Origin of the sequence: Peribacillus alkalitolerans, from assembly GCF_010882125.1 — a bacterium.
In the GTDB taxonomy this organism is placed as follows: domain Bacteria; phylum Bacillota; class Bacilli; order Bacillales; family DSM-1321; genus Bacillus_BN; species Bacillus_BN alkalitolerans.
In genome coordinates, this window is sequence record NZ_JAAGVZ010000012.1 from 1 (window position 1) to 111,047 (window position 111,047).

Consider the following 111,047-nt stretch of genomic DNA (forward strand, 5'->3'; position numbering starts at 1 on the left):
GCTTAGAACCTAAATTCAACTAAAAAACACAAAACCTTCCAACTTTGTGAGAACGGAAGGTTATTTGGCATACATATTTTTAGTATAGCATGAAGAATTCAAAGTTTATAATGAAAAATATTGACAAACTATTAGCTGGTTTAGTCGAATAACAAAAAATGCTGCCCTGGTTTGAAGCAATTAAATTCACGTCAAATTTAATATTTAATTACAATTTCCCCTTCACCTTTTGGAGCTTCAAACCCATTAAGGAAGGAAGTTAATATTTCTTCTGAAATAGGAAAGGCAGCATTTGCATCAAAACGAATACTTCTTATCTTCAGACGTTTGCGCAAATCATTTGGATCAACTTTCAAATAAATAAGCCGCCATTTACCTCCAGTGGTTTCAATAAGCTGTTTAAATTCGTCCCTTTCAGTTCCTTTCCAAAAACTAGAGTCAACCACTACCTGTTGCTTATCATGTATTAACTTCACTAGATTTTCACGCAATCTTAAATGTGCTTCATCCAAGTATTCTCTATATTTTTCAGTCGGATAATCAATTCCATAACGACCATTAGTAGACCAGACTTCTTCATCTATAGAAAGACGTAAAAAGCCCTCTTTTTCTAACTTTTGAGAGAAGGTAGTTTTTCCAGAACCAGCTATTCCACACATCATTACCAATAAAGGGGTTGAGTCATCTCGTTCCCGATTAAGGATATCCAAGATAGTTTTTTCAAGCATCCATATTCCCCCTTTTAATAATGCTATTTCTATAATTATATTAGGTATTCTGTGTTCTATTATGAGATTCCTTTTTCAACTAACCTGCCCGTTTGTTGAAGAAGAAAAGGAGGTGCCACAGCCCCCGTTACTTGTAAAACAAATAAAATATTTCTATTTAATAGTTTTGCTCACATTAACAGAATTATTTGTAAACTATTGTCCATTTGGAAGAGGTTGTATATATTTATAATACACATGACCGATCACTCGCTCATTTTACGTTGAAATTACTTAATATATTATTAAGGAGGATGAATTGTGGAAGAAATAATTGAAAAAGCAATACAAGATGTATACCCCGATGATTTCGCTTGGTGTTATGGGTGTGGTCGATTAAATAAAGATGGGCATCATCTTAGAACTGGTTGGCAAGGCGATAAAACTGTTACTATCTTTACACCTGAATCAAAGTACATGGGAATTCCAGGTTTTATTTATGGTGGACTAATAGCCTCGTTAATTGATTGTCACGGGTCGGGGTCTGCCGCACTTGCTTTACACCGTAAGAATGGGAACGAAATTGGTGATGGGTCAGTGCCACCAAGGTTTGTTACTGCTACCCTTAATGTGGAATTCCTTAAACCAACTCCACAAGATGTTCCACTTAAAGCAATTGGCACTGTTGAAGAAATCCATCCTAAAAGATGGAAAGTGCATACAGAAATATTTGCAAATGATATTCTTTGTGCTCGTGGAGAGGTAGTCCTTGTCGTAATGCCTAGTACATTTATAAAATAAAAAAGTTATATAAAATATCTAATTTGTTTCAAACATAAAATATGACTAAGCTAAGAGAAATTCTCTTAGCTTTTTTAATTTAGGAAAGTGAACTTGTTAAACTATTTTGTCCCTTTAGCTAAAAATGAAAAGCTGCCCAAATTGACAACTTCGATCTCAACTAATGCCCCCGTTACTTATTTAAGAGTGACAGTCAATTTTCCAAAAATTGATAATAGCTATGAAAATATTTTTTCCATATACTTATTTAGAAAATCCCCATTATTAGGAGCTAAACTATGTATATTTGGAATATTAATGCACTTATTGCAGCTTTAAGGGAAGATTCCCTTACTGAAAAGCAAAAGAAAAATTATCGAACAACCTTTTGGGTATTATTGGCCTTTATTGTATTATCATTACCAATAGTCTATAATCCTTCTTCAATGAATAAATATGATTTTATTGATTTAATTTCCTTTGTTGTTATTAATTCTTTAGGTTTATTTGTATTAATTCAAATTCATAAAAAAGGGAATAAAAAAGAGTTTTTGCTCCCTTTCATTAGTTTAGTAATCCCGATTTTCCTAAGATACATATTACTTTTTATTATTTTAATGGTGATCGGATTTATTTATATTTTTATATTCGCGCCTTTTCATTCTATGGAGGAAACTAATTTAATCGATTTAATTATTTCTATAACAGTTGAAATTTTTTATAACCTTATGTTCATTCACTACTTTAAGAAGATATTTAACTAAGAGCACCTTTTTAGGTGCTTTTTTGTTAGGGAACAAATAAATTGAAGATAAATCTAACCACATTAATGACATATAACACCATTTTATCTAATTGTGAAATACTGAGAAAACCAGAGAAAACGGGCGATTTTGCTTTCTTTATTGAGGGAGTTTAATTGATTAAGCTTCTCCTTTTTCTTAAGGATTTAGGATTGACCCAATTAGCTTAATAGGTTTCATTGAATATTTACTTCTTTAATTTTAAATGTTCTCTGTTTTTCTTTATTAGGTGCTTCTAAATGTCCAATAATAACTTCATACCCCTCAGAAAGTTTTTGCTTATTTAAGGAAGCATCTTCTGGTATATCAAATGATAGTGAAACTTCTTTTTCTTCATTTCTTGATAAATTGAATAGTCTCCCCTTTTCAACTGGCAGTAATCCGAAATTTAAGTAATTAGCTATATCATTGTCTTTTTGATTAATATAAACATAGAATTTCGCATCTTTAGACGTTCCATTATTAATAAGAATATTCAATTCTATTATGTTTTCATCTCGATACCAAGTAACATTACTTTTCTCATTAACTACATGTAATCCTCTAGTTGAACATCCGACACTTAATATCAATAAAGTTATTGCTGCCAAAAAATAAACTTTAAATTTGATTCGAATTATCATCCGATCCTCTCTATTTATATTTATATGTAATATTCTGTAAATCGATATGTACTCCTTCTTCTACTTAATTGACGTTTTTTAAGTAAAAAAAGCGATAATCCTTCTGGATTACCGCCCCCGTTAGTTAAAATCAATCTGTACCTGATACGTTAGTTATTATACGTATTTTGATTTATGACTTCCCCTAACTTCTCTGCTTGTATATTTTCATCAGGTGGAGTCATCCCAGATTTCTTTTCAAAATAAATCGCAATACCACCAATAATAACCACAGGTATCAGGAAATATAACCAAATCATAATAACACCTCCTAATATAATAAATCTTATTATTATCATAATATTCTCTTTATTTTATACTTTTTTCTCTTAGCAATGTTTCAACTTCTTATTTTGCTAACCTGCCCCGTTAGCCATCCATGCAGCGCAAAATCAGCGTTGCACCACAGAGAATGAAAATGGATCAGGCTGTCTAAACTGTTTTAATGCTGGCGAAGAAGGTCTTTGAACTATGGTGCCTTTGAGCCCATCCGTTAGTCTGACTCCAACGACCACGGTGTACCACCGACTGTCGCGCCCTTTAGGGGTAGCACTCATGGGAGATTAATCCTTTTTCTGGTTGTTGCGCCAGCTTTATCTGATTTCATTTTAAGTAGAAGGGTATTACAATTCGATTTATCAGCTTACCTCATATTCAATCCTTCAAGAGGCTCAGCCTTTTTTTAAAAACTGGTTTTTCTGGGTCTGTTTTTTCATGCCCTTTTTCAGTTTTTATTTTCATGGGAGTTTAGGTATATTTTTTCATAATATCTGTAATTAATTTATTATAAATCCCTATAATCGAACTCAAATAGAACAAAAAAAGTCTATTTATTATTACCCTTACAGAAAGTACTGTAATGAAACTAATTTAATTAAGATTTGTCATACCAAAAGTTCGCTTGTTTTATTAGAAATCCCTTAATAGCAAGAAAAAAGGGACAACCAAAACCTATGCGATTTGATGTCCCTTTTCTAATGTTTTATTATGTTTTGTACTCGAAAACAGAACCCGTTAATCGCATGGATGCCTTTTTACAGAAGTTTTATAAAGATGAAGCAGTATCATTCAATGATTCAGCCTGTTTAGTAACTCTTGAAGTAGCTGTGCCAATTTCATCTATGACAGCAATCAAACCTTTTATTTGCTCTTCGACCTCTCCTACACCAACTACACTTTCTTCCATGGATGTTACGATTTCATTAAATGAAGACTGGGTTAAATCTGATTCTTCTTCTCCAATCTGAACGACAGATTGAACTTGATGGATGGATTTTACAACCTCTTCCATATAAATATTGGATGTATTTACGATGGAATAGATTTCTGTGATAGATTTCTTCGTTTGATCAGCAAGCTTCCTTACTTCATCAGCTACTACTGCAAAACCGCGTCCATGTTCACCTGCTCTTGCAGCTTCAATGGCAGAATTAAGTGAGAGTAAGTTGGTTTGATCTGCAATTCCTTGTACCAATCCGACAAATTCAGTAATTTGTTTTAGTGAATCATTCAATGCACTAATATTCTTTTCCACGTTATTCGTATTTTGCGAAATGGAATGAATCTTTTCCGTAAGCTTTCTCATTCTATGTTGTCCTTCTTCTGCAAGGCTTTGAGAATGTCTGGATTTTTCATTGTTATTGACGACTAGTTGATTTACTTGCCTACTATTTGAAACTATCATCTTAACAGAAGCATCCGTTTCTTCACTTAACGCAACTAATTCTTCAGAAATGGATAAGATGGTTTGTTTGACCTCTTGTTTCACTTCTTCATTTTGTCGCTCTCTCATATAGGCATTTTCTTTCTCATACGCTTCTAGGACAAGTTGCTGTTCAAAATTCAATATTTTTGTCATTGCAAGGATTAAAGCTCTTTGATCTTCCTGTGTGTCGCAATTCGCATATACTAAAGAAATCAACAAGTTTTGTACGTTTTGGAAAGCACTTAAATACCATTTTGGTTGAAGCCCAATTCGATAATGTGATTTAGAGACATTCATTCTTTTAGCCAAAAATTCATTGTCTATTCTCCCATTAAACAGTTCAATGATATGTTGGTTCAAAGTAGAAGTCAGACGTTCTACTGTCGTATTGGATTGGATAATATCAGTCAACTCAGGTACGCCTAGAATCGACTGGTAAAAAGAATCAACTAATAGATGGATATTTTCAGAAACCACTTCTTGAAAAACATGGATTAGTCGTAAATCTTTTTCCTGTAAATCAATCATTTTAAGTTGTAACAGGACTTCAGGATCAGAGATTTGAATCGTTACTGGAAGCTGTTCTGCCTTTTGAATCCATTTTGCTGCTGTTGGTCTTTGTTTTGTAAATATCCCCATGTCTATACCTCATTTTTCTATTTCTATGTATATTTAATAGCATTCAGAAAACATATCAACAGGACTATTTTATTATCTGAATATATGATTATTTTCCTAGTAAAGCTAAGTTGTGTCAATACACCTTATGCTAGTTTTCAAAAAGTTTATAAGTTTCATACCATTTAGTTAACATTTAATGAATCAATTCAAAAAGACTCCTATAGATATAGGAGTCCTGTCTACTATATTTGTAAAAGTATAAATTTTTTGTTTCCCAATGGATCTGAAATAAAATCCAATTTCGTATCTTCAAAATAACTTCTGTTTCTTTCACCTATAAGAATTTTTATATTTTCCACATGAATAATTTGATCATTTTTTAAAGGCTCCTCTTCCAGAGAAAGCGATAATTTAGGACCCCCTCAGCCAATACCCATTTCTAATCGAATGTATAAATTTTCTCCCTCTACTTGTTCTTGATTTAAGATTTCATTTAGTTTTTGATAGGCTGAATAGGTAACCTTCATTTTATGTTCCTCCTTAACCTTTTTTATCTTTAGTATAAAACTTGTTTGTATTTATATCCGTATGCCCTAAATAAAACGTTGAATGATTTGATACAGATTTTCAAATTGATTCTTCTGTTTTTGCAATTCCGTAACCCCAATTTTTGTTATGTAATAATATTTTCTCCTTGGACCATCGAACGAGTCCTTCCAATAACTTTTGATGAATTCTTTTTCTTCAAGCTTTTTCAATGCAGGATAAAGGCTTCCCTCTTTCATTTTAAATATTCCGTCGCTTTTTTCTTCCATTTCAGAAGTGATCTCATATCCATAGCGATCACGTTCTTTTAACAAAGCCAGCAATATTAGTTCTGAAAACCCTTTTATTTGCTCAGAACGACTCACGAATAACACCACCTATATCTCATTGCGATATAGTTATTTTCGTACCAATTTCAACTATATCTAGTTTAGATATAGATAATATTCTTTGCCACTTATCTTAAATCCTTTAAATTCAGAATATTTATATGGATATACTCCAAAGTTAGTTACATTCGTCTTTTAAATCAATTTGATTTATAATAACGATACATTTAATAAAGGCGGGAAATAAATGAACTTGACTATTACAGATGAAGCAGCAAAATGGTATATAGATGAACTTGGCTTGAAAGGAAATGAAAACAGTATTAGGTTTTATGTCCGTTATGGGGGATACAGTCCGATCCAAGCAGGCTTTTCTCTGGGGATTTCAGATGACGCACCTATCTCTCCAATAGCTACAACAGAAATAATGGGTATTCAATTCTTTATTGAAGAAAAAGATGCTTGGTACTTTGAAGGACATGACTTAGTGGTTGGCTTTAACACTAAAATGAAAGAACCCGAATTCAGCTATAGATAATTTAGTTCATACAAAGAACTAAGAAACCTAAAAAACCTCCATCAGATGCTGGAGGTTTTCGTATTAATTGAAATAATATTTCACTTTAATTCTGTTAATCCTTTTTAGTCGAAAGTCCCAATAACTTCTTCTCGATACCTTCAGCTTTAAGAATTTTTATTTCAAGCTCTCCAAAAAGATCGAAATGTGAATAGCCTTCTTTTCGGATGTCAATCCATTCTTCTTTTAAGCCGTATTTTCTTCCCCAAGCTGATAGTTTGTCAAGATCCTTGCAACCTACCTTTGTAACTGTTTTACAACCCGGAAACCGTTCATCCAACCAATAATGAGTTAAAAAAGCTATTTCCCCTTCATCGATTTTTCTCTTCCACTCTTGAAGTATACTCCGATTTATCCCGAATGCCATATTACTTCACTGTTTCCCCAGTAGTCTTTTGTCGTTGATTCTTTTGATAAACCTCATGCCAATCTGGATAAATTTTTCGCAAGGATATCGGACGGAAGTTTTCCTTCTTCACACAGACATGTTCAGACTTTCCGATGAATGAAAGCTCTCCTTGCTCATTATAAACTTCATACCCGTAGATGGTTCGAATTCCATCATAATTCTCAATCCAAGTATGGACGATGGCCTTTTCTCCGTATCGCATCGGTTTTTTATAAGTAGCTTCAATATTTAAAACAGGGGAGATGATCCCATCCTTCTCCATATCCGCATAATTAAATCCTAAATCTTTAACAATTTGGGTTCTGCCCAACTCCATCCAAACTAGGTAATTGGCATGGTATACGACTCCCATTTGATCGGTTTCTGCATATCGTACTTCAATCTCTTTTTTTGATATCAACATTTTTCTTTTCCCCTTTCTCCATCTTCCATAACGCTGCCAGTACATCCTCTTTAACAAGTTCAGATGCATTTTCCTTTGTCAGTAATTCATTGGAATTCATTAATCGTAGTGATTGTTGTTGAATGCTTTCATCCATGATATTTGCAGCCAATCTTCCGTTCCCATTCCAATTATGTTCGTCTAGGAATTGTTTGATATATTCAATTGCATCCTTTTCAATCCTATAATTAAATTGTTCCAAATAACTTTTCATTATTTCCAGTAATTCCTCGACGGTGTAATCCTGAAAATGGATGAATTTTTTAAATCTCGAACGAAGACCTGGATTACTTTCAAGCAATTTATCCATTTCCTTAGGATAGCCTGCTAAGATGACAACGAGATTTTCATGATGCTTTGTCATCTCATCAACAAGTGTATCTATGACTTCTTTAGAAAAATCCCCAGATTGTTGGCTTAATAAGGAGTAGGCTTCATCAATAAATAAAACTCCTCCAAGTGCATCACGAATCTTCTTCTTTGTTTTTATTGCAGTTTGGCCAACGTAACCTGCTACAAAATCCGCCCTGCTAGTTACGATCAGATGACCCCTCTTAAGTAATCCGCACTCTTTTAGCAGCCTGGAAAAATAAGTGGCTACAGTTGTTTTCCCTGTTCCAGGATTACCTGTAAAAACAGAATGAAGTTGAAGCGGAATCGTCGGCAATCCATTTTCCCGCCTGTATTGTTGTAGCTTTACGAATGAAATTAGAGAGTTGATTTCCTCTTTTACAGTCGTTAATCCTATCATTTTTTCGAATTTATCCAATGTACTTTCTTCTTCATCCTTAGAATCCAAAGCGAAATCTTCTGCTTCTAGCAAGGTGTAATCAGTGATAATGGAATCTACTGATTTCGAAACGGACGCACCTTTTTTTAGGATAGCCTCCAAAACTAAGTCTTCGACTGCTCTTGCATTTCCAAATGATTCGTCCACCATTGATTGTTCGATTCGATATCCTAATTCCCTTATTGCAGAGGGGGATAAATAATAATCATATCTAGATGCAACCATCTCGCTAATTGCCAATAGTTCTTCGACCGAATAATCTGAAAGGTGAAAATGATTGGATTGTGGGAATCTGCTTCGCAATCCAGGGTTAGCTTGTAAAAACCTTCTCATTTCTTCCGGGTACCCTGCGAGGATGACTGCAAACTTTCCTGCATATTTTTTATTAGTCATCAAAGATACAAGTGTATCTATGGCATTTTGACCGTAATCATTCCCAGTAGCGCCTTCTCTTTTCAGAGAGTAAGCTTCATCGATAAAAAGCACTCCACCCAAGGATTTTTCAACTGCCGCAAGAATATTTTCCTCGGTTTGACCAACAAAAGAACCTACAAGCTGGCTCCGGTCCATTTCGATAACTTCCTCACGCTCAAGAATACCAAGCTGATGATACACTTTCGCAAACAGACGGGCTAATGTAGTTTTACCAGTTCCTGGGTTACCGGTGATGACCATATTTAAGCTTTGATCATTCATGGTAGTGAACCCAAATTCTTCTCGTCTTTTTTGATACTGTAGGTAATGATAAAACTCATTCACCCGTTGCTTGACACCTTTTAATCCAACCATATCATTAAGTTCCTGCAATGGATCGCTCTTCGGTAATTTTTTCTCGTCACCTTCAAAGGCAAAAATATCAATCCATTGATTTTTTAATTCAGTTAGCATTTCAACTTGTTTTTTCATCTTTTCATAGTGTTCAGCGGTATAAAAAACACCCGTTAAGGAATCTAGATATTCCCTACTTGCACTATGCAATTGATCGAGAATTTCTTTTGTTTCCTTTAAAATTTTTAGCATCCTACCATATGATTCTTGTATATGTTGTTGTGCGGAATTTTGAATGGTGAAGTCTAACCCTTCCTCTATTTCATCCCATGTATCTGTTATTTTTGAAAGATAATTTTCACACATCTTAATATATGTTTCCGCAACCGTTCTTTTTGCAGGACGATTATCCGTTTCTCTTATGGAGGGAAAATTTAAACCATCTAAAAAATGAACCTTTTCCTTTAATAAGCTTGTGATTTTTAATTCAGTAGCTAAAGGGTTATGATGGTCCAACTGTATAGATAATTGTAACCATGTTTTGAAAAGCTGATCTTCTTTGTCATGGTTCTTTCTATCCTTTGCCAGCAAAGCAAAAATCGTTCCCTTTAATTGGTTTATTTGTGGGATTGAAATGAGAGTTTCTTCCGTTTCAAGTTTTTTTATCATCTCTAATAGCTCTGGATAGTGCAATTTTACATCAGTTTCAATTTGTTTTTTCCATTGATTTATTCTGTTATGTATTTCATCAATATTCATTATTTCACTTCACTTTTTTCGTTCTCGTTATAATATCTTACCATAATAACGATAAATTTAGCTTCAACAACAGCTTAAAGGCTGATTGGAGTCCAATCAGCCTTTGCGGTATTACTCTTGATATCCATTTTGTCTTGCTTCTGACTCGTCTTGAATTTCACTTCTAAAGCTCTCTAGGCTTTCTTTTCTTCTTTCATTTTTTGCTTCAATTTGTTCTCTTTGTACCCCAGAACTAAACTCTAAGGATTCTTCGGCTTTCTCGATATTTTCTATCGTATTTTGTACCATATCCTGTAACTTTTCCACGTTATCATTACGATTATCTCTATTAGGTTGATTCCATGCCATAGTTGTTTCCTCCTCGAGTTGGATGAAGTAAAGCACCACAATTAGTAGTGACGATATTTAGTTTGTTCTAACAAATAGAGTTTATGAATGCAATTTATAACCAACTAACCATAATTTTGTTATGTAAACTAACGCTTTGTATAAAATGGTTCTTTTCTCATTAAATGTTGTTATTAGAATTTAATGTTCGGCCTTGATTGCAGCGAGAGGCTCTTGCTTTCCGTGGGGAGGGATGGGAGCCTCCTCGGCGTTACCACCTGTGGGGTCTCACACTTCCCTCTCTTTCCCGCAGGACATTGATAAGCTTCCTCGAATAAACACCGCACGAAGAAAATGCGAATACATTTTCGAGGAGCCAAATACCCTCCGCTACAATCAACTCAGACAGTTATAGTTCAGTTACACAAACCTTGCGAAAACAGTCTAAAAATAAAGAAGGCCACTAAGCCTTCTTTACATAATTATTCACCTTTAGTCTGAATCAGCTGAGGGTGTTGTCCTGAATTGTCCTCCATCTTTTTGCCGTTATTCACATGTGACTCCGTAGATTGAGTACCACGATGATACGGTCTAAAGTGCTTAGAGTCTCTTTTTGGATTTCCCATCATAATCCCCCCTTATAGATATAGTGTGAGCGATAAGGGGGGAATCATGAATGTTATATATGACCAAATTACTCTGCTTTTTGAAGGTGTCGCTGCTCTAGACGATCTTCAATCCTTTCCATCGCCTTTTCATCATTAAGGAGCTCACGTTTGTTTTCCATTACTAATTCTTCAAATGAACGCTTTCGTCTTCTTTTCATGTCGTATCACCTACTCACTAATATGTTATTAGTCAGTATGGCCAAATTAACTAAAAATTATGATTATAAAAAAATGAAATTTATTTTAGTTCACCCATGTGCTCTTCCATATCTTTTAGTGACATCGCACCTATGAATTTCCCTTGGATCACTCCATCAGAATCAATGAAATAGGTTGTAGGAATGGTAAGGATTTTGTACATTTTATTTACCTCTCCATCCTCATCCAATGCTATAGGAAATGTCACTCCCATCGAATCAATAAAACCTTCAACATCATTTTGAGGATCAATATTAACAGCAAGGATGACCTCGTCCTTACTTAATTGCTGTTGGAATTCCTCCATCTCAGGCATTTCTGCTTTACACGGCGGGCACCATGTTGCCCAAAAATTAAGCATTACCTTTTTGCCTTTCAAATCACTAAGAGATACTTTTTGGCCGTCCAATGTTTGAAGTTCAAAATCTGGGGCATCCTTGCCTATTTTCAAACCAGGAGCATTGTCCTCCTTTTTTTGTTCCATAGCCTGTACCATAGCGACGGTTACTAGAAGTACAAGCGCTACGGATGCAATGATTTTTTTCATCATTTTATTACCACCTTTCTGGTTATTGGCTTATTTCATTAAGCAAGGTTAAAACAAAATAATAGCCGAAAACCATAGTTGCCATTCCAATGATCTGAGTTTTAATAAATTGGTTGTCCCTTTTTTTAGTACCTCTCCATATTAAATAACAAAGTGCACCAAATAATCCAATTTGAAAGCCTAAAGTTCCACCATTCAAGAATAATATCGATTTTGGGTTATCCACTAAAATTGAAGGGCGAAAAAAAATAATACTAAATTTGTATGTAAAAAGACATATCATACTTGCGTTGATACTTTCATCAAACCATTTTTTCATGGTATCTTCGGAATTTAAAAAACTTAACATTACAAAAGCAAATAAAAAACCTGATAAAAAAGCAACCCAAGTAAAATGAATAAAAAATGACCCTAAATAAAATCCATCCATCTATCATTCCCCCACGGTTCATTTTACTATATTCTTTTATAAATGAAAATAAATACTACACAGGGTATCTTCTAACACTAAAAAAACAGACCGAGAATGATCTCGGTCTGCGAAGTATTCTTTAGTTCTTAAGTTTATCACGTAGTACCATTGGAAGGATTCCACCATGACGGTAGTAATCAATTTCCACTTCGCTATCGAAACGAACAAGAACGTCAAATTGTTTCTTTGTTCCATCTTCTGCAGTAGCAGTGACAGTTAGGATATCACGAGGTTTAACTGTTTCATCAACAGCAACTTCGATTGTTTCTTTACCAGTCAATCCTAATACTTCAGCATTCTCGCCTTCTTTGAATTGAAGAGGAAGAACACCCATCAATACTAGGTTAGAACGGTGGATACGTTCAAAGCTTTCAGCGATTACAGTTTTGATACCTAATAGGTTTGTTCCTTTTGCTGCCCAGTCACGGGAGCTACCCATTCCGTAATCCTTACCAGCTAATACTATTAGACCAGTTCCATCTTGCTTATATTTCATACAAGCATCATAGATGGACATTACATCGCCAGTTGGCCAATAAGTTGTGAATCCACCTTCAGTTCCTGGTGCCACTTGGTTACGGATACGGATGTTTGCAAACGTACCACGCATCATTACTTCGTGGTTACCACGACGTGAACCGTAAGAGTTAAACTCACGAGGCTCAACGCCATTTGCACGTAAGTAAATTCCAGCAGGAGTATCTTTTCCGATTGCACCAGCAGGAGAAATGTGGTCAGTCGTTACTGAATCACCAAATTTAGCAACAACACGTAAGCCATTAAGTGGCTTAACTTCGCCTGCATCCTTAGAAAGGTTTTCAAAGAATGGAGGGTTTTGAATATACGTAGAAGTATTATCCCAAGTATATAACGGCTCGTTGCTTGTTTGGATTTCATTCCAACGCTCGTTATCATCAAATACACGCTCATATTCTCTACGGAATAGTTCAGGTGTAACTGTGCTCTTTACTACTTCATTGATTTCTTCAGAAGTTGGCCAAATATCTTTCAAGAAGATGTCATTTCCATCTTTGTCTTGACCAATTGCATCTGTAGAGAAGTCAATATTTACAGTACCAGCTAATGCATATGCAACAACCAATGGTGGTGAGGCAAGGTAGTTAGCTTTTACAAGTGGATGGATACGACCTTCAAAGTTACGGTTACCAGAAAGAACTGAAGTAACTAATAGATCTGATTCAGCAATAGCTTTTTCGATTTCATCAGCTAATGGACCGGAGTTACCGATACATGTTGTACATCCGTAACCAACAGTATTGAAACCAAGTTCATCAAGGAAAGGTTGTAAACCTGAATCACGAAGGTATCCTGTTACAACTTTAGAACCAGGTGCTAAAGAAGTTTTCACGTATGCTGGTACTTGAAGACCTTTTTCTAATGCTTTTTTCGCAACTAGACCCGCTCCAACCAATACATAAGGGTTAGAAGTATTTGTACAGCTTGTGATTGCAGCAATTGCAACTGCACCAGTCTTCATTTTAGTCTCAGTGCTATTAGCAAACTTAACTGTGATTTCTTTATTGATATCAGTAGCATCTAAGCCAAACCCTTGGTTTCCAACTGGAGCACTTAATGCCTCTTTGAATGCTTTTTGCATCATGGATAGAGGGATTAAATCTTGTGGACGTTTAGGACCAGAAAGGTTTGATTCGATTTCTGATAAATTCATTTCCACTACATCTGTGTATGTTGGATCTTCAGCATCTGGTGAGAAGAACATTCCGTTTGCTTTGCTATATTCTTCTACAACTTTGATTAATTGCTCGTCACGGCCAGTTAAACGCATGTAATCTAATGCTTCTTTGTCAACTGGGAAGAATCCGCAAGTTGCACCGTACTCAGGTGCCATGTTAGCAATTGTTGCACGGTCAGCTAGTGGTAAATAAGATACACCAGGACCAAAGAACTCAACGAATTTGCCAACTACGCCTTTTTTACGAAGTACTTGAGTTACTTTTAATGCCAAGTCAGTTGCAGTTGTTCCATTAGGAAGTTCTCCAACCAATTTAACACCAATTACTTCAGGTACTGGGAAGTAAGAAGGCTGACCTAACATACCAGCTTCTGCTTCAATTCCCCCAACACCCCAACCAAGAACACCGATACCGTTGATCATAGTTGTATGGGAGTCAGTACCTACTAATGAATCTGGATATGCTTCGAACTCACCATTTTCAGTCTCTACTGTAAGGACAACATTCGCAAGGTACTCAAGGTTTACTTGGTGCACGATACCAGTTGCTGGTGGAACAGCACGGTAGTTATCAAATGATTTCTGAGCCCAGCTTAAAAATTGGTAACGCTCAGCATTACGTTCAAATTCTAAGTCCATATTTACATTTAATGAATCCATTGTACCTGATTTATCTACCTGTACAGAGTGGTCAATAACAAGGTCCACTGTGATTTCAGGGTTTATTAAATCTGGATTTCCACCTAGATCCGCCATTGCTTTTCTCATAGATGCAAGGTCAACGACCGCAGGTACACCAGTGAAGTCTTGAAGGATTACGCGTGATGGTTTAAATGGAACATCAACATCTTTTTGCTCATTTGTTCCCCATTTAGCAAGATTTTCAATATGCTCTTGCTTAATTACACGGCCGTCAGCTTGACGTAATACTGATTCAAGTAAAACTTTAATGGAGTAAGGTAATTTGGATACGTTTCCGATCCCTGCTTCTTCTAAAGCATTTAGTCGATAATAGTTGTAGCGCTTACCATTTACTTCAAAGGAAGAGCGCGCTTGGAAAAAGTCTTTCTTAGTCATAAAATGCTTCCCCTTCTTTCTGTTTCAAGTCATACAAAAGCAAGGTTGCCCTTCAATAGGTCAAACCCTTACTTAAATATAAATGAAAATACCGTATATGTCGAAAAGTTTGAATTTTTGTCACATAACCTCACTTTTCTTACAATTTCATCTTAATATAGAAATATACATAAGTAAATATCAATAAAGTTATTGTTTTTGATAAGTATTTCTTATAATAAAAATTTTCACTCCTTTCAAACCCCTAATTGATAAAGGTTTTCAATAAGATGGAAAATCTAATTAGTTCGATATATATTTTTGAAGTGTTATATTGAAATAACAAATTCATTTATAATCTCTACCACTTCTCCACATCCTAGTACTGGAGGTGAATGACATGCCAAAAAGAAAAGGAAATCTTATTCCAGGTGGAAATGCTGCTAGTGCCCAAGGACAAGGAAATGCGTATGGTGAGGAGTTTGCCGTTTCCAATGAACCGTTGACAGAAGCGGAAAGACAAAATAATAAAAAACGTAAGAAAAACCAATAATGGATATAGAATGAAATTAGGCCGCCCCTTTAATGGGGTGGCCTTTTTATTCGATGCTATTCACTTCATTCACTAAACTTTGGAGATCTCTTTGATATTGCTCGAGTTGAATCCTTTGATGTTCTGAAGCAACCTCTAATGCATTCTCAATTTGTTGATATGCCTCATTCACTTCCTGTTTAAGGTGCGCAAGCTGTTGACCATATGTAGCACCCTTATCCACTAATTCATGATATACATCAAATGCTTCTTCTCTACCTTGTTGAGCCGCTTGAAATGCCTGTTGCTTATCCTTATGATATGGCATTTATGTTCATCTCCTTTTCATACTAATCATTTTTTAGCGTCTGCAAAGTTACAGGAAGCTATACATGAATAAATGCACGAGAGGTAAGCAAAATAAAAAAAGATCCCGCCACTCGGCGAGCTCTTTTTGTCAGAAATAGGACAGCTATGACTTAGGAGGAATGAAAATGAACAAGAATGATGGAAAAGATATGAGAAAAAACGCACCTAAAGGTGATCAACCTGGACAACCTGCCCCAATGAGCGGTTCACATAAAGCAAAAAATCAAAAGCATACCCGTCAAAAGCATAATAGCAGTCACGATATGTAAAGTGTTCTTTGATCGTAAAAAAGCCAAATCGATCTTTGCTCGATTTGGCTTTTGCTAAATTATGCTGGATCTCCTTGCTTTCTCATCCGGTTAAAGAAAAGGAAAATAGGTAGTGGGATAATAATGAATCCTAAACTTTTGATTAACTGATTTTTAGCATTGTTTCTTTGTCTTGCCATTTCGTCATCAACCATCAAGTCATATTCTGCCTTTAACTCGGCTTCACTTAAAGTCTCACCTTTACCTTCTTCTTTTTCATACTGCTTATTAGTTTTGAAATCCTGATACGTCTGGTAATATCCTGGTGGACTTACAAGGTCAGCTGTCGCCATAAATATTGAGATTCCCCCACCTATTACCATCATTAATGTTGCGAATAAAACTAGATACATATATAAATGCCTAAACATATATTCTTCCCCTCTTTCCTTATTCTTCACTGCCACTGCAATAACAAAAACTATTATTACTACAGGCAAAATGGTCGTTAATAATCCAAAAGCAATCAACTTCTCACCTCCACAAACCCTCTGTTATTAAAGACGCTCCTACATGTCATGAGGTTACGGTTCATTTAACATTTTATTAAAATGGGCTTTTATATTCTATCTTGTTAAGAGACTTACTATTGCTTCGCTAATAATGGAGAAATCATCTTCCTGTAGGGTCCGTACATCCAATATTATTCTGTCGTTCTTAATTCGTGAAACGATAGGAATATCCCAAGTTCTTAACGCTTTATGAACAGTTGCTGTAGTTATACCAGGGATTCTCATTGTGATTACATATGTCGGTAGCTCGATATCTGGCAAAGATCCCCCACCGATTTTGCTGAATTCTGATGCAACTCTTACTTCAATGGCTCCAATTTCGCTCAATTTTGATTGTAATGTACTTGCTTTTTCCTTTAGGGTATCTTCATTAGTAAGAATATCTCTTAATACTGGGTTGCGTTTTATGACATTTTCTTCATTTACATATTCAGCTAAAGTGGCTTCTAAAGCGGCGAGTGTCATTTTATCCACTCGTAATACCCTTGCTAATTGGTGCTTTTTTAAAAGGTCTATCCATTTTTTCTTACCAGCTATTATGCCAGCTTGGGGTCCCCCTAAAAGTTTATCTCCACTGAAAGAGATAAGGTCCGCTCCACTTTTAATCTTTTGCTTAACCAAAGGTTCTTCACCAATTCCATGTTGGCTTAAATCGTAAAGGACTCCACTTCCAAGGTCCTCATAATAAATGATATGTGGATTTTTCTTATGCAATTCCATTAGTTCTTCCATAGTAACACTTTTAGTAAAACCGATTGTCTTGAAATTAGATGTATGCACTTTCATAATCATGCCTGTCTCTTCATTAATAGCGTTTTCGTAATCAAATAAGTGTGTCTTATTTGTGGTACCAACTTCCTTCAATTTTGCCCCGCTTTCTTCCATAATAGACGAAATTCTAAATGAACCACCAATTTCTACTAGTTCCCCTCTAGACACAATCACTTCTTTATTTTTGGACAACGCTTTTAATATGAAATACACAGCAGCGGCATTATTATTCACCACTATCGCAGCTTCGGCACCGGTTATCTCAGTAATCCAATATTCTATATGGGAATGTCGCGAACCTCGCTCACCTGTTTCCTGATTATATTCCAAATTGGTATAATGCCTGGCAACATCAACCACTTGATCAATAGCTGACTGACTTAAAGGAGCTCTTCCCAAATTTGTGTGAAGAACGGTCCCTGTAGCATTTATTACCCTTTTCAATCTTGTACCGATCTTGTTTTGCAAACGAAGCTCAATTTGTTTGAAGAAGCCCTCGATAAACTGTGACTTGTCCATCCAATGGCAATTTTTTTCGTCTTCAATGATTGATTTTCTCATCTCCAATAATTCTTTCCTTACCAGTTCCGTCATTGTTTGAATATCAAGCTTGAATTTCTCCCTAAGTAAAGAGAAGCTATCAAGCTTTTGTAATTCATGAACAGGTGGAATGGTCCGCAATAAATGATTCACTTTATGACCTCCGCACTATTTTTCGATAAATCATTATATCATTTTCACGCATGGATTAGGAATTCATACTATAATACATAGCTTTTACTGGGGGTAGTTGTATGAAGGATGATATATACAATAAAAAAGAGGATTTCGTTTACCTTACTGATGCATGGCTAGATGATTTGTTCCTTGACCCCTTTGCAAATGAGCTTGATGAATGTATTTTTCGGATCGATTTGTTCGAAACAACCGAGGAATATATAGTTGAGGCTCTACTTGATGGAATCAACCATCAGGATATAAAAGTGAAGGTAAACGGGGAAAAGCTTATCATTAACGTTTATTGTAATAGTTCATGCGGGAAAAACATATTGAAAAGCCGAACAGTTAACTTCCCATATCCCCTTCAAGAAAATCAGCTTAATCAGAAACTGTCCGGAGATATTTTAGAAATTACTGTCCCTAAAAAAGAAAAAGACAAAGGATGAGCCTTTTATTTTATACTAGAACATTGAACATCAATAATGAAAAAGAAAAAATGACACTTAGAGAGACTTTCTCTAAGTGTCATTCTGTTTTATTTCAGCTGCTCTATTTTTTTAATTAGTTCCTCATGGTCAGGGAAAACACCGGTTTCTTTCTTGGAATGTAAAAGATTCCCGTTTACCGTTACTTCGAATATTCCACCTGATGCAGGTATCAGTTCCATTTTGGAAACTGTCCCCCTAAAATGCTCAAAAAGGTCTTCCGCGAGACTCGCGGCTTTTGGTGCGAAGTTTCACATCATGCAAAATTCAACTTTTACCTCAAAGCTCATAATTTTTCCTCCTTTTTAACTTGGAATTAATTGTGAGTGTAGTATAAACTAGTATAAATCGCAAGCATTTATATCTATTATTTTCCTTTTATCCTTTATACTTATATAAGGAGGTGGTTCACATGACAGAACAAGAAAAGATTAAATTAACTTCTTTGTCATCGAAAGCTGGCTGAGGCTGCAAAATTGGTCCTGAGGACTTGACGCAAGTTTTGCGTCTTCTACCAAAACAACCACATATCCCAGAATTATTAGTCGGAAATGAAACCTCCGATGATGCGGGAGTTTATCAACTAACAAATGACATTGCCATCATCCAGACAGTAGACTATTTCACTCCTATAGTAGATGACCCATATATGTTCGGTCAAATTGCGGCAGCTAATGCCCTAAGTGACGTTTTTGCAATGGGTGGTAGTCCGAAGACTGCCCTTAATATTGTAGGGTACCCTATCAAAAAGTTAGGATACGACATGTTAGCAGAAATTCTTCGAGGTGCATCTGATAAAGTGCAAGAGGCGGGAGCCGTCACCGTCGGAGGTCATAGCATAGATGACCAAGAGCCTAAATTCGGACTTGCTGTCACGGGGATTGTCCATCCAGAAAAAATTTGGAAAAATATTGGGGCGAAGCCTGGTGATGTATTAGTTTTAACAAAGCCCATTGGAGTAGGTATTTTAACAACTGGAATCAAACGAGGAGTTGTTACAGAAGCACAAGAACGCATTGTAACAGAAACCATGGCAAGTTTAAATCAAAAATCGGCAGCAATATTACAAGAATTCACTCCACATGCTGTGACGGACGTTACTGGATTTGGTTTGCTTGGTCACCTTTCAGAAATGATGGAAGGTAGCGGAACTACTGCAATCATTCCATATCATCAAGTTCCACTTTTAGATGGAACAGAAGATCTCGCAGAAAAAGCCATTGTCCCGGGTGGATCAAAATCAAACCATACATGGTTAAAAGATAGGATCCAATTTCCGCAAGCAATGCCATTCTTTAGACAGCTCATTTTATGTGATGCCATTACTTCTGGCGGACTGTTAATAAGCCTAAATGAAGCGGATGCCCATAAATATGTTAAAGCTTTACATGCTTCAGGTAATGCTTCAGCCACTATTATCGGTCGAGTTGAGTCAAAAGAGGAATATGTAATTTATGTCGAGAAATAAAAAAATCCGATGGGCTAGCTACATGAGCCCCATCGGATTTTTTTTGATTAGTTGATCCAGAATCTTGTATTATCTTCCCTTTTAGTCAATTTCATATGATCCAATTTTTCTAAAAAAGGAATCATATATTTACGTGAAAGTCCCAGGATATCTTTTGCTTCCCCCACGGTAAATCCACTTTGTACTTTCTCCTTTTTTAACATTGAAACGGCTTTCTCGAAGGTTTCATATTTCCAAAAGAACTTCTCATCAAGTTCTATCAACGTATTATGTTCTATTAGAAAGTATATTAATTCTTTTCGAAGATTTTCGGGTATGCCCGCATCATCCAAATAATTATGGAGAGCCTTTACTTCAAAAGCATCCACACGTATCTGTTCGAGCATTCCGTTCACTCTTTTTTCCCAGTTAAGTGGTACATGTGGAGAAAAGTCATTCGTTGCAAAATATTGCCCATTTCGCTTCCAATTCTTCATTTGTTCCTCATGGTCAAGCACAAACTGAATGATTCCGGCTGGATAATGAATCGAAAACTCCTGAATCAGTTCTGCCTTATTTATTCCTTCTTTCATAGGATAATTATGTTGGAAGTCGATTAGTCTGTCATGGATATTTTCAGTAATTTCATGTATTACTTTTACATGTGAAAAATGGTTGTTGCTATATTCAACGAACTGTCCTATTTCCTTCAGGACAATTAATTCTTCTTCAGATAAAGAAGTATGCATTGCCCAATCTTTGAGACTAAGGGCTTTATTTTTAATGAGTGCATTTGATGCCCTTTCGATTGGTGTTCCACACTTTTTCTTTACCAGTTCCTCTATCGTTTGATAACCAAACCTATACTTTTGACCGCTAGGATCAATCACCCATCCTCCACCTATTGTTTCGGACGGGCTCGGTCTTCTCAGAATAAACCTGTCTCCCCTTTTAGTGACAATCTCCTCTTCTAATCTAAGTTGACACACTACGTCCTTTTTTTCATTTCTAATTTCATTTCGATCAAAGAAAACAATTCTACCCATTACCTCTGATGTACCAATATGACATTTGATTGGCATCCGTTGTTTTACGATATAGTCCAACTCATTAACCCAGCTCACAGCTACATCTATTGTACGAGTAACAACAAACTGATTAGAGGAAACAATAACGTCTCCTCTTTTCACATCACTTTTTGAGAGTCCCGACAAATTGATCGCAGCACGTTGACCTGCAAACGCTTTTTGTGAAGGCTTATTATGAACTTGAATTTGCCTTGCCCTAGTTTCAAAATTTTTTGGGAGAACGGTCAATTCTTCACCATTCGATAGAACTCCTTCATAGACTGTTCCCCTAACGATTGTACCTTGTCCTTTGATGGTGAAAACTTGGTCAATAGGTAGTCTGAATACCCCACTAGTTTCACGGGGAGGCATTTGTTCAAGAAGTTTTACGATTTTTTGTTTCAATTCATCGATTCCATTTTGCGAAAGACTATTCACCATAACGATCGGTGAATCTGAAAAAATACTTCCTTCAAGCTCTAAACAAATTTCATCCTTTACTAACTCTAGGAAATCCACATCCACCCTGTCTATTTTAGTGATTGCGACAATTCCACCTTTAATTCCAAGGAAGTTAAGGATTTCTAAATGTTCTTTCGTTTGCGGCATGACGCCTTCATCTGCTGCAACCACAAGTATGACGAGGTCGATACCTGCTACCCCTGCAATCATTTGTCTAATAAATCGTTCATGCCCTGGAACATCGATTAGAGAAATTTGCATTTCATCATTTACGATTAAAGGTGCAAATCCAAGCTCAATTGAGATTTTTCTTACTTTCTCTTCTTTTAACCGATCCGTATCAACATTTGTTAAGGCTTTCGTTAATGTAGTCTTACCATGGTCGATGTGACCTGCCATCCCGATAGTAAAATGTTTTTTCATCCTAGTTCACACCTACCTAAAGGTCTTCATTCAATAGTCTTAATGCTCCCAAAGCGCCTATATACTCTCCTTGATCGTGGAAATGTGCAGATCCCCCAAAAAATGCGGTTATTTCTTGAAGATCCTGTTTCAATCGAGAATTACCGGAAATAGTGGAGCCAATGTAAATATAATCTTCATGTCCCTTTGACAACCCGACTTGATTAGCTAGTAACGCGATATTTTCAGCAATCATTCTTGTCAAGGCTGCGAGAATATCTTCTTTATTATGGTTTTGTACTCCATCCAATTTGCCGAAATTACTTGCCGTAAGATCTCCATTCAAAGGTTTGCTATCATTTTCATACAGATCCCGAACAAATAGATCAATGAAGGCTCTATTTCCTTTTTTTGATGCTTCAGTTATGGAATAATAATTCTCCTCGTTCGTTAGTAGCTTGGCTAGGCCCATTAAGGTTCCACCACCTAAACCGGTGCCTCCAACCCTTTTAAGATTGGAAGAATCATACATGAAAATGGAAGTTCCCGTTCCTACATTAACAATAATTGATTTCTTTTTGTCAGGGTTTAGATCTGTAACAGATTCTAAGCCTTTTTCTAAAGAATCAAATTCATTGAAAGTATTGATTTTATAATTTACTAATTGCTTAATCCTCTCACTTCTTCCCCCTGTTAACCCAATAACAATATTCGGATGAAGCGCATTTAGCCAATTAGAAAGCTCTTCAATATTATAATAGGGATATTTCTTGAAATGAAACCTATTACCCTCAAAATAAGCTAGTTTTACAAGACTACTACCCGCGTCTATGCCCATGTTGATAGTCTTCAAAAGATCACCTTCCCTAATTTTTAGTTAGTAAAGATAAACTGTGTCCTACTTCCTGACTGGGTTGATACGACTTCTAACCTTGCATCAATTCTTTCTTTCAGTTCTGGAACATGTGAAATGATGCCGACCAATCGACCTGAGCTTTGAATATCCATTAATGCTTCTATTGCTTGTTCTAAAGATTCCGGATCAAGTGTACCAAACCCTTCATCAATAAACATCGTTTCTAAGCTTACCCCACCAGAATATTGCTGAACCACCGCAGCAAGACCAAGGGCTAATGCAAGTGATGCTTTAAAGCCTTCTCCGCCCGATAAAGTCTTAACATGCCGCTCAGTGCCTGTATATTGGTCATATACTGACAGCTCGAGACCACTTTGGACATTCCGACGAGTTGGATCCACCTTACGATAAAGCTGGAAACGTCCACTTGTCATTTTCATTAGGCGTAAGTTTGCTTCCACTAAAATATCGTCCAGGAAGGATGCTAGCACATACCTCTCAAACGTAATTCTAAATGGATTTTGCCCTTTTGTTATTTCGTATAAATGCCCAATGGTTTTATATTCTTCTTCAACCATTTTTAGTTTTTCTGACAGTGCATCCATATTACTTTGTATTTCTTCATTTGAAAGATGTACTGATTTTCGTTCAGATAAAGCTCTTCGATCTGTATCAAGTTGTTCTAGCATTTGTTGAAGATTCTGATTCAATATAGGTAAATCCGGTTTTTCAACATTATTCAATTTCAATTGTAATTCATGGACAAGTCCATTTACCTTATACATGTTAGTTTCAAAGTCTTCTATTAAAGCCTCATTACTAGCTACCACTGAATCTGTCATCTTTGACTCGATATATTGAGTGTACGTCTCGAATCCCAGCTGGTCCATCTCATCCTTAAAAGCTTTACGAACCACCATTAATTCATTTTTTAGCTCCTCGAACCTTTCGCATAAGGAGTCAACTTTGCCTTTTCCTGCAAGAAAAGCCTGTTTTGCTTCCTGATACATGGTTCTTTTTCTGTCCAACCCTTGTTCTAATGCAGCCTTATTTTTTTCCGCTTCTTTTAGTTCAGCTTCAAATGCTTTAACTTCCCTTACTTCCACTGGAATAGAAGCTAATAGTCCATTCAATTGTGTCTGTTTCTCTGTATAAATCAAAGAAACTTTTCTTTCCTCCTGAAATCCTTCGTCTAATTGTTGTTTTAATTTTTCAATTCTCTTAGTAATGTCCTCCAGTTGTTCCTTTAAGAAAAGGACTTCTTTCTTTTGTCCATTAAAACGAAGAACTTCACTTTCCCAAAATTGTGCATGTGAATGAGCCGCGTTATACTCATCGCTCATATTATCCAAATTAATATCTTGGTATTGTTGTAGTTCAAGCTGTCTTTCTTTCAAAACTTCTTGTTTCGATGCCAGTATGGATTTAGCCTGATACAATTTTCGCTCCGCATCCGTTTTAGCCGCTTCACTATTCACCAGCTGTTGTTTTGCTTCTTTTAACTCTGCCTCACTTGGTAAGTCCTGCTTGCTTAATGCAGGGTGAGGATGGTGTGTCGAGCCACAGACCATACATGGCTGTTCCTCTTTTAGAGATGAGGCTAAAACCGCAGCAATGGAAGAATTCCATTGATCGTCTAAATGTTCTACTGTATGTTTCATATCTTGAAAAGAGGTCAATTTTGCATTAAATAGGTTCTCTAACTTCACTCTTTCATTATCTGCATCATTAGCTTCCTTTGACGATTGAATCCACTTTTCTATTTTTTGTGCTAAGAGAGAAAATTTCTCCACATTTTTTTCTGAATCTATTAATTTCCTCTCAATATCTTCGTACTGAAGAAGCTTTGTTTTACATATGGTTTCGTCCTGTGAAAGGACATTAATTTGTGTTTCGACGACTTTATTTTGATTCAATATCTGATTTTGTTGTTTGAGTAAATCACCTACTGAATGTTTGAGTTCTGATAGGGAGAAGACTTGATCCTTTAACTGCTCTAGCTTGATAAATCGGCTTGTAGCTTCATCTCTTAAAGGTTTTTTGGCGTCCTCATTTTTGAAGTCCAACTCTGATTGGTTAAAAGAATTTTCTAACTCTGCCTGTATTGCTTTTTGGTTGGCTAAATCCGACTCAATACGTTTGCATTGCTCTCCAACCTTCATATAATTTTGTTCGACTATTGCTAAGTGTCCTGCCTTTTGCGCTCTTTTAATTCGATTTTTCAAGTGGAATATTTCTTCTTTTCTCGCTTCCAAAATACGTTGCTGAGAAAGAAGTCTATCTAAATCATTCATTTTATTAAGGATCTCTTCCGCTTCAAAAATTTGTTTCTTCAAAGCATCTGTTCGACCTTCTGAATCGCTAATTTTCTTATTTAGACTTTCTATGAACTTATTCGAACACTCCAACTCCTCAGTTAGATGAGTTGTAACTTTTTGTACATTAGATATTTCCAACTCTAGTTCATGACGCAAATCATCTGAAAAATCTACTTTAATTCGATCCATCTGCATATTAATCGAATCCTGTAGATGTTCAGCGTCTTTCTTTAAAATGCTTGATTTTTCTTTTAACTTATCCTCTACTAATTTATAAAACTTTGTATGGAAAAGCTTTTGTAGGATTCCTTCTTTATCCTTACTTTCAGAAACCAATAATTTTCTGAATTCCCCTTGAGGGATCATCAAAATCTGACGGAATTGATTGGCATCCAATCCGATGATTTCCTTAATTTTCTCATCAACTTCCCGAACGTTACTCCCTAGAAGGATCCTGTTTCCTTCCTCATTCAATTCATGTAATTCAGCCTTAGCTGTAATGGTCGTTACTCCCTCACCTGTCTTTTTCTTTCGCTCTTGTTGGGGAGAACGTTGAATTTCATAGATTTTGCCTCGAAGCTGGAATTGGAGGGACACTTCTGTCAATAAATCCTCATTTGCAAAATGGCTTCTCATTTCTTGGCCAGAACGGTCTTCACCACTTGCTTTACCATAAATGGCAAAGCTGATTCCATCAAAAATAGTAGTTTTACCAGCACCGGTTTTACCAGAAATGACAAACATTGTTCGATTACCCATTTCTGTAAAATCTATTGTTTCAGTTCCGGCATAAGGCCCAAAGCCCTTCATTATGAGTCTTAAAGGTCTCATTGATTTTCCACCTCACCTTTTACGGCTTGCAATATTCCACTCATGACTGATTTCTTTTCCGCAGAAAAAGTCCGTTCTGTCATTTCTGAATAAAAATTTTCGAACAAGTCTAATGGTGATTTGGATTGAAGATTTTCGGATGAGAAAGTAGTTTTCCCTTTTATGTCTACTGAATCCCATTTTCTTTCTAAATGTAGGACATTTGGATATACTTGTCGGAGTTTATGGATAGGGTCTAGAATCGTTCCTTCATCATGTAGAATGACCTTCAAGAAATCATCCATTTTTTGTTGTTGGTAGTAGGATGGATCTAAAAGTTCATCAATAAATCCTTCCAATACTCGCATATCCTTTTCCGGTGTTAACTCACGGTACCTTAAAGAAAACTGACCATCTGATTGCATTTCGACAATTGAAATTGATTTCCTTTGTTTTGCTTCTGAAAAGGAATACTTCAAAAGAGATCCAGAATAATAGATTGTAGGATGTTTGATCGCATCTGGACTGTGAAGGTGACCTAAAGCTGTATAACTAAAGGCGTCAAACAAATCAGAGGTCACACATCCGGACCCACCAACAGAAAGTATGCGTTCTGATTCTGTTTCCTTTCCACCTAAAACAAACGCATGACCCACTAATACGTTAGGCATAGAAGTATCCAAGCTTTTTTCTATTTCTTGAACAATGGCTTTCATGGCTTCTTGATGAGAATGAATTCCATCTTTGCCTAGTGCATACCGAACCATTCCAGGTTCAGTATAGGGAACCATATAAAAGTTGACTCCATTAACCTCTACCGGTTCTAGAGGAAATTTTACTTTTCCTTCCATAAAAAAGTTGCTTTGTCGATACCAAGAATTCCCGAATGCAAGTCTTTCTGCACTGTCATGATTTCCGGATATTGCTACGATAGGAACCTTGAAATCTATATTCAAAGTAAATAGCATCTCATTTAATAAATCTACCGCTTCTGTTGGAGGAACAGAACGATCATACAAATCACCTGCTATCACAATAGCATCTGGCTTTTCTTCCTCTACCACCTTGATGAACTCTAGTAATACATTTCTTTGGGAATCTGTCATATGTATCCCATGAACAATTTTCCCAAGATGCCAATCGGCTGTATGGATAAACTTCATTCTAAACCCCTCCATTTACTCTTAATCTTATACTTTATTATAACAGATGGACTTGCAAAATCCTTATTATCGAAACATTTGTTCTAGTATTTATACGGGAAATGAAAAAGGGTGATACAAAGAACGTTTCCGGACTTTAGTATCACCCATTTAATTATTCAACATATTAAATGCCCATTAAAATAAATACTCATATGGTTTCATATCAATGTTCTTTTCTACAAGTTTCTTTTTCAAAAACTTATGATCGCGTTTTGGAGTTGCCATAATATATCCCCTGATTACCAGGTCTTCATTGATAGAATTAACCTTTTCACTGATAGCCAGCTCTCCAATTTTCCCAGCAATTTTATGCCTAGCCACATCACGGAACAATTCAGGAACTGGACTGACTAAATCCTCAAGTAAATCTTTTTCACCTTGTTTCCATAGATTCCTCGTTTGATTTACGAAATGTTCTTCCCAATCCATATCAGACTTTCCATCTTGTTTTGGAAGCTTTTTTAGGAATTTACGGAACATAAAAAATCCGCCCACAAAAAATGAACCAGCTAAGAAAACGACCCAAAATAAGATGAACCATAAAAACCAGCCTTCTAACAACCCATTCACCTCAACTTGCAAATTGCATTTATCCATTTAATTATAAGCAAAAGAGTAGGATTAGGGCAAGAAGTGAGCTACGACATAGGGCTTTTATTCATAATTCATTGTCTAAAAAAACGATTTCATATATAATAGATTGAGTCTTAACAAGGGGTCGGAAGGGTAGCTGGTGCGCTCCTCGGTCTTCAAAACCGCATGAGAGGCGCGTGTCGTCTCTGGTGGGTTCGATTCCCACACGGTCCCGCCATTGTAAGGTTTTCAGTGTCATTGTACATATCAGTCATGCACGGTCTTCCAGGTAATACTCGGCTAAACCGATTGAGTCCGATAAAGAGACCGAAAAAGACATATACTCTTAGTCCCCTATTTAATTCATAGGGGACTATTTTTATGAAACAGAAGAACTTCTGTACGTTAACATGTCACGATTCATTCAGAGGACTTAATCTGTTCTATATATCTATAAATGGTTGCTCGTGCTAAACCCGTTGCTTGCGTAATCTCTCTCATGGTATATTCACCGGAACAATATAATTCATAAGCCTTTTCCTTAAGGTGTCTGTTAGCTTCTTTCCTTCCTAGCTTAACTCCTTTCTCCCTCGCGTTTTCGATTCCCGCTTTTATCCTTTCAACAATTAGCTCCCTTTCGAATTCTGCGCAAACTTCAATCATGTGAAAGACCATTCCTCCCCTTTCTGCAGAGGTATCAATGTTTTGTGTTAAGGAAATAAGATCAATTTCTCTCTCTTTCAGTTCATTTGTTATTCGATGGAGATCTTGGATGCTTTTTGCTAGTCTATCAAGTTTGTATATGACTACAATGTCTCCCTCTCTTGCGTATTCCAGCATTGCTTTTAGTCCTTCTCTTTCTGTGTTGCTTTTTTTGTCAGTAAAAATCTTGTGGCATCCAAATTCGGCAAGAAAACTAATCTGTGTATCCAGAGTTTGTTTACCTGTAGAGTCTCTCGCATAACCCAGCTTAGCCATTACCCCTCCTCCATCCATATATATTATCAATTACTTAAAATGTATCATAAATACGTCTCGTGCATTTACTTTTCTGATAAAGAGATATATTTTTGAGACATTAATATATTTTTAGTAAAATACTCCTAACTTTGTATCTAAAACATATGATTTTCAGATAAAAAGCAAAATTGTGGACAACTGATGGGTCCAGGGGATAACTTTATTTCATTCATGTTACAAGCAGCAAATCTTATTTTCGTATCATAAATAAGTAATTTTGAAACATTCTGAAAAATTGTGGACAACTGATGAGTTCAGGGGATAACTTTATTTCATTCATGTTACAAGCTGCAAATCTTATTTTCGTATCATAATTAAGTATTTTTGAAACATCCTGAAGAATTGTGGACAAATGATGCCTGGTGTGAATAATATTATTTCATTCATGTTACAGGCGGAAAGCAAATAAAAACCACAGCAATGCCGTGGCAACAAACTATCATACCTATTAGTAAAAATTGTGGCCATTCATAAGCTTCAAGGCTATCAATAACAAACTGGATTCCTTTATCATTTACAAGCAGCTGTTTTCGAGGATTTTTCCCTTATCGTCTGCGCGTCTTAGTCACCCTTTTTCTTTGTCTACCGATTAAGGCAATTAGATGGGAAGCAGGTATATTAATACTTTAGAGAATCATGTGAAATGCTCGTTTAACCATAAGGTCGATGCTGCTATAAATTTTTCGGCAGCTGGCGAAAGACTTTTGAAGGAAATCGAACCAATGCCGATGGAGGACAGTGCTTGATCATCTGAAAGGGGTATTTTTTTTACACCATCAGGCAGATTATGTAAAGCGATGTCTGGCAGGATGGCTACACCAAGGTAGTTTTTTACCATCGAGATAACGGCCTGTTCATCATCTAAATGAAATGCAATTTCAGGAGAAAGTTTATTTGATTTCAATATGTTATGGATGATTTTAAGAGTAGAATTTTGGAGAATTAGCTTCTCTCCCTTCAGTGCATTTGGCTTAATAGAATTTTCAGCACCAAGATAGTGGGTTTCCGGCACAACACAGCAAAACGCTTCTCGCTTTAAATGGAGAACTTCCAGATCTGCAGCAGGCTGCATTAAAAAACCGAAATCTACAATCCCCTGAGAAATCCACAGAGAGATTTCCTCCTGTTTCCCCTCCAGAATGTCTACTTTTATATGCGGATATTGATCCATGAATTTTTTCAATATTCCAGGAAGCCATACAGTAGAAATAGATGAAAATGTTCCGATCCTAACAGTCCCTATTTCTAGTCCTCTTATTTCCCCTGCCTCCTGAAGCATTTTTTTATTCAAATTTAAAATCTCCCTAATATATAACAACATTCGCTCACCGTTTACGGTTAGCCTGATGCCAGCTTTATTACGGGTCAATAAGGAAAAACCCAACTCTTTTTCCAGGCTGGAAATGGCATGACTTACCCCTGATTGGGAAATATTTAACGATTCACTTGCTTTTGTTAAGCTGCCAAGTTCTACTACTGTATGAAATATTTCATATTTGCCTATCGACAAATTCATCCCTCTTTATATTAGTTTTACTCATAATATAACATAAAATATGAATTATTTTCATCATTTTCCGACAATGTTTTAAATGAATGAAACTTAATTGAATTTTCATAAAAGATTATCATTATCTTTACATTTCCGGATTGTCCCTTCACATTCCCTTAAAATAAAAATAGTACTCTGAAAAAAAGATGTAAGGAGGTTTTTGTATGAGACGGCCGACTGCATTAGTCCTAACAGCCTGTTATGGTAGTGGACATATCCAGGCAGCAAAAGCGATTGCTTCAGAACTGAACAATAAAGGGTTTATCCCTGTTGTATCAGATTTATTCGGGGAGTCTTATCCTATTTTCTCCAGTGTTACACAAACATTGCTTATAAAGAGTTTTTCGTACAGTTCATTTTACAAATGGTTCTATTATGGAACTAACATTAATTCAAAAGGCCTCGCTCAATTTTCCCGATATCTTGGTCAGAAAAGACTACAAGAACTGATTACAAAATATCAGCCACAATTTATCATTTCAACCTTCCCTCTACATGCAGCACCATATTTAATAAAAAAATACAGGTACACTATTCCTGTTTATACCGTCATTACTGATTATTGCGTACATCCCTATTGGATAAATCCATTGATTGACCACTATTTTACAGCATCTGAATCAGTCAAAAACAAATTAATCCATCAGAACATCAATAAAAAACAAATTACAGTCAGCGGAATCCCGATACGCCCAGAATTTGAAAAACCCATTGATAAAACTATCCTTTATAAAAAATTTCGACTTACTCCAGAAAAAAAAGTGATTACCATTATCGCTGGGACACATGGAGTACTAAGGAATGTAAAGGAACTATGTCAGCTTTTACTTAGGAACCCCAACCACCAAATTGTAGCGATATGTGGTAATAATGAAGACTTGTATGAGAGCCTTGTTTCACTGGAGTATGTCTTTGCAAACCTTCGTTTATTCAAATATATAAACAAAATACATGAGATTGTATCCATTTCTCATTGTTTAATCACAAAACCTGGGGGCATTACCTTGGCAGAGGCTGCAGCTTTACAGATTCCATTAATCTTATTTAAGCCTATTCCTGGTCAAGAGTTAGAGAATGCAGAGTACTTCACCGAGCAAGGGGCAGCCGTAATCTCTCATACTATCCACCAAACAAATGATTATGTAAGAATGCTTGCAAATGATGAAAAAATCAATGAAAACATGAAAAGGCAACTTGCTACTATCCATAAGGGGCATGCAGTCAGGGTCATGGTGGATTTTGCATTAAATGAGATGAAACAGAGAACATCTATATCGGTATAGGAGGTGTGCCTATGGATACTTCAAGTCATATTATCATTGGTATAGGATTAGGCGCTCTTGCTCAAATAGACCCGGTGGTGGCGGGTACGCCTCTTTCACAAGCAGTTTTTTTTGGTACAGTAATAGGTTCAAACGCACCTGATTTTGACTATGCATTAAAAGTGAAAGGAAATAGCTACTATTACTGTAATCACCGAGGATGGTCACATTCTCTTCCTGCTCTCCCATTATGGGCTTTGGCAGTTTCAGGAATCATATATCTATTCTTTCTTGATTCTTCCTTCTTTCATTTATTTATATGGACATTTCTAGCAGTCGCCCTCCATGTTTTATTGGATTTATTCAATGTCTATGGGACCCAGGCATTCCTTCCTTTTACATCAAAATGGATTGCCTTTGATGCGATTCCATTGCTTGATCCTTATATTTTGGCTATTCATGTTATCGGATTTGCAATAATTCCTTTTTATGAGACAGGAAAAGCTTTTGCATTCATATATATTCTCTTATTTTTTTACATCTTCATGAGAACGACCTTAATGAATAAAACAAAAAAATATTTAAAAACTTATTTCCCAAACGCTGTCCATATCAAATTAATTCCTAAGACAGGAATCTCTACCTGGAACGTTTTAATTGAAACTAAGGATGATTTTCTTTTTGGTATTTATTCCAATCAATCCCTGATGATTGAGTATACAATTTCTAGAAAAGTCAATCATCCGGAGTTGGTGATGTTCATTAAGAACGATACGGACATTACCAATTTTCTGGCCAGTACCCATTACGCACATCCCTTTGTTACAAAAAGGAAGAATGGTTACTTTATTTACTGGAAGGATCTCAGGTTTCGTACTAACAAATTCTTCCCATGCTTTGTGGTCACTTATATTTCCTCGGATTTAAATCATAAAGCATCATTTACTGGAAGGTTACGTTCGTTAAAACAATATAGAAGAATATTGAGAGAGTTAGAAAAAGCACCAAAATCCCTAATCAGAACAGAAGTTTGTTAATTTTTCACTATTTAAAATACCTAATTTTTAAGGAGTGATTTGATGAAAATATCCGTGGCAGGAGCGGGATATGTTGGATTAGTGACTGGTGTTTGCTTGGCAGAAATGGGGCATCAAGTGACATGCATAGACATTCATAAAGAAAAAATCGAATTACTTCAAACCGGTAAATCGCCACTTTATGAACCTAAACTCGACCCTTTATTAAAAAAGAATCTGAGTGAAGGAAGACTTACTTTTACATTAGATCCAGAGCGTGCCTATTCAAACCCAGAAATCATTTTCATTGCTGTAGGTACACCTGAACATCCTGATGGATCAGCTAACCTCGAATTTATAGGTGAAGCAGCTTACACAATAGCCACACATATAAAGAACGATGTCATTATTTGTACCAAAAGTACGGTACCTGTTGGTACGAATGAAAAGATTAAAAGCATTCTTGTTAGCAATATCCTCCCTACTATAAAGGCTGATGTCGTTTCAAATTCCGAATTTCTGCGAGAAGGATCTGCCATCGGCGATTTCTTCAACCCGGACCGGATTATCATCGGAGGTGATGATTCTAACACAACAGACATGATTGAACAAATTTATCTGCCCTTGAAAGTACCAATTATTAAAACAGATATTAGAAGTGCGGAAATGATTAAATATGCCTCTAATGCATTTCTGGCTACAAAAATCAGCTTCATTAATGAAATTGCAGCTATTTGTGAAAAAACTGGAGCCAATATCGATGAGGTATCAAATGGAATAGGCTTGGATCAACGCATTGGCCGCCACTTCCTTCAGGCTGGAATCGGGTATGGAGGTTCATGTTTTCCTAAGGATACGAAAGCGCTAGTTCAGCTCGCAGGAAATCATAAGCACCCTTTTGAATTACTCAAGTCCGTTATTAATGTGAATAATCGACAACAATCTTTACCGGTAAAAAAAGCGAAAGAAGCAATAGGGACTTTAATGGATAAAAAAGTTGCTGTACTCGGCCTATCATTCAAACCAAACACAGACGACGTTCGTGAAGCAGCATCGTTAACAATTATAAGTGAGCTATTTGAAGAAGGAGCATGGATCACTGTCTACGATCCAATTGCTATTCCAAACGTAAAAAAAATATTTGGTAACTCAATAGAGTATACCGAGGACATAAGGTTAGCTCTTAACAAAGCAGACTTAGCAATCATTGCAACCGAATGGGGCCAAATCAAAGATATTCCTTTGCAGGAGTTTCATTTTTATATGAATGATCCAATTGTAATAGATGGGCGGAATTGTTTTCCCCTTCACGAGGTTGAGAAACATTCCATTACTTATATTTCAATCGGTAGGCCTACTGTTACGAATATAAATAAGGATCACATGATATCATTTGAAAACCATTAAAATCTGATTTGTCTTTCATATTCAATTACACCATAAATCTTAAACTAGATTACTATGATACTGCTAAAAAGGGGTAACCAATATGAAACTATTAAATGCCTGTTATGTTCTAGAGTGCAGAATACTCCATGGATTAAATCGCCATTTTGATCAAAAACATCTCAATCTATTTTTCCGGAACATTACACATGCAGGCGGGGCTACTTATACTATTGCAACTGTACTCACACTCATTTTCCTATTGCCTAGTGAATTAAAAATGATTGCAGTTTCAAGCGCTCTTGCATTAATTTCAAGTCATTTACCAGTTCATCTTGCTAAGAAGATGTATCCACGGAAACGTCCTTATTTAATTATAGAAAAAACAAAGTTTCCGTCTAATCCACTACAAGACCATTCTTTCCCATCTGGTCATACAACAGCAATATTTTCTGTTATTATTCCTTTTATTATTTATATGCCTATTCTATCCATAGTCCTCTTACCTCTAGGCTTTAGTGTCGGGTTATCAAGAATTTATCTAGGGCTTCATTATCCTTCTGACGTATTAGTAGGATTAATTGTAGGATCCTTATTTGGGATATCTTGTTTTTATATATTGACTTAATGAAGAACTTTAAAGGAGGTATTGTTTTTTATGAAAATTGCTATTTTCACTGATACGTATGATCCGGATATTAACGGAGTAGCTAGAACTTTGAAGCGTTTCACTGATTATTTAAGCGACCAAAACATTACCTTTAAAGTCTTTGCACCTAAGACTGAAGAAACTGAATATGTTTCCAATCATATTCAACGATTTAAAAGTCTTTCATTTTTCCTATATCCTGAATGCCGTCTAGCCTTTCCAAACCTTTTTCAAATAAAATCGGAACTTCAAAGCTTCTCCCCTGATTTAATCCATGTGGCTACTCCTTTTAATATCGGGCTTTGTGGTGTCTATTATGCTAAGAAAATGAACATCCCTTTAGTCGGCTCGTATCATACAGATTTTGATAATTACTTACAATTTTATAACCTTGACTTCCTATCAAAAATACTTTGGAAATACATGATATGGTTCCATCGACCTTTAAAGAAATTGTTCGTTCCTTCCAATGAAACATTAGATCAGCTGAAACGCCGGGGATTTACAAACCTAGAAATTTGGACCAGAGGGGTTGATTGCGAGCTTTTCCACCCAAATTATGAAAAATTCAGCGTCCGTGAACGGTACGGAATTCGGAAAAAGTATCTTCTTACCTTTGTAGGAAGGCTATCACCGGAAAAGGATATAAAAACCTTGATGGAAATTGCACACTCAATTCCGCCTCCCATGAACGAAGATATCCAGTGGCTGATTGTCGGGGATGGTCCCTCACGAAAGGAACTCGAACAGGCATCACTCCCTAACATGCTCTTTACTGGCTACTTAAACGGAAATCAATTAGCTGAAGTGTATTCCATATCAGATCTTTTCGTCTTCCCTTCTCCTACTGAGACGTTTGGTAATGTGGTTCTTGAAGCTTTAGCTAGTGGCACTCCTGCTATAGGAGCCAATTCAGGAGGAGTAAGAAATATCATACAAGATGGGATAACAGGACTTATTTGTGAGCCAGGAAATGCACAGGAGTTTATTAAAGCTATAATTCACCTTTTACAAAATGATAATGTCCGTAATCAAATGGGAGCAGAAGGTAGAAACTATGCTTTAAGGCAAAATTGGGAGAGGATTTTCCAAACATTATTGTGGTCATATGAAGGAGTAATTCAGGAAACGGACAAACAAAAATTTGCTTAATGATGACACTTCGAATAGAAAATTAAAGTTTTAAGTAACTTAGAGAGTGACCAGATATCGGTTCTCTCTTTTTTTTTATTAAAATAATTCATGGCTTTGCGAAATTTACTCAATTTCTGATTCATATAGAGTAATATAAAATTAAACAGAAGACGCTAGTATAGTAATAGAATTGAATTGACTAAAATCAATACACAAGGTGATTATATGAAAAATCAAAATCAGGTTGAAAAATGCTACTGTCTTGAAATCTTCAGAAAGCAGTATGGTAATCATGTTCAAGGAGTTTGTTTAAAAATGGATTGCGCTAGATATCGAGCAGAAAAAAGTAAGGAAGAGAAAAACGACAACAACAAGTAGCTCCAAAATAAAAAGCACCCAAACGAGGGTGCTTAAACGACTGTAATATCATTGTTAATTTGGTTATGTAATTTCTTATATTGAACAAACATCGCGACTCTCCATGGTAATATCATTCCGAATGCAAGAATCCAGAACATTCCTCCAAGCTGCCCGACATCAATTGTAGAGCTTAGTATTAATTTGGCTATGATCCGAACAATTAATAAACCCATTAAAATAAAAGCAAATGCTTTGGATCTCTTTAAAAAAATCTGCTGGTCCTTAATCTCGAACTTAGAGGTCTTAATTAATAATAGTGAAAATAACATTCCTACTGAGAACGCTTCGAGTATTTCCATCGGAGTGACTCTGAAATATGGAAAAATGAACATTAATGCACCAGTACTCATAAAAATAGGAGGTAAAATGATTTTCTTTGCATTAACTGGATGCTTGGAAGCTTTCATACGAATAATAATTACTAGAAAACCCATAAAAATGGCTATAGCAGTTGAAAGATAAAACAATCAGCTCAGTCCTTTAATCTATTTATAAATTGCAATATTCATTATATCTTATGCCAGCCTCTTAGAAAAGTAAACATCATAGGCATATTACAATTTGTACTAAAAAAACCGCTTTTTCAAGCGGTTAGCGCAAAACACGATTTATGGCTTCTGAAACTCTCAACTCATCGAATGGTTTAACGATAAAATCTTTTGCACCAGCCTCAATGGCTTCAACAACCATCTTTTGTTGCCCCATGGCGGAACACATGATGACCTTTGCTTCAGGGAACTCTTTTTTGATTTCACGCACGGCTTCGATGCCACTCATTTCTGGCATTGTAATATCCATCGTCACAATATCGGGTTTATGATCACGATATAATTGGATAGCCTCTTTTCCATTTTCAGCTTCACCGATTACTTCATGCTGTGCCTTTTCTAATATATGGGAAAGAGTCATCCTCATAAATTTTGCATCATCAACAACTAAAATTCTTGCCATAAATATTTCCTCCCCGCATTGAGACAACAGATCAATGTCTATGCGAAATAAACACTTGATTATTCTATAAACACATCTAGTAATATATCGTAAATAAACTACACTTTCAAACTTAATTTTCCGACAAATTTTGAGAAAACAGATAATCTCACAAATAACACAATAAAAGGTAAATAACCACACACAATCCACATTCATTTAAAAAGAAAAGGTTAAAATCCTGTGAAACCTCCAAATAAATTAGTTGTGTAAGAAATGAACATAGTCATCCAATCAAAATATAGAATTACGCCCATTAAAATCATGACGATGCCACCCACTTTAACGATTTTGTGGCTATTTTTTCTAATCCATTTCATCTTCCCAATAAAGAAACTTAAAATAAGGAATGGGATTGCGAAACCTAGAGTATATGAAATCATATATACCATAGCAGATCCCGGATTGGTTGCCGCAAGGGCGATCACACTCATCAAAATCGGGCCTGTACAAGGCGTCCACCCAGCAGCGAATGCAAGTCCAATGATAGCAGAACCGATATATCCTCCTGGCCTATTCTTCAATTCAAATCTTCGGTCCTTCATTAGAAAATCTGGTTTTAGCCATCCTACAATGATAAAACCGAAAAATACAATGATAATTGCACCAATTTGACGGATCAAGTCTTTATAATTTTGAAAGAAATCCCCAATGAAAGAAGTTCCAAAACCAATTGCTATAAAAATGACTGAAAATCCGAGTAAAAAGAACAAAGTATGTAAGAGACTTCTTTTTTGGAGCATAGCGTTTTCTGTCTTTAATTCACCAACACTCATCCCTGTTATGTACGATAAAAATGCTGGGTACAATGGTAGACAACAAGGAGAAATAAAACTCAAAAATCCAGCTCCAAAGGCAATAAAAATATTCACATCACTCATCCATTACATCTCCTAAACAAATCTATCTATTGTTATTCTAACAAAACGCTGAAAAAAAAGATAACCATCGATTTGTGAATATTTTATGTCATTTGTAAAAAAATAGATAATTATATGATTTGAAATGGTACTATTATACAAATTAAATTACAGTAATTCATTGAAGAATTTATAATGGTTCACTCACTATTATTATATTTAAAAATTTCCAAATATATTATATACAAAAGAATTGTATTATTTCCCATTAAGGATTATACTAATAAAAAATTACATTATCTGTTAATGATTGAAAGGATTCTGAACGTGAATAAAAACGAATTGTTGCAAACCATTGAAAGAAAGCGTGGAGAACTTAATCAAAGCGTGTCAAAATATGGCCTTGCCTCTTCTACCACTTTAAGAATAAGTCAAGAACTTGATCATCTTTTAAATCTTTACAATGACTATTATCATCGATTATTAGAAGAAAAAACGTTAATTTCCAGATAGAAAATTGTTTCCTACGATAATTTTTTTATTCAAAGAAATTCATTGCATTGCATAATAAGAGACCTACCTTTATAAAAAAGATAGGTCTTTCTTTTTTTAGTTTACCTATTTTAACAGGGATATAGACTGGTATTCTCCATCCTTAACCAACGACTTCTTCCATTTTGTCTACTAACCCATTCTGTAACAAGTACATTTTATAATATAACCCTCTGTAAGTCAGAAGCTCGTTGTGTGTACCTCTTTCAACGATTTGTCCATGATGCAAAACTAATATTTGGTCTGCATCCTGGATGGTAGAAAGTCGGTGAGCGATTGCAATCGTTGTCCTACCCTTTTTCATTTGTTCTAAAGCAACCTGAATCGCTTCTTCCGTTTCCGTATCGATGTTCGCTGTAGCTTCATCTAAAATCAAAATTTTAGGGTTCGTTGCAATGGTACGTGCAAAAGCGATAAGCTGTCTTTGACCACTCGAAAAAGTCGATCCTCTTTCTACGACTGGATGCGAATATCCATCTGTCAACTTTTCAATAAAATCATGCGCTTGCACAAACTTAGCAGCCTCTTCAATCTCTTCTTGAGCGATGGATTCATCATATAATCTAATATTATCCGAAACATTTCCATAAAAGAGGAACGGATCCTGAAGTACAAGGCCAATTTTTCTTCTCAATTCCTCGTTTCTATATTCTCGAATTGATTTACCATCTAATAAAATATCACCATTTTCAAATTCATAGAATCTCATTAGTAAATTGATGATTGAGCTTTTCCCACTACCAGTGTGACCAACCAGCGCTATCATTTCTCCAGGCTTTGCAGTAAAAGAGATATTCTTTAAAACATCATGTTTTCCATCATAGGAGAAACTTATATTGCGAAACTCTAGACTCCCCTCTTCGATTGATAATGGCAGGTTTTGTTGAACGGGAACAAGCGTCTGATCATCCAAAACTTGAAACACCCTAGATGCCGCTATAATGGATTGTTGATACATCGACAACCTCATCATCACTTGATTGATAGGTTCAAAGAATCTATCAATATAGTTTATAAATGCATACAAGACACCGATTTCTATAGGACTATTTAATGACGATATCCCAAAGAAACTTAGTATCAGGATTAAGGCCAAGAAATAGACAAGATCGATAGCTGGCCTAAGAAGTAGACCATCTAATTTGATATTTCTCATTCCTGCTACATAATGTTTCTCATTAATAGTATCGAATTCATCTCTTAAACGTTTTTCTTGCCGAAATACTTGAATTATGGACATTCCTTGTAAGGATTCATTCATTTTTGCATTTAACTGACTTAGCAATTCCCTGATATCTCGGTAAAACTTAGAACTATATTTACGATACATGGATATGATCCAATAGATGAGAGGCATGATCAGTAAGCAAAATAATGCTAATTTAAAGTTCAAGATAAACATGGCGATGAATATACCCGTAATTAAAAAGAAACTTTGAACAAAGGTTCCCAATACACTAACAAACATGTCTTTGATGGCTTCGGTATCGTTTGTGATTCTTGATACTATACTGCCATCCGGAGTAGAGTCAAAATACTTTAAACCAAGGCTATGTATTTTTGAAAAGACATCCACTCGTAGCTGCTGAATGATTACAAGGGCGATTTTTTGAAAGATGAATAACTGATTGTAACTAAAAAACACGTTCAGAATCTGTATGGTCAGAAATACGCCAGCTAAACTGACAATAGGTCCCCATACAAGATTGTTTGGAGTTAGATAATCATCAATGAAAACCTTAATTAATATGGGACCTGTAATATCACCTACAGTGGTAAGCAATAATAAGAAAAAGGCTGTAAATATCAACTTTTTATGTGGTCTAGAATATGAAAGCAGTCTTTTAAGCACAGCACGTTGATGCTTCTTTTCATTCATTTGATCGTTCGTTTGCATCTTCTATCCTCCATGCTCTACTAGTAGCTCGAGCTGTTGTTGAGTATACATATCTTTGTACCAGCCTTCTTCAGCCATTAACTGTTCATGGGATCCTCTTTGTATGATTTTCCCTTGATCCAAAACTAAGATTAGATTTGCATGCTTAATTGCGCTTAAACGATGAGAAGTAATCATGGTGGTTTTTCCTTCACGCTCACGTTTAAGATGATCTAAGATAATTCGTTCAGTTTTCGCATCAACCGCAGATAAAGAATCATCTAAAAGAAGCACTTCTGAATCCATTAACAAAGCACGAGCAATAGAAATCCTTTGTTTTTGCCCACCGGATAAACTGACTCCTCTTTCGCCGACCAATGTTTCATACCCATCCGGAAAGTTTCTAATATCATCATGAATATGTGAAAGCATTGCGGCACTTTCAATAGAATTTATATCACTATCTGACTTGGAAAATGCAATATTTTCTTTAATGGAAGCAGAAAATAAAAAATGGTCTTGTGGTACATATCCAATGGATTGCCTTAGGGAATCTAATGAATAATCCTTTATTTCGTTTGATCCATAGCTAATACTACCCTTATACCCTTCAAACTCCCTGGTCAAGAGCTTCATTAGCGTGGTCTTACCTGCCCCAGTCCTTCCGACAATTCCTAATGTTTCTCCTTGTTGTAAAGTAAAATGTATTTCGCTTAGAACAGGATGTTTTTCACCTGGGTAACTAAACTCATCTATCTGATAATAGATGGCACCCGTTGGCACTGATATAAGACTTTCATGTTTATCAACTATTTCAGGTTTTACCGAAAGAAGATTCATCACACGGTCATATGAAGCACGTCCTCTTTCTACTATATTGAACAACCACCCGAAAGCCAGCATAGGCCATATTAATAACCCTAAATAAGTGGAGAACGATACAAGTTCGCCTATCGAAAGGTTATTATTCAAGACTAGCCTGGAACCAAATGCAATAGAAAGGAAAAACGAAATTCCAACAATAATAGATATGGTCGGATCAAATAAAGAATCTACTCGAGCAACCGCAATGTTTTTTTCAACTACCTCTTCAGATTTCTTTGTAAATGCCTGGATGTCTTCGTACTCATGGCCGAACGTTTTAATCACTCTAATCCCACTGATACTTTCCTGTGTTTTATCATTTAAATTTGAAAATGCTTCTTGAGCCTTATGAAACCTTTTATGTAGTAAAGTTCCATAATAATTCGTTAAGAATGCCATTAATGGCATTGGAATTAAGCAAATCAGTGTAAGCTTCCAATCAATAAAAAACATGGCCAAAATAACAAAACCACCCGTTGCAAGAGAGTCGACCAGTGTTAGTACACCAGAACCCGCTGTAGCTTGGATTGCCTGAAGGTCATTGGTGGCATGTGCCATTAAGTCTCCAATTCTTCTCTGTTGAAAAAATGACTGGGGCATATCAGTGAAATGATTAAATAATTTAGACCTTAACTGTCTTGCCAACTTAACTGCTGATCCAAAAATCATGATCCGCCAATAATACCTAAGACCATACATGACGGTGCCAGTAACGGCAAGAATAGAAATATTTACAACGATGTCTTTCGTGCTCATATTACCACTACTTATTGCATCTACTGTCTTTCCAATAATCTTTGGGGGGACTAGAGTAAGTAACGCAACCAACAATAATAGTAACGTCCCACTAATGTAAGCTTTCTTTTCTTGAATAAAAAACCATTTTAAATCAATAAATAACTTCAATTTGACACCTCAATTCAATTCCAATATGTTCATATAGTTTATCAAAATTTTTCCAATACGAACAGATGTTTTTAGAATTATTTGAATTTTAAAAAATAATGGTTATAAAAAAGCACCTCCGAGTTGGAAGTGCTTGTTTGCCATTATTTTGTTTGTTTGTTCATGGCGCTCATCATTTGATTGATTTTCTTTTGAGATGGTTTCATACCCATTTGATAAAAAGCTAGTAATATCAAGGGTTTTAAACACATTTCCGACCACTTTTTCTGTTAAGAAAAATACCTCATTTTATTTCTTATGTCTAGAAAAAAAAATCCAGCATATAATTTTAGGTTGATCTTTCTTGTTTCTTATATATATAAGTAAAGCCACTAAGCGTCCCTTAATAGCCTTTTGTCGTCCTAATCTTCATCAGCAAAAACATCACTGTCAATCATTGTTTTAGCTGTATATCCTTTAGCTTTACAGTGATACAAATATTCTTCCATTACATTTTCTAATTCCATAAAAAAACCACCTCACTGTATTTTTCAACAGAAAAGTGGTCTTTTGTGTGACGATAAGAAAAATCAAGCAATTTTTATAGAAATTACGAGGAAGGTTAAACCCTACTATCATTTAGATATAGGTTGTCCACCGTAATAATTGCTTCAATCTAATGATAAAGCCTATAGTATCAAGGTTTTACAATAATATTACTTGCCACCCTGTTTGTTCATGGCGCTCATCATTTGATTGATTTTCTTTTGGGATGGTTTCATACCCATTTGCATCATCATCATTTTAAGCATTTGTTCGTTAATTGGTGGGTTCTTCTTTAAATAGCTCATCATATATTGACGTGCAATGAAAAATCCGATCGCAACACCAGCAACTAATGCAAGTATTCCAACTAGCCAGATCATCTTTATTCCTCCTTCATGTTGTCTATTCATCAGTGTACTTGACCAAAGGATATTATACAATATTCATTGGTCTTTTTACACAAATTTTCTTTCCTTTATAGGCTTTAACCACCCAAATCGGTCATTATGCAAGTCAATTGCAAGAAACGAGGCTTCACATCGTCTGATACATTCAAAAAAAATCGTTTCCGCTTCTAATGTTCCATTCGAATAAAGGGTCATCATATGTTGATTTACCGTTAGTTCTGCAGTACTTTTACCACTATGCATATTTAAACAGTATACCCCTTTGTCTTCATGAAAATATTTATTTCGACGTAATTTTTGTTCTATCATTTGTTGTAAACGGAAAATGGGGATCGGCTTAGTAATGAATTGGATTTGCTTTTTTAATATATTAGAGAGGTCACCTTTGGAATTCTCGTATTCATGAAACAACTGATGAAACATACGTTCTTTACCAAAATAATGAGCAGCAAATTCATCTTCAATTAAATAAATTTGATAACGTCTCAATTTGATTCCCCCTATCAAGCCTCTTTTTCCTATTATATATTCCATAATTAGAAAGATATGCTGAATGATGTAGAGTATTTTCGCTTTTTTTGTCGAAAAATATTAAATTCTCTTTTATTTAAATTCTATATAATGGAAAATAACTATTATTCAAAGGGGTGTTTCTCATGTTAGTAGAGGATATTTTTTCAGATTTACCAGAATTACAAACTGATAGACTTAAACTTCGAAAGCTAACAATGAATGACATTGAAGATATTTTTACCTATGCATCGGATGATGAGGTTTCTAAGTACGTGACATGGGACTCCCATCGCACACTAATTGATACTAAATCGTATCTAAATTTTGTATTGGGACAATATGAAAAACATCAGCTAGCACCTTGGGGCATAGAGTTGAAAGAGAATCCAGGAATTATTGGTACTATTGACTTTGTATCCTGGCAACCGAAACACAATCGTGCAGAAATAGGATATGTCTTGGCGCCTTCCCTTTGGGGAATAGGGTTAATGACAGAAGCTTCACAAGCGCTTATTAAGTTTGGCTTTGAAAAAATGGATCTTATACGTATTCAAGCAAGAACTCTATTAGATAATAAAGGTTCCCAGCGAGTACTTGAAAAATCAGGGATGATATTTGAAGGAGTTTTACGGAAAGAAATTTTTATTAAAGGGAAGCATCATGATGTGAGGATGTTTTCAATAATAAAAGAGGAATGGGAAAAATATAAGTTGTAGTTAAATCAATAGAAAGCTTACAGATTTTCCAAAAAGAGATATAAGGTTGGAGGATTCATACTGTAAACTTTGAAATAGATTTTCCTCGTTTCTTTTCATATGAAAAATAACGCATAACCTTTAAAATAAAAGGCTCTTATCAAAAAGATTGGTTTTGTTAAAGGAGTACGGTTAATAAACAGGTTGATTGAGCGGAAGGTGTGAGACCTCTGCGGGAGCTGAGGGACAGATGAGACCCCACAGGTGGAAAGCGATTATCCTCTCGCTGCAATCAACCACTCTTTTTTTATTTAGCAACAAAGTTTATGAAAACAGCCAAATAAAAAGATATCCGGACTTCCGGATATCTTTTTATTATTCTTATTTTTGAATGATTGCCTTCATTCTAGCAACGACATTCGAAACAGAGAATCCATATTCTTCCATAATTTTATTACCTGGAGCAGAAGCACCGAATTGATCAATACCTAAAACTTCTCCTTCATCTCCAACATATTTATGCCAGCCAAATGAAGATGCCATTTCAATTCCTAACCTCTTTTTAACACTTGGAGGTAAAACAGAATCTTTGTAGCTTTGTGGTTGCTGTTCGAATCTGTCAAAAGATGGCAAGCTTACTACAGAAACATTGATTCCCTCAGAAGCAAGCGCTTGTTGAGCTTGGACAGCTAAGTTCACTTCAGAACCAGAAGCAAGTAATATTCCATCAGCTGTTTCTTTTCCAGATGGAGAAATTACATAACCACCTTTAGAAACGCCTTCATACGCATTAGTATCCGTACCTTTTATAGTTGGTAGGTTTTGGCGAGTCAATACTAAGACTGTAGGACGATCTGTACTTTCAATTGCTAGCTTCCACGCAGCAGCAGTTTCATTACCATCTGCAGGACGTACCACAGACAATCCTGGCATTGTTCTAAGCGATGGCAATTGTTCGATTGGTTCATGTGTCGGACCATCTTCACCCACAGCTATACTATCATGTGTAAACACATACGTTACTGGAAGTTGCATCAATGCAGATAAACGGATTGCAGGGCGCAAATAGTCAGAGAAAACAAAGAATGTACCACCGTATACCTTTAATCCTCCATGTAATGCCATTCCATTTAGGGCAGCACCCATAGCAAATTCACGTACACCAAACCAGATGTTACGACCCTCATAATGATTTGGAAGGAAGTCTTTTTCACCCTTTATCATCGTATTATTTGATCCAGCCAAATCAGCGGATCCACCAAAGAATGACGGAAGATTTTTAGCAATAGCATTCAATACTTCCCCGCTTGATGCACGGCTAGCTAAGCTCTTTCCTTCTTCGTATACTGGAATTTCAGAATCCCATCCTTCTGGCAATTTACCTTCGATAGCAGCATGAAGTTGATTGCCAAGCTCCGGATGTGCTTCTTTGTATTTTTCAAATAGTGTATTCCATTCGTCTTCTTTTGATTTCCCTGCCTCAACACAAGCATTATTGAAGTGATCATATACTTCATTCGGCACGTGGAAGTCTTCCTCGAATGTCCATTTGTAATTTTCTTTTGTTAATTTTAACTCATCTGCACCAAGTGGAGCACCGTGCACAGCTGATTTACCAGACTTGGTAGGAGCGCCATAACCAATTACTGTTTTTACTTCAATTAAAGTTGGGTGATTTAAATCAGATTTTGCTTCACTTAATGCATTAGTAAGTTCTTCTAAATCATTCCCATCATTAACACGGATGTATTGCCAACCATATGCCTTGAAGCGACCTTCCACACTTTCACTGAATGATTGGTTAAGATCACCATCTAGAGAAATATCATTTGAATCATACAATACGACTAAACGACCAAGTTTAAGATGAGCAGCAAGAGATGCAGCCTCTGCTGAAACACCTTCCATTAAATCGCCGTCTCCACAAATACTATATGTAAAGTGATCAACCACTTCGAATCCTTCTTTGTTATATGTACCAGCCAAATGCCTTTCAGCCATTGCCATACCAACAGCCATAGCAACCCCTTGACCAAGTGGACCCGTAGTCGCTTCCACACCTGGAGTATGTTTATACTCAGGATGCCCTGGTGTTTTACTGCCCCATTGACGGAAGGATTTAATTTCATCCATAGATAAATCATATCCTGATAAATGTAAAAGACTATATAAAAGCATTGATCCATGGCCTGCAGAAAGTACAAAACGATCCCTATTGAACCAAGTAGGATTTTTAGGGTTATGATTCATAAATTTTGTCCAAAGAGTATAGGCCATAGGTGCAGCACCCATAGGCATACCTGGGTGCCCAGAATTTGCCTTTTCGATTGCATCAATAGATAAAGTTCTAATTGAATTTATGGATAGTACATCCAGTTTGTCTGTCATTTCATACATCCTTTCATTAAAGAGAAATTACTTTGTTTTAATATTATAGATAGCAAGGAAAGTTGACAACTCAAAACCCTTAAGAACATCAAATTATAATCTATTTTCATAATATGGACAAACATATATTTAGTATGGATAAAAAAAAGAATGCAATTCGTTGCATTCTTTAATGTAAGTTCTTTTTATTCTTAATGGCTTTTACCTTTTCAGGTGTAACATCGTTACCGTTAGGATCAATTACAGTCAAATGCTCGATGGTATCGGTCATCGATTTTCTGAATGTTGTTAAGTATTCACTACGAAGTTTTGTTTGTTCTTTCGCTTCTTCTATGGTTAAGCCAACCGACTTTGATTTTTTAGACAACTCATTAATTCTTGCTAATTTTTCTTTTGACAGCATTTTAACGCCCCTTCTCGCAGTTAGTTCAATACTGTCATGTTATATAAAATTGAAGTAGTTTACAAGATAAAAGCATTATTTCTCATTGGTAGATTGTTCATATTCCACAAATCTTCTATGAACAGTAGCTTTTGATACATCATATCCAAAGCCTCTTAATGTTGCAGCAATTTCATGGAAAGTGAGCCCATTATTCCTCAACCTGACAATTTCTTCTGTTGGGACGACAATCTTTTCTCTTCCTCCAAAGGCACCTTGGTTCTTAATATTTTTCTCTGGACGATAACCCTGTTCAACCGCTCTTTTCATACCTCTTTTTATTTTTAAGTTATGAAGCTTCCTTTGATATTCTTCTACAATTCCTACTATTTGAAGAACCATACTATCTGATTCTGAGAGCTCTATTTCTCCATTGTGGGAAATCGTATAGATTTTGACACCGTTTTTAAGTAAAAAGTGGAGTAAAGCTACTTTTGCATTTCCTCTACCAAGCCTTGTTTCATCTTGTATTAATAATGCATCTATGCTGTTTTCCTTTATCAAGTCCAGTACTTGTAGGATTCCTTCTCTTTCTATTTCGTACCCACTTGCTTTTTCCTTAACCTTTTGAATGACATCCATTCCTCGAGCTTTTGCCAATTCGACAAGCTCAGATTCTTGTCGAATCAAGGATGTTTCCTGTGTCTCCTTCTCAGTGCTCACCCGGCAATAAATGACCGCTTTCATATAACTCATTCCTTTTTATTTACTTGCGTATTGATTTTCATCCATCGATGACTTTATAGGCAAAACAATGGATTGTCCAGGCTTAATTTCATGAATGTTAATTTCATTGTGTTCTTCGATCCACGAAATGATGTCTTGCTTGGATAGATCTTCTGTTTCATATTGATTTGCTAATTCCCAAACAGTATCACCTTTACTAACCGTTACAGATAGAAACTCTTCAGTAGGTGCTTTAGATAGATGAAATAATATAACAACAGAAAGGGCTAGTGAAACACCCATTAATAATATTGTGAAAGAATAGCGATCTAATAAAGTTTTTAACACAATCATGTCAACTCCTATTTTCGAATGTATGTTCTGTTTCATGATTTTATTGTAATAAGAACATTTGTTTGTGTCAATAGAAATTCAAACATATGTTTGTATCTTTTTTATAGACATGCTATAATTTTCTTAAGATTAAGAGATGGGGTGCGACTATGAACAAATTGTCGAAACGTCAGGAGGACATTCTTGAGTTCATTAAGGATGAAGTTAGAAAAAAGGGCTATCCACCTTCCGTTCGAGAAATTGGGGAAGCGGTTGGATTGGCTTCTAGCTCTACTGTTCACGGTCATCTTGCCAGATTGGAAAGTAAAGGCCTGATTAGAAGAGATCCTACAAAACCAAGAGCTATTGAGATTTTAGAAATGGAAGAAGAACTATCTGTACCAAGACCAAATGTAATTAATGTACCTCTTATAGGTAAAGTCACTGCTGGTCAACCTATTACGGCCATTGAAAATGTTGAGGAATACTTCCCACTGCCTGAACACTTGGCTGCAGGCCACGACGAACAGGTATTCATGCTCGAAATCATGGGAGATAGTATGATTGAAGCAGGTATACATGACGGGGACTTTGTAATTGTTAAACAACAAAAAACTGCTAACAATGGAGACATTGTAGTTGCAATGACAGAAGAGGATGAAGCAACAGTTAAACGCTTCTTCAAGGAAAAGGATCATTTCAGGCTTCAACCAGAAAACTCAAGTCTAGAACCTATCATTCTTCAAAATGTATCCATTTTGGGCAAGGTAATTGGTCTTTATAGAGAAATCCACTAAAAAAGCGCAATTTGCGCTTTTTTTATTTTGTGAATTATATTATCATTTTTTACCATGTGTAGCCTTCAAGAACATTTTTTTATAAATTCTTCATGTGCATATCGTGGGTAAGCAAAACATCCCCTTTACTATATTCCTATCCCTCACAAAAGAAAAAAAATAACCCTCGATACCAAAGGTATCAAGGGTTTGTATCTCTTAGTACATGCTCATATATTGTTCGCGTTCCCATGGGTGAACCTGTGTACGGAACATATATTATAGAAGAAATACGACATATATTGATATCTACACTCCTTTTAATGCAATATTTTTAACCTATATTTATATTCGATATAGTAATAGGATATGTATAAAAATATATAAATTTTGGTCATACTTTGGTCATTATTTTGGTCAAAAAGAAAAGGCTCGTAGTCTAAGCGACTATGAGCCAATTTGTTCTTTCTGTGGATTGATAGACAATCCTGTAGCCTGTGACTCCCCGCAACAGTTAAAGCAATTTACCGATGTGTATTCGTTCCACAATGTGTAGGTGTATTCCTGGCAAAAATCACAGTAGTATTGGAAGAACATTTACACCACTTCTTCCTTAGAAAGGATTTGAAACTTAACATTGTTTTCTTGGCATACTGCAGCAATCAGTTTTTTCCGGGTTTTAGTGAGTGTGAAGAATATAAGGATAGGTGGTTTGTTACGGCTGGATTCCATGATAGGAGATAGCTGTGAGTAGTAGGAGATTTTCTTTTTATTGTCGCTCATGTCTTGGATACGATCTACTTCCACAAAATAGTCTTGACCATCTATTGTGAAATGAGCATCTGGTCTAACAAACTTACGTTGTAACCCTCCCCCAAATTCCACTTCTGGTTCAATAAGAAAATCCCTCGGTTGTTGGAAATAAATATATAGATCATTTCGAAGAAGGCTATGTTCCACAGTTTGATTGTATTGTCTTTCTTTACTGCTACCGATATAGTTCCTTCCCTTCTGATTCAGGTAGTACACATTCTCTCCATAGCGTTCTGGATGACGTTTTACGTTTAAATACTCCTTCATATCCCCAATCACTTTAAGTGCGTTTCTCCCTGATTTCAAAGAAGCTATGGTTTGAATTTGGCTTCTGCTCACGAATCCCAGTTTGTCGATTATCGTTAGTATTATTTCCACTCTCTCTTGTTTCTTGACTGTCCACGACATTATTAAATGTCACTCCTTCCAATACTCTTACTGGTACTTGGTACTTTCCTAGAAGTTCCCACATTTCTTTTTCTTCTATTAAAGGTGTTTGTAGTTCTACTACTTGATGTGTCTTAAATAAAGCTCTTCCTTTTATATCAGTCGGTAGTTTTTCGGCTCCTGGTTGGTCAATCGCAACCTCTGAAGCATATCCAGTTGCCAAACGATACGTTAATTTAGCATCTGCATTCATTTTAATCTGTGGATCCAATGTTTGAGTTGTTGGATATTGAGTAGCATAAATGAGTCTATAACCTAAAGCTCCTGCAATCTGAGCAATTTTAGCTAATATAGCTCTACATTCGTCCAGTTTATTTTTTTCTTCTTTATCCATCCACTTCCCCGCTGTGAACTGAGCTCCTTCATCCACAATAATGAATCTTCTTCTTTTGATTTTGGTATCCACAATATTAGAAATAAAATTTCGTCTAAAGTAATCAAAGTCATTAGAAATTAATACCCAAAGATATTCAAGAAAATCGTATGCTTCATCTGTAGTGCCGGCTACCTTCTTTACTTGCTCTAATTGCTCCCACTTCCCAAATTCCAACCCACCTTTTAAATCGATAATATAAAACTCTACTTCGTCTGGATGATGTTCAATGAGATATGTCATTAGTACTTTTAAGAAAACGGTTTTACCAAAACGAGTGGTTCCGGCAATGTTAAAGTGTGGAATCTTATCGAAATCATGCCACTCCATTCCTTCCACACCTTTTCCTAAAGGAATAACCCATCCTTTCATTACAGGCACTTCACTATAAGGGAATAGTTTAGGAATATCCTTATTGAATACTGAGATTAATAATTTCCTCGATTCCCTGTGGTACCTCATGATCACCGGCTTTCCTAACCCATCAGAAAACACTTGGCCTTTGCGTTCCCTTTCACAGATTTCAGATACTGGGATCCCTAAAGGAACGGTGTATTGATATTGGGTGCCAATAACGTTGGTTTTCTTTTCATTGGGCTTCTTACCATCATCTGTGATAGGAAATTTCTTTTTATATCTTGGATACATGAAATCCCCATTCTTATTCGGTATTCTGAGCCTTGTATTTTCTATAATTGAATCAATCGTTTTACGGTCATTCCCACTTCCTTTAGGGAGAAGTGCAACACCTAATATAAGTGTAGGGAACGCTAGCCATTCAATCATTTTCTTGCCTCCTAACCACTTAAAAATTGTGTGCCTTATTCGACTGAGTAAATTGAAAAAGAGCGTAGAAGAATCCGATAAAATATAGAGGATTGTCGCTCTTCATCAGCACTAAAAATATTCCAAAATATCCAATGATCATCAATTGTCCGCTGGTTCCATCACTTTTACGTCACCATGATAGACCTGTTATCCACCCCCATAGACCGTTCGTTAGTACTGCGAAAGTAAAACTTGCAAGAATACCAGACCACATGAGCCATCGGAGAGCCTTTTCGTTCGGCTGATAGCCAAACTTCTCTAAGATCACCAATCCAATGAGACAAACTCCTAATCCACCGAAGAATACAAGCCCTCCGTCTACCATGGTTGTCAGTGAAGGTTTAGCCATGAACACCTTAAAGGGGATCACTTCCACATTTCATCAACTCCCTCTCTTGCTTCTTTGATGTGCTTTTCCTTTAATTCATATCCTCGATCTGAACCAATTGAATAAGCCAGGTACATTGCTGCACAAAACATGATAATCGTCATTCTGTTCTCACCCTTTCCAATACTTATCAATGATTTCCTTTTCAATGTTCATGTACGATTCAATTGGATCTCTTTTTTCTTCTCCGTCTTCATTCCAGGTGAAGTAACAAGCATCATGTTTATACAAGTGATCTAATATCATTTCATTTTCTACTTTGTTTCCATCCTCCATTAATCCTTTTAAGTATTCAGATGAATGTAGAAAAGGAGAGCTGGAAAGTGCTGCATATTCATTCTTGCGTAGTCGTTCTTTGTTGTGCGGTGATTCTGCATACCCTTGAAATATCGATTTTAAGATGCTTATACGTTAATCCTCCACAATATCCCATCCATACTTGCCTTCGTTCTTTTCTTCACGCTCATACTGGCAATAAGCAGACATACAGTTCTCTTGACCGCACACACTACATTCCTTCATACCGACACCCCCTCTTTACCGTTCTTAATCCCATCATATGTACCGAACGCCCAATATTGCCTGTCCATAAGAAATATTTCTTCCGTTTTTTGCGAAGTATTATTTCACAAAGGATTAACCAGAGATTTGTAGAAATGATTACAAGGTGATGAAAATGAAATGTAATATTGATAAACTCATAAAAGAACGTGGATTCAAGAAGCAATTCATAGCACAACAATTAGAAATAACTGCAAAACAATTACGGAATTATGAATTAATGGAGAGTTACATACCAATACCTAAGGCATATAAACTAGCGAAGATACTGAATGTTAAAGTAGATGATCTATACGAGGTGGAAGAATAGTGGAAGTACATATAAGACTCCATTTAAACATTGAAGGTAACAAACAAAGAAGTGAGGGGATGTTCCCTGTAAATAGTAAAGACTTTAAAGAAGATCCTGATATGACTGTGGGTATTATTGCATATGAATGGATTCAGAAGATAAAACATCAAACAGGATACAGAGAAACGGAAATTACTCAAGTAGTGTATAACGAGGAACACGATATCACGGAGTTAGTTAGACAAATCAAACCCGTCATTAAAGACAATTTACCGTTTTAACAAATCCGTCACAAGTGCTACGAGGATTATCAAAAATCGTGTCTAATTCCTTTGAATAGGAGGGATACGTATGAAAATTGGAGATAAGAAGTGTTTTATTTATGTGCCATCTTTAGGGTTTGTAGAAGCAGGTAAGACGAGAGAAGAAACGCTGAAGAACATCAACCAGGCTGAAGTAGATTTAGAAATAGAGAACAAGAAAATACGCAGACTATTGCAACAAGAATTTCCAAACTGTGAAATTATTCAAGGGATCAATTGGAGTTTGGGAATAGCAAAAGAATAATAGCCTCCTATTTGGGAGGTATTTTTTTTGGATGTGATTAAATGATAATTGTTCCAGCAGAAAAATTAGCCGCAGCAGTAAAAAAACATTTGTTGCCAGGATTAATAAGAAGTTTATCCACACACAAGAAGGAATCTGTGGAAAAATAAAAAAAACTATAACGTAGTCATTTCATTATGAAATGGCTTTTTTTATACCTAATAATTTTCTTCTATATTTTTTTTATAGGTACTATGTCATAATTATCATAGATTAATTAATGGGAGGAAATTACATATGTGGATGTTTATTGGAGTGTTAAGTTTTATTGGTATCTTTGTTTTTTTATTTATGGCTCTTTTCTCCAGATTAAAGAAATCCGGAAAATCTAAAAGAATGATGTTATATGCTGGAGGATGTTTCGTGTTGTTGATTGCTGCTTTGTCATTTGATGATACAGTTGCAACAGAAACTGCAAGTTCCTCTCCAAAAGAAGAAACAAAATCTGATGAAGTGAAGAAAAAAGATGAAGAGGCTAAGCTAAAAGAAGCCAATCAAAAGGCAGAAGAAGATAAGAAAAAGGCAAAAGACTTGGCCTTAGCAAAAGCAAAAGCTGACGAAGAAGCAAAGAAAAAAGCTGAGGAAGAAGCTAAAAAGAAAGCAGAACAGGAAACTCCTCAATATAAACTGAACAAAGCTGTTACAAAAGTTTTAGGTAAGGAGTCAAACCGAGAAGGTAAAAAAATTACAGCTTTAAGTATTGACCAAAAAGGTAACATCATACTTAACTTTAAAGCTGACGACAATTTAACAGAAGGTTTAATTGTTGGCGGAGTAAAAATGGATATTACTGACGTTTTAGAGGCTATAAAGAATACTAAGCTAACAGTAAATTCAATTAATGTAATAGCAACCTTCGAAATGGTAGATCAATATGGGAATGGCGAAGAAAGCGAAGTTGTTAATGTAACTTATAGTAATGAAACATTAGGAAAAATAAATTTTGACAATTTCAGTTATAACAATGTATATACAATTGCTGATACTATTACCTTCATTAATCCTCAATTTGTAGGTAAGTAATAAAAAAGCCCCTCCAAGTGGAAGGGCTTTTATAATACATCAAAAACTTGTTTTTTACTTATGTTTGTTATTTCAAGATCACATTTTACAACTGTAATTTCTTCATTGAACTCAAAACTGGGATTCACGAAACTTAGTAATGGGTCGGCATTATCGTCAATATAATCTTTTGAAATAGTAATATCAATAGGAAAATGGTCGATTACTTCAGTTACTCTACTTTTGTATTTACATTCTCTTTTTAAAATTAATTTACCAACTATTTGTGTTTGTTCATTGTTTTTCTTTAACTCATATTCTGTCTCTATTGAAACTTTAGTCAACCTGTCAGTTAATGTTTGTAACTTTTCCTCTAACTCGAATTTCATTATTTCACCAACCTTATAGTAATAGTAATAACAATTAATACAAGGTATGAAATAACTTTATACTTTAGAATAATCACTTTTTATTTTTTATTATCATGTCACAACTGCTGGATATCCTTTTTTCTTTAGTTCAGCTGCAAGTTTTTCAGCATTTTTAATATCTGCAAAAGCTCCCACTTGAACTTTATGAATGGTTTTTTTGCCATTTGGTGGTTTAGGTGCTTCTTTCTCCTTCTCTTTCAAACCCAAATACTTAGCGACCCCTCTTGCATGTGCTTCCCCCACGGCTTTTATGAAATCCTCATTCTTCAACCATTTATTATCGGTCGAGTCAATGAAAAGATTCTCGGTCAGGACTGCCGGGCATTTGGTTTCACGAACCACCGCATAGTTAGCCTTTTTATTCCCTCTGTCCATCAAAGAAGGATCGAACTTCCTCATGGTGGATAGTATTTCCGCATGTATGACGTTTTGGAAAGCAATGGTGGAAGCTCCTGCATTCGGATGAACAAAGGATTCAAATCCTTTGCCTTTACCAGCATTGATATGGACAGAAACAAATACATCAGCCCCCCAATTATCCGCAAGGTCATCTCTTTTATCCAGTTCGACTGTTTGATCATCCGTCCGGCTGGTTCTTTGTTCAAAGTCCGTAAAATGTAAATCCAAATAGGCCATGGCATATTCAACGATTTTATGGGTTAATACTTTTTCCAATAAACAATTTGCTACGGCCCCTGGATCATTCCCTCCATGACCCTTATCCCAAAATATCTTACTCATTTCTTACCCTCTCCTTTGGGTTTAAGAACAGCAATGATATTATTCACGGGGCCTAATGGAACGCCCATTTTCCCAAGATTCTCGGTGATGCTAATGAATTCAACAATCATGTAGGCAATGGCTACTCCATCCCCCAGGTGCTCTGTTTTGAATACGATTTTCTCCATTAAAAAAACGGCCCCAAGTAAAATCAGAACGCCCAATTTCTTTTTGAACCCTTCACGTCCTACCGAACTTTGTAGACCTGTTCCCCCTTTTATGGAAGCTGCCAACATGCCCGTGGCAAAATCTGCTCCCATTAAACCAACTAGACCTATAATGGACCAGCCAAGAGCACCAACAATGGCTGACCATATTGTTCCAACTGCTGTCCCTAAAACGCCTACAAATTTCATTCCGAATGTCCAATTATCCCACATTTAATGAGTCCTCTTTTCTAAATAAAATAGCCCCGATAGGCTCGGAGCTAGACTGATAATGCGATAGTTTTGGAATCTAGTTAAATGATTTTCCCAATGATAACACCTTTAATCACCATGACTCTGTCATTTGCTGAAGGTGTGTAACTTGCTAAATAGGGTAAGGTTTTACTCAATTCCCCTGACAATATGTCCTTGTCATAAATGACCTTAGGTCGACCATTGGTATACGTGGGATCAATTTTAGCAAGATGAATTTCCTTATCTATCGGGTTGTTAGTAAACCCATTCATATGGTCACCACTTTTCGAACTTCATGTCTCATTTTCCCACCAATGGCAAGTGGCATTGTCCAAGAAGTTTCGCTGTATTTTCCCATAATATTTAAGGGTGAATAGTCGATTTCTAAAATATCCCCATAATCGTGCATAGGCATTAAAGCTGTTTCAAAAGTGATCTTTCCATACACTTGTGAGGCTTCGAATGCAATCCTCTGGACATATGCATCTAAGGTGGTTTGGTCTGCAATGTCCGATACTTCCCGATAATCCACTATGGTCCGTCCTCGATTAATGGTTGATGATGGACTATCCATGTTTTCGTTTATATAGGTTGAACCAATAGGGGTTTGTTCAGGATTTGAACACACGACCACCCACTTATTAGGAACTTCAAATAAGTCTAAAACTTCTTCCATTCCTTGAAAAGTTACAGATGCATCATCATCCCGATAGGTATAGTCAATGGCCTTTACAGCTGGACTTCTATAAGGTGCAGACGTAAAAATACCATTCACATCATCGTAAATGGGGGTGTAATTGATTTGCCGAAGCAGTTCATTGACAGCATACAGTTTTTCTTTCCCTGGTTCAAATTCAATATCCCTTTGAAGGACTGCATTCGTAAATTCGATATTATATGAGGCAATCCCTGCGCTTAATAACAAGGCAATTATGGCATCATATACTTTCGTCCCTGAAGGAATGACATAGGTTGAATCAAACTTATCGTCTCTTAAAATGACCAATCCACCATAGGCATCCACGTCCCGGAAAACACCATTTGTCTGGTCTTTCCTGGTAGGTGAAGATAAGAGAAAGATACCTAAAGGAAAGGCAATCCAAGATTTTGGTATCATCTCAGAGTGCCTTCGCAAAGTAGGAATTTCAATCTCTACAAACGGTTGAATCCGATCCGAGAAAAAGTTTATGCTGCCATCATCTTTTATGGTAAACCGAGCCTTCCTTTTAATATCTGCCAGGGAGTCCATAGAGACTTCCCCTGACAGAACACTGTTAAGAGTTTTAATGAAACGATTTTGTTTGTCCAACAAATCATATCGAAAGCGAAGTTTCCTAGGGCCTCTTCTGCTATGTAGGACATCCATAATCTCTTTCTTTGTATATCCATTTTTCTCTAAGGATTGCATAAAAAAAATCACCTCTTAATACGGTGAAGTGCTAGATTTATAATCAGCATATTCTTTTTGGAAACCCCTTTGTGTAGTGCTTCCTTCAACAAATGCGCATTTACCCTGTTCTATAATGTAAAGATACTTAGGATCAGTAGGTTTGAAACCGTATTTGCTCATTCGGCAGTAATAATCCTGTGTAGACTCAAACCATCCTTCTTGGTCATATGGATAATTTGGAGAAGTTGCTTCTACTGGCATTATAGATTACCTCCATTTACTATTGTTTCTACATCAGCTAAACGAGTGTTTATATCAATTACTTGTTGCAAAGTAAAATCATCTATATCTTTCATAGCTAGTGTATCGGTTTTTGTATTAATGGATTCTTGTAACGTGAACTCATCAACAAATTGCATGGCTCCCATTACATCTTGTAGGGTTTGAATCGCTTGTCTTTCTGGAGTATTGGCTACGCGACTTTTAATTTCAATCAACTGCCTTGTAAACTCTGCATTATTCATCATACCTTGTGCAATCAATGCATCTACTAAACTCATTCTATTCCCTCCTTAAAATCAATTTTCATGAGAGAAAGACTTGTAGAATATCCCCATCTTTCGTCTTCCATTGGCATATCTATAAATATTCCAAATACTTTTCTCCCACGGCCATCACGATAGCAAACGGTTTGTCCACTCATAGTGACTTTATTCAAAGCCATCTTCTCTTCAAGAGATAAAATTTGAAGAGAAAAATTCACTGAAAATTCTTCCATAAATCCTGTTTCAATGACAGGGCTTTTTCTACCCTGGAATTTATGAACCGCGCTTTCTAAACCCCACCTGGAAGAACGTCCATCCCCATCCAATATGAACTGATGATTGGTTTCTTCTGGTTCATCAATGATGTGCAGCCAAACACCTTTGAAAGAAATGGATTCTGTGAAAGAAATGGTATCTACAAATGTTCCATTGTCTCCATGAGTACGAACAAAATACCTTGCAATTTCATTACTGGCCACTTGATAATCCGGAAATGTTTCCTGGACATTCGTTCCAACAAGGACGAATTCTTGATTCACTTCCTTGTAGATATCATGGTACAAGACATTAGGTTGTGTTCCAGAAGGAATCGGATCTGTTATATTGATTTGGATAAAACTATCCCCTTTAACCGTTGCAATATCCGGAATGGCAGGTGGAGTGTAGCTTACGGATATAGTTTGAATGGATGCATCACTATATAGACCATCAGCATTTTTAATTTTAAGCTCAATATCATAATTCTGTTGATTGGCTAAAGGGAAGGTAATCGTTTCAGCTTTGTTAGAGCTAGTTCTTTCTATATCGAAGACTGGAGTTCCAGTGCTGTTCTTTACTTTAAGTGAAAATCCTACTTGATCAACAGAAGACCATTGGACTGTTGGATTAGCTATGGCTACAGATGGCCCAGGTGCAACGATTGTAGGTTTGGTTGGCTTTTCACCTGCTACGAATGTTGCAATCGATGAATAAGGTGAACTCAGTCCTGCTTGGTCATAGGTTTGGACTCTCCACTCTATTGTCCCTTTAGGGAAATTATTTGCCACAAAGTCATAAAATTGATTGATAGTATTTGAGGTGAATTCATTCCATGTTGAAGTTCCTTGCAACCTCCATTGAATCGTAAACTTCGACTGTGGGTCATTGCTGTTCGGGTCATTATGTTGCCATGAAAATCTGTTAGGTATAGCTCTATCAATCGTTGTGCTATGTGGGTTAATATTCGTTGGTGCTGTTGGTGCTTGGTTATGAACAATGGTGAACACTCCGTTTGATTCATCCCACGGACCGTATGCGCTCCCATCATATGCCCTAATTCTAATTTTTGCGGTGCTTGTTTCGGCCTCGTTGATGAAATCATAAAGATAATTAGTTACGCCAACCGATGTTAGTGCTATGATATTCTTCCACGATGATCCATTATTGGTGCTTAGTTGAATTTGATACTGCATAGCATCTACTGTTATCCCAATTCTGAAGGATAAATCTGAGGACATTACAACCCATGCCCCATTGTAAAGCGCCCCATCTGCATATGTTTGCCCATAATGCAAATCTATCCCGTTAATATCAGTTGTTGAAAGTTTCATACCATACATCTGCCCATTAGTCAAAGCTATGCCTAATGATGAGAAATCCCATGTCAAAATCTTTAGACCTGTACTCGATGTAACCGTAAAAGTCCTTGAGCCTAGCAATGTCTGCAAAGTGCCATTCCCTGCTAGGGTGTAAACACTCGCGGTTACGACATATGAACCCCCACTATTGTTATGGCCATACATATCAATTACTTGTAATAAAGCATTGGCTGTCGCTTTAAACGTTTGGGTTGGATGGTTTCCTGCATGACAAGTAAATGTAGATCCGGACTGTGAAAAAGGGCCGAAATAACTAATGTTAGGGTCTGGATCGGTTGATTTATTCCATGTAACTGTATGCGAACTATTCCAAGTTTCCCCACCGTTTGGTGCTGTTAAGGTTGGTGCGGTTGGGGGTTGGTTATATGTCACAACCAATTTAGGTCTGTATGAAGGGTTAGAATCTATCCTCGAAAAGAAATTCAAGTCTTGGGAATAGTTTTGCGGTGACTCACCAATCCATAGCATGAATCCCGGATTTTCCGCTTGTCCTGCAAATGTTGTTATATAGCTTTGTAACCCACTGAATTTGTGTAATGACACACCACTATTGCTTGGATTTCCAGTGTAGGTAGTTAGCGCGCTGACGGTCACGCTGGGTTTGTTGTTCCATGTAATTGTATTCTCTGACCATACCGCGCTGAATAATGATATCCACACTTGTTGGAACACAAATAAGTAGTTGTTGACATATCCTGTCCCATATAATTCCAAATCTGCTGAGATGCCCACAGCACCTGATGGGATAGAACTCAAATCAAACATAAGTGCTGACCTTGACTCGTAAAATGTACCGCCTGATGGTGGTAGTCCAATACTTAGTGAGTCATAATGATTGTTCGAATCTCCCGAATACAACCAAGCGTCTTTCCCACTCGTAGAACTTGTATTAATGGTTACTGTTGGATCTATCGCAATTGGATAAATTAGCCCCGTTACATCGGCAGCAAGACTTAAATGAACTTTCCCATCAACCTCACTAACGCCTTGAAGAACATCTCTCTTTTCCCCGTTTGCATCCTCTAACCAAGGGGGCTGAATCTTCAGTTCTTCACTTAGTTCACCTTGTACCTCAAAAGAGAAATCTATAGGCGCACGTTCTGATTTAAGGATGATAGTTTCCTTGATACCTGTTGGTAATACTTCAAGAACAAGATCAGCATCATTCCATACATCTTGATAGGTGATTTTGTTTCCCTCAACATAACCCTTTGATGTAGAAGCACCAACAGGAATAAACTTCAGCTTACTTTGCCCTTTCCCAATGGAGTATCCTCTTTTGATATTTCGAGGAATTTTACATTCGAAGGGCACTTTCAGTCCTTGAAAATCAAACTTATCTCGGTCTAGACGGTTCTTCCTTTTGTCTTCCTTTGCTTTATCCCTGGACTCATAAAATAAAGAATCCCCATCTTTTGCGACAGGGAAATCTATTTCATCAAAATCTGCTTCATCATACAGATCAGTATTAATATTTTGGAGATTGTAGTTTTCGTCCTGGTAATGGACAATATCTTGATGAATTTCCGTAGTATAAGATCCATCAAAATTCATCCAGGTCTTACTGTTTTCCGTTCTTTTATTCAGCATTTCCCCAACTTTAAAAGTTTGTGTAGGCAAGTTTCTCACCCCCTTTTTATTTCTGCCATGAGCCACCTGTTCTATTGGCAATGGTCATATCACGATGTAATAATCGGTTGATGTCTGGATAGGTCTGTTCAGCTACGATGCGACCATCCAACAAAAGTTGAATGATAGCTGGTTGGGAGTTCGTGTTACTAGTATTTAATGAAGGGGAGCTTGGAGTCTGAATTGGAGTAATGTTTGGAACAACAGCATTTGCTAGTTTGTTAGACATAGACATAACGCCTCTTACAGAATCCTCTAATCCGAGACGTAACCCATCCCCTGCATATCCACCTAATTCTCGCATAACTCTTGAAGGCGAATTAATGTCTAATGCGCCCTTAATAGTATTTTTAACTGCATCGGCAATAGAACGTGCTTTATCCATAACTGCACCAATCATAGAACTGATACCATCAATCAATCCTTGAACAATGTCTTTACCAATTTGACGGAGATTAATATTTTTGAATGTATTTACTATGTTATTCATAATATTTTCAGCAGTTTGTTTGATCGTATCAAATGCCCCTTGCCAATCTCCTGTAAAAACCTTCACAAAAAATTGAATGACACCCAAGATAATATCAAGTGCATTTTTAATGGTAAGCTTCATGGTTTCCCAAGCAATTTTTACAACACCCGTAATGATGGGCCAAACCATTTGGAAAACACCTTGAATAATTCCCATTACCATTTTTATGTGTGAGCCTATATAATTCATGAAAAAGCTCACTATCACCATGATTTGATCGCCATTTTCTTTCCAGAAAGCTTTAATTCTTCCAAGGGTATCTCCAAAAAACTGTTGTACTTCTGTCATTACCTTTTTCACGATATTTCCGATGAAATCCAAAGCCACTTTGAAATATTTTTGAATACTGGTCCAAATTTCATTGACCTTATTTTTAAAATCTTCATTATTTTTATATAAAGCTACGAAAATAGCGATTAGTCCAACTACTGCTGCAACTAATAAACCGATAGGACCCGTAATCACTGCAAATGCAGAACCGAGCGCACCAGTAACCACAGCTGTACCACCCATTGCTGTCATTAGCGCACCAAACCCTGTAACGGCACTCCCGCCTATTGCAATTACAATACCAATCGCAGCAACGATACCTAATATTACTGCTGTTACAGCTGCACTTATTGCAACAAAGCTTTGCATGGTTGGAGATAATCCGTTGAAGAAGTCCGTTAACTTTTGAAGTAATGCAACCACCGATTCAATAGCAGGGGCAAGAGCATTTCCAATACTGATTTGCATACTTTCGAATGATCCAGATAATTCATCCATTGCACCCTTAAGATTATCCTTCATTTTCCCTGCTGCTTCGGCAGAAGCTCCACCACTTTCTTGTAGAGCTTTTGTCATCTTATCAATTTCAGATGGACCAGCAGCCATTAATGAAATCATTCCGGATACTGCCTCTTTTCCAACCAAAGAGGCTAATGTAGCAGCTTTTTGAGTTTCCGTCTGCCCTTCCATGGACTTCGTAAGGTTATCGATTAGGTTAGACAGTCCTACAAAGTTTCCTTTTGCATCTGTTACGGCAATTCCCATCGTTGTCATGAGTTTTGAATTTTCTTCTGAAGGAGATAAAAGAGAAAGAAGTGCTGAACGTAATGTAGTACCAGCTTGTTCCCCTTGCATCCCTGCATTGGTCATGATTCCGATGGATGCGGATAATTCCTCTAAGCTTACCCCTAATGAAGCAGCTGGGGGTCCTGCATATTTTAAGGCATACTGCATATCAGTTAAGTTTGCTGCGGAAATATTAGCTGTTTTGGCAAGGATGTCTGCAACATCTGTTGCTTTACTAGCTTCTAATCCAAAGATATTGAGTGTGGAAGCCATAACTTCGGCTGTTTGTGCCATATCAGATCCAGATGCTTCAGCAGCAGAAATAACACCAGGCATTGCACCAAGAATGTCCAAAGTGGTAAATCCAAGTGCAGCTAGAGCTTCCTGTCCCATTGCAATTTCTGTTGCAGACTTCGAAGTACTTGCTCCTAACAAAAGTGCAGATTCCCTTAAAGCTTGTAATTCTGTATCTGTTGATCCTGCAATGGCACCCACACGCGAAAGTTGTGCTTCAAAATCCATGGTCTTATTTACCGCAATTCCTAATCCTGCCCCAATAGCCAATGCTCCAGCACCAAAAGAAGTGGCAATATCTGTGCCCACCGATTGCATATTACCGCCCACATCTTGCATTCGTTGTCCAAGGTCTCCGACAGACTTTTTAGCGTTTTCTGCATCTTTTGCAAGGTTTTTCAGTTCATTCCCGTCATCAAGAGAAGATAAGGATTTTTTCAACTTATCTAAAGAACCTTCTGTAAACTCAATTTCACGCCTAAATGCTCGATACTGTGCTTCTGAAATTTCACCCTTAGCAAACTGTGCTTGCACCTGTTGTTCAGCATCTTTTAACATGTTCAATTTTTGGGTAGTATTAGCAACTTGATCGGCTAATAACTTTTGTTTTTGTGCTAGGGCTTCTGTATTACCGGGATTAAACTTCAGCAAACGATCTACATCTTTTAATTCTTTTTGTAAGGCTATAGATTGACCTTTCACATCTTTTAAAGCTTTATTTAAACCAACCGTATCTGCACCAAGCTCTATGGTAATTCCTTTAATTCTATCTGCCATATTCTCACCTCACTTAGAAAGAATCAAAGTCTGATTGATTCGCTTTTCTGGTCTTTTCTTGAGAAGGCTTTTGCAATTCCAAATATTCATAAATAAAATCCAGGCACATACCTATGGTCATGTCCTCTAAATCCGTTCGTGTGAGCTTGCAACGATAACAAAGGGCAAGAAACGTTTCCGTGGAAAATTCCTCGTTCGTTTCTTGCCCTTCGCTATTTTCTATTTTTTTTTACCTTGAATCGTAGACATGATCATATCTTGCAATTCAGGGATAATATCAAACAATGGAAATTCATCAAATCCATCTAACCAAGTAATGGGGTCTGCAATGGATGAATCTGCTGACTTTGCCATTGTCCAAACGATATTGTAGAACACTTCAAAGTCAACGCCATCTAGTGAATTCGCTTCTAAATTTGCGACATTTAATTTCCCAAGAGCATTCAGTTTTAAGATCTCTGATAAGTAGTCCTTACCAAACTGTGCTTTATAACGTAAAGCAGTAGCTCCTGTACTTTTAATGCGAACTTGTTTCCCATCGATTACTAATGTTTTTTCCATGTATTAAGCACCTGCTTTTTCATATACTGCTGAATACCAGGCATCATAAATACCAGCTGTTGTACCAGCAGTTGTTGAAACTTTTACAATTCCATCTTCTGGACGCGGTCCAGCAATAAGTGTCAATTCGGTTGTGCCAGGTTCAGCAGAAGTAGTTTTCGTACCTCCTGAAATACCTGGACGAGAAACAAAGCAACTGTAAAGGGCATGTCTTGTTGCTTTTACATCCCCATCAAATTCAAACAACAAGGCTATCTTCTTTGGTTTTGCTGTATTTTTTTCTGTCAAAACCTTATCTGTTGCGTCTAAAATTTCCCCTAATACATCCGTTCGGAATGCTTCTGTGATTGCAGCAACAGTTAATGTAGCATCATATCCTTGGTTTGTAGACGCTGAATAATACAAAATATCATCCGCATAAAAATCTGTTGTCTCACCTTTTGGTTCTAGGGTTAACGCTGTAGCCCCCGGGAATTTAACAGGGCTTCCATAAGTGTAAGAACCGTCAACACCTTCGGTAACAACTGCGTAATGTGCGTTTTTTAATCCGAATTGGACTTTATTTTCAGCCATTTATATCATCCTCACTTCGTATATTTTTTGAAATAGTTTCTCTGATTCTATAAAAGTTTCAGTGGATTCATAAGGAATGTCATTGTCATCAAGAACTTTTTCAAGTTTACCTTCAGCCACAAGATCTTTTTTAGTTGTGTAAAGTTCAATTTGAACAATATCAATCTTATGATATACCTTGTTATCAGCAATAAAATTAGATGAATAAGCGACTAGATAACAAACGTAAGGGGGACTTGGTGGAGCTGTGAAATGTGAATAAGCCACAGTGTGGCCTGTAGCATCTAATATCTGTTTCAATTCAGCTAAATTCATGATTTTATCGCCTTCTCTACTCTCTCGGTAAAGTCACTAATCGCCTTTTCTTCAGCAGGACGAATATGCACGACAGCTGGAACACGCCCACCCCCAACTTTTACGTGACCATATTCAAGCAAGTGAGTTAGTTGGTAGTGAGATTGGTTATGGACGATGACTCGATTGCCCTCTTTTTTGAGTTTCCAACCCTTTTTATAATCACCTGTTAATTCAGGACTGTTTTGCTTCAAATGAAGAACAGTATCTCTCGCGACTTCTTGTTTGGCAAGTTCAACTTGCTCCTCGACTTCTGCTGTATATAAAGCTACTTGTTTAGAAATCTCGGAAGATAAATCATCAATCCTAACCACCACTTTTCACCTCACAATAAAGCTCTGTAAATCCATCTGTTCGCATAAAATCTTTGTAAATTCTATAATTCTGATTTTCATACTTCAAACTATTCTCTTTGTCGTATTCATCCGAATCAATGATTAACAGTATCAGTGGCTTATGACCAAGCTGACCAGCTGCAGAAAACTCTGCACGAGAAATGCTTAATTTTGAACCAAAAACCTGTCTTTCTGTTTCAGTCTCTATCGGTTGACCTAATTCATCTTCAGTGTAAGAGACGGAAATTAAAAAGCACACATCATCCAGTGATATGTGCTTTGCATTCCCGATATTTGATTTAAGTGACGGCATCTACAGTCCCCGCCTTCTTAATGATTCGATTGTTTAATCGGCTCCGTAAATTCCTTGAAAGAGGGACGTCTTCTTGGCGTTTCCGATAAGTCCAGGCAGCATAATCCACAACTAACATTTGATCATCAACACTAGAAAAATTCAAAACGATACCTTCTCTCTCGATTTCATTTTGGGATTTTTCTAAGTGATTATTAAAATAGGCATCTCTCAAATTGTGAGTGATGCCCAAGTCCAATTTTAATAAACTAAGTAAAGTTTCTTTTATCAGATCATCCATATAATACACCGCCTATTCATTAGGCTGTTTCTGGTCATCCTCTTTCAAGAATCCATTTGCCTGCAATTCCTTTGCTCTTTTTGCATTTTTTGCTTCATATTCTGAACCAACTGGATAAAATTCATTTGTATTTTTGTCAAAGAAATCTTTTATTACTTCATGTTTCATAAAAAGTCACCCTCCTATACTGCTGGAGTAATCGTTACTAGAACGAAAGCATCTTTTTTCACTGGCTTACCATCAAAACGACCTTTCCCACGGAAAGCAGTTTGGTCTTCCACAAATTTTACATGCTCTGAATTATCAATCGTAATGCTTTCACGTTCAACTAAAGTGTATTGGGCAAAATCACCGTAAAGCACTTTATCATCATCCATATTGTTATTAAAGACTACACGTAATCCTAATAGATCAGGGTTTTTCAAGTTGGGAAGTTTTCCGACCACTTCACCTTGTGCATTAACATTGATACTAAATTCTAGGAAACGATTGTAGTATGTTGAACGTTTCATAACAGCGACGATTTCACCAACACTATCAGCCCCACTGTCAATCAATCCAATTGGTTTTACAAATTCAACTAATTTAGCATTCGAAGGAACGTTTTTTAGGTTTTCAGCAGGAATTTGTGGAATAATTCCATCCGGTTGTTTGTTAGCTGCGCCGGTACCTTTTAATATGGCTAAATCTAATGCAAGAGCAATCGCGCGGGCAATCTTTTTAGTGACATAAGCATCTAAGTTAATGATGGAATCTTGTAGCAAGTAGTTATCAACGAAAGTAACTTTACCTACTTTAAATCCGTCAAAATCCACATTTGTAATTGTTCCAACGTTTCCAGTTGCAAGTGCACCGGATTGTTCAATCCAAGTAGCTGCTGTCGTATCTGTATCTACTAAAATACGAGTTGTTCCTTTAACTTGAATCTTATCAACTAAAGGGTAAAGTGTTGTGAAATCACCCATAATGTCCATAATGCGGTTTACAACAACTTCTGGAATAGTTAACTCTCCACCAGTAACAGCTCGTAAGTTTTTAAATTGCTCGTAAAAATCAGCTACCTCAGAACGTTTGTAGTATTCACCTGTTTTTAAAAGCTCTCTTACTTGTAATTTATTCATACCTTCAACTGCCCCCTTATCATTTGAACGTTTTTGTTTAGTTGGTACTTTACTATTTAACTGCTCCAATTCTCCCTCGAGCTCGGCAATCTCAACCTCAAGGACTGATTTCTTTTGCCCATGTTCGCTTTTCTCATTTTCTAATTTCTCAATTTCTGATTCTACGGTGGATACTTCCTCTTCGGACTCAGCTTCATTAATAGACTGCTCAAGTTCTTGAGATCTTCTCTCAAAGTCCTCATCCACCTTTTGTAATTCATTTAAAGCTGATTTTCTTTGTTCAATTTTTTTATTAAGCATTAATTGTTTTAGAGCCATTCTTCAATCTCTCCCTTAACTGGTTTTTTCTTAGGTCAATCTTTCTTTTTTCGTGCTGCTCGACTTCTGCTTTACGAGCTTGAACCCCTGTGTCTTCATAGGCAGGGAAAGTAACAACCGAAACTTCATGAAGGTCTATCTCTTTTATGGTCCATTTGATTGTTCCATCTTCACGAAAATCTGTTTCTTCACTAATGATGTTAAAGCCAAATGAACACTGATCCACATCACCACGTTTAACACGTTCATAAAGGTTTACTGCATCTGAATCATTGGGGTTAATCTTGATGCTTCCCCAAAGTCCACGACTATCTGTTTTTAATTCCAGTGTTCCAACTTTATTTCTACCAAGAACAAAACGGGTATCATGATTGATTAAAGCTCGAATATCGTTGCTGAGAGTATTTTCAAAAGCTCCTGGAGCAACTTCTTCAAAAGCTCCTCTCCACAATTCTGTTTCTGAATTAAAAACTGCAAAATATCCTTCAATCACCATGTCATTATCTTGCTCTGTTCTAGTCTTTAAATCTGTTTGTAAGCTCCTAGTTTGGCGGTTATCTCTAGTCATCACCATCACCTCCTTGATTCAGTTTCTTTTGATCACCAATCATGCCAGCTGGTATATAGTTTTCAAGTATGACACGTTCGTTTAGTCCTTCTAACGGCGACATCCCCAACCAATCCCTTACTTCATTTCCAAGCATTATCCCTCGAACATACATATCCCCTCCAACATCTGCGAGCTCTTTAATGTCATAGGCATAAAGTGAACGAGGATTAAATTTAAAATATAAGTCAGGAGCATAAAGTAATTTCCTTGTTAATTCTTGCTCCATTCCTTTTGCTATGGGAAGAAGAGTGGAAGTGATGTAGTTGTTGAATTCATCTTTCTTGAAATCCCCAACCCCAACAAAAAAAGCCGGCACTCCAAATATGCCCGCTACTGTTCTTTTATCAATTTGTACTGCATCATTTATAGCTAAATCATTTAATGATAATGGTTTAACCTGGTCTACCTTAACTAAGTCAGCTGGTACTACCCAAGGTTTCCCTCCACCAGTTTCAGAAACATACTTTTTAAGTATCTCATCACGGCCTGATTCACTAGCCAATTCTTCCGTCATAGCATCGACCGCTATTATTACAGATGGCTTCCACTTATCAGACATAAAACTATTCTTAGTTTTAGAAGCTTGTTTTAAATTTGTAACAATGTCTTTAAGCACAACTTGAAAACCTTGGCCGATGTATGGGCGTTCTGGATCTGGATTGATTGTAAAATGTAATACTTCGTCATATCCATACGATTGACCGCGATACAAAATTTGATATGCATCTTCTGTATCCATGAAGCTCACATTGGATGGCTGCAATGGAACTAAGTCGTCAATTAGACCGTTACTGACCTTCGGAAAAACTACACTGTTCCCTCGCCCATCAAGCAACATAGTATAGACGATATTGTATACCCATGCTTTTCTTGTCATGAGCTTGTAGGGGTTAATATCAATTTTACGAGAAAGTGCATTACGAACTCTGATATCTCCATCATCAGTATTTTTCATTAAATGAATGGTCATGGTACTAACCAAGTCAGCTATCTTGTGGACGGCCATCCTAACTTCCGGATTATCAGATAAACGAGTATAACCAGGTGTCAATATTGAGTTATCTTCACCTGCCATAAATAATCCAATTGTTGATGTTGTAGGTTCGGACCTAATCTTGTTTTTATTTCTTTTCTTTCGGCTCAAATTTCATCATCCTCTCAGCCATTGGTTTGCACTACTGGCTTTTTCTATATTCTCCAACATTCGAATAGCACCAAATACAGAGGCATCGAAAATATCAATCCGATGTTCTGGCATAACCTTTTCGTATTGGATCATATCGTCTGTCTTTTCAACCGCTGATACGTTTTGAACACAATATTCAAAAGCTTGGGAATGTAGATAATAAAATTTCCCATCCTTCGCTTTTTTCTCAATTCTTCTAAAGCCTTCAGACTTTTTATAAAAATATTGCGGTTGGTCAACCATGGCAAAACCTTTCTTTTTCATTTCAAGGAAAAATTCCCGAGAAAACTTTCGGTCAAATCCTACTTGTTTAATCTTGAATCCTTTTTGCTTCATGGCTACAAACCAATTCACAATATCTGAATGATTAACTGTAGGGGTATTACACAAATCCAACCATCCGTCATCTTTCCAACCGAATAAAGGGATGTTGTCATCTTCAGCTTTACTAGCCGCTGCTACTACTGGGAACCACGCATGTGTGATAGCTATATCAATTCCTTGATAGTGGCCATATAAGGCAGAAGCAGTTAAGTCATGCATCTTTGAAAGGTCAGCTCCACCAAACCAATCAATCTTTAACTTCACTAAATCAGCAAGTGTCCAATTGTATTGACGATCAGATAATTTGAATTCATCTAAATTGAAGTAAGCACGAATTGCTGAAGTGTATATATTTAATGACTTAGCTAAGAAGTCTTTCCTTTGTTGCGGGTCATTTTGGGCCTGTAGAGCGTCGTTCAAGATGTCATCTGGACGAATGGATACTCCATATGCCGGATTGGCTTTTTGGTGCTCTATGGGGCTCGTATAGTCCACATTACCTTTCTCATCTTCATCAGCTTTTGCAATGAAGACAAAATAAGCTTCATCCTTTATGGTACCGTCAAGAATCTTCTTGCAGTATTGAAGCCTTTGATAACAAAAACTCGTCATATCATCCCCGGCTGTTGTAATCCCAATCATCAATTTATTGGTATATGCCTTCATAGCCTCTTTGATGATGTTGTATTGTTTCGGTGTTTTGTAGGCGTGTAGCTCATCCGCGATGGCAATATTACAGTTTAAGGAATCCTGTTTATCTGGGTTAGCTGCAAGTGCTTGAATGTAAAGCGATCCATCTCCAAAGTCTCCAGCAATAGAGTGTTCTTGGTTGTTATCAATTACACGGAAGTTATCCTTTTCTCCCATTTGACCAAGGTTGAAATTAATAAAGTTAAAACTTTCTAGAGATTGTTTCAATGCGGCAGCTACAATATAAACTTTACTTCCGCTTCGTCTATTGAGCAGACCTAAAGCCCATGCAAGAGCAGCAGCAAAACTTGTTTTAATATTTTTCCGTGGAATATAAATAAACGCTTCTTTAAAGCGTCTAATAGTGGTGCCTTTATGATAAAAACCTAATAGGTTATATACTTGGTACTTATGGAAGGGTTCCAATAGAAACGGTGTTCCTCTTAAAGGTGTGCCGTCTAACATTTCACCCTGAGCATGTACGAAAGTCTTCTCAATGATTCCAATTACAAACTCCGCATCTTTCGGATTGAAGTCGTATTCAGGGTTTTTCAAATCGTTGAAAAAGCGCTGGCACCCTTGCATCTGTTCTTTGTTTGCAAGTTTGGTTCCTTCCATAATGCTTTTTGCAAAGTTCATTACTAATTCATAATTCGCATATGATTCTGTCATGAAGTATCACTCAAAACTAACTGTAATTTTGATTTGGGTTTGCTTTTTTGTTCTGGTTTACGCTTAGGTACATCTGGTTTCTTAATAGCATTAAATGATTTTGGATTGATACATAAAATATTTGAATAGGTTGCAAGGTCTTTTCTCAGCGATTCCATTGCAGAATAAATAGGTGTCTTACGATCATTGGTGGCACCAGCTTTATTGGTGTACTCTTCAGAGATTTGATAACCACAATCCTCGAACGCTTTTTCAAAAGCCTGGTACTGTGCCAACATCCCAACATAAATATCGATTATTTGATCATAATCATCTTTATAAACACCCAAATGTTCCATCTGTTTTATAGTCTGATTTTTCAACTGTTTTTTCGATAATAATTTTGCCACGATGTTTTTACACCCCCTTTTGAATATTGAAAAAGTCGCTCTATTGGAAAAGGCTCCCCCCTTCGGTCCCCAATGAATCAATCTGAATTTCTCAAGGTAGGGGGGATACTCTTTCTCTCCACAATTCACCTAAAGCCGTTAAAATATCTGAATTTCGGTCATGCATCTTATCATGGCAATTACCACATAAGCTAATGAGATTCCAGTTTATTAGCTTTAGCTCTGGTTTCTCTCTCAATGGGTTAATGTGATGTACGGTTGTTGCTTCTGTTGTCTTACCATATCGTTTACATTCTTGGCATCGATATCCGTCGCGTTTTAATATGTTGGCTCGTTTATTCTTCCACTTGGGTGTCTTGTAAAAGTTAGACAAATTAATCACTCCAATAAAAAAGCACCTCTAAATGAGGTGCTAATCTAGTATTGAGTTTTAGTCTTTAAAGTACAATTATGGGCTTTGCAAATATTCCTGAATATTACTGGATCCCATTCATATCTTGGAATGAATTTTATAGTTAGTAATCCATTTTGTAGTTGAGGCATTTCTATTTCAGAAACATTGAAATTATTAATGATATTGTTAACTAGTGCGTCTAAATTTTCTCCGTTAAATCCTACTGGTACCTCTATTTCAACTTTTACTCCTTGATTTTTTTCCTCATTATACGTCCTTACATGTGATTTAATATAACTACCGTTCTGGAAATGTCCTGGAACAATAATTTTATTATTCATTTTAATCTTATTACTTAATGTATCTAAATCAGCTAATATATCCGTATTAGATTTAGATTCCATTCCTTGTTCCTGTATTTTACTATATTTCTCTTTTAGTTCAATGATTTCATTTGTCACTTCTAAATTACTCTTAACAATGTTATTCATCGAAACTAACAATTGATCCTTCAAATCTGAAATTTCACTTATTCCATTATTAGTTTTGATTAAGTTTTTTTCTAATTTATCAGCAGTTTCTTTTAAATCTGAAACTGTATTTCTTTGTCCTGCAACATCAACAATTGTCATTATAATAGCAATTACTGAAAGAATAATAGAGGATAGCGTTGACGCAAAAGAAACCATTTCTCCTGCTTTAATTCCACCACCATAATAAAACGAAGACAAAGATACCATTGAAATAGCCGCAATTATTAATGGATATATTAAATGCAACTGATTAATCATTTTCGGTTGATTATTTTTCATTTTTCCACTCCTTCAAAATACTAAATTCGACAAATGGAGACTTTTTCCTGCAAATTATTTTCTTCTCACTGCCCCTTTCACTCTCTTGTAAGTATCACGTTTTGTCCCCATCAGTTCCTCTAAATCTCTTTGGGTTAGCTTTTCTTCTTTCTCTTTTAGAAATTTCCTCCTTTCAGGACACTCTTTCCTAGATACAGATAGCTTTTGAATTTCCTTCTTCTGTTTAACGCTAAGATGATCAGATAGCTTCATGTCAATCACCTCATATAAAAAATAAAAAGCACCCAGGATACTGGATGCTTTTTTGAAATTTAATAATCCATTTTCTTTACTAAACTAAGATAATGATCAGATAATTTCCATTTAAATTGGCCTAAACAGTGCCCTATGGAGGAAATATATTCTAACTCATTTTCTAAAAAAGTTTTATAAAGATCATTGAAGTCTTCACTAATTTCACTATCTTTCTGACTAAAATTCCAAATCTTAATACTTATGTCACCCATCACCGTTTTAAAAAGATCATTTATTTCTTTTCTAAATTGAAAGAATTCGCGATATGAATAAGAATCCACGTACACTAACTCCGAACCAATTTTTTCAAATAATTCATCAGTATATTTATAGAAATAAGGTTGCTTATAAAGTTGATTATCAACGATAGTAAAAAAATAACCAGGTTGATAACCTTTTTCAGTTTTTGATAACAAAACCATAACTTCTTCGTAAATATCATCCAAATAAAAACAGACTTTTTCTAGTCTATGTATTTTTGCTGGAAAATCATTTTTTTCTTTTATTTCTTCATTGTGCTTAATTGTTCTTTGTACCCCTAATAAAGTTAAAATACCAGCAATTACTCCACCGATTATGGCACCCCAAAAAGTTCCTAGTAAGCTAATCCAAGTATTTTCATCACCGGCTACCTTAAAAGATGGAATAAACATTAATAAATTTATTAAAATAGGAAAAACAACCATTATCAATAATATTATTACCAATAATTCTCTTCTCATTTTTTTATCCACTCACATTTCCCCTCCTCAGATTGTATATTTCAACAAAAATTGACTATTTCCTTTAATAGTAAGCACCTATCATTTGGGATCCTTCATTAAATTAATTAATCTATCACCCTAGCAAATGTATTTGCTAGTAGTTTTCTTTAATGTTTTCTTTAATGTTTTCTTTAGTACTTTTTCATATAATGAAGGAAAAAAATTTACACACGTCTAATTAGCGGTCAGCACATACGTCTAATTAGCGGTCAGCACACACGTCTAATTAGTCCTTCGAATACACCCATTAACACAAGTCTAATTAGCGGACACTTCTTTATTAGACATATAAAAACTATTGAAGGTGCATAGTCATACCAGCTTATCAGGCTTGTACCTTTGCAGGCTCCCTTACGGCTGGGCCATCAGTTGCTTTTATAAATCAAACATCTTCACTGTGGTAGATGGTAACCGTCCCGATCCACTCCTTAGCAGCTGGGATTACTGCATCGAGGAGAAGTGATTGATTGTCATTCAACCACGTTTAGCAGATGTGGAGTAAAAAGAAAAAGCACCCAAAATATGAGTGCTTTGATTAATATTAATATTAATATTTATATTTGTAAGGTCATTATTTGACAGTGACTTACCATCTCTTGAATTAAATCATCGTCACTTAATTCTGTCCAAGGCACTTCAAATTCTCCTGAACTCTCAACAGCCTTGCCTCTATAGTTCCCTTGTCCATCTGATGCAATGTAAATCTCCCATATCCAAACTTTTTCAACTTCATCACTTTCGATTGCGTTTACAAATTGATCAATTTCAACAACATGATGTTCTTTAATGTTAAATAATCTATAATCCATAATATTCAATCCCTCACTTTCATAAATTATACTTCTTCATTTAGATCGAACTGTTCTTGTATTCTCCTTAATTCTTTTGGAATAACATAAACATAATCCAAGATAATTCTTGTAAACCTAATCAAATCATTTATTACGTGCATATCAAACTCGACATCTTCAGCATGTGCTGCTGAATTTCCTAAATCCCTTATTAGATGGGATACTTTATCTAAAACCTTAGGAATAATAGCTTTTTCAGATAAATCAACTAATCTATTGTATAGAGTTCTACCTTCTGCCCCTTGGTCATGACAAAGCATCTCCAAAGTGCGTCTTAGTCCTATTGCACACATTACTCTATCCACGTTTTTTGTCTTTAATGCTGATTCATATGCTCCTTTAATTCTTTCAGGAACAAACTTTAAATCCCCAGTTTGGACAGGGTATAGTATATTTTCGTATTCATTTACTCTACCCCTGTGATCCGTGTCTGCGTCAAACGCTTCAACAGATTTTAAAGTGATTTTGGAACAAACTGGACATTTGTATAGGGTATATGTTGTATAATACGTAGCTACAGGTACATCTTCTCCATGGTAGTCATCATACATATATTCATATTCTTTTTCATTAACTTTTGCTGAAACCTCCATTATTGTCTCATTTCCACAATGAAGACATATAATAGATTTTGATGAGTAAATTTTATTGGTCATATTATTTCTCCTTTTTGTTAATTATTTTGTATATTCGACAAAAAGGAGGATTTTTCCTGTTAATTCCAAACAAAAACGACACTTAAAATCAAAGTGCCGTCTTTCCTTAATTACTCATAATATAAAATTAACACATAAATTACCCAATGCTCTGCCATCTTTCTGCCATTTATCTGCCACTTCTGCAGATTTAATACATTATTTTCTCAAGTGGAGCAAAATGTGCTAATAATCTTTTCTTACCTACTTTAGGAAAGTCAACCAATATTTGAGTAGCTTGTCCCTGCCCACGGACTTCTATTATTTTTCCAGTTCCCCACTTACGATGCAAAACTATGTCGTCAATTTTATATTTAGTTTCAATTTCCTTATTTAAGTTGTGATCTAGCGCTCTCTCAAAATCTCTAATTCCTGCCCATTTAAATACCGTTTCAGTAGATACTTGATCGAATGGGTCGTCTGGATCAACTTCTCTTTCGTACATGGACTCAAATTCTAACCAATCATTTTCATTTAGATTTGGATACTCTGAACCAAACATTTCCTTATAATAATTAAAAAATTCGATTGGAGGATCTAACTTTCTTGATTCACGAACTTCTTTTACTTCCTGAATTGCATCAGGGTTATTTTCTACATCAAGGTACTGCATTGCAAAATTCATAAATCTATCTGTTTTATACATATAGAAGTCGTAAGTAGTTTTCAATCTAAATTCATTAATTAATTCAACTCTTGGTCCAATTGTTTTTCTATTTTTTACAATTGACCACCAATCTTCCTTTTCATCGTCTGTAATAAAAATAACTGGCTTTTTTTTCTGTAGTGATTCATCAATTATTTGATTCCAAAGTATTAAGTCACCATATTCGCTATGTATATAAACATTATTGTAGAATTTTTTCTTACCTTTTTTTTCTTTTAAATCTTCATATCCCGGAGGTATTTCGGATTTATATCTCATTTCTCCATCTTTATATATGCTATTCAAACGATTTTGGTCATAACTAGAACCAATCTTATCTAAGAATAGTTCTGTAATTTCATGTAAAATTTTATCGTCTTCATTCTTAAAGTAATTCGGATGATCTTTTTCCAATGCTTTAATATCAGTTATAAGGTTTTTAAAAGATTGTTCTATTTCCTCTATGACCCCAGGAACATTAACTCTCGGGTGTCTCTTTTTGTAATCCTTAAGTTCATCATTTAATTCATTGATTATTTTTACAGATTTTTTTTCAATAGATCTACATATGCTTTCATATGAATCCAATTGATCTTGAACTACAGTTGCTCTATTAAAATGAAATTCGAGTCCAACTTGATGAGGAATCCAAATTCTATCTTTTAGTTGTTCAAATATCTTCAATAATTGTTCCCTGGTAGGCTCTGTATAACGATAAAGATTCAATAAAACATTCGCATCAAATACAAAAATACATTGCTCCCATAATTCTTTGATATTCTCTTTTGAATATCCATAAAAATCATTGAATGATGACTTCATTTTTCTCTCCTTTTACTAAACAAATATTATTTGACTATAATTCAAGAATATCACTTAAAATAAAATATTTACATTCTATAAAAAAGCGATAATTCCATTATATAACAAAAAGCACCCATTAAGGATGCTCTTCGTTCTTATAAACCTCAATTTTTAACAGAAAAGCAAGCTTATAAAATATTCGTGCTTTTAACCGATAATACCTTCTTTCGCTATATCCAATCTCATTGTATATTTCATAATCAAATACCTCTTCATCTTCCAGGTAACGTTTAATGATTATCTCTCGTTCTTTGTAACTTAACCGATTCACAGCTCTGCGGATCCGTTCAATATATTCTTCACGTTCCCGTTCATAATCAACTTTATCGATTACTGCTTGTTCTGTAGAGGAATGAAATTGATTAGAAGGAGCAACGGAAGCAAGTGAATAAGTAGCAGTGACTTTAGGTAGTCTTTCTTCTGGAATCGTTAAGAGAAAATAACGGTACTTTTCCAAGGCTGATTCCACTGCAACTTTTGTTTTCTCTCTATCTATCTCAGGTAACAGGAATAATTGACCCACTTTCATCCCTCCATAATATACTATTCGTACCCAAATTATGCCAGGAGAGATCTTGGCTTTTTTTATTCATATTTTTTTCACAATATATTCCACTTATGATTTGATTCAAGAGTTATACTGAATTTGGAGAAGAGTTGGTATACTTTACCTCTAAGCGTGTACTGCCATACACATAATGCTTAGAGGTTCTTTTTTATTCCAATTCATCGTTATCATTAGAATTAATGATTGGCACATCTTCAAAGGGTAAATCACCATCTTCAACTTCTTCTTCATTCACATCATCCAATGACAACTGCCCAGCTGGCACTGAAGCCGTCCCATCTTGATTAACTGTATAAGAAACTCCTTCATGCTGTTCTTCATAAAACTCATCTATACTCATTTGAGATTCTGTAATATTTAATATGACATCTGAACCTGCTCTTTTATAGAAATTAAAAGCCTGTTCTGCAGAAGTGTCACCTTTTACGATAAATTCAAGGACTGTCTTCTTACTATCTTTAGTCGTCTTAGCAAATTCGCAAGTAAGCTTCTGATCCACACCTTCAATCTCCAACTCAACTACTTCTCGAGTGAGTCTACTAATCTCTGGCTTTTTCTCATCTTCACCTTTTACGTGAAATTGAATAAGCTCCTTTTTGCTATCCTTCGTTTGTTTATTAAAATGTGCTTTAACTGTTAGTTGCATGGGTTTATACCTCCATTTCTTCCTTCAAAGATCATCAAACATCCCAATCCATAACCGTATTCTTTAATTGGACTAGCTTTTTTCCATCCACGTTCTTCATGTGCGAAAATATTCTTTTGCAAACCACTAGGGGACATTGCATACACAACTTTTTTCAACACTTTTTTCTTCATTTTGCTTTCGCCTTCTTTTTTGCTTTTGTTACAGGGTTTAAAATCGCATTCACTACTTCCAACTGATAAGGTTTCTGCGTGAGTCCATTTGTAATAGACCAAGCTATCTGAGCTAGTATGTATGCATCCACCACGTTGTCACTTCTATGCTCAAATCCGAAATGATCTTTTACTGCTGCCATTACAACTTGTTTCTTTTCCTTATCTTTCAATCTTCTCTTGCTTCCTGGCTCTCCAACCCATCCAGTGACATTCACAAACTTCTTTACTGCATTAGGAGCCACTTCATAATACTTAAGGTTCCTTTTAAATAATTCATTTCTGATACCATGATGTAAACCACCAGCAAACATAGCCTTTTGAGTATCAAATGGAAAACCTTCTATGCAGATAAAATCGCCAGGTTTGACATGTGCAACAACTTCATCGATTAGGGTAATCATTCTTTTTGGATCAATTGTCCCTACTCCTGTAAGCTCTTTGGAACGAAGGACGATTCCTCCCTGATCAATTGCAACGAATCCTGTTTTAGAAGAAGGGTCAATACCTACGAATCTAGTCAATATGCTTTCCCTCCATGCTTATATGACCTGGACTTATTTCGTTCCATCTTATCGAGAATGGCTTTTTCTAAGTCAATTCCTTTGGATCCGCACAAATCAAAAACTCTGATACAAACATCTGCCAGTTCTTCAACGAAATTCTCGCTATCACCTTTCCTGTCTGCTTCCAACGCTTCACTCACTTCACTGTGAATTAAGGCTAATTGCGTACCGGTTTCCCTTTCTTCATCATGCCAGCCTTTAGATTTGGCTATTTCAAATGCTTTTTGGCATAGTTGGTTTATCACATTCATTCCTCCTTTTCTGTAATTCTCTTGCAGCTGCATATCTATCTCTCATTCTTGCTGTTTCGTCTTTGGCGATATGATACAGTTGTTGTTTAGTAGCTTTGGTCAAATTCATAGCAACACCGCCTTAATTTTTGGGTAACTCTTTAGGTATCTCAGTAAACTTCTGCTTCCAATTCAAGAAAAGGAGTTTAAATTCGTTTACGCCAACATCTCGACCCTTTGCGAACGTCTGGTTCACAATTTTCCCTTGTGAAGTTGTTTCTCCTTCACTCCAAAGGAACTCGACTACATCAGCATCCTGTTCAATAGAGCTTGATTCTTTTAAGTCGGATAGCTGCGGTCGACCTCTCTTTTCAGAGTCACGAGTCATCTGAGACAACATCATAAAACAGCAATTCAGATCCATAGCAATTTGCTTTGCTTGGCCTGTAACACGTCCGATTGCCAAAGCTCTTGTATCGCCTTTGGTTTGAGGAATGTTCATAATCTGCAGATAATCGACTACGATCATGGCAATCTTTCCGAACTTCTTTTTGAATTGTTTAGCAGTAGCCTTTATTTCATCAATAGTTACACCTGAACTATCCTGCAAATAAATTGGCAAGTATTCAAAGCTGTCATAAGCTCTATCCAGTAAAGCTTGTTCACTTGGACTTAATTTCTTCATTTTGATTTTTTGAAAAGGAATTCCAGTCACTGCTGACAACATACGATCTTTTAAAGAATTCCTTTTCATTTCTTGGCTCCATACTAGGACTACACCTTGCTGTTGTTTGGCAACCCCGTATATTCTTTGTAATGCTATTGCTGTTTTTCCCACAGAAGGTCTACCAGCACTAATAAACAACCAACCACGCCACAACCCTTGAGCCCATTTATCAAACTCTTCAAATCCTGTTTTGATGTATTCAGCTGGTGTTTTTAGATGCGAGTAATACTCTTCTTTCGTTTCTGAGAAACTAAGCATTTTTGCGTTATCTTGCGGCCGCATTTCGGATACCAACTCTTCGACATATGCAAAGTACTCTTCATCACTTTCATAAGCATCCCTGGACATTCCGGTTATGATGGCTCCCATGTCCTTAATTCTTCTTCCCATGGCCTTAGATCGTACTAGTTTTGCATAGTATTCAATGTTTGCTATGGATGGACAAGAACCAGCTAATTCAGAAAGATATTTTACTAAGTGCTCATCCACTCGACCGAATTTCACATAGGTTTCTGTGACCGTCACTATATCTACTGGAAGTCCCTTTTTTTCTAGGTATCTCATAACCTTGTAAATTTGTTGATGTCTAGGTAAAGAGAAATCACGCTCTTCTAAAAACGTGATTTCATCCAAAACGTTAGAATCTAGGAACACAGCACCTAGAACAGATTGTTCGGCTTGAACGTCAACTTCCCCAATCAAATGCATCTGGATCATTCCCTTCTGCTACCCAGCGTTGAAACTCAATGTCCTTATCACGAGAGTCCGTTGATTTCTTTTGTAATGCTGGTTTCCTTGACATATGCATTTTGATTGAAAGCTCAGTAAACTTCTCTCTTAGTTTCTTTGCAGACAGTACATTCGTTTTCCAAAAGTTATCCTTTGTAACCCAATCCATTACATCTTTCGCAAGATGTTTGTCCACTCCGTCAAGCTCCACTAACTTTCTAAAATCATCAGCCCAAGATTGAAGATTAGTATTTCGTATTAAATGCTCCACCCCAGCTTCTTTCCCTACCACCAATACTAAATCGTGGAAGTAAACAGCCATTTTGAAATAGGTGCTGTCTTCGCCATATTTCTTCTTTGGTTCTTTTTTTAGCTCACTAATAGGAATCTCTCCTTCCTCTAAAATGGTTGGACCCTCTCTCCCTTCTGGAATACGATCCAACCATTCGTCGTAATCTTTATTGAAACTTAGTAATCTAGCACCTTTTGTCCCCATTCCTTCGACCTTAATAATTTTGCGTTGAATCAATGTTTTTAGCTCTCTATCAACTTGACGTTTGTTTGCATCTAACTTTTGAGCGAAAAAGGTTATAGTCATTTCACTTTGCTTTTTTCTGAATCCATAGGTATATCTCCAAATGGTCATTACAATCCTAAATTGGGTACCATTAAGATTTGATTGAACAATGCGTTCCAATATTTCATTTGCGATCCTGGTATATCCCTTTTCAGTTTGAGGACTAGCCATTTACCTCATCCGTTCTGTACTTTCTCACCCTAAAGTATTTTTACAGCCTCACATGCTGCTTTTAACCCTACATTTAAAGCCATGATCTGTACTTTTAACTTTTCATTCTCGTCATTTTTCTTATTCATCCCTTGAGTAAGGCTGTTTATCTGTTTAAGTAAGACGGTCATTTTTTTCACGTTCACGATCAAGTAAATCAATCAACTTTAACTCGGTGCTATTGCAGCAACTAATCATTTAAACCACCTCTAAGAAATAATGTTTATTTTGCTTAAAGCCTTTTTTCGATAACGCTCTTATCACGGTCATTTTGGCTAGCTCTGGCATGTTATTACTGCTGGATAGATGTGTTAGATAGATGTTTTCTCCAATGCCATGTACAAGTTTTGAAAGGACGGATGCTGTTTGTTCATTACTTAAGTGTCCGATATCAGATAATATCCGTGCCTTAACACTGTTTGGATAGTTTGAGTACTCTAACATGCCAGGTTCATGATTAGATTCGATTATGTAAATATTCGAACCTTGCATAGACTCCAACATATTCGAATCCACTTTTCCAGTGTCTAAACAGACTGAAACCTTCACTTTTTCGGTCTGAGCTATATAACCTAAAGGTTCGAATGCGTCATGATGGGTTTTAAATGGAACAATATCTATCCATTCACTAAGCCCTTCATAATCGAACAGTGTACCTTTATCATCGATGCTGTTCATTAGGTCCTCATCAACACCTTTAATGCTCTTCCATTCTCCTTCAGAAGCATAAACAGGAATGTGATATTTATTAGCAAGAGGAAGCCCTTTAACGTGATCGCTGTGAGCATGAGTGACGAATATCGCTTCAATATCGTCAGGCCTAATCCCTACTTCAAGCAGTCTCTTATCAATCTTTGTTTTTGCAATACCAGCATCGATTAATATTGTGGTTCCGGAAGACCGGAGAGCAATGCAATTGCCCTCCGATCCGGAAGCTAAGATATCTACTTTCATTCAAGTTCGTCCCCATGTGTTGCTTGTGCTTCTAACATTTCTAAGTTCATTTCTAGGATACGAAGTAATCCATTCAATTCACTTAGAGAGGGATTGTCACCAACATTAGGTGCATGCTTTGCAATGTAATCTGCTTTTTCTTCTTTCGTTTGAATACCAATGTCTTTGAACAATTTATTGATGTGAGATCTTAGTTTCTTCACCTGGTCAACTTCACTATCCGTCTTAGCTGGTGCATCGATAACTTCCTGGTTTGGTGTGATATCTCTACGTTCTTTAGGGTTGTATTCAGAAATGTTACTATCACCAGTCGGTTGTGGAATATCCTCATCTCCAAATTCAAGTCCGTATTGTTTTTTCAAGGCACGTTGTTGAACATGCTTACCGAACATATCAGAGGTCCATTTATTCCAGTTATCCTTGTTTTGACCCGTAAACATATGAGCGATTTCTTCTACATCCATAATCACTGTTACAGGTTTGAATCCTTCTCGATAGGCAATTGAATATGCACCGATAATCTTCCCTCTTGGGAATCCAATCCCATGAACAACAACCTCTAGTTGTTTCGTTCCTTTGTTCATTTCGACTTTGAACTCATCATTTTCATGAACCATTTGAGTATCTGGTGGTTGAAATCCTTCTTTCTCCCTTGCTTTAGAAAGGTAAGCTTCAGCTGCGAATTGAATACGTGCTTGGTTGCCGTATTTAATGAAGAAGATTTCATTCTTAAATGGATCCAAACCATAAGAAGCAGCTTTATGAGCAAACAGTAGGAATTCTGAATCGCTTGCTGTTGGAGCGATGGATGTACGGATTACTTCAAGGACTTCTGGTTTAAATGCTTCTGAAATTTGAGGCGTTAATGATAAGGTGCTTAATTGATTTTTAGACATTGATATTTCCTCCTATTAATCTGCTATTTTGAATATGAAACTATAAATCTCAGAAAGGTATCTTTCTAGATTGGTTTAAAATGATTTCTTCTTCATCGATTACAACCTTATCGTTTTGAAGGATTTCATCTCCAAAGTAATCGATACCGAAATGCCTTATTTCCGTTTCCGAATTTGGATATCCATTCTTTTGCACTTGTGTAATTGCTGGATGTTCAATGTTAGGCATTGGAGATCTCCTTAGTTGTTCCAGTTTCACGGTGTACTACAATCAAAATTTCTGGTAAGTTTTTAACGATTAGCCAATTATTAGGATTTAATCCTGCTTCGATGAATTTTTTCTTTTGATTACGAGTTGGCCTTTTTCCATTTTTCATATTGTCACCCCTCAATTTTCAAGGCTTGTCCTGCTACAACTCTTGATATGATTAACTGCCCAGTTGGTGCTTTAAAGCTTGTAATAGATTCCGCATTATCGACAAATACTGGAACGTTTAACTCACTTTGCTTTGAAAGAACTTCACTTAATTCAAGTCCTGCGCGAATACCCTCTGATAGAGAAAGCTTTCTATATGGAGTACCATTCATTTCAATTTCAAACTTTGTTTTTACTTCACCATTCTTCTGTAATTCGAAGAGTTGGAACGATAGGGTATCAAACATACTCTTAACTTTTTCAGCCTGTAGTTCAGCTTCTTTTGCTTTAAAGGCTTTAATGGTATCTAGTATGAATATGGAATCGTTCAATGAAGTGAGGGTCTCTTTCTCAATCATTTGAGCTTCCTCTACATCTTTGAGCCTGTTTTGATATTCAAAGTAATCTCTAATGGCATTCCGTAATGGTGTACCTTTTTCATCAATACGGAGCTTTTCCCGTAATTCAGATACATCTATAAAATCCATTGCAGCAAGTTGGGACTTTAGTTCATCTCTTTGTTTGATAAGTAGGCTATGTTTAGTTTTGTATTCTTCAATTCGTGCTTCCTTATCCAACTTAACTGCTTCAACTGATTCATCATCCAATGGACGTTTACACGTTCTACATGTATCCTCAATCATTTCATTCTTAAGTGAAGGCCATCTTTCTTTAGACATTTCAATCTGATCTTGGATAGAGCGAAGCTTTACATGAACGGAATGATATTCTTTGTTCTTTACTCCAGCACTGTCCATTTCAGCCTCTATTTCACGTACTTCTCTATCAATTTGAGATAATTCTGCTTTTAATGAATCAATCGGAGCATTAGGAATTTCGATTCGGTCCAGCTGCTCTTTTAAAGTCTTAGTTCTTGTTTGTGCCTGGATATATTTCTTATCAAGTGAAATCTTGCGTTCTCTATGAATCTCTTTAATATCTTCCAGTGAATTTTTTTTAAGTAATGGTTCTATGCATTTTTTCTGCTCGTCCAACATATGTTTAAGTACTTCCTTATTCGCTGGGGCAGATACATATTGCATAATAAGTTCTCTCTGTTTATCTGGATGCATTGTAAAAAAGTAATTCGGGTTATAAAGTGATAGGAATAAATCCTTGTCACCAAAAAGCTGTGTGACTAATTCGTTAAACTCTCCTGCTTTTTTAGGCACCTCATCGACGTAATATTGAGCCTTTCCTTTCTTTAGTCCTTTACCTAGAAGCTTTTGTTTTCCATCAAAGGTGAACAGTAGTGTTACCATTGTTTCATCAGCTTCATAAGTAATCGGTGTTGGATCAAATTTGCTACCGCCTAATACGTCAGTAGAGTATAATAACCAAGTAAAAGCTTCAGAAATGGTGCTTTTACCTTGTGCATTGTCCGCCGTGATCTTAGTTTCCTCGCCAAAGTTAACTGTAAGGTCACGGTGAGATTTAAAGTTTTGTAGAGTTAGAGTTTTAAAAACAATCTTCAAGTAATTCCCCTCCTAATCACCAATACCTATTCAAATTTTTTTAGTACTCAAAAAGTCCATTTCTTTTAAATTCCGATACTTTATGTGCACAAGTTGATTTAGTTCTTCCCAATGCCAATGCTAATGTTTCTAATTCATCAAATTCATGAAACTTGCAAAGGTATTCTAAATCACTCGCTGTCCAAGGTTGTCCTTGATTTTCATGAAACGACGGATGGTATTTCATTCTCCCAGAAGTATCGTATTCAACTTCCTCGTCTACCGGCTGCAACTTAGTCGCCTCCTTAACCATTGCAGAATAATAAGTATCCAGTAATTAGTACAACCACACCTACTCCAAACACCCAATTCCAAACTGGATGTTTTTCATTAAGCAACACATGGTCCTTTTCCAAATTCATCACCACCTTAAGAATCGTCACTTTCACGATCCATTAATGGTTCAAATCCTAGTTTCAGAAGGATGTTGTGGATGAACAATCGTCCTTTTTGAGTCCATTTAGTATGAAGCTTTGTACCAAGATCACCGTTTGATTTGGTGTACTTTTGTGTTTCAGATTTCGTGTATCCCTTGTCCTGAAATTTGATGTAAAGAAGCCATTGTTCACTTTGCTTATACTGGATGCCCTCGCTATGTAGTAAATGATTTAATGCCTTCCCAGACATACCATAATCTTTAGCAATTTGAGTAATCGTCACTAAGCTATCCGATTTTAGAATTTCATCGTAATAAGTTATTTTTGGTGTTGCTTCGGCTACTTGTTGTTCAAGCATTAGAGTCTTTACCTCTAACTGTTGATTTTGTCTCTGCTCCTCAATCCACCTTTCAGCTCTTTTTATTGGATCTTCAATCGAATAGGACGGAGCACTTATTCTAATCAATTCCTCTCGCATTCTCTTAAACTCTTGAATAAATTTGATCTTGAATTTCATGGCTTCTGGGGTGATATATGAAAAAGCTATAATGGTAAAAGCCTCTTCAGATAAATTAAACTTCTTATATTTCCTGTTTTTGTTGATTCCTTGAACTGAGACGTTGATATAATCGCATTCCTCAAAGTTGAGGACACCCCAATCCTGCTCGCCAGCTTCATTTAGTTTTTCTAATTGACTGCGAATATCTCTTAAAACATTGTCGTGTGTTTTCCCAAACACCTCAGCCACAGTCAGGCTATCCGTCACTACTTTGTTTTTTTCAATGAAAACTAATTTGTTCATGTTAATTCTCCTCTAAAATTTATTCCTATTTTCTTTCACCAAATTTTGCACATTTCCTAAAAAGAGATGCCTTTCGAAGATTTTTATAGGTTAGAAACAACATCAATATTTTTTCTGATCCAATTAATCACCATATCTTTTGGGAACAGCAACCTTTCACCTGCTTTAAATTTAGGAAAGTCTATTCTATGAATGATATGAGCATCTAAAGTTTGAGGGCTCACATTAAATATGTGTTTTGCTAATTGAGCTTTGCTAAGCATGTATGGAAGCTCATTTTCTTGTTTTCTTTCATCAACAATGGATGAAACAACTTCCAATAAAATATCATGAAGTTCTTGTTTAAATGACTCAGGAACAGTTTTCATGGATATTTCAAACAATATTAACCCCCCTTTTCTCCTTTTTAATCTACTTGTATTTCCGTCATTTTTATTACATTTAAATCCAACTTAAGATAAATAGCTATCTTTGATAATGAATCGACACTTGGTGTATACCTGCCATTTTCAATATCCGAAATGTAATTCCTAGACAACTCCGTAACATGTGACAGTTGATTTTGTGTAATTCCTAATTCTTTACGCTTTTCTTGAATTAATTTCCCTAAAATTTTCTTATCTAGCATTTTCTGCACCTCCTTGAAATAAATGTATTGTATTTCCGTCATATTGTAAAATCGTAAATTCTCGCAAAATGGACCAGTTTTGACCATTTTTATGAGAATTACTGGTAATTCCGTCGAAATACTTTAATTTACTTGTATTTCCGTCATAATTTGCATTGTATGTCCGTCTTTTTAACATTATAATAGCCTTAAGATACTGGTTTAGCCGACCGTTTAAAGGGAGATTGAAAAATGATTGGAGAAAATATTAAGAGGTACAGAAAAAAAGCTGGATTGACTCAGGTAATGTTGGCTAAAAATGCGAATATATCTAGATCATATTTAGCTGATGTTGAAAACAATAGATACAATATGAGTTTAGATGTCTTAAGTAAAATTGCAAAAGCATTAAATGTTGACATATCTGTACTATTAGGGGAAGAAACCGACCTGACTACTTTGAAATATAGCAAGAAAGACATTTCACAGGAGATTCTTTTGACATTGCAAAAAATCACAAATGATGAAGGCCATTTTCCTCCTGAATTAAAAGAAAAAGTATTCAATATCATTGTTTCAACTTCTTTATGGATGTATACTGCTTATCAGAATTCCTATGCTGCAGCTGATTATGAAAAACAATTTAAGGCATATTTCGCAGACCCAGATGAATTTACTAATTGGCAAATAGATGAAATAGAAAATGAATTCAATGAAGCATATAATTATCGCACAATTAAATCTGTTCTAGCAGAAAACTCAGAGGATGTTCTTGAAGAATTCCTTAAATCTCTGGAAGAACTCATCAAAACTACTGGTATTAGTCAATTAACAAACGGTCTCATTAAAGTACCAGTTTTGGGTCATATTGCTGCAGGTCAACCTCTAGATCGAATTGAATATATTGAGGGGCATGAACTTGTAGAATCACATATGATTCGAGGAAGAGAAGTATATGGTCTAAAAGTTAAAGGCGATAGCATGATTGGTGATGGTATTTATGATGGTGATACAGTTATTGTAGCTCAACAATCCGAAGTAACATCTTCTGATATTGCTGTTGTTGCAGTGAATGGTTACGAAGCTACATTAAAAAGAGTAAAGTGTGAAGGAGATATGTGTATGCTAATCCCTTCGAATTCTGTAATGCAGCCTATTTTGGTCCCAGCAAATAAAATACATATTTTAGGTAAAGTAATTCAATCCAGAAGAAATTTTGAATAAAACATTGAGGTGATTTATATGGCCACATTCCGAAAACGTGGTGACAAATGGGAATACAGGATCTCATATAAAGATCCTTTTACTCAAAGTTATAAAGTTAAATCTAAAAGTGGATTTAAAACAAAAAAAGATGCGCAAAGTGCAGCATCTGAAGAAGAAATTAGAATTCAAAACGGATTTGAGTCTGATAATGCCCCAGTTAGTTTAGAATATTTCTTAACTGACTGGCTTCAAACATATAAAAAAGATGTTGTGAGGAAGAACACCTATACTCTTCATTACCAAAACATAAAAAAACATATTCTACCTTATTTTAAAAAACTCGCTTTAAGTGATCTCAAGCCAATGATGTATCAAAAGTTCTTGAATTCCCTGTCTGAAAACGAAAAAGCTTATAGCAAAAGAACAATAGAAATCATCCACGGGACCATGTTTAATGCTATGGAAAAAGCAGTTACTTTAGGGAAAATCAATAAGAATCCATGTGAAGGTGTTACAATACGTGGACAAGCTAAAGACAAACAACTTAAATATATGGAGTCATCGGATATAGCCAAATTCCTACAAGAGGCGTATAAATACAATTATGTATATTGGATTTTCTTTAAAGTTCTAATCGAGTCAGGATTACGTAAAGGCGAGGCAGCTGCTCTGCAGTGGTCAGATATTGATTTGAAAGAAGGGATAATTACTGTTTCTAAAACACTTGATTTTACTGCTAAATCAGACGATCAAATATTTGGTGATACTAAAACTTACAATTCCAAGAGAACTATTACAATTAGTAATACTCTTTCAAATGATTTGCTTTTTCATAAAAAGTGGCAAAACCAAAATAAACTTGCATTAAACAATACTTATAAACACGATCTTAATTTAGTTCTATGTAAACCAGATGGGAATTTTATACCGAAGTCTTCCCTTTTTAATGCTTTCACACGTATATTGAAACGGGCAGAAATCCAATCAATACCTATCCATTCATTACGGCATACACATGCAGTATTACTACTTGAAGCTGGCGCAGATATGAAATATGTTCAAGAACGATTAGGACATGGAAGTATCCAGATAACAGCTGATGTGTATGCTCATATAAGTAAAAAGATTGAAAAAGACACTATGAAAAAATATGAGGACTATATGAGAAATGTCCTGGAATAAATTTTGGTCAAAAATAAAAGGCCGATTTTTTTTGGTCAAATTTTGGTCAATGATTAAAAGACCCCATATCACTCCCTCTTTTGACCAAAATAAAAAAAGCCCTCAATACCAAAGGTATCAAGGGATATCTAACTCTTAGTACATGCTCATATATTGTTCGCGTTCCCATGGGTGAACCTGTGTACGGAACATATCCCACTCGATTTCTTTCGCTTCAATGAAGTGCTCTAATAAGTGCTCTCCAAGTGCGCTCTTGATTACTTCGTCAGACTTAAGGTTTTCAAGTGCAGCATAAAGAGTTGCTGGTAAATCAACGATTCCTTCTTCTACACGCTCTTCTTTTGTCATAACGTAGATGTTACGGTCAACTGGTTTTGGAGGAGTCAAGTTGTTTTTGATTCCGTCTAAACCAGCTTGTAATAATACAGCCATTGCTAGGTATGGGTTTGCAGCAGGGTCTACACTACGAACCTCAACACGTGTGCTTAAGCCACGGGATGCAGGGATACGAATTAGCGGACTTCTGTTGCGAGCAGACCAAGCAACGTAACAAGGAGCTTCATATCCAGGAACAAGACGCTTGTAAGAGTTTACAGTAGGATTTGTTACTGCTGTAAAGTTAGGAGCGTGTTTGATGATTCCTGCGATGAATTGACGTGCAGTATCACTTAGTTCTAATTGACCCTTTGTATCGTAGAATGCATTTTCTTTACCTTTAAATAATGAAACGTTCATGTGCATACCAGATCCATTTACACCGAATAATGGTTTTGGCATGAATGTTGCATGTAAACCATGTTTACGAGCAATTGTCTTAACCACTAGTTTAAATGTTTGGATGTGGTCACAAGCAGTGATTGCATCAGCATATTTAAAGTCAATTTCATGCTGTCCAGGTGCCACTTCGTGGTGAGATGCTTCGATTTCAAAGCCCATTTCCTCAAGTTCTAACACGATATCACGTCGGCAATTTTCCCCTAAATCTGTTGGAGCAAGGTCAAAGTAACCACCTTTGTCGTTCAATTCAAGAGTAGGCTCGCCTTTTTCATCAAGTTTGAATAAGAAGAATTCTGGCTCAGGCCCTAAGTTAAAGTCTGTGAACCCCAGCTCTTCCATTTCTTTAAGTACTCTTTTTAAGTTCGCACGTGGATCTCCCTCGAATGGAGTTCCTTCTGGAGTATAGATATCACAGATTAAACGTGCAACTTTTCCTTTTTCAGCTGTCCAAGGGAAAACTACCCATGTATCTAAATCTGGATATAATAACATATCTGATTCTTCGATGCGGACAAATCCTTCGATAGAAGAACCATCAAACATCATTTTGTTATCTAATGCTTTTTCTAATTGGCTAACAGGGATTTCTACGTTTTTAATTGTTCCTAAGATATCAGTGAACTGCAAACGGATGTACTTTACATTATCTTCCTTAGCTAAACGCGTAATGTCTTCTCGAGTATACTTAACCATACAAAAAATTCCTCCCTGTTAATCTTCGTTTATTATTTTTTAATGAAAGAAGCGTGACATATCGCCTTGACGCAAAGATGAACGATTTTTGTTGTTGTGAATTAATTCAGACCGAAGTAGCTTGCGCAATTCCGAGTCAGTTAATTCGGGTTTACCATTATCTTTTTGCATCTCAGGTGCCAATGCACTTGCCTCTTTTTTAACTGTGAATATTTTTTTGATTCCAGCAAGGTTAACCCCTTGCTCAATCAATTCCTTAATCTCTAGTAATATATCAATATCATTTAGAGAATAAAGTCTTCGATTTCCGTCAGTTCTAGCTGGAGTGATTAATTGATGCTCTTCATAATAGCGAATTTGCCTTGCTGTTAATTCTGTAAGTTGCATGACAATTCCCATTGGAAAGAGTGGCATGGATCTTCGTATATTACTGCCGCTCATCCTTTCATCCTCCTTAAACTCTATAGTCACATTATATTCAATGTAAGGAATAATGTCAAACATATGTTACTTTTTCTAACATGAAAATTTTTATAAAAAACGAAGCCACAGATTTTGGCTTCGTTTTTTATTTTTATAATCTTAATAAACCCTTATCTATTAACTGATTGATAGCTGTAAGTACTGCAATTTTCACGTGGGAATACGTTAATCCACCTTGGACGTATGCCACATATGGTGGCCTGATCGGACCATCTGCAGTTAATTCCATGCTAGCACCTTGAATGAAAGTTCCCGCTGCCATAATGACATCATCTTCATAACCAGGCATATATGCAGGATAAGGTGTTACATGGGAATTGATAGGTGAAGCATATTGTATGGCTTGGCAGAATGCAACCATAAGGTCTTTGTCGTTGAATTCAACTGATTGTATTAAATCGGTACGATTTGCATCCCATTTAGGGTGAGTGTTCATTCCTAATTTTTCAAGTAATGCAGAGGTAAACATTGCCCCTTTTAATGCTTGGCCAACAATATGTGGAGCTAAGAAAAATCCCTGGTACATTTCTTGAAGACTATAAAGAGATGCTCCAGCCTCACTACCAATACCGGGTGAAGTCAACCTATATGAACAGGATTCGACCCATTTTTTCTTTCCAACAATATAACCGCCAGTTTTGGCGAGTCCTCCACCAGGATTCTTAATGAGGGAACCCGCCATTAAATCAGCCCCCACATGGCATGGCTCCAACTCTTCAACAAACTCTCCATAACAGTTATCGACAAATACAACTACATCAGGTTTAATCTCTTTAACAAAATCAATCATTTCTTTAATTTCTGATATTGTAAAGGATGGTCTGTTTGCATATCCTTTTGACCTTTGAATCCCAATCATTTTTGTCTTTGAAGAGATGGCTTCACCCACAGCATGAAAATCCACTTTCCCCTCATTTGTCAAAGAAATGGCCCTATAGTCTATATTGAATTCTTTTAAAGAACCATTTCCTGTCCCTCTGATCCCAACAATTTCTTCTAACGTATCATATGGTTTCCCTGTAATGTAGACCAATTCATCCCCTGGACGTAACACCCCGAATAAGGAAATGGAAATAGCATGTGTTCCAGAAATGATTTGAGGCCTCACCAAACCTGCCTCTCCGCCAAATACTTCACCATAAATACTTTCTAATGTGTCACGGCCAATGTCATCATAACCATAGCCTGTCGTAGGAATAAAATGAGAATCACTTACTCGATGGTTTCTATAGCTCTCCAGAACACGATATTGGTTAGTCTCAATCATTTGATCTGTTTTTTTATGTAAAGGGGTAATTTGTTCTTCAATTTCTTCCGTTAAGCGTTTAAGTAAATCACCATTTGATAATTTTTGAAACATTTTAATTCTCCTCTATTTAAAACTCATCATTGGATGTAAACTGTTTCTTCCAATGTCATTTGCAATCATACCATTCTTCCTTATATCTGAACAGAAGGTTCACTTTCTTCTATTGATACTTCCATATATTTTGTAATTGATTGTGTTATACCAACTTGTTCATAGCAGCGAGAAGCACTCGCTTTTTCGCTGGGGGATAGGGAGCATCCTAGGCGCAATTCGTCATGACATTGAGCCAGCTTGTTTGAATTAGACCGCACGAAGGAAATGCTAATTCATTTTTGAGGATTCTTGTGCCTACCGCACCAATCAACAAGTGCCAAATCTACAATAAGCCATGATCTTTATAAAGCCTAGTAATATAAATGCAACAAATTACATATTTTTTTGTAAAAACCCATCACTTTTTCTTTATAGCATGATACAATATCCTATTGTGTAAACATTTACAAACATCATTGTAATGCTTTAATGGAAGGTGTTCTAAGAATGACAGAATTTAGTTGGGAATTATTAACGATCATCGGTACAATCGCATTTGCTGTTAGTGGTGCTATTGTTGCGATGGAAGAGGAATACGATATACTAGGAGTGTATTTTTTAGGACTTGTTACAGCCTTTGGTGGTGGAGCGATACGAAACCTATTAATTGGAGTTCCTGTCTCTGCCTTATGGGGTCAAAGCATGTTCTTTACCATAGCCATACTTTCAATTACAGCAGTTTTTCTTTTTCCTAATAACCTGCTGAAACATTGGAATAAATGGGGAAATTTCTTTGATGCAATCGGATTGTCTGCATTTGCAATCCAGGGTGCCCTGTATGCTGCTGAGATGAATCATCCAATAAGTGCAGTGATTTTCGCCGCTCTTCTAACAGGAAGTGGTGGTGGAATTGTACGAGATTTACTCGCTAGGAGAAAACCGCTTGTCTTTAAGGAAGAAATATATGCGGTGTGGGCTATTCTTTGTGGATTATTTGTCGGATGGGGATTTACAGATAGTCCATTTGAAATGTATAGCTTATTTATCATCATTACTCTTTTAAGAATCCTCTCATATACCTATAAATGGCGTTTACCAAATAGACAGTTAAGAAAACTTGAGAACTAAGGGAACAAAAGGAGACGAATCAATCGCCTCCTTTTTTATTTACCAATTAATAGCTTCCTTGATTAGCGAAGGTTAATATGGCTTGTGGATCAAACCCTAACACCCAATTTCCATTGATATTAATTTGTGGAACACCTAATTGTCCCGTTTCATTCACCAATTTTTGCATAGCGTCTGGATTTTGTTGGATATTAATCTCACGATAGGATAACCCTTGTGCATTCAAAAAGTTTTTCGCTTGAGTGCAATAAGGACATGTGTTCGTTGTATATATAGTAATGGTATTCATGACATCCTCCTTATGATGACAAGCTCGTTTCATCATCTTCAAATATTATATCTTGACTTCTAATGGTAATAAGATCATGACGGTCATACACATCGTTTAATAAAAGACGCATCGCCTGTGCACGTATCGCCTTTTCAATCAAATTACGAATATATCGTCCATTAGAAAAGCTAACAGGACTCCATGTGGTTTTTAAATAGGCTAAATGTTCTCTTACCTTTCTTTCTCCATCTGAACTGAAAACATATTCTCTTTCTTTTAACATGCGCTGTGCAATTTCCATCAGTTGGGAAATGGTGTAGTCAGGAAAATCAACTACGATGGGAAATCGGGAATGCAAACCCGGATTTAGGGTAAGGAAATGATCCATCTCTCTTGAATATCCTGCTAAAATTAAAATAAATTCATGTTGTCGGTCTTCCATGTGTTTTACTAAAGTGTCTATGGCCTCTTTTCCAAAATCCTTTTCTCCCCCTCTACCTAACGAGTAAGCTTCATCGATGAAAAGTATTCCTCCAATCGACTTTTTAATAAGATCCCTAGTTTTTTGTGCGGTATGGCCAATGTATTCACCAACTAAATCGGCTCTTTCGGCTTCAATCAAATGGCCTTTAGACAATACATTCATTTTTAAAAAGAGTTTTCCAATTAGTCTTGCTACAGTTGTTTTACCCGTACCAGGATTGCCTTTAAACATCATATGCAATGCTTGTTTTCCAGCTTTTAACCCTTGCTCTTCCCTTTTTTTGTTTACATAAATCCATGCATATATCTGTTTTATGGTTTGTTTCATTTCTTCCATACCGACCAGCTGCTCAAGTTCTGTTTCAATTTCTTTTAATGCAAGATGATGGGATGGGATCTCCCTTTCATATATTTCCTTCAGGGGTGGATCTTTTTTTATGTTTTTTCGCTTTTGCCCACTCAAGACAATGTTTATTTTGCCGTTACCGTTGCTATTCATGTGAAATGGTTGCTCCAACGTTGTCACCTCTTTGCTTATAAGAACTATAAGAAATATTCGATTCACTAAAATTCGATTTTGTTCGCTAAAAACGCTTGGAAAAAGCGACCGTTTCAAACACTATCCGACACAAATCGTTCGTATGGTAAGACTTTTGTCAATTATTGCGCTTTCCCAAGAAATATTTCCTTCAAACTATGTATATTCATTTTTTCATGAGTACAGTCATTCTTTTTGTGTTCTCTTCGAAAATAAAAAAACAGGCCGTTATACCCGACCTGTTGCATGCTTTATTCTTTACCTTCAAAATCGATTTGAACATTTCTTTGTGGAGCGAATGTTGAAATCGCATGTTTGAAAACTAATTGTTGCTTTCCTTCACACTCGAAAAGGACTGTGAAATTATCGAAACCTTTTATTTGCCCTCTAATTTGGAAGCCATTTAATAAGAAGACCGTTACATATGTATTATCTTTTCTCAGTTGATTCAAAACTTGGTCTTGGATATTTACAGATTGTTTCATCATTTTTCCTCCTCTATATCTCTAACTTTATTCCCTGCTTAATCGGATTTTTATTTAGCTCATCCGAAAGCATCTTATGATTTACCCAACCTATCGAATGGGAAAACATTCGATTGGGATATGTTATGTATTCGATTTTAACTGTAGCTTTCCCTCTATAAAATGAGAGATTTCAATAACTTTTTTTTGAAAGTCTTCAACATTTGACACATCGAACCAAAATACATCCATCTTATTCCTAAACCATGTAAGCTGTCGTTTAGCATATCTTCTTGAATTTTGCTTAAGTTTTTCAACCGCTGCTTCTAATGAACACTTTCCATCAAGAAATTCATATATTTCTTTGTAACCGATAGCTTGAATGGATTGAACTTCCCGTACTCCTTGGTTGAAAAGTTCCTTTACTTCATTTAATAGTCCCTCTTCCATCATTATATCCACTCGTTTATTGATTCTATCGTACAACAGCTCTCGATCCATATCCAAACCTATTAAGATATAATCATAATCAGAGTGCATGGTTTGGGCTTGTAATGTATCCGTCATCGTTATACCAGTTAAGTGATAAATTTCAAGGGCACGAATCACTCTTCGTATATTATTAGGATGAATTCGTGAAGCACTTTCAGGATCGACTTCTTTAAGCCTTTCATGTACAAATTCTTCACCTTTTTGATGGGCGATTTCTTCCCATTTATGTCTGAATTCAGGATCAGAAACTGCTTCTGAGAATTCATACTGAAAGAGTAATGATTGGATATAGAGACCTGTGCCTCCCGCAATGATCGGTATTTTACCCCGATTGGCAATATTGATGATTTCTTTTGATGCAAGCTCTTGGAATTCTGCTGCATTAAACGGCTCTTTAGGTTCTTTAATGTCAATCAAGTGATGAGGGATACCTTCCATTTCCTCGGGAGTGATTTTGGCAGTCCCGATATCCATGCCTCGGTAAATCTGCATGGAGTCACCACTGATAATTTCACCATTGAAGCGTTTAGCCAGCTCCACACTCAGCTTTGTTTTCCCTACTGCAGTTGGTCCAATTATGACAATTATTTTTTGTTTTTCTTTCATTTCTTCACTGCCTTACCCGCTACTTTTATTCAGTCTAAATGATTCATAACGTCCTAAGTTACCGTATACCAGGCTTAAAAAGCTTTTTACACTATGTCTTATACTACCATAATTTTCACAAATACAGGAGAACATCTATCCATTATTGCTTTTTGGATCCTTTTTTATACTCTTTTTAAGTCTGATACCTTTTATACCTTGGTCTATAATATAAAATTTAAGGCTTTCAATCTCAAATCTTTTATTGAATGAGATTAAAAGCCTTTCAATAAATATCTCTACATCACCCGTTTAAACATTTTCTCCATTTCATAAGTAGTAAAATGTACAATGATTGGTCTACCGTGAGGACAAGTAAATGGATCACTGCATGCTCTTAAGTCGTCCAATAAAACCTGTATTTCATGATTGGTTAAATAATGATTCGCTTTTATGGATGCTTTACAACTCATCAGAATTGCGGCTTCTTCACGTAGCTTTTTCACATCCACCTTTTTCATTTGTAGCAGCTGTTGAATCATTTCTTCAATTATTTCTTGCTCAATGCCGGTAGGGAACCATTGCGGATGGGATCGGACTAGAAATGCATTATTTCCAAACTCCTCAAGGAATACACCAACTTTTTCCAATTCATTAGAATGTTCATTAATCTTGATTACCTCATCACTAGAATAATATAAAGTTAATGGAACAAATAATTCCTGTAGATTGTTTTCTACTTTACCGACTTTTTCTTTATAATATTCGTATTTCAACCGTTCCTGGGCTGCATGCTGATCGATTATATAAAGGCCATTTTCATTCTGTGCCATGATATAGGTACCATGCATCTGTCCAATGTAATATAAAGGTGGAACCCTGGAAGAAGTAATAGTCTCATCCTCTTGCGATGATTTTTTTTCAACCAATATCTCTTCTGGTTCAGAGAGTTGAAATACTTGATCTTCTATTTCAATTTCTTTATATACGTCTTCAAAAACCTTGCTTTCAAATTTGTCTTCCATTTGCGGAATGTAATCAATAAATGGTTGCTTCTGACCAACCTTCATTGTTGATACGTGATTCTCATTAGACAAATCAAAGCTAGGTTGTTCAGATTTTGGCTTAATGAGCTTTTCAACGATTGACCTTTGTGAAGGAATAAGTGATTGTTTTGAAAAGGCATCTTTTATTAATGATAATACCAGATCATTTAATTCGGATTCCTTACTAAGTCTTACTTCCATTTTAGAAGGATGGACATTGACATCTACTAAAATAGGATCCATAGAAATGCTAATTAATCCAATCGGGAATCTGCCAATAGGAAGCAAGGTATGATAGCCTTCTAAAACCGCTTTAGTCAGCGCATAGTTTTTAATGAACCTGCCATTAATCATGATTGACAGGTAATTTCTCGATGCACGCGTGATTTCTGGGAGTGAAATATACCCTTCAACTGTAAAATCAAGGCTTGTTCCTTCAATTTTAACCATCTTCTTTGCCACAGCCATCCCGTATATCGCAGACATTACTTGCCTTACATCTCCATTACCATTTGTTTGGAGCAACACTTTATCATGATGAGCAAGTTTAAATGAAATTTCAGGATGTGACAATGCTAATCGATTCATAGTATCACTAATGTTTCCTAACTCAGTGTGCACTGTTTTAACATATTTCAGCCTTGCAGGTGTATTGAAAAACAAATTAGCAACCTTTATGTCAGTACCCTTCCTTGCTGTTGTCTTTCCGTGATTCAGCACTTTACCACCTTCCATTTGAAGATGGACACCAGCAGAGTTCCCTGTACTCGATTTGACATCTATTAAGGATACAGAAGCGATACTTGGCAATGCTTCGCCACGGAAACCAAGTGTTCGGATACGAAAAAGATCATTCTCGTCCTTGATTTTGCTAGTAGCATGCCGATCGAAAGCCTTTAATACATCATCTTCCTCGATACCTTCTCCATTGTCTACAATTCGGATGCTCTCTAATCCTGCTTCTTCGATAAAAACCTCGATGATTGTACTTTTAGCATCAATGCTATTTTCCACAAGTTCTTTTACAACCGAAGCCGGTCGTTCTACAACTTCACCAGCTGCGATTTTATTAGATAATGAATCGTCGAGTTGAATGATTTTCCCCATATTGTCACCTCCAACTTTACAGCTTCATCACGATTTAAGTTCCTTTTGGATTTTGTAAAGTGTATTCATTGCATCCATAGGAGTCATTTCTAAAATGTTTAGCTTTTGTAGTTCTTGAAGTATCTTCTTTTCACGAGGATTTGATGGTTCTCCCTGTGATTTTTCTTGTTCGAAAAAAGATAATTGAGCATGGTCTTCCTTAGTTATTGACTTTATTTCAATTGTAGAATTATTAGGTTTTTCTACAGAATCCATTTGCTCTAGTTGAACCAAGATTTCTTTTGCCCTGATAATTAATGAATCAGGCAGCTCTGCTAGTTGTGCTACATGAATTCCATAGCTTTGATCAGCTGGTCCGTCTTTAATTTTATGAAGGAATACTACCGTCCCGTTTTGTTCCACTGCGCTTACGTGGATGTTATGCACGCTGGCCAGTTCATTTTCTAAATCAGTCAATTCATGATAATGCGTGGAAAATAAAGTTTTCGCTCCAATATTCTGATGGATATATTCGATAATGGCTTGTGCCAATGCCATACCATCATAGGTTGAAGTTCCTCTTCCGATTTCATCAAAAAGTATTAAACTATCCTTTGTTGCATGTATGATTGCATTTTTCGCTTCCAACATTTCTACCATGAAGGTACTTTGTCCAGCAATTAAATCATCCGCAGCGCCAATACGAGTAAAGATTTGATCAAATACTGGGAGTACGGCTTTCGAAGCAGGAACAAAACAACCCGCCTGTGCCAAAATCGCAGTCAAAGCAACTTGTCTCATAAACGTACTTTTCCCTGACATATTTGGACCAGTAATTAGGAGGATTTCCCGTTCACTGTTCATGTAACAATCATTTGGGACATATTCTTGAGATTTCATTACTTTTTCTACAACAGGGTGTCTGCCATCTTCAATAAAAATGGTTCTGTCATCTGTGAAGGTTGGCTTAACATATTTTCTCGTCTCACTAATAGTAGCAAAGCATTGTAATACGTCGATTTCACTAATGGTACGTGCTAATCGTTGTAGTCTTGGGATATACCCTTTAACTTCTTCCCTTATAGATAGAAATAATTGATATTCAAGGTCTACAATTTTTTCTTCCGCTTGAAGAATAAGAGCTTCTTTTTCCTTCAATTCAGGAGTAATAAAACGTTCGGCATTGCTCAAAGTTTGCTTTCTTTCATAACGACCTTCTTCAAGATTGCCCAAATTAGCTCTAGTAATCTCAATATAATAACCAAAAATCCGGTTGTATCCTATTTTTAAAGATTTTATGCCCGTTCGTTCGCGCTCCTGTTTTTCCAATGCAGCCATCCATGTTTTTCCGTTTCGGCTTGCATCCCGATATTGATCAAGCTCGTTGTTGAAGCCATCTCGAATTATGTTGCCGTCTTTTACTGATAATGGAGGGTTGTCCACGATTGCATTTTCCAATAAATCAGCTAGATCTTCACATGGATCAATCACCTCGGCTAGTGATCCTAGTTCGGAATTCCCATATTGTCTAATATTCTCTATTAAAAATGGGACTTGCGATAATGATCTCTTCAATTGCATCAAATCCCTAGCATTCACGTTGCCAAATGCGACTCTTCCAGAAAGCCTTTCTAGGTCATAAACATTTTGTAACGCTTCTCTTAAATCCTGACGTTCAAAGTAATTTGCTATTAAACTTTCAACTATTGATTGACGTCTCTCAATTTCGAGTCGATTGATAAGTGGCTTGTCCATCCAACTTTTTAGCATTCTTCCACCCATAGCTGTTTTCGTTTCGTCCATTAACCATAGCAATGAGCCCTTCCTGCCTTTTGTACGGATGGTTTCTGTTATCTCTAGGTTTCTTTTTGAATGAAAATCTATTTTCAAGAAATGATTAGTTTCATATGTTGTAGCCTCTTGTAGGTGATCTAAGCTCCTATTTTGTGTTCTAAATAAGTAGTTAAGAAGCCTGCTTGTAGTCCTTTTTAATGATTCATCCTGTATCATTGATAATATTGAAGATGACCGATCGGTCACCTTATCATTATTCTCAATACTAATGACCATTGAGAATCGTTCCTTTAATTCATGAATGAATGATTCAGGTATGTTCTCATCCACTACAACTTCCTTAGTCCCTATCGAAGCCAATTCATTTAATGCTTCTTTTAATCCGCCTGAAAGCGACGTAACTTTGTTTTCCCCGGTAGATAAATCAGTATAGGCCAAACCAATTGACCCATTTTCAAAAAGTGAAATGGAAGCGATAAAGTTATTTTCCTTATCCTCAATCCCTTTTCCTTGCATGATGGTCCCTGGTGTGATGAGTTGGACGACTTCCCGCTTAACGACACCTTTTGTTTGCTTCGGATCTTCCACCTGCTCACAGATCGCAACCTTATATCCACGTTCAATTAAAGTCTCTATATAGCCCGCTGCAGAATGGTAAGGAACCCCGCACATCGGTATACGGCCCTCGCCTCCACCATCACGGCTTGTTAATGTAATTTCTAATTCTTGTGAAGCCTTTAATGCATCATCAAAGAACATTTCATAAAAATCACCTAAACGAAAAAATAAAAAGGCATCTTGATAATCTGCCTTAATCGTTAAATATTGTTGTATCATAGGCGTATACGCTGCCATACCTTCAAACCTTTCAAAACAAAATTCAATCTTTCGTCCATTATAACATAGTAGCGATTTGCTATACAGGTCCGTACAATTTCCATTTGAAAATTAGGCTAGCGACCAAACATTAACATAAACGATCTCTACTAGATAACTCTTCCTATTTTTCACAGATATGTTGATATACTTCTAGCCCGTCGAAAGATATATTTTCTACCAATACAAAGAAAAAAACTAGGAAGTTTGCATCCTAGTTTTTTAATCCATCCTATAGATGGATATTACCTTATTCATCTTCACACTCAACAATAAAGTCTGGGTTGATTTCTTCAAATTCTTCGTCATCTAAATCGTTGAACCAATTGTCGTCATCGTCACAGCAACCATCTGGATTTATTGCGACACAGACTTTCGTTTCGCCGATTACTTCAACGAAAAATTCTCTTTCTACCTGGACCTCAATTCTATTGCCCTCCGACGTAATACATGCTTCAATACAGTTTGGCTGTTGCACAACCTTCGCAATGATTTCTTGGTCATCAAATGCTTCTGGATCTCTATACTTCAGCTTTATTTCGTCTTTATAGTGGATTCTTTGTGATTTTACGGCTGTTTTAGTATTTCTATTGTAAGAATACCAAACGTTCACTTCATAACTGCCGCTTACTTCAACTTTTTTACCGACCTTTTTTGCTGTGTATGAGTGGTTTATGATCCAACAACCAAGAATGCTGGAAGGACTATGATCCGTGGAAATGATATCAGTGGACTTAGTAAATTTTCGTCCTTTTGCTACCACTGCCCGGGTGATTATTTCTCTATAATATGACATGTGAGCGAACCCTCCTCATTCAGTTTCAATTCATCTTATGCGGTACAAATAACTAGTGTGATAATAATTTGTTCACCTAAAAAGAATAGAAAAGTATTTATGTAAATATTTTATGCGCATAGCCTGGGCATAGTGCCTTAAATTCAAATGCACTTTTTACATTGAGGAGAGAAAAATTCAGAAGATGTATGTAGAAAATTCCGTATCAATCTAAAAGTAGTGAATCCAAAAGTAACTCGAAACTTTATTTACAAATTCAATTAAAAAAACCTTGCCAAACGGCAAGGTTTAGATGGGATATTAAGAACAGCTGCTTCCACCAGCGTTAACTTTTGAACCTGTCTCTCCACGAAGAACGTCTCCTCCAGTGGATTCAATGATTAAATCTGTTACTTTGTTAGAAACAGCAGAAGCTACCATTTGAAGAATATCGTTTACATCAGTTTGGGATTGCTTAAATTCTTGGACAATCGGAATATTGTTTAATTCTTCTTCAATAACTTCAATTTTTTGTTGAACTTGACCATAAGCCTTTTCTTTGCCATAATGCTCGAAATTGATGGCTTGCTTCTGAAGACTCTTCATACTCGCGATCATTTCACGAATTTTTTGGTTCTCATTGATTTGTGCTTCCGCACGTTTAAAGAAATCAACTTCTTCAGTCTCAGCAATCATTGCGGCAAGTTCTTCCGCTTTTTTTAATAAATCATCTTTTGTATATTTAGCCATGTTAGTTCACCTCTACAGTTTCTTCAACCAATTCTCCGTTTAATGACCAAGTTTTCGCGCCTGTAATCTTTACCTTCACTAATTTACCAATCGCAGTTTTAGGACCGACAAAGTTAACAAGCTTGCTCTTTCTTGTATATCCTGCTAATACATCAGGGTTATTCTTACTTTCGCCTTCTACCAATACTTCGACAATCTGTCCTTCATGTTCCTTCATCTTTTGTGCAGAAAACTCATTCACAACTGCATTAAGACGCTGAAGGCGTTCTTTTTTAACTTCAATTGGTACATTATCTACCATGTTTGCAGCTGGAGTACCTTCCCGTGGTGAATAAATGAATGTATAAGCAGCATCAAAGCCTACTTCCCTATATAACGATAACGTTTCTTCAAATTGTTCTTCCGTTTCATTCGGGAAACCTACAATGATATCAGTAGTTAAAGCAACATTCGGGATCGCAGTCTTAATTTTTTGTACCAGCTCTAAGTAACGCTCACGCGTGTACTTGCGAGCCATAATTTTTAACGTTTCACTGCTACCAGACTGGACTGGCAAATGAATATGTTCAACTAAGTTTCCGCCTTTTGCAAGGACCTCAATCAAATGGTCGTCAAAATCTCTTGGATGACTTGTAGTGAATCGAATTCTAGGAATATCAATTTTTCTAATTTCATCCATTAAATCTCCAAGACCATATGTCATGTCAGTGAATTCTTTTCCATATGCATTCACGTTTTGACCTAGTAATGTGATTTCTTGGTATCCTTGAGCAGCTAACTGCCTTACCTCATGGATAATTTCCTCTGGTCGGCGGCTTCGTTCTTTTCCTCGAGTATAAGGGACAATGCAATACGTGCAGAATTTATCGCAGCCATACATAATGTTGACCCAACCCTTGATATTGCCACGTCTAACTTTAGGAAGATTCTCAATGACATCTCCCTCTTTTGACCATACCTCTACGACCATTTCTTTTGAAAGATAGGCTTCATTTAAGATATTAGGTAAACGATGGATGTTGTGTGTACCGAATATCATGTCTACGAATGGATGTTTAGTCAATATACGATTTACTACCGATTCCTCTTGAGACATACAACCACAAACACCTAATAGCAAATCAGGTTTGTTTTTCTTTAAGGTTTTTAAATGTCCAAGCTCACCGAACACCTTGTTCTCTGCATTTTCCCGAATTGCACATGTATTTAGTAATATAACATTAGCTTCTTCAACACTTTCTGCCACTTCATAGCCAAGTGCCATGAAGATTCCAGCCATTACTTCCGTATCATGTTCATTCATTTGGCAGCCAAAGGTGCGGATATAAAACTTTCTTCCATTCCCCATACCCTGGAACTCGACTGGAATAGCAAAATCATTTTCGTATTTTACTTCTTCTTTTCCACGTTTCTTCGCTTCTTTTAATGAAGGTGCAACGTAGACTTTTTCAAAGTATTTACTAAAATCCTTTTCAGGTTTTTGATTTGTTGAATTTATAGTTTGAGCCTGTTGGCCTTCTAATCGTTGCTTCTCGTTCATACATATACCCCTTCCTGCAACGGACATAACGAATTCAAAATTTATCTGTTACACTATTTAACTTCTGTGAATAAAATACGTACATTACAATAGTATAAGGCTTTTAACAACAAGAAACAATAGAACGACCTTGATGATAGTAATTGTAATAAATTGTTCACATAAAATGAAGATACATGTCTCAAACTGCATAAACACTTTCTAAAAATAGATTTACGCACATTCTAGTAACAATTAGGTTTATATCTCGAACGCTTGTCCCACATTTACATATGATGTTGTGTAGTTCAAAAACAAGAAAAAGGAGTGAATGAAATGGGTTGTGGGAGAGACAGAGATGATGTGTTAGGTATTTCTGACAGAGACAGAGATCGCAGAAGAAGAGACTTTGTATTTGATGCTAGAATCGAAATCGACAGAGACGACTTCTGCCGTGCGGTAGATCGTTGCGATCGTGATGACAGAAGAGATGGCAGAGATGACGTTTTAGGTATTTCTGACAGAGACAGAGACAGAGATCGCAGAAGAAGAGACTTTGTATTTGATGCTAGAATCGAAATCGACAGAGACGACTTCTGTCGTGCGGTAGATCGTTGCGATCGTGATGACAGAGTTGGCGGTATTTTTGATGACAGACGCCGTCGCAGATGCTGGAGCTGGATTTAACTTTGTGAGTTGATTTCTGAGTAGCAATAACTGTTGTAAAATTTTATAACAGTAAGAAACCCGTCAGACATAATGTCAGACGGGTTTTTTGTTTTTACATGAATTCGGCTACAAGTTTATCAAAGCTCTCTTGCGAAAGATCCAAGTTTGCTTCAGTTAACGGCTGGTCGCTGTATCCATGAAGAAGTTCTTGATATGACTTTTGGTCTTGATTTTGATAGATGATTCCAGTGACAAGACTGTTATACTTCATTAGGGTTTGCATTGCTTGTTCACGATTTGAAGGGTCATAGCCTTCCACATCGCTTAATTTTGTAAGGTTTTCTTTAAACCAATCATACGTATTAACCTTGTTGTATGTAACACATGGACTGTATACATTGATTAAAGAGAAACCTTTATGGTTAAGACCAGCTTCAATGATCGCAGTTAAATCTTTAAGATCAGTAGAGAAACTTTGTGCCACAAATGTAGCTCCAGCAGAAAGTGCCAATTCCATTGGTGAAATTGCCTGTTCTACAGAACCTTGTGGAGTCGATTTAGTTTTAAAGCCAGCAGCTGAACGAGGGGATGTTTGCCCCTTTGTCAAACCGTAGATTTGATTATCCATTACAATGTAAGTGACATCAATATTTCTACGAATTGCATGGATCGTATGTCCCATTCCAATCGCAAAACCATCACCATCTCCACCAGAGGCAATGACAGTCAAATCACGATTAGCCATTTTTACACCCTGTGCAATTGGAAGTGAGCGACCATGGATTCCATGGAAACCATATGACTTAATATAACCTGAAATACGTCCAGAACAACCGATACCTGAAATAACTGCTAAGTTTTCTGGTGTTAATCCTACATTCGCAGCTGCTCTTTGAATGGCTGCTTGAACAGAAAAGTCTCCGCATCCAGGACACCAATTTGGTTTGACATTATTGCGAAAATCTTTGAACGTAGCCATCTTAGAACAACTCCTTGCATTGTGAATGAATTTCATGCGGCAAGAACGGGTTACCGTCATATTTTAAGAGGCTCTTAATTTTATTGACATGACCAACATTCATTTTCATGATATTGGCTAACTGCCCTGTCGCATTGTTTTCAACCACTACCACTTTTTTAGCAGATTCGACCAATGGTAGGATTTCATTTGTAGGGAATGGGTGAATTAAGCGAATGTGTGCATGATTCACTTTCAGACCATCATTCTCTAAACGAGCCATCGCTTCTTCGATTGCACCTCGAGTAGAGTTAAAACCTACAATTAATAAGTCTGCTTCATCATGCTTTGCATCTTTATGCACTGGCGTTTTGAAACGGATATTTTCAATTTTCCTCATACGCTTATCCATTTGTGCAATACGATTAGCAGCACTCTCGGATGGCTTACCTGTCTCATCATGTTCTACACCTGTCACGTGGTGGATTCCACCCTTCATTCCAGGAATAACACGTGGAGAAACTCCATCTTCAGTTACTTCATATCGTTTGAAATAGTTTTCAGTTTCAGGTAGGTCGCCCTTTACAAGCTTACCTCTTCTGATTTCAACTTTAGAATTGTCCAATGGATTTACAGTTTGTTTCCCTAATGAAAGCTGTAAATCTGATAAAACTATAACTGGACATTGATATTCTTCAGCTAAGTTAAAGGCTTCAGTAGTATCATAGAATGCCTCTTCTACAGTACTAGGAGCCATAACAATTTTAGGAATTTCACCATGTGTACCATAAATCATGGCCATCAAATCAGATTGCTCTTGCTTTGTAGGCAAACCTGTAGAAGGACCGCCACGTTGAGTATCTACGATTACGATTGGTGTTTCTGTAATTCCAGCTAATCCGATAGCTTCCATTTTCAAAGAAAGTCCAGGGCCAGCAGAAGCCGTTAAAGCACGGACACCCGCATAGTTTGAACCAATTGCCATCGTTACAGCAGCAATTTCATCCTCAGTTTGAATAACAGTTCCACCCACCGGAGGAAGCTTCTTAATAAGGTATTCCATAATTTCTGATGCAGGTGTAATTGGATATGCTGCCATGAAACGGCATCCAGCAGCCAAAGCGCCTAATGCGATTGCGTCATTTCCAATCATAAAGAGACGTTTGTTTCCATCCCCTTTTTCTAATTGCATTGCACCGAAATTATCGCCCAATTTTTCACTCATATAATCAAAGCCTGCTTGAATCGCATCAAGGTTCTTTTGAACGACTTGATCACCCTTGCGGCCAAAAATTTCTACAACCACTTCTTTAAAAATGCTTATGTCAAGATTCAATACAGCACTCGAAGCACCAATTGCCACCATGTTCTTCATAAGTGAAGTTCCAAGTTCTGTAGCGATTTCTGTAAAAGGAACAGCATATAATGTGGCATTTGTATCTTCAGGACGCACTGGGTTAAACTTTGCATCTGCAATGATAATCCCTTTATCATGCAATTCTTTATAGTTTACGTCTATGGTCTCTTGGTCAAAGGCAACAAGAATATCTAAGTCGTCAGAAACTGAACGCGTTTGCGTAGTGCTGACACGAATTTTGTTGTTTGTATGACCACCTTTGATACGAGATGAGAAGTGACGGTATCCATACAAGTAGTAGCCTAATCGGTTAAGTGCAATACAGAAAATTTCCCCTGTACTTTCGATCCCTTCCCCTTGTTGTCCGCCAACTTTCCACGAAAGTTGATTGATCATCTTTTACACCCCTTTATGTACGTTCAAAATGGCAAACTTATACCCTTTTATTGTAGCACTTCTCCATATAATTAACTAGATTGCCAGTCGGTTATGTAAGATATCTCTTTCGTTGCTGTTCCAGCCTTAGATGAAGGTGTACTAAACGATTCAATTCTAGACTTATCACTAAAAAAAAGCAACCCTTTCACCTAATTTGCTGCCAAAAATATGCATAATATTTTAATAATTTTCATAAACTAGTAAATTAACATCCATTATTTAGAATATTTCTTAAATAGCCCTAACAGGAAATCTCTTTGAAAAATTGTTCAGCAAAAAATTTTCCACTTGAATTGTAGAATAGTGTTTATTCAGCTCTTCCATCAGCAATTCATACCCTTGATATTTTTCAAGTCCTTTTACTACTTTATCTATTCCATCGAAATCCGAACCAAAGCCAACATGATCTTCCCCGCCTAAGGAACAAACATGTTCAATATGTTTCATCACATCCTTAATAGATGCATTTCCGCCAGAGTTTAGGAATTCTGGGACAAAAGTAATTCCAATTACTGAATCTTTCTTTATTAGACTGGTAATTTGCTCATCGTTTAAGTTCCGTGGATTGGAACAAATAGAATGACAGTTGGAATGAGAAGCGATAGTAGGGAGTTCCTGTTCCATTACATCCCAAAACCCTTGTACTGAAAGATGAGACACATCACACCAAGTATTGGTCTCCTTTAATAAGGATACGACATTATGACCAAACGCTGACAAGCCCCCTCCTCTTGGCTCAAGAACTCCATCCGCTACTGCATTTGAATGGTTCCATGTTAATCCTACAGAAGATACCCCTAATCTAAGTAAAGTCTTTAATTTCAGTAAATCCTCCCCTATACAATCACATCCCTCAAGCGTGAGAACGGCGCCTATATCACCTTCTCCAAGTAGCTTTATATCTTCATGACTCTTAACCAGCTTCATATTTGGAGCTTTCAAGACATTTTCATAGAAAAGTTCAACCATTGTCAAAGCCGCATGAAATCTCATAGATGGATGTATTCTTTCAGGAATGTATATTGCAAAGCATTGTACTTTAGAGCCAACATTCATTAATTGATTATTTGTAAGATGCAATTTCTCACTATCATAAAAAGAAAGATTAGGATTTAGGAACATTTTCATCAATACATCACAATGTGCATCAAAAATTTTCGGTTTTGACTTCATAAGGCCCCACCTTTAATTACTATATTCTTATTATAAATAATATCACGATTCACCTAATAGGAACCTAAAAAACCTGTTCGCATCCGCAAACAGGTCAAGATTCATTCTATTTCCCTTTTCAAGGATCATTCACATTATCTAGGTTCCACTATCAACTTTATGGCTGTTCTTTCTTCACCATCAATTTTGATATCTGTAAATGCAGGAACACAAATCAAGTCGACTCCACTAGGTGCTACAAATCCTCTTGCTATTGCTACTGCCTTTACAGCTTGGTTTAACGCGCCGGCACCAATTGCCTGAATTTCTGCGGCACCTCTTTCTCTTAAAACACCCGCTAGCGCGCCTGCTACAGAATTGGGATTAGATTTTGCTGAAACCTTTAATATTTCCATTCCTAGCTCCTCCTTGCATAATTCCCTTCCCAAAAGGTTTAGGATATTTCAAAAAATATATTTCTTACCATTGCTACTATATTCGTAGAATCTTATACTTATTCCAGCTTGGTCCACTTAGTGAGTAAAACATTTTAAACGCATTAGTTAGTGAGCTCTCTGATTGAAGCCTTAAGGCGAGCGTGCGGAGATGGACTGTTCTTTTTCAAAGGATTGTTCACCCCAATGAATTTCTCAAATCTACTTTAAAAAACAAGGATTTGTTAAAGCTCTTAGTTGATTTGATACTAAGTTGATTGGAGCGAAAGGCGCGAGACTCCTCGAAAATACATACACATTTCCTTCGTTCGGTGTTTATTCGAGTTGGCGGTTTTAATGTCCTGCAGGAAATACGGGTCAAGGGAGACCCCACATGCGCGCAATGCCCCAGGGAGGCGCCAGAACCGCCCAAGGAAAGCGGAATGCATCTCGCAGCAATCAACAGGCTATTTTTACATAGCCAAAAAATCGAGTAGGAGGCACGTTACCGTGCCGACCTCTCACACCACCGTACGTACCGTTCGGTATACGGCGGTTCGAAAGTTTATGTAATTACTAAAGACAGCGATTTTAGTCCTAGATTCTTCCAGTAGTCATTATTCATGGCTCTATCTAAGGTTTTACTATTAGACATTCGCCAATATCCTTTTCTGGTATTGGCGTTTTTCCATGCCTCTTCTTTTGGAATTCCTAATTTCTTGAGGTTTCTGTATTTGGTACTTACCCTCTTCCATTCTTTCCATCGGCACGCTCTTAACCTACGCCTCGTATGTTTATCACACTTTATGGCATAGCTCTTCATGTCTCCGACTTTAAAATAATTCCCCCATCCTTGGATGAGTTGATTTATCTTTAGGATACGATACTCCATACTTACTCCCCAGTTACGATTGGTCAGCTTCTTTAGCTTATCCTCGAATCTCTTTTTGGTCTTCCTTGGCACGAATACTCTTGTTTTCTTTCCATAGAAACTCACTCCTAAGAATATTCGTGCTATCGGCTTTCCCACCGCACTTTTCTCCTCATTCACCTTGAGCTTCAATTTCTTCTCAATGAAATCTGAGACCCCGTGTTTAACCCTTTCTCCAGCCTTAAGACTTTTCACGTAGATGTTTGCATCATCTGCGTACCTCACAAATCGGTGACCTCTCTTTTCTAATTCTTGATCTAGTTCGTTTAGAATAATATTGCTTAATAACGGACTAAGTGGACCACCTTGCGGTGTTCCTTCACGATTTACTGTGACTACACCATTCTCCATAATTCCAGCTTGAAGGTATCGTCGAATCAGCTTTAGAGTTGGTTTGTCTGAGATGGATTTTGATACAAGTGACATTAATTTGTCATGCTGAACTCGGTCAAAGAACTTTTCTAAATCAATATCTACGACGAAGTTGTAGCCGTCCTCGATATATTTTCTCGCCTGTTCAATCGCTTGATGTGCACTTTTGTTCGGTCTAAAACCGTAGCTATATTGGCTAAATTGCGGTTCAAAAATGGGTGTAAGTTTCTGTACTACGGCTTGCTGAAGGATTCTGTCCGTGACAGTAGGTATTCCAAGGTTTCTAGTTCCACCGTTTGGTTTAGGGATTTTCACCCTTCTCACTGGTTGAGGTTTATATTTACCTTCTTTAATCAGTTGGATAATCTGTGCACCATTTTCCTTTAAATATAGGCGAGTAGCTTCTATATCTTTCGCATCGACTCCTGCTGCTCCTTTA

At 36.4% G+C, this 111,047-nt stretch carries 125 protein-coding genes, 1 tRNA gene and 2 pseudogenes; 24 read left to right on the plus strand and 104 right to left on the minus strand.

Annotation, left to right across the window (positions count from 1 at the left end; translation table 11 throughout):
- Positions 1-197 precede the first annotated feature (197 nt).
- Positions 198-728 carry a P-loop nucleotide/nucleoside kinase family protein gene (locus G3O09_RS14370; protein WP_163102185.1) on the minus strand — a complete coding sequence of 177 codons (531 nt, stop codon included), beginning with the start codon at positions 726-728 and terminating at the stop codon, positions 198-200.
- 300 nt (positions 729-1,028) lie between these two features.
- Here G3O09_RS14370 and G3O09_RS14375 point away from each other — a divergent pair, with 300 nt between their 5' ends.
- Together G3O09_RS14375 and G3O09_RS14380 are read left to right on the plus strand one after the other, a co-directional pair.
- Positions 1,029-1,508, plus strand: a complete 480-nt coding sequence (locus G3O09_RS14375) for a PaaI family thioesterase (RefSeq protein ID WP_163102186.1) — start codon at positions 1,029-1,031, stop codon at positions 1,506-1,508.
- 278 nt (positions 1,509-1,786) lie between these two features.
- Entirely contained in the window at positions 1,787-2,251 is a 465-nt protein-coding gene (locus tag G3O09_RS14380; RefSeq protein ID WP_163102187.1) for a hypothetical protein, read from the plus strand.
- 215 nt (positions 2,252-2,466) lie between these two features.
- Here G3O09_RS14380 and G3O09_RS14385 read toward each other — a convergent pair whose 3' ends face one another.
- From G3O09_RS14385 to G3O09_RS14400, 4 genes are all read right to left on the minus strand, one after another.
- Complete coding sequence (locus G3O09_RS14385) at positions 2,467-2,913, minus strand: hypothetical protein (RefSeq protein WP_163102188.1); 447 nt, start codon at positions 2,911-2,913, stop codon at positions 2,467-2,469.
- Positions 2,914-3,062: 149 nt separating this feature from the next.
- Positions 3,063-3,212 (minus strand): hypothetical protein, encoded by a 150-nt coding sequence (locus G3O09_RS14390; protein WP_163102189.1) that lies wholly within the window; start codon positions 3,210-3,212, stop codon positions 3,063-3,065.
- Positions 3,213-3,997: 785 nt separating this feature from the next.
- Positions 3,998-5,296, minus strand: a complete 1,299-nt coding sequence (locus G3O09_RS22520) for a globin-coupled sensor protein (protein ID WP_240338442.1) — start codon at positions 5,294-5,296, stop codon at positions 3,998-4,000.
- A 575-nt stretch (positions 5,297-5,871) separates the two neighbouring features.
- Positions 5,872-6,189 (minus strand): PadR family transcriptional regulator, encoded by a 318-nt coding sequence (locus tag G3O09_RS14400; protein ID WP_163102190.1) that lies wholly within the window; start codon positions 6,187-6,189, stop codon positions 5,872-5,874.
- A 211-nt stretch (positions 6,190-6,400) separates the two neighbouring features.
- Between G3O09_RS14400 and G3O09_RS14405 the strand changes: the two genes are divergently transcribed.
- The gene (locus tag G3O09_RS14405; RefSeq protein ID WP_163102191.1) at positions 6,401-6,691 is read left to right on the plus strand and encodes a HesB/YadR/YfhF family protein; all 291 of its coding nucleotides are present in this window, start codon (positions 6,401-6,403) and stop codon (positions 6,689-6,691) included.
- Between the two features lie 94 nt (positions 6,692-6,785).
- Here the strand turns inward: G3O09_RS14405 and G3O09_RS14410 are convergent, their stop codons facing one another.
- The 9 genes from G3O09_RS14410 to acnA form a co-directional block, all read right to left on the minus strand.
- On the minus strand, positions 6,786-7,097 hold the full coding sequence (locus tag G3O09_RS14410; RefSeq protein WP_163102192.1) for a hypothetical protein: 312 nt from the start codon (positions 7,095-7,097) through the stop codon (positions 6,786-6,788).
- Position 7,098: 1 nt separating this feature from the next.
- On the minus strand, positions 7,099-7,542 hold the full coding sequence (locus G3O09_RS14415) for an acyl-CoA thioesterase (protein ID WP_163102193.1): 444 nt from the start codon (positions 7,540-7,542) through the stop codon (positions 7,099-7,101).
- Positions 7,517-9,898: an AAA family ATPase gene (locus G3O09_RS14420; protein WP_163102194.1), complete on the minus strand. Its 2,382-nt coding sequence runs from the start codon at positions 9,896-9,898 to the stop codon at positions 7,517-7,519. Before G3O09_RS14420 ends, G3O09_RS14415 begins: the two co-directional genes overlap by 26 nt.
- 111 nt (positions 9,899-10,009) lie before the next feature.
- The gene (gene tlp / locus G3O09_RS14425; RefSeq protein ID WP_163102195.1) at positions 10,010-10,246 is read right to left on the minus strand and encodes a small acid-soluble spore protein Tlp; all 237 of its coding nucleotides are present in this window, start codon (positions 10,244-10,246) and stop codon (positions 10,010-10,012) included.
- A 461-nt stretch (positions 10,247-10,707) separates the two neighbouring features.
- Positions 10,708-10,851, minus strand: a complete 144-nt coding sequence (locus tag G3O09_RS14430; RefSeq protein ID WP_163102196.1) for an acid-soluble spore protein N — start codon at positions 10,849-10,851, stop codon at positions 10,708-10,710.
- 68 nt (positions 10,852-10,919) lie between these two features.
- Positions 10,920-11,051, minus strand: coding sequence for an FbpB family small basic protein (locus G3O09_RS14435; RefSeq protein WP_163102197.1), 132 nt, complete (start codon positions 11,049-11,051; stop codon positions 10,920-10,922).
- Between the two features lie 80 nt (positions 11,052-11,131).
- Positions 11,132-11,641 (minus strand): redoxin domain-containing protein, encoded by a 510-nt coding sequence (locus G3O09_RS14440; RefSeq protein ID WP_163102198.1) that lies wholly within the window; start codon positions 11,639-11,641, stop codon positions 11,132-11,134.
- 19 nt (positions 11,642-11,660) lie between these two features.
- A complete protein-coding gene (locus G3O09_RS14445) occupies positions 11,661-12,068 on the minus strand; it encodes a hypothetical protein (protein ID WP_163102199.1) in 408 nt (135 codons plus the stop codon).
- Between the two features lie 121 nt (positions 12,069-12,189).
- Complete coding sequence (gene acnA, locus G3O09_RS14450; RefSeq protein WP_163102200.1) at positions 12,190-14,901, minus strand: aconitate hydratase AcnA; 2,712 nt, start codon at positions 14,899-14,901, stop codon at positions 12,190-12,192.
- 379 nt (positions 14,902-15,280) lie between these two features.
- Here acnA and sspO point away from each other — a divergent pair, with 379 nt between their 5' ends.
- The gene (sspO, locus tag G3O09_RS14455; RefSeq protein WP_163102201.1) at positions 15,281-15,433 is read left to right on the plus strand and encodes a small acid-soluble spore protein O; all 153 of its coding nucleotides are present in this window, start codon (positions 15,281-15,283) and stop codon (positions 15,431-15,433) included.
- 46 nt (positions 15,434-15,479) lie between these two features.
- On the opposite strand, the gene G3O09_RS14460 is transcribed toward sspO, so the two are convergent.
- On the minus strand, positions 15,480-15,740 hold the full coding sequence (locus G3O09_RS14460) for a hypothetical protein (protein ID WP_163102202.1): 261 nt from the start codon (positions 15,738-15,740) through the stop codon (positions 15,480-15,482).
- 166 nt (positions 15,741-15,906) lie between these two features.
- Between G3O09_RS14460 and G3O09_RS14465 the strand changes: the two genes are divergently transcribed.
- Entirely contained in the window at positions 15,907-16,050 is a 144-nt protein-coding gene (locus G3O09_RS14465) for a small acid-soluble spore protein P (RefSeq protein WP_163102203.1), read from the plus strand.
- A 59-nt stretch (positions 16,051-16,109) separates the two neighbouring features.
- Here the strand turns inward: G3O09_RS14465 and G3O09_RS14470 are convergent, their stop codons facing one another.
- Positions 16,110-16,559 (minus strand): hypothetical protein, encoded by a 450-nt coding sequence (locus tag G3O09_RS14470; RefSeq protein WP_163102204.1) that lies wholly within the window; start codon positions 16,557-16,559, stop codon positions 16,110-16,112.
- Positions 16,560-16,655: 96 nt separating this feature from the next.
- The gene (gene selA / locus G3O09_RS14475; RefSeq protein ID WP_163102205.1) at positions 16,656-18,065 is read right to left on the minus strand and encodes an L-seryl-tRNA(Sec) selenium transferase; all 1,410 of its coding nucleotides are present in this window, start codon (positions 18,063-18,065) and stop codon (positions 16,656-16,658) included.
- Between the two features lie 101 nt (positions 18,066-18,166).
- Between selA and G3O09_RS14480 the strand changes: the two genes are divergently transcribed.
- Positions 18,167-18,538: an Hsp20/alpha crystallin family protein gene (locus G3O09_RS14480; RefSeq protein ID WP_163102206.1), complete on the plus strand. Its 372-nt coding sequence runs from the start codon at positions 18,167-18,169 to the stop codon at positions 18,536-18,538.
- Between the two features lie 89 nt (positions 18,539-18,627).
- On the opposite strand, the pseudogene G3O09_RS14485 reads toward G3O09_RS14480, so the two are convergent.
- Positions 18,628-18,816: pseudogene (locus tag G3O09_RS14485) on the minus strand (Rdx family protein); the annotation flags it as partial.
- A gap of 173 nt (positions 18,817-18,989) precedes the next feature.
- Here G3O09_RS14485 and selD point away from each other — a divergent pair.
- Positions 18,990-20,045, plus strand: coding sequence for a selenide, water dikinase SelD (selD, locus tag G3O09_RS14490; protein WP_163102207.1), 1,056 nt, complete (start codon positions 18,990-18,992; stop codon positions 20,043-20,045).
- Between the two features lie 47 nt (positions 20,046-20,092).
- Here the strand turns inward: selD and selB are convergent, their stop codons facing one another.
- From selB to G3O09_RS14515, 5 genes are all read right to left on the minus strand, one after another.
- Positions 20,093-21,976 (minus strand): selenocysteine-specific translation elongation factor, encoded by a 1,884-nt coding sequence (selB, locus tag G3O09_RS14495; protein ID WP_163102208.1) that lies wholly within the window; start codon positions 21,974-21,976, stop codon positions 20,093-20,095.
- 16 nt (positions 21,977-21,992) lie between these two features.
- Positions 21,993-22,808 carry a type II pantothenate kinase gene (gene coaW / locus G3O09_RS14500; protein WP_163102210.1) on the minus strand — a complete coding sequence of 272 codons (816 nt, stop codon included), beginning with the start codon at positions 22,806-22,808 and terminating at the stop codon, positions 21,993-21,995.
- A gap of 20 nt (positions 22,809-22,828) precedes the next feature.
- Positions 22,829-25,960: an AAA family ATPase gene (locus G3O09_RS14505; protein WP_163102212.1), complete on the minus strand. Its 3,132-nt coding sequence runs from the start codon at positions 25,958-25,960 to the stop codon at positions 22,829-22,831.
- Entirely contained in the window at positions 25,957-27,102 is a 1,146-nt protein-coding gene (locus G3O09_RS14510; protein ID WP_163102213.1) for an exonuclease SbcCD subunit D, read from the minus strand. Before G3O09_RS14510 ends, G3O09_RS14505 begins: the two co-directional genes overlap by 4 nt.
- 177 nt (positions 27,103-27,279) lie before the next feature.
- Entirely contained in the window at positions 27,280-27,705 is a 426-nt protein-coding gene (locus tag G3O09_RS14515) for a DUF2621 family protein (protein ID WP_163102305.1), read from the minus strand.
- Between the two features lie 153 nt (positions 27,706-27,858).
- Between G3O09_RS14515 and G3O09_RS14520 the strand changes: the two genes are divergently transcribed.
- Positions 27,859-27,955, plus strand: a tRNA-Sec gene (locus G3O09_RS14520).
- Positions 27,956-28,137: 182 nt separating this feature from the next.
- On the opposite strand, the gene G3O09_RS14525 is transcribed toward G3O09_RS14520, so the two are convergent.
- Together G3O09_RS14525 and G3O09_RS14530 are read right to left on the minus strand one after the other, a co-directional pair.
- Positions 28,138-28,695, minus strand: coding sequence for a recombinase family protein (locus G3O09_RS14525; protein WP_163102214.1), 558 nt, complete (start codon positions 28,693-28,695; stop codon positions 28,138-28,140).
- Positions 28,696-29,371: 676 nt separating this feature from the next.
- Positions 29,372-30,247 carry a LysR family transcriptional regulator gene (locus G3O09_RS14530; protein WP_163102215.1) on the minus strand — a complete coding sequence of 292 codons (876 nt, stop codon included), beginning with the start codon at positions 30,245-30,247 and terminating at the stop codon, positions 29,372-29,374.
- A gap of 206 nt (positions 30,248-30,453) precedes the next feature.
- Here G3O09_RS14530 and G3O09_RS14535 point away from each other — a divergent pair, with 206 nt between their 5' ends.
- The 5 genes from G3O09_RS14535 (at position 30,454) to G3O09_RS14555 (ending at position 35,754) form a co-directional block, all read left to right on the plus strand.
- Positions 30,454-31,572, plus strand: coding sequence for an MGDG synthase family glycosyltransferase (locus tag G3O09_RS14535; protein ID WP_163102216.1), 1,119 nt, complete (start codon positions 30,454-30,456; stop codon positions 31,570-31,572).
- Positions 31,573-31,583: 11 nt separating this feature from the next.
- Complete coding sequence (locus tag G3O09_RS14540) at positions 31,584-32,588, plus strand: metal-dependent hydrolase (protein WP_163102217.1); 1,005 nt, start codon at positions 31,584-31,586, stop codon at positions 32,586-32,588.
- A 42-nt stretch (positions 32,589-32,630) separates the two neighbouring features.
- Complete coding sequence (locus G3O09_RS14545; protein ID WP_163102218.1) at positions 32,631-33,974, plus strand: UDP-glucose dehydrogenase family protein; 1,344 nt, start codon at positions 32,631-32,633, stop codon at positions 33,972-33,974.
- An 82-nt stretch (positions 33,975-34,056) separates the two neighbouring features.
- Complete coding sequence (locus G3O09_RS14550) at positions 34,057-34,581, plus strand: phosphatase PAP2 family protein (RefSeq protein ID WP_163102219.1); 525 nt, start codon at positions 34,057-34,059, stop codon at positions 34,579-34,581.
- Between the two features lie 30 nt (positions 34,582-34,611).
- Positions 34,612-35,754 (plus strand): glycosyltransferase family 4 protein, encoded by a 1,143-nt coding sequence (locus G3O09_RS14555; RefSeq protein WP_163102221.1) that lies wholly within the window; start codon positions 34,612-34,614, stop codon positions 35,752-35,754.
- Between the two features lie 392 nt (positions 35,755-36,146).
- On the opposite strand, the gene G3O09_RS14560 is transcribed toward G3O09_RS14555, so the two are convergent.
- The 3 genes from G3O09_RS14560 to G3O09_RS14570 all read right to left on the minus strand — a co-directional run bounded on the left by G3O09_RS14560 (position 36,147) and on the right by G3O09_RS14570 (position 38,027).
- On the minus strand, positions 36,147-36,623 hold the full coding sequence (locus tag G3O09_RS14560) for a CcdC family protein (protein ID WP_163102222.1): 477 nt from the start codon (positions 36,621-36,623) through the stop codon (positions 36,147-36,149).
- A 124-nt stretch (positions 36,624-36,747) separates the two neighbouring features.
- Positions 36,748-37,107 carry a response regulator gene (locus tag G3O09_RS14565; RefSeq protein ID WP_163102223.1) on the minus strand — a complete coding sequence of 120 codons (360 nt, stop codon included), beginning with the start codon at positions 37,105-37,107 and terminating at the stop codon, positions 36,748-36,750.
- Positions 37,108-37,319: 212 nt separating this feature from the next.
- Complete coding sequence (locus tag G3O09_RS14570) at positions 37,320-38,027, minus strand: cytochrome c biogenesis CcdA family protein (protein WP_163102224.1); 708 nt, start codon at positions 38,025-38,027, stop codon at positions 37,320-37,322.
- 306 nt (positions 38,028-38,333) lie between these two features.
- Here G3O09_RS14570 and G3O09_RS14575 point away from each other — a divergent pair, with 306 nt between their 5' ends.
- Positions 38,334-38,519, plus strand: a complete 186-nt coding sequence (locus tag G3O09_RS14575; RefSeq protein WP_163102225.1) for an aspartyl-phosphate phosphatase Spo0E family protein — start codon at positions 38,334-38,336, stop codon at positions 38,517-38,519.
- Between the two features lie 142 nt (positions 38,520-38,661).
- Here the strand turns inward: G3O09_RS14575 and G3O09_RS14580 are convergent, their stop codons facing one another.
- The 5 genes and pseudogenes from G3O09_RS14580 to sirA all read right to left on the minus strand — a co-directional run bounded on the left by G3O09_RS14580 (position 38,662) and on the right by sirA (position 43,625).
- Positions 38,662-40,455: an ABC transporter ATP-binding protein gene (locus G3O09_RS14580; protein ID WP_163102226.1), complete on the minus strand. Its 1,794-nt coding sequence runs from the start codon at positions 40,453-40,455 to the stop codon at positions 38,662-38,664.
- Positions 40,456-40,458: 3 nt separating this feature from the next.
- Entirely contained in the window at positions 40,459-42,204 is a 1,746-nt protein-coding gene (locus tag G3O09_RS14585) for an ABC transporter transmembrane domain-containing protein (protein WP_163102227.1), read from the minus strand.
- A gap of 143 nt (positions 42,205-42,347) precedes the next feature.
- A pseudogene (locus tag G3O09_RS14590) lies at positions 42,348-42,422 on the minus strand (YneF family protein); the annotation flags it as partial.
- Between the two features lie 477 nt (positions 42,423-42,899).
- Positions 42,900-43,109, minus strand: a complete 210-nt coding sequence (locus G3O09_RS14595) for a YneF family protein (RefSeq protein ID WP_163102229.1) — start codon at positions 43,107-43,109, stop codon at positions 42,900-42,902.
- 75 nt (positions 43,110-43,184) lie between these two features.
- The gene (gene sirA, locus G3O09_RS14600) at positions 43,185-43,625 is read right to left on the minus strand and encodes a sporulation inhibitor of replication protein SirA (protein WP_163102230.1); all 441 of its coding nucleotides are present in this window, start codon (positions 43,623-43,625) and stop codon (positions 43,185-43,187) included.
- A 167-nt stretch (positions 43,626-43,792) separates the two neighbouring features.
- Here sirA and G3O09_RS14605 point away from each other — a divergent pair, with 167 nt between their 5' ends.
- Positions 43,793-44,365, plus strand: coding sequence for a GNAT family N-acetyltransferase (locus tag G3O09_RS14605; RefSeq protein WP_163102231.1), 573 nt, complete (start codon positions 43,793-43,795; stop codon positions 44,363-44,365).
- A gap of 360 nt (positions 44,366-44,725) precedes the next feature.
- On the opposite strand, the gene tkt is transcribed toward G3O09_RS14605, so the two are convergent.
- The 4 genes from tkt to yneA form a co-directional block, all read right to left on the minus strand.
- Positions 44,726-46,732, minus strand: a complete 2,007-nt coding sequence (gene tkt / locus G3O09_RS14610; RefSeq protein ID WP_163102232.1) for a transketolase — start codon at positions 46,730-46,732, stop codon at positions 44,726-44,728.
- Between the two features lie 169 nt (positions 46,733-46,901).
- Positions 46,902-47,135, minus strand: coding sequence for a DUF896 domain-containing protein (locus G3O09_RS14615; RefSeq protein ID WP_163102233.1), 234 nt, complete (start codon positions 47,133-47,135; stop codon positions 46,902-46,904).
- A 75-nt stretch (positions 47,136-47,210) separates the two neighbouring features.
- Positions 47,211-47,861, minus strand: a complete 651-nt coding sequence (locus tag G3O09_RS14620; RefSeq protein WP_163102234.1) for a YneB family resolvase-like protein — start codon at positions 47,859-47,861, stop codon at positions 47,211-47,213.
- A gap of 15 nt (positions 47,862-47,876) precedes the next feature.
- Positions 47,877-48,194, minus strand: a complete 318-nt coding sequence (yneA, locus tag G3O09_RS14625) for a cell division suppressor protein YneA (protein ID WP_163102235.1) — start codon at positions 48,192-48,194, stop codon at positions 47,877-47,879.
- 149 nt (positions 48,195-48,343) lie between these two features.
- On the opposite strand from yneA, the gene lexA reads away from it, so the two are divergent.
- Positions 48,344-48,970 carry a transcriptional repressor LexA gene (lexA, locus tag G3O09_RS14630; RefSeq protein ID WP_163102236.1) on the plus strand — a complete coding sequence of 209 codons (627 nt, stop codon included), beginning with the start codon at positions 48,344-48,346 and terminating at the stop codon, positions 48,968-48,970.
- 576 nt (positions 48,971-49,546) lie between these two features.
- On the opposite strand, the gene G3O09_RS14635 is transcribed toward lexA, so the two are convergent.
- The 5 genes from G3O09_RS14635 to G3O09_RS14650 form a co-directional block, all read right to left on the minus strand.
- Complete coding sequence (locus tag G3O09_RS14635) at positions 49,547-50,140, minus strand: replication-relaxation family protein (protein ID WP_240338444.1); 594 nt, start codon at positions 50,138-50,140, stop codon at positions 49,547-49,549.
- Entirely contained in the window at positions 50,043-51,368 is a 1,326-nt protein-coding gene (locus G3O09_RS14640) for an FtsK/SpoIIIE domain-containing protein (protein ID WP_163102238.1), read from the minus strand. The genes G3O09_RS14635 and G3O09_RS14640 overlap by 98 nt, the downstream gene beginning before the upstream one ends.
- 172 nt (positions 51,369-51,540) lie before the next feature.
- On the minus strand, positions 51,541-51,786 hold the full coding sequence (locus G3O09_RS14645; protein WP_163102239.1) for a hypothetical protein: 246 nt from the start codon (positions 51,784-51,786) through the stop codon (positions 51,541-51,543).
- Positions 51,777-51,902, minus strand: coding sequence for a hypothetical protein (locus G3O09_RS22770; RefSeq protein ID WP_275898318.1), 126 nt, complete (start codon positions 51,900-51,902; stop codon positions 51,777-51,779). Before G3O09_RS22770 ends, G3O09_RS14645 begins: the two co-directional genes overlap by 10 nt.
- A gap of 7 nt (positions 51,903-51,909) precedes the next feature.
- Complete coding sequence (locus G3O09_RS14650) at positions 51,910-52,074, minus strand: hypothetical protein (protein WP_163102240.1); 165 nt, start codon at positions 52,072-52,074, stop codon at positions 51,910-51,912.
- Between the two features lie 400 nt (positions 52,075-52,474).
- Between G3O09_RS14650 and G3O09_RS14655 the strand changes: the two genes are divergently transcribed.
- The 4 genes from G3O09_RS14655 (at position 52,475) to G3O09_RS22215 (ending at position 54,280) form a co-directional block, all read left to right on the plus strand.
- The gene (locus G3O09_RS14655) at positions 52,475-52,669 is read left to right on the plus strand and encodes a helix-turn-helix domain-containing protein (RefSeq protein WP_163102241.1); all 195 of its coding nucleotides are present in this window, start codon (positions 52,475-52,477) and stop codon (positions 52,667-52,669) included.
- Positions 52,669-52,932, plus strand: coding sequence for a hypothetical protein (locus G3O09_RS14660; RefSeq protein ID WP_205439666.1), 264 nt, complete (start codon positions 52,669-52,671; stop codon positions 52,930-52,932). The genes G3O09_RS14655 and G3O09_RS14660 overlap by 1 nt, the downstream gene beginning before the upstream one ends.
- A 70-nt stretch (positions 52,933-53,002) precedes the next feature.
- Positions 53,003-53,218 (plus strand): hypothetical protein, encoded by a 216-nt coding sequence (locus G3O09_RS14665; RefSeq protein ID WP_163102242.1) that lies wholly within the window; start codon positions 53,003-53,005, stop codon positions 53,216-53,218.
- A 276-nt stretch (positions 53,219-53,494) separates the two neighbouring features.
- Complete coding sequence (locus tag G3O09_RS22215; protein WP_205439667.1) at positions 53,495-54,280, plus strand: hypothetical protein; 786 nt, start codon at positions 53,495-53,497, stop codon at positions 54,278-54,280.
- Positions 54,281-54,309: 29 nt separating this feature from the next.
- On the opposite strand, the gene G3O09_RS14675 is transcribed toward G3O09_RS22215, so the two are convergent.
- From G3O09_RS14675 to G3O09_RS14895, 45 genes are all read right to left on the minus strand, one after another.
- Positions 54,310-54,648 (minus strand): hypothetical protein, encoded by a 339-nt coding sequence (locus tag G3O09_RS14675; RefSeq protein WP_163102243.1) that lies wholly within the window; start codon positions 54,646-54,648, stop codon positions 54,310-54,312.
- A 93-nt stretch (positions 54,649-54,741) separates the two neighbouring features.
- A complete protein-coding gene (locus tag G3O09_RS14680) occupies positions 54,742-55,431 on the minus strand; it encodes an N-acetylmuramoyl-L-alanine amidase (RefSeq protein ID WP_163102244.1) in 690 nt (229 codons plus the stop codon).
- On the minus strand, positions 55,428-55,850 hold the full coding sequence (locus G3O09_RS14685) for a phage holin family protein (protein WP_163102245.1): 423 nt from the start codon (positions 55,848-55,850) through the stop codon (positions 55,428-55,430). The genes G3O09_RS14680 and G3O09_RS14685 overlap by 4 nt, the downstream gene beginning before the upstream one ends.
- Before the next feature lie 80 nt (positions 55,851-55,930).
- Entirely contained in the window at positions 55,931-56,143 is a 213-nt protein-coding gene (locus G3O09_RS14690; protein WP_163102246.1) for a hypothetical protein, read from the minus strand.
- Complete coding sequence (locus G3O09_RS14695) at positions 56,140-57,279, minus strand: hypothetical protein (protein WP_163102247.1); 1,140 nt, start codon at positions 57,277-57,279, stop codon at positions 56,140-56,142. Before G3O09_RS14695 ends, G3O09_RS14690 begins: the two co-directional genes overlap by 4 nt.
- Positions 57,280-57,294: 15 nt before the next feature.
- Positions 57,295-57,522: a hypothetical protein gene (locus tag G3O09_RS14700; RefSeq protein WP_163102248.1), complete on the minus strand. Its 228-nt coding sequence runs from the start codon at positions 57,520-57,522 to the stop codon at positions 57,295-57,297.
- Positions 57,522-57,821 (minus strand): hypothetical protein, encoded by a 300-nt coding sequence (locus tag G3O09_RS14705; protein ID WP_163102249.1) that lies wholly within the window; start codon positions 57,819-57,821, stop codon positions 57,522-57,524. The genes G3O09_RS14700 and G3O09_RS14705 overlap by 1 nt, the downstream gene beginning before the upstream one ends.
- Positions 57,818-61,063, minus strand: coding sequence for a DNRLRE domain-containing protein (locus G3O09_RS14710; RefSeq protein ID WP_163102250.1), 3,246 nt, complete (start codon positions 61,061-61,063; stop codon positions 57,818-57,820). Before G3O09_RS14710 ends, G3O09_RS14705 begins: the two co-directional genes overlap by 4 nt.
- A 16-nt stretch (positions 61,064-61,079) precedes the next feature.
- Positions 61,080-63,731 (minus strand): phage tail tape measure protein, encoded by a 2,652-nt coding sequence (locus tag G3O09_RS14715; RefSeq protein WP_163102251.1) that lies wholly within the window; start codon positions 63,729-63,731, stop codon positions 61,080-61,082.
- Between the two features lie 219 nt (positions 63,732-63,950).
- Positions 63,951-64,292, minus strand: coding sequence for a hypothetical protein (locus tag G3O09_RS14720; protein WP_163102252.1), 342 nt, complete (start codon positions 64,290-64,292; stop codon positions 63,951-63,953).
- A gap of 3 nt (positions 64,293-64,295) precedes the next feature.
- A complete protein-coding gene (locus G3O09_RS14725) occupies positions 64,296-64,865 on the minus strand; it encodes a major tail protein (protein WP_163102253.1) in 570 nt (189 codons plus the stop codon).
- On the minus strand, positions 64,866-65,180 hold the full coding sequence (locus G3O09_RS14730; protein WP_163102254.1) for a hypothetical protein: 315 nt from the start codon (positions 65,178-65,180) through the stop codon (positions 64,866-64,868).
- Positions 65,177-65,533 carry an HK97 gp10 family phage protein gene (locus G3O09_RS14735; protein WP_163102255.1) on the minus strand — a complete coding sequence of 119 codons (357 nt, stop codon included), beginning with the start codon at positions 65,531-65,533 and terminating at the stop codon, positions 65,177-65,179. Before G3O09_RS14735 ends, G3O09_RS14730 begins: the two co-directional genes overlap by 4 nt.
- Positions 65,526-65,867 (minus strand): phage head closure protein, encoded by a 342-nt coding sequence (locus tag G3O09_RS14740; protein ID WP_163102256.1) that lies wholly within the window; start codon positions 65,865-65,867, stop codon positions 65,526-65,528. Before G3O09_RS14740 ends, G3O09_RS14735 begins: the two co-directional genes overlap by 8 nt.
- Positions 65,854-66,147, minus strand: coding sequence for a hypothetical protein (locus tag G3O09_RS14745; protein ID WP_163102257.1), 294 nt, complete (start codon positions 66,145-66,147; stop codon positions 65,854-65,856). The genes G3O09_RS14740 and G3O09_RS14745 overlap by 14 nt, the downstream gene beginning before the upstream one ends.
- Before the next feature lie 12 nt (positions 66,148-66,159).
- A complete protein-coding gene (locus G3O09_RS14750) occupies positions 66,160-66,315 on the minus strand; it encodes a hypothetical protein (protein ID WP_163102258.1) in 156 nt (51 codons plus the stop codon).
- Between the two features lie 14 nt (positions 66,316-66,329).
- The gene (locus tag G3O09_RS14755; RefSeq protein ID WP_163102259.1) at positions 66,330-67,586 is read right to left on the minus strand and encodes a phage major capsid protein; all 1,257 of its coding nucleotides are present in this window, start codon (positions 67,584-67,586) and stop codon (positions 66,330-66,332) included.
- Positions 67,561-68,154 (minus strand): HK97 family phage prohead protease, encoded by a 594-nt coding sequence (locus tag G3O09_RS14760; protein ID WP_163102260.1) that lies wholly within the window; start codon positions 68,152-68,154, stop codon positions 67,561-67,563. Before G3O09_RS14760 ends, G3O09_RS14755 begins: the two co-directional genes overlap by 26 nt.
- Complete coding sequence (locus G3O09_RS14765) at positions 68,147-69,340, minus strand: phage portal protein (protein ID WP_240338445.1); 1,194 nt, start codon at positions 69,338-69,340, stop codon at positions 68,147-68,149. Before G3O09_RS14765 ends, G3O09_RS14760 begins: the two co-directional genes overlap by 8 nt.
- Before the next feature lie 6 nt (positions 69,341-69,346).
- Positions 69,347-71,068, minus strand: coding sequence for a terminase large subunit (locus G3O09_RS14770; RefSeq protein WP_163102261.1), 1,722 nt, complete (start codon positions 71,066-71,068; stop codon positions 69,347-69,349).
- On the minus strand, positions 71,065-71,457 hold the full coding sequence (locus G3O09_RS14775) for a P27 family phage terminase small subunit (RefSeq protein WP_240338446.1): 393 nt from the start codon (positions 71,455-71,457) through the stop codon (positions 71,065-71,067). Before G3O09_RS14775 ends, G3O09_RS14770 begins: the two co-directional genes overlap by 4 nt.
- A gap of 91 nt (positions 71,458-71,548) precedes the next feature.
- Entirely contained in the window at positions 71,549-71,830 is a 282-nt protein-coding gene (locus G3O09_RS14780; RefSeq protein ID WP_163102262.1) for an HNH endonuclease, read from the minus strand.
- A gap of 44 nt (positions 71,831-71,874) precedes the next feature.
- Positions 71,875-72,663 (minus strand): hypothetical protein, encoded by a 789-nt coding sequence (locus G3O09_RS14785; RefSeq protein ID WP_163102263.1) that lies wholly within the window; start codon positions 72,661-72,663, stop codon positions 71,875-71,877.
- A gap of 54 nt (positions 72,664-72,717) precedes the next feature.
- On the minus strand, positions 72,718-72,915 hold the full coding sequence (locus G3O09_RS14790; RefSeq protein WP_163102264.1) for a hypothetical protein: 198 nt from the start codon (positions 72,913-72,915) through the stop codon (positions 72,718-72,720).
- Between the two features lie 59 nt (positions 72,916-72,974).
- On the minus strand, positions 72,975-73,691 hold the full coding sequence (locus G3O09_RS14795) for a hypothetical protein (RefSeq protein ID WP_163102265.1): 717 nt from the start codon (positions 73,689-73,691) through the stop codon (positions 72,975-72,977).
- Positions 73,692-74,275: 584 nt separating this feature from the next.
- Positions 74,276-74,530 carry a hypothetical protein gene (locus tag G3O09_RS14800; RefSeq protein ID WP_163102266.1) on the minus strand — a complete coding sequence of 85 codons (255 nt, stop codon included), beginning with the start codon at positions 74,528-74,530 and terminating at the stop codon, positions 74,276-74,278.
- A 26-nt stretch (positions 74,531-74,556) separates the two neighbouring features.
- On the minus strand, positions 74,557-75,228 hold the full coding sequence (locus tag G3O09_RS14805) for a DUF4145 domain-containing protein (RefSeq protein ID WP_163102267.1): 672 nt from the start codon (positions 75,226-75,228) through the stop codon (positions 74,557-74,559).
- Positions 75,229-75,418: 190 nt separating this feature from the next.
- Entirely contained in the window at positions 75,419-76,735 is a 1,317-nt protein-coding gene (locus G3O09_RS14810; protein ID WP_163102268.1) for a PIN-like domain-containing protein, read from the minus strand.
- A gap of 118 nt (positions 76,736-76,853) precedes the next feature.
- On the minus strand, positions 76,854-77,306 hold the full coding sequence (locus G3O09_RS14815; protein ID WP_163102269.1) for an ArpU family phage packaging/lysis transcriptional regulator: 453 nt from the start codon (positions 77,304-77,306) through the stop codon (positions 76,854-76,856).
- A 187-nt stretch (positions 77,307-77,493) separates the two neighbouring features.
- Positions 77,494-77,991, minus strand: a complete 498-nt coding sequence (locus G3O09_RS14820) for a hypothetical protein (protein WP_163102270.1) — start codon at positions 77,989-77,991, stop codon at positions 77,494-77,496.
- Positions 77,982-78,164: a hypothetical protein gene (locus G3O09_RS14825; RefSeq protein WP_163102271.1), complete on the minus strand. Its 183-nt coding sequence runs from the start codon at positions 78,162-78,164 to the stop codon at positions 77,982-77,984. Before G3O09_RS14825 ends, G3O09_RS14820 begins: the two co-directional genes overlap by 10 nt.
- Positions 78,161-78,727 carry a RuvC family protein gene (locus G3O09_RS14830; protein WP_163102272.1) on the minus strand — a complete coding sequence of 189 codons (567 nt, stop codon included), beginning with the start codon at positions 78,725-78,727 and terminating at the stop codon, positions 78,161-78,163. The genes G3O09_RS14825 and G3O09_RS14830 overlap by 4 nt, the downstream gene beginning before the upstream one ends.
- The gene (locus G3O09_RS14835; protein WP_163102273.1) at positions 78,724-79,020 is read right to left on the minus strand and encodes a MazG nucleotide pyrophosphohydrolase domain-containing protein; all 297 of its coding nucleotides are present in this window, start codon (positions 79,018-79,020) and stop codon (positions 78,724-78,726) included. Before G3O09_RS14835 ends, G3O09_RS14830 begins: the two co-directional genes overlap by 4 nt.
- On the minus strand, positions 78,983-79,129 hold the full coding sequence (locus tag G3O09_RS14840) for a hypothetical protein (RefSeq protein WP_163102274.1): 147 nt from the start codon (positions 79,127-79,129) through the stop codon (positions 78,983-78,985). Before G3O09_RS14840 ends, G3O09_RS14835 begins: the two co-directional genes overlap by 38 nt.
- Before the next feature lie 12 nt (positions 79,130-79,141).
- Entirely contained in the window at positions 79,142-80,443 is a 1,302-nt protein-coding gene (locus G3O09_RS14845) for a replicative DNA helicase (protein WP_240338447.1), read from the minus strand.
- Complete coding sequence (locus tag G3O09_RS14850) at positions 80,412-81,203, minus strand: replication protein (RefSeq protein ID WP_163102275.1); 792 nt, start codon at positions 81,201-81,203, stop codon at positions 80,412-80,414. Before G3O09_RS14850 ends, G3O09_RS14845 begins: the two co-directional genes overlap by 32 nt.
- Positions 81,204-81,440: 237 nt before the next feature.
- The gene (locus G3O09_RS14860) at positions 81,441-82,196 is read right to left on the minus strand and encodes an MBL fold metallo-hydrolase (RefSeq protein WP_163102277.1); all 756 of its coding nucleotides are present in this window, start codon (positions 82,194-82,196) and stop codon (positions 81,441-81,443) included.
- The gene (locus tag G3O09_RS14865) at positions 82,193-83,092 is read right to left on the minus strand and encodes a RecT family recombinase (protein WP_163102278.1); all 900 of its coding nucleotides are present in this window, start codon (positions 83,090-83,092) and stop codon (positions 82,193-82,195) included. Before G3O09_RS14865 ends, G3O09_RS14860 begins: the two co-directional genes overlap by 4 nt.
- 49 nt (positions 83,093-83,141) lie before the next feature.
- Positions 83,142-83,321 carry a YqaI family protein gene (locus tag G3O09_RS14870; RefSeq protein WP_240338448.1) on the minus strand — a complete coding sequence of 60 codons (180 nt, stop codon included), beginning with the start codon at positions 83,319-83,321 and terminating at the stop codon, positions 83,142-83,144.
- On the minus strand, positions 83,314-83,469 hold the full coding sequence (locus G3O09_RS22220; RefSeq protein WP_205439668.1) for a DUF6906 family protein: 156 nt from the start codon (positions 83,467-83,469) through the stop codon (positions 83,314-83,316). The genes G3O09_RS14870 and G3O09_RS22220 overlap by 8 nt, the downstream gene beginning before the upstream one ends.
- Positions 83,470-83,473: 4 nt before the next feature.
- On the minus strand, positions 83,474-84,982 hold the full coding sequence (locus G3O09_RS14875) for an ATP-binding protein (RefSeq protein WP_163102279.1): 1,509 nt from the start codon (positions 84,980-84,982) through the stop codon (positions 83,474-83,476).
- A gap of 40 nt (positions 84,983-85,022) precedes the next feature.
- Complete coding sequence (locus tag G3O09_RS14880) at positions 85,023-85,253, minus strand: DNA-entry nuclease (RefSeq protein WP_163102280.1); 231 nt, start codon at positions 85,251-85,253, stop codon at positions 85,023-85,025.
- 137 nt (positions 85,254-85,390) lie between these two features.
- Positions 85,391-86,200, minus strand: a complete 810-nt coding sequence (locus G3O09_RS14885; RefSeq protein ID WP_163102281.1) for a phage antirepressor KilAC domain-containing protein — start codon at positions 86,198-86,200, stop codon at positions 85,391-85,393.
- An 83-nt stretch (positions 86,201-86,283) separates the two neighbouring features.
- Positions 86,284-86,583, minus strand: a complete 300-nt coding sequence (locus tag G3O09_RS14890) for a MerR family transcriptional regulator (protein WP_163102282.1) — start codon at positions 86,581-86,583, stop codon at positions 86,284-86,286.
- Positions 86,584-86,606: 23 nt separating this feature from the next.
- Positions 86,607-86,828, minus strand: coding sequence for a helix-turn-helix domain-containing protein (locus tag G3O09_RS14895; protein WP_163102283.1), 222 nt, complete (start codon positions 86,826-86,828; stop codon positions 86,607-86,609).
- 231 nt (positions 86,829-87,059) lie between these two features.
- On the opposite strand from G3O09_RS14895, the gene G3O09_RS14900 reads away from it, so the two are divergent.
- Both G3O09_RS14900 and G3O09_RS14905 read left to right on the plus strand, forming a co-directional pair.
- Positions 87,060-88,031, plus strand: coding sequence for a helix-turn-helix domain-containing protein (locus G3O09_RS14900; RefSeq protein ID WP_163102284.1), 972 nt, complete (start codon positions 87,060-87,062; stop codon positions 88,029-88,031).
- 18 nt (positions 88,032-88,049) lie between these two features.
- On the plus strand, positions 88,050-89,195 hold the full coding sequence (locus G3O09_RS14905; RefSeq protein WP_163102285.1) for a site-specific integrase: 1,146 nt from the start codon (positions 88,050-88,052) through the stop codon (positions 89,193-89,195).
- Positions 89,196-89,330: 135 nt separating this feature from the next.
- Here the strand turns inward: G3O09_RS14905 and glnA are convergent, their stop codons facing one another.
- From glnA to G3O09_RS14920, 3 genes are all read right to left on the minus strand, one after another.
- Positions 89,331-90,665 carry a type I glutamate--ammonia ligase gene (gene glnA, locus G3O09_RS14910; protein WP_163102286.1) on the minus strand — a complete coding sequence of 445 codons (1,335 nt, stop codon included), beginning with the start codon at positions 90,663-90,665 and terminating at the stop codon, positions 89,331-89,333.
- A 39-nt stretch (positions 90,666-90,704) separates the two neighbouring features.
- Positions 90,705-91,106 carry a MerR family transcriptional regulator gene (locus G3O09_RS14915; RefSeq protein WP_163102287.1) on the minus strand — a complete coding sequence of 134 codons (402 nt, stop codon included), beginning with the start codon at positions 91,104-91,106 and terminating at the stop codon, positions 90,705-90,707.
- A 133-nt stretch (positions 91,107-91,239) separates the two neighbouring features.
- Positions 91,240-92,508 (minus strand): methionine gamma-lyase family protein, encoded by a 1,269-nt coding sequence (locus G3O09_RS14920; protein WP_163102288.1) that lies wholly within the window; start codon positions 92,506-92,508, stop codon positions 91,240-91,242.
- A gap of 489 nt (positions 92,509-92,997) precedes the next feature.
- On the opposite strand from G3O09_RS14920, the gene G3O09_RS14925 reads away from it, so the two are divergent.
- The gene (locus tag G3O09_RS14925) at positions 92,998-93,618 is read left to right on the plus strand and encodes a trimeric intracellular cation channel family protein (RefSeq protein WP_163102289.1); all 621 of its coding nucleotides are present in this window, start codon (positions 92,998-93,000) and stop codon (positions 93,616-93,618) included.
- Positions 93,619-93,664: 46 nt separating this feature from the next.
- Here G3O09_RS14925 and G3O09_RS14930 read toward each other — a convergent pair whose 3' ends face one another.
- The 9 genes from G3O09_RS14930 to miaB all read right to left on the minus strand — a co-directional run bounded on the left by G3O09_RS14930 (position 93,665) and on the right by miaB (position 104,318).
- Positions 93,665-93,907, minus strand: a complete 243-nt coding sequence (locus G3O09_RS14930) for a glutaredoxin family protein (RefSeq protein ID WP_163102290.1) — start codon at positions 93,905-93,907, stop codon at positions 93,665-93,667.
- A gap of 10 nt (positions 93,908-93,917) precedes the next feature.
- Positions 93,918-94,889 (minus strand): stage V sporulation protein K, encoded by a 972-nt coding sequence (gene spoVK / locus G3O09_RS14935; protein WP_163102291.1) that lies wholly within the window; start codon positions 94,887-94,889, stop codon positions 93,918-93,920.
- 272 nt (positions 94,890-95,161) lie between these two features.
- On the minus strand, positions 95,162-95,395 hold the full coding sequence (hfq, locus tag G3O09_RS14940; protein ID WP_163102310.1) for an RNA chaperone Hfq: 234 nt from the start codon (positions 95,393-95,395) through the stop codon (positions 95,162-95,164).
- A 123-nt stretch (positions 95,396-95,518) separates the two neighbouring features.
- Positions 95,519-96,472, minus strand: a complete 954-nt coding sequence (miaA, locus tag G3O09_RS14945) for a tRNA (adenosine(37)-N6)-dimethylallyltransferase MiaA (RefSeq protein ID WP_163102292.1) — start codon at positions 96,470-96,472, stop codon at positions 95,519-95,521.
- A gap of 278 nt (positions 96,473-96,750) precedes the next feature.
- Positions 96,751-98,604, minus strand: coding sequence for a DNA mismatch repair endonuclease MutL (gene mutL, locus G3O09_RS14950; RefSeq protein WP_163102293.1), 1,854 nt, complete (start codon positions 98,602-98,604; stop codon positions 96,751-96,753).
- A 27-nt stretch (positions 98,605-98,631) separates the two neighbouring features.
- Entirely contained in the window at positions 98,632-101,232 is a 2,601-nt protein-coding gene (gene mutS, locus G3O09_RS14955; RefSeq protein WP_163102294.1) for a DNA mismatch repair protein MutS, read from the minus strand.
- Between the two features lie 271 nt (positions 101,233-101,503).
- Positions 101,504-102,049 (minus strand): outer spore coat protein CotE, encoded by a 546-nt coding sequence (cotE, locus tag G3O09_RS14960; RefSeq protein WP_163102295.1) that lies wholly within the window; start codon positions 102,047-102,049, stop codon positions 101,504-101,506.
- A gap of 300 nt (positions 102,050-102,349) precedes the next feature.
- Entirely contained in the window at positions 102,350-102,778 is a 429-nt protein-coding gene (locus G3O09_RS14965; protein WP_163102296.1) for a YlbF/YmcA family competence regulator, read from the minus strand.
- Position 102,779: 1 nt separating this feature from the next.
- Positions 102,780-104,318 (minus strand): tRNA (N6-isopentenyl adenosine(37)-C2)-methylthiotransferase MiaB, encoded by a 1,539-nt coding sequence (miaB, locus tag G3O09_RS14970; protein WP_163102297.1) that lies wholly within the window; start codon positions 104,316-104,318, stop codon positions 102,780-102,782.
- 315 nt (positions 104,319-104,633) lie between these two features.
- Here miaB and G3O09_RS14975 point away from each other — a divergent pair, with 315 nt between their 5' ends.
- Entirely contained in the window at positions 104,634-104,984 is a 351-nt protein-coding gene (locus G3O09_RS14975; protein ID WP_163102298.1) for a hypothetical protein, read from the plus strand.
- Between the two features lie 94 nt (positions 104,985-105,078).
- Here the strand turns inward: G3O09_RS14975 and G3O09_RS14980 are convergent, their stop codons facing one another.
- From G3O09_RS14980 to ltrA, 5 genes are all read right to left on the minus strand, one after another.
- Positions 105,079-105,945, minus strand: coding sequence for a 2-oxoacid:ferredoxin oxidoreductase subunit beta (locus G3O09_RS14980; protein WP_163102299.1), 867 nt, complete (start codon positions 105,943-105,945; stop codon positions 105,079-105,081).
- Between the two features lies 1 nt (position 105,946).
- Positions 105,947-107,677 carry a 2-oxoacid:acceptor oxidoreductase subunit alpha gene (locus G3O09_RS14985; protein ID WP_163102300.1) on the minus strand — a complete coding sequence of 577 codons (1,731 nt, stop codon included), beginning with the start codon at positions 107,675-107,677 and terminating at the stop codon, positions 105,947-105,949.
- Between the two features lie 273 nt (positions 107,678-107,950).
- Positions 107,951-108,892: a dipeptidase gene (locus tag G3O09_RS14990; RefSeq protein ID WP_163102301.1), complete on the minus strand. Its 942-nt coding sequence runs from the start codon at positions 108,890-108,892 to the stop codon at positions 107,951-107,953.
- A gap of 134 nt (positions 108,893-109,026) precedes the next feature.
- On the minus strand, positions 109,027-109,287 hold the full coding sequence (spoVS, locus tag G3O09_RS14995; protein WP_163102302.1) for a stage V sporulation protein SpoVS: 261 nt from the start codon (positions 109,285-109,287) through the stop codon (positions 109,027-109,029).
- A 583-nt stretch (positions 109,288-109,870) separates the two neighbouring features.
- A partial coding sequence (ltrA, locus tag G3O09_RS15000) for a group II intron reverse transcriptase/maturase (protein ID WP_163102303.1) occupies positions 109,871-111,047 on the minus strand: 1,177 nt, incomplete at its 5' end.

Excerpts from the sequence above, each read along its gene's own strand:
- G3O09_RS14985 (WP_163102300.1), bottom strand. The coding sequence starts at position 107,677 with ATGATCAATCAACTTTCGTGGAAAGTTGGCGGACAACAAGGGGAAGGG.
- G3O09_RS14540 (WP_163102217.1), top strand. The coding sequence starts at position 31,584 with ATGGATACTTCAAGTCATATTATCATTGGTATAGGATTAGGCGCTCTT.
- G3O09_RS14810 (WP_163102268.1), bottom strand. The coding sequence starts at position 76,735 with ATGAAGTCATCATTCAATGATTTTTATGGATATTCAAAAGAGAATATC.
- mutL (WP_163102293.1), bottom strand. The coding sequence starts at position 98,604 with ATGGGGAAAATCATTCAACTCGACGATTCATTATCTAATAAAATCGCA.
- G3O09_RS14755 (WP_163102259.1), bottom strand. The coding sequence starts at position 67,586 with ATGGCTCTAAAACAATTAATGCTTAATAAAAAAATTGAACAAAGAAAA.
- sspO (WP_163102201.1), top strand. The coding sequence starts at position 15,281 with ATGCCAAAAAGAAAAGGAAATCTTATTCCAGGTGGAAATGCTGCTAGT.
- G3O09_RS14915 (WP_163102287.1), bottom strand. The coding sequence starts at position 91,106 with ATGAGCGGCAGTAATATACGAAGATCCATGCCACTCTTTCCAATGGGA.
- G3O09_RS14620 (WP_163102234.1), bottom strand. The coding sequence starts at position 47,861 with ATGAAAGCGGTCATTTATTGCCGGGTGAGCACTGAGAAGGAGACACAG.
- G3O09_RS14740 (WP_163102256.1), bottom strand. The coding sequence starts at position 65,867 with ATGCCGTCACTTAAATCAAATATCGGGAATGCAAAGCACATATCACTG.
- miaA (WP_163102292.1), bottom strand. The coding sequence starts at position 96,472 with ATGAAAGAAAAACAAAAAATAATTGTCATAATTGGACCAACTGCAGTA.
- G3O09_RS14545 (WP_163102218.1), top strand. The coding sequence starts at position 32,631 with ATGAAAATATCCGTGGCAGGAGCGGGATATGTTGGATTAGTGACTGGT.
- G3O09_RS14410 (WP_163102192.1), bottom strand. The coding sequence starts at position 7,097 with ATGGCATTCGGGATAAATCGGAGTATACTTCAAGAGTGGAAGAGAAAA.
- G3O09_RS14840 (WP_163102274.1), bottom strand. The coding sequence starts at position 79,129 with ATGAATTTGACCAAAGCTACTAAACAACAACTGTATCATATCGCCAAA.
- G3O09_RS14405 (WP_163102191.1), top strand. The coding sequence starts at position 6,401 with ATGAACTTGACTATTACAGATGAAGCAGCAAAATGGTATATAGATGAA.
- G3O09_RS14870 (WP_240338448.1), bottom strand. The coding sequence starts at position 83,321 with ATGCCTAACATTGAACATCCAGCAATTACACAAGTGCAAAAGAATGGA.
- G3O09_RS14650 (WP_163102240.1), bottom strand. The coding sequence starts at position 52,074 with ATGGAGGATGGAAACAAAGTAGAAAATGAAATGATATTAGATCACTTG.
- G3O09_RS14975 (WP_163102298.1), top strand. The coding sequence starts at position 104,634 with ATGGGTTGTGGGAGAGACAGAGATGATGTGTTAGGTATTTCTGACAGA.
- G3O09_RS14925 (WP_163102289.1), top strand. The coding sequence starts at position 92,998 with ATGACAGAATTTAGTTGGGAATTATTAACGATCATCGGTACAATCGCA.
- G3O09_RS14760 (WP_163102260.1), bottom strand. The coding sequence starts at position 68,154 with ATGACTAGAGATAACCGCCAAACTAGGAGCTTACAAACAGATTTAAAG.
- G3O09_RS14885 (WP_163102281.1), bottom strand. The coding sequence starts at position 86,200 with ATGAACAAATTAGTTTTCATTGAAAAAAACAAAGTAGTGACGGATAGC.
- G3O09_RS22770 (WP_275898318.1), bottom strand. The coding sequence starts at position 51,902 with ATGACGATTATCATGTTTTGTGCAGCAATGTACCTGGCTTATTCAATT.
- G3O09_RS14535 (WP_163102216.1), top strand. The coding sequence starts at position 30,454 with ATGAGACGGCCGACTGCATTAGTCCTAACAGCCTGTTATGGTAGTGGA.
- G3O09_RS14865 (WP_163102278.1), bottom strand. The coding sequence starts at position 83,092 with ATGTCTAAAAATCAATTAAGCACCTTATCATTAACGCCTCAAATTTCA.
- G3O09_RS14415 (WP_163102193.1), bottom strand. The coding sequence starts at position 7,542 with ATGTTGATATCAAAAAAAGAGATTGAAGTACGATATGCAGAAACCGAT.
- G3O09_RS14370 (WP_163102185.1), bottom strand. The coding sequence starts at position 728 with ATGCTTGAAAAAACTATCTTGGATATCCTTAATCGGGAACGAGATGAC.
- selB (WP_163102208.1), bottom strand. The coding sequence starts at position 21,976 with ATGAAAAAACATTTTACTATCGGGATGGCAGGTCACATCGACCATGGT.
- G3O09_RS14445 (WP_163102199.1), bottom strand. The coding sequence starts at position 12,068 with ATGGATGGATTTTATTTAGGGTCATTTTTTATTCATTTTACTTGGGTT.
- G3O09_RS14720 (WP_163102252.1), bottom strand. The coding sequence starts at position 64,292 with ATGGAAAAAACATTAGTAATCGATGGGAAACAAGTTCGCATTAAAAGT.
- G3O09_RS14730 (WP_163102254.1), bottom strand. The coding sequence starts at position 65,180 with ATGAATTTAGCTGAATTGAAACAGATATTAGATGCTACAGGCCACACT.
- G3O09_RS14435 (WP_163102197.1), bottom strand. The coding sequence starts at position 11,051 with ATGAAAAGAAGACGAAAGCGTTCATTTGAAGAATTAGTAATGGAAAAC.
- G3O09_RS14920 (WP_163102288.1), bottom strand. The coding sequence starts at position 92,508 with ATGTTTCAAAAATTATCAAATGGTGATTTACTTAAACGCTTAACGGAA.
- G3O09_RS14595 (WP_163102229.1), bottom strand. The coding sequence starts at position 43,109 with ATGATCTGGCTAGTTGGAATACTTGCATTAGTTGCTGGTGTTGCGATC.
- G3O09_RS14715 (WP_163102251.1), bottom strand. The coding sequence starts at position 63,731 with ATGGCAGATAGAATTAAAGGAATTACCATAGAGCTTGGTGCAGATACG.
- G3O09_RS14770 (WP_163102261.1), bottom strand. The coding sequence starts at position 71,068 with ATGACAGAATCATATGCGAATTATGAATTAGTAATGAACTTTGCAAAA.
- G3O09_RS14525 (WP_163102214.1), bottom strand. The coding sequence starts at position 28,695 with ATGGCTAAGCTGGGTTATGCGAGAGACTCTACAGGTAAACAAACTCTG.
- G3O09_RS14385 (WP_163102188.1), bottom strand. The coding sequence starts at position 2,913 with ATGATAATTCGAATCAAATTTAAAGTTTATTTTTTGGCAGCAATAACT.
- lexA (WP_163102236.1), top strand. The coding sequence starts at position 48,344 with ATGAACAAATTGTCGAAACGTCAGGAGGACATTCTTGAGTTCATTAAG.
- G3O09_RS14965 (WP_163102296.1), bottom strand. The coding sequence starts at position 102,778 with ATGGCTAAATATACAAAAGATGATTTATTAAAAAAAGCGGAAGAACTT.
- G3O09_RS14990 (WP_163102301.1), bottom strand. The coding sequence starts at position 108,892 with ATGAAGTCAAAACCGAAAATTTTTGATGCACATTGTGATGTATTGATG.
- G3O09_RS14605 (WP_163102231.1), top strand. The coding sequence starts at position 43,793 with ATGTTAGTAGAGGATATTTTTTCAGATTTACCAGAATTACAAACTGAT.
- G3O09_RS14570 (WP_163102224.1), bottom strand. The coding sequence starts at position 38,027 with ATGAGTGATGTGAATATTTTTATTGCCTTTGGAGCTGGATTTTTGAGT.
- G3O09_RS14805 (WP_163102267.1), bottom strand. The coding sequence starts at position 75,228 with ATGACCAATAAAATTTACTCATCAAAATCTATTATATGTCTTCATTGT.
- G3O09_RS14390 (WP_163102189.1), bottom strand. The coding sequence starts at position 3,212 with ATGATTTGGTTATATTTCCTGATACCTGTGGTTATTATTGGTGGTATT.
- G3O09_RS14930 (WP_163102290.1), bottom strand. The coding sequence starts at position 93,907 with ATGAATACCATTACTATATATACAACGAACACATGTCCTTATTGCACT.
- G3O09_RS14430 (WP_163102196.1), bottom strand. The coding sequence starts at position 10,851 with ATGGGAAATCCAAAAAGAGACTCTAAGCACTTTAGACCGTATCATCGT.
- G3O09_RS22215 (WP_205439667.1), top strand. The coding sequence starts at position 53,495 with ATGTGGATGTTTATTGGAGTGTTAAGTTTTATTGGTATCTTTGTTTTT.
- G3O09_RS14680 (WP_163102244.1), bottom strand. The coding sequence starts at position 55,431 with ATGAGTAAGATATTTTGGGATAAGGGTCATGGAGGGAATGATCCAGGG.
- mutS (WP_163102294.1), bottom strand. The coding sequence starts at position 101,232 with ATGGCAGCGTATACGCCTATGATACAACAATATTTAACGATTAAGGCA.
- G3O09_RS14565 (WP_163102223.1), bottom strand. The coding sequence starts at position 37,107 with ATGGCAAGAATTTTAGTTGTTGATGATGCAAAATTTATGAGGATGACT.
- G3O09_RS14615 (WP_163102233.1), bottom strand. The coding sequence starts at position 47,135 with ATGCTGTCAAAAGAAAAATTAGCAAGAATTAATGAGTTGTCTAAAAAA.
- G3O09_RS14745 (WP_163102257.1), bottom strand. The coding sequence starts at position 66,147 with ATGGATGATCTGATAAAAGAAACTTTACTTAGTTTATTAAAATTGGAC.
- G3O09_RS14555 (WP_163102221.1), top strand. The coding sequence starts at position 34,612 with ATGAAAATTGCTATTTTCACTGATACGTATGATCCGGATATTAACGGA.
- G3O09_RS14690 (WP_163102246.1), bottom strand. The coding sequence starts at position 56,143 with ATGAATGGGTTTACTAACAACCCGATAGATAAGGAAATTCATCTTGCT.
- G3O09_RS14695 (WP_163102247.1), bottom strand. The coding sequence starts at position 57,279 with ATGCAATCCTTAGAGAAAAATGGATATACAAAGAAAGAGATTATGGAT.
- cotE (WP_163102295.1), bottom strand. The coding sequence starts at position 102,049 with ATGTCATATTATAGAGAAATAATCACCCGGGCAGTGGTAGCAAAAGGA.
- G3O09_RS14685 (WP_163102245.1), bottom strand. The coding sequence starts at position 55,850 with ATGTGGGATAATTGGACATTCGGAATGAAATTTGTAGGCGTTTTAGGG.
- G3O09_RS14460 (WP_163102202.1), bottom strand. The coding sequence starts at position 15,740 with ATGCCATATCATAAGGATAAGCAACAGGCATTTCAAGCGGCTCAACAA.
- G3O09_RS14655 (WP_163102241.1), top strand. The coding sequence starts at position 52,475 with ATGAAATGTAATATTGATAAACTCATAAAAGAACGTGGATTCAAGAAG.
- G3O09_RS14700 (WP_163102248.1), bottom strand. The coding sequence starts at position 57,522 with ATGCCAGTAGAAGCAACTTCTCCAAATTATCCATATGACCAAGAAGGA.
- G3O09_RS14785 (WP_163102263.1), bottom strand. The coding sequence starts at position 72,663 with ATGAAAAATAATCAACCGAAAATGATTAATCAGTTGCATTTAATATAT.
- G3O09_RS14505 (WP_163102212.1), bottom strand. The coding sequence starts at position 25,960 with ATGAGACCTTTAAGACTCATAATGAAGGGCTTTGGGCCTTATGCCGGA.
- G3O09_RS14580 (WP_163102226.1), bottom strand. The coding sequence starts at position 40,455 with ATGCAAACGAACGATCAAATGAATGAAAAGAAGCATCAACGTGCTGTG.
- G3O09_RS14895 (WP_163102283.1), bottom strand. The coding sequence starts at position 86,828 with ATGCTAGATAAGAAAATTTTAGGGAAATTAATTCAAGAAAAGCGTAAA.
- hfq (WP_163102310.1), bottom strand. The coding sequence starts at position 95,395 with ATGAAACAATCTGTAAATATCCAAGACCAAGTTTTGAATCAACTGAGA.
- G3O09_RS14725 (WP_163102253.1), bottom strand. The coding sequence starts at position 64,865 with ATGGCTGAAAATAAAGTCCAATTCGGATTAAAAAACGCACATTACGCA.
- G3O09_RS14380 (WP_163102187.1), top strand. The coding sequence starts at position 1,787 with ATGTATATTTGGAATATTAATGCACTTATTGCAGCTTTAAGGGAAGAT.
- G3O09_RS14835 (WP_163102273.1), bottom strand. The coding sequence starts at position 79,020 with ATGAATGTGATAAACCAACTATGCCAAAAAGCATTTGAAATAGCCAAA.
- G3O09_RS14480 (WP_163102206.1), top strand. The coding sequence starts at position 18,167 with ATGAAGGATGATATATACAATAAAAAAGAGGATTTCGTTTACCTTACT.
- acnA (WP_163102200.1), bottom strand. The coding sequence starts at position 14,901 with ATGACTAAGAAAGACTTTTTCCAAGCGCGCTCTTCCTTTGAAGTAAAT.
- tkt (WP_163102232.1), bottom strand. The coding sequence starts at position 46,732 with ATGACAGACAAACTGGATGTACTATCCATAAATTCAATTAGAACTTTA.
- G3O09_RS14675 (WP_163102243.1), bottom strand. The coding sequence starts at position 54,648 with ATGAAATTCGAGTTAGAGGAAAAGTTACAAACATTAACTGACAGGTTG.
- G3O09_RS14860 (WP_163102277.1), bottom strand. The coding sequence starts at position 82,196 with ATGAAAGTAGATATCTTAGCTTCCGGATCGGAGGGCAATTGCATTGCT.
- G3O09_RS14820 (WP_163102270.1), bottom strand. The coding sequence starts at position 77,991 with ATGCAACTAACAGTTAAAGCACATTTTAATAAACAAACGAAGGATAGC.
- G3O09_RS14900 (WP_163102284.1), top strand. The coding sequence starts at position 87,060 with ATGATTGGAGAAAATATTAAGAGGTACAGAAAAAAAGCTGGATTGACT.
- G3O09_RS14750 (WP_163102258.1), bottom strand. The coding sequence starts at position 66,315 with ATGAAACATGAAGTAATAAAAGATTTCTTTGACAAAAATACAAATGAA.
- G3O09_RS14510 (WP_163102213.1), bottom strand. The coding sequence starts at position 27,102 with ATGAAGTTTATCCATACAGCCGATTGGCATCTTGGGAAAATTGTTCAT.
- G3O09_RS14465 (WP_163102203.1), top strand. The coding sequence starts at position 15,907 with ATGAACAAGAATGATGGAAAAGATATGAGAAAAAACGCACCTAAAGGT.
- G3O09_RS14665 (WP_163102242.1), top strand. The coding sequence starts at position 53,003 with ATGAAAATTGGAGATAAGAAGTGTTTTATTTATGTGCCATCTTTAGGG.
- G3O09_RS14905 (WP_163102285.1), top strand. The coding sequence starts at position 88,050 with ATGGCCACATTCCGAAAACGTGGTGACAAATGGGAATACAGGATCTCA.
- tlp (WP_163102195.1), bottom strand. The coding sequence starts at position 10,246 with ATGGCATGGAATCAACCTAATAGAGATAATCGTAATGATAACGTGGAA.
- G3O09_RS14825 (WP_163102271.1), bottom strand. The coding sequence starts at position 78,164 with ATGAAGAAAAAAGTGTTGAAAAAAGTTGTGTATGCAATGTCCCCTAGT.
- G3O09_RS14815 (WP_163102269.1), bottom strand. The coding sequence starts at position 77,306 with ATGAAAGTGGGTCAATTATTCCTGTTACCTGAGATAGATAGAGAGAAA.
- G3O09_RS14850 (WP_163102275.1), bottom strand. The coding sequence starts at position 81,203 with ATGGCTAGTCCTCAAACTGAAAAGGGATATACCAGGATCGCAAATGAA.
- glnA (WP_163102286.1), bottom strand. The coding sequence starts at position 90,665 with ATGGTTAAGTATACTCGAGAAGACATTACGCGTTTAGCTAAGGAAGAT.
- G3O09_RS14845 (WP_240338447.1), bottom strand. The coding sequence starts at position 80,443 with ATGATCCAGATGCATTTGATTGGGGAAGTTGACGTTCAAGCCGAACAA.
- G3O09_RS22220 (WP_205439668.1), bottom strand. The coding sequence starts at position 83,469 with ATGAAAAATGGAAAAAGGCCAACTCGTAATCAAAAGAAAAAATTCATC.
- G3O09_RS14705 (WP_163102249.1), bottom strand. The coding sequence starts at position 57,821 with ATGAGTTTAGTAGATGCATTGATTGCACAAGGTATGATGAATAATGCA.
- G3O09_RS14980 (WP_163102299.1), bottom strand. The coding sequence starts at position 105,945 with ATGGCTACGTTCAAAGATTTTCGCAATAATGTCAAACCAAATTGGTGT.
- yneA (WP_163102235.1), bottom strand. The coding sequence starts at position 48,194 with ATGATTGTGTTAAAAACTTTATTAGATCGCTATTCTTTCACAATATTA.
- G3O09_RS14550 (WP_163102219.1), top strand. The coding sequence starts at position 34,057 with ATGAAACTATTAAATGCCTGTTATGTTCTAGAGTGCAGAATACTCCAT.
- G3O09_RS14790 (WP_163102264.1), bottom strand. The coding sequence starts at position 72,915 with ATGAAGCTATCTGATCATCTTAGCGTTAAACAGAAGAAGGAAATTCAA.
- G3O09_RS14420 (WP_163102194.1), bottom strand. The coding sequence starts at position 9,898 with ATGAATATTGATGAAATACATAACAGAATAAATCAATGGAAAAAACAA.
- G3O09_RS22520 (WP_240338442.1), bottom strand. The coding sequence starts at position 5,296 with ATGGGGATATTTACAAAACAAAGACCAACAGCAGCAAAATGGATTCAA.
- G3O09_RS14800 (WP_163102266.1), bottom strand. The coding sequence starts at position 74,530 with ATGGATTATAGATTATTTAACATTAAAGAACATCATGTTGTTGAAATT.
- G3O09_RS14640 (WP_163102238.1), bottom strand. The coding sequence starts at position 51,368 with ATGATTGAATGGCTAGCGTTCCCTACACTTATATTAGGTGTTGCACTT.
- G3O09_RS14440 (WP_163102198.1), bottom strand. The coding sequence starts at position 11,641 with ATGATGAAAAAAATCATTGCATCCGTAGCGCTTGTACTTCTAGTAACC.
- miaB (WP_163102297.1), bottom strand. The coding sequence starts at position 104,318 with ATGAACGAGAAGCAACGATTAGAAGGCCAACAGGCTCAAACTATAAAT.
- spoVS (WP_163102302.1), bottom strand. The coding sequence starts at position 109,287 with ATGGAAATATTAAAGGTTTCAGCAAAATCTAATCCCAATTCTGTAGCA.